This is a genomic window from Pseudoclavibacter sp. RFBA6, assembly GCF_002931575.1.
GTDB lineage: Bacteria > Actinomycetota > Actinomycetes > Actinomycetales > Microbacteriaceae > Pseudoclavibacter > Pseudoclavibacter terrae.
Genome location: NZ_PSUA01000017.1, coordinates 111,468 through 192,384, shown reverse-complemented (window position 1 = coordinate 192,384; position 80,917 = coordinate 111,468). Strand labels below are relative to the sequence as shown.

Sequence of the window (80,917 nt, the reverse complement as noted above, 5' to 3'; positions counted from 1 at the left end):
GCGCTGGATCTCGCCGGCCGCGTCGGACACGACCTTGCCGTGCTCGGACGTGATGATGCGCGCGAGCTCCAGCTTCCGCTCGTTCAGCAGCTCACGGAAGCGGAACAGCACCCCCTGACGCTTCGCCACCGACGCGTTCGACCATCCCGGGAACGCGGCTTTGGCTGCGGCGACCGCGGCGTCGATCTCGGCCTGCTCCGCCAGCGCGACGTTCGCGGTGGCGACGCCGAGGGCGGGATTGAAGACCGGCGAGGTGCGCGCCGGCATCGTCGTCGCGAGGGCGCCATCGATCCAGTGCTGGATCGTGGGAAGTGCAGAGTCCACGTGTTACTCCTCGAGCGTGTTGGCTGGTGGGACGGGTTGTGTCTGCGGAGCAGAGGCATGGTCAGACTACGGACGGCCACCGACGCCCGAGTGGCGGCTTTGTAGAGGTGAAGGTCAGCATTCGACCAAACTGGCAACGGCTTTTGCGTCAGACTGGCATCGACACGACGGCCGAGCCAAGGAGCGACATGTCCAAGTACCGAGTGCAGAATCCCGCGACTGGCGAGATCATCGAGACCTTCGATGACGCGACGGATGCGCAGATCGAGCAGGCCGTCGAGAGCGCGGACTCGGTGTACAGCGAGTGGCGGGAGCGCAGCGTGCAGGATCGCGCGGCCGTCGTGCGGCGGGTCGCGGAGATCTTCCTTGAGCGCAAGGACGAGCTCGCGCACCTGATCGCCGTCGAGATGGGCAAGTCGGTGCAGGAGTCGATCGACGAGGTCGAGTTCGCGGCGTCGATCATCGACTACTACGGCGTGCACGGCCCGAGCCTCATCACCGATTTCGAGATCCCGAGCACGATTCCGGGCAAGGCGTACATCGAGCACCGCCCCGTCGGTACCCTGCTCGGCGTCATGCCGTGGAACTTCCCGTACTACCAGGTGGCGCGCTTCGCCGCGCCTAACCTCGTGCTCGGCAACACCATCCTGCTCAAGCACGCCGACATCTGCGCGAGGTCTGCGCTGACCATCCAGGAGATCATGGAGCAGGCCGGTGTGCCGGTCGGCGGCTACCAGAACGTCTTCGCATCCCACGACCAGATCGCGACCCTCATCGCGGATGACCGCGTGCAGGGCATCTCGCTGACGGGTTCCGAGCGTGCGGGCGCGATCATCGGCGCGCAAGCGGGGCGCAACCTGAAGAAGTGCGTGCTCGAGCTCGGCGGCATCGACCCGATGGTGGTGCTCGACTCGCACGATGTCGCGGCCGTTGCGAGGCAGGCATGGGACTTCCGGGTCTACAACGTCGGCCAGGTCTGCAACTCGAACAAGCGCCTCATCGTCATGGATGACATCTATGACGAGTTCGTGGAGGAGCTCAAGAAGCTCGCCACGGGGCTCGTGCCCGGCGACCAGCTCGACCTCGCTGACGGTGCCTTCCCACCCATGTCGAGCCGGACGGCCGCCGAGACTGTGCACGCTCAGGTGCAGAAGGCAGTGGCAGAGGGTGCGACCCTCGAGGTCGGCGGAGTGCTGTCGGATGGACCGGGCGCCCATTACTCGCCGGCCGTGCTCACGGGGGTCCCACGCGACTCCGAGTCGTACGGTGTGGAGATGTTCGGCCCCGTCGCGACCGTCTACCGCGTGTCGAGCGACGAGGAGGCCCTCGAGCTCGCGAACGACTGCGCGCTCGGCCTGGGCGGCTCGGTCTTCTCGACCGACGAGGCGCGTGCCACCCGCGTCGCTCGGCGACTCGAGGTCGGGATGGCGCACGTGAACACGATCGCTGCGGAGGCAGCCGAGTTGCCGTTCGGTGGCGTCAAGAACTCCGGCTTCGGTCGCGAGATGGGGCCCATCGGCATCGGGGAGTTCGCCAACAAGCGGCTCTTCTTCGTCTCCGCCTGAGCCGGGCGAGCGCCCCGTTCAGACGGCGGCGCCGCTCAGTTGCTGCGGTTCGTGCGCTCGATGACTTCCTGACCCGTGTTGGGGTCGATGACCTTGCGGGTCAGCGACGTCGACTGCTTGCGGCGAAGAGCGGACACGAGGCTGATGACGAAGACCACGGCACCCGCTCCCATGAGGATGTAGCCGATCGTCTTGAGGTCGACGAAACCGTCCAGGTCGACGTTGATGGCGAACGCCAGGATGGCGCCGATGACGATGAGTGCGATGCCGCTGCCGTAGCCCATTGGATGACCTCCGTGTCGGATCGAGCGGACGTCGCTCGGGGTGCGTCAAGTTTCGCACCGCTCGCGGCGTATATCGACTCCCGGATGCCGATTCGAACGTGAGCGGGCAAATCGATCAGGCGGCGTCGTGCGGATCAGGCCATGATGGACGCATGGAAGACGATCAGCTCATCACCGTCCTGAGCGACGAAGAAAGCCGCCGCCTGCTGCGGGCGACGACGTTCGGGCGCATCGCGTTCGCCGTGAACGGCCGCGTGGAGATCTATCCGATCAACGTCGTGTTCAGCGAACGCGACGGCGAGATCGTCTTCAAATCCGCGCCGGGTTTCAAGCTCGCGGGAGCGTCCATCGCCAAGGAAGTCGTGTTCCAGTCCGACGCCCTCGGCGACGGGTTCGCGACGAGCCTCGTCGCGCGCGGTGGAGCGAGGGTGCTCAGTACCGAGGCGGAGCTCGAACGGGCAGAGCAGCTCGGCGTGCGCCCCCTCATCGCGACGCCGAAGAACGAGTATGTCGCCATCACCGTGGCCGAGGTCTCGGGACGCCGCTACGTCACCGGTGAAGAGGCAGAGCCGCTCATCGACACCGTCGCCTAGGAATGGCCGACTCCAACCTGGGCACGGCACTCGCCGGCGCGCCTGATCCCGTCGACCGCCTCATCCTGGACGAGGCCGCCGACCTGGGTGGCGTGGATGCGCCGCTCGCGGTCGTCGGTGATGTCACCGGCGCGCTTGCCGTCGCGGCCGCGGAGCGGTTCGACCTCGACACGATCCGCACCTTCCATGACGCACTCTCTGAGGAGCGAGCCAGCGACGAGGCCGTGCGTGCGAGCTTCCGCTCTCTGAAGGCCGTTCGCTTCGGTCTCGAGCCGGCGTTGTTCGACGGCGTGCGGCTCGTGCTGCTGCGCCTCCCGAAGTCGCTCGCCGAGCTCGACGAGATCGTGCGGCTCGCCGCCGCGCACGCGCATCCCGAAGTGCGGATCGTCGCGGGTGGTCGCATCAAGCACATGAGTCGCGGCATGAACGAGACGTTGGAGCGCTCGTTCGACGTCGTCACAGCGAGCCTCGGCAGGCAGAAGTCGAGGGTGCTGCACGCGAGCGTCCCGCGGGCCGAGTTGCGTGGTGCGCCATCCGTGTACCCGGTCGTGCAGAGCTCCGAGGAGCTCGGGTTCGCGATCGCAAGCCACGGCGGCGCGTTCGCCGGCCCCCGCCTCGACCTTGGAACGCGCGAGCTGCTCGCCACCCTGCGCGACCTTCCCGCCGACGCGCTTCCGGAGTCTGGTCTCGCGGTGGACCTCGGTTGCGGCACCGGCGTGCTCGCGGTGTCGATCGCGAGGCTCCGCCCCCGGCTGGAGGTCATCGCGAGCGACCGCTCCTGGGCTGCGGCCGCCTCCGCCCGCGAGACGGTGCGGCTGGCGGGCGTCGAGGACCGGGTGGAGGTGCGTCGGGAGGACGCGGGGTCCAGCATCGAGACCGAGACGGTCGACGTGGTGCTCCTGAACCCGCCCTTCCACGACCGCCACGAGGTCGTCGAGGACATGGCGCATCCGCTCTTCCAGCAGGCGGCGCGCATGCTGAAGCCGGGCGGCGCCATGCTGACGGTGTTCAACTCGGGCCTCGCGCATCGTGCCGCGCTCGAGCGGATCGTCGGCCCGAGCACGCAGGTCGCTCGAGGCGCGAAGTTCACCGTCATCCTCAGCCGAAGACGCGACTGACCGTCGCCTGCGCCCTGCCAGGAAACACAGCGGCGGATTGACGCGAACCGGCGGGCATCCGGTCGGTAGGCTGATCATCTGAACCGGAGGCGCAATGACCGATCTCATCCACATGCTTCGCGACTGGATGCCGAAGCAGCGCTGGTACTCGGGCGGTGAGGGCCGGGCACCGCAGCTCACCCACCTCGGCAGCTACGTGCTCGCCAACCCGAACGGCGAGGCGGGTGTGCACCTCGTGACGGTGCCGTGCATGCTCGATTCCTCCGGGGACGTGCCGGTCGTCTACCAGGTGCCGATCGTGCTCCGCGAGGTGGATGCTCGCGTGCCCGCCCTCGGCTACATCGGGTCGATCAGCAACGCGGCCGGGCGCGTGAGCGCCGTCGTGGACGGGCCGCACGACATCGCGTTCGCGAAAGCGCTCCTCGCGCTCCTCGAACGTGAGGGGCATGCGACCGGCGCTGGGGGGCGGAGCGACATCGCCGCGTACGGTCTGCCGATGCCGGGGGCCGTGGTCGGCAGCTTCGTCACCAGCCGGGTGCTCTCAGGTGAGCAGTCGAACACGTCCATCATCTGCGAGATGCGGCTGCCGGATGGCAGCGATGCTGCACCGCTCATTCTCAAGGTCTTCCGGATGCTGCACGACGGTGAGAACCCGGAGGTGACGCTCCAATCCGCGCTCACCGCGGCCGGGTCGGTGCGTGTGCCCCCTGCCGTCGGACATCTCTCGGGCTTCTGGCCCGACCCGCGCACGAGCAGCGGGCGTGCGTCGGGGAACTTCGTGTTCGCGCAGGAGTTCCTTCCGGGTGTCGAGGACGCCTGGCGCGTCGCGCTTCGGGCCGCCGAGACGGGTGACGACTTCGGCGACGCCGCCTACACTCTCGGAACGGCAACCGCTGAGGTGCATCGAACGCTGCGCGACGTGCTTCCGAGCGTCGAGGCGAGCGCGCCGAAGGTGCAGGCCGAGGTCGCCGCCATGCGCCAGCGACTGGATGCGGCCATCGCGGTCGCACCGTCGTTGGAGCGCCTGCGTGGTGCGGCGGAGGAGGTCTACGCGCGTGCAGCGGAAATGAACTGGCCGCGCCTGCAGCGTGTGCACGGAGACCTTCACCTGGGCCAGGTGCTCGCCGTCGAGGATCGCGGCTGGGTGTTCCTCGACTTCGAGGGGGAGCCGCTGCGCAGCATCGAGCAGCGCAACACCGCTGATGCGCCGCAGCGTGACATCGCCGGAATCCTCCGCTCGTTCGACTACGTCGCAGGGTCGCTCGAGATGACGACCGGCCGCAACGTCGCGGGTGATTGGGCTGCGCGGGCCCGCCAGTCGTTCCTCAACGGCTACGCGGCGGCCACGAGCGGCGAGTCGCGGGTCGGTCGACACACGGGGGCGATCACCCTGGACGGTCGGGCGGCCCGCCGACAGGCGCAGGATGCCCGCGGTGGCGATGGCGCGGGCGCGTCAGGCGTTCACCTGCTAATGGACTCGTCGGCGAACCAACCGCTGAGCGCCGCCGAGGCTGCCGCGCTCATCCGCGTGTTCGAACTCGACAAGGCCCTCTACGAAGTGATCTACGAGGCCTCGCAGAGGCCTGCCTGGCTCCGGATCCCCGTACGGGCCGTGCAGCGCATCCTCGCCTGAGCGGAGGCGGGCTTGCTACCCGGCGCCGATACCTGATGTCTGGTTGTCGGCGTGGGATGCAGTCGAAGTTGTCCACAGATCAGGCACGGCATCGTTCCGGGTGCGTCCTCGCGACTACGTTCGCGAGTACGCAATCGGAAGGACGTACGTGACGCGTGACAACACTTTCAACAGTTTCGTGATCGACCCGCGAGGGCTGCCGAGCGCCGGAGGCTACTCGCCCGAGGTGTATGACCTGCTGCTGGACGCGGGGGGCCGGCTGGCTTCGTTCTACGCGGCCAGAGCCGCTCGGGCTCGAAGCGCCCACGAATACCGGCGCTGGCAGGACAAGCTCGCCGCGCTCCGCGCAGAGGTCGCCGACGTCGATGCGCAATCGAACGCGAGCGTCGTCACCAAGCGCAACGAGCTGATCGAGCGCTACCGCGCAGAGACGCGCGGCAGCGAGAGAACAGGCACCGTGCGCGGTGCGAGCTGACCGCGACTGCGATGCGTGCAGACAACGACGATGAGAGGACGAGCATGACCGAGGAACCCCAGGACGACGAGCGGATCGAGTCTGCCGAGCCTGTCGACGACTACGACCCCATGATCTACGACGCGATGCGTGAAGCCGCGAACCGGCTCGGCGGCTTGTACATGGAGCGCTGGCACCAGGCGAGGACCACTGAAGAACGCGACCTGTGGTTGCAGAAGAACATCGCTGTGAGTCTGGAGGCCGACGCCGTCGACAGCTACTCGTTGGCTGAGGTGCAGGCCAAACGGGCAGAACTGGTGCGGAGGTTCGAAGCCGAGGACCGACGAGCATGAGCGCCGGTCACGAGCTCAGCAGGCAGGAGCTCTCAGAGCGCTTCGACAACGCGATCGCACCGTGGGTCGAGGCTCGCCTGGCGCGAGCTGCGCCTGGACCCGCGACCCTGGTCCTGGTCGGTGCGCAACCCGGCGCAGGGAAGACGCGTGTCGTCTCACGAGCCAGGCGGGACACGGGTAGCGCCGTCGCCGTGGTCGGGGACGATCTTCGTCAGTTTCACCCCGACTACGCGCGTCTCATGCGTGAGGATCCGCTGCGCATGCCGGAGGTGACGGCGCAGGCGGCGGGTGCGTGGGCGCGCATGTCGAGCGACTACCTTCGGGAACGCCAGGCGTCGGTGGTGTTCGAGACGACGTTCAGGCAACCGGACGCGGTCGTGGCGACGGCGAAGGAGTTCCGGGATGCCGGCTACCGCGTCGAGGTGCGTGCGCTTGCCGTTCCCGAGGCCGTCTCACGGCTCGGAGTGCTGTCGCGCTATGCGGAGCAGGTGCGCGATCAGGGAGTCGGCCGCTGGACTGCGCAGGAGTTCCACGACAACGCCGCCGAGCAGATGCCGAAGTCGCTGGAACGGGTGATCTCCGAGGGGTACGTGGACAGGGCGCTCGTCGTCGACCGCACCGGCCGCACGCTCTACGCCGCCGACATCGACCCCTCCCATGCGACCTCGCCAGACGCGAGAGACGGCGCCCACGCTCGTGCCGCGCTCGACCACGGCAGGGCACTGGGGAACCTCGACCGTGCCTCCGCCCGCGCATGGCTCGGCATGCTCGACCGAGACGCGAACCATGTCCTCGACCGCGCCACTCTGGGCCGCGACGTGCTGTCCACCATCGACGACCTCCGCCGAGACGGCACCCGAATCGCACCCCTCGCGCACGAACCGAACAGCGCAGCAGCATCCACCGCGACCGCCAAGCTCTCGGCCCTCGGCGAGCGCACCAGCCAAGCGCGAGACTCTCTGGAACGCGGCGCCGGACACGGCCACGCCGCAGCGCCCCGCAGCCGACACGTGCAGTCGCAACTCGCCACGAACCTCGACACGACGATCGCCACCAGTTCCCGACCGAAGCCTGCAACCGCGCGCACGCGCACGCAGCAGGCAACCCCCGGCCAAGAGCGCTGAACCGCCACCCAGATCACAGGGCTGCGCCAGATCAACCGATCCGGCGCAGCTCCGGCTCCCGCACCCGCAGGAACGGCGCATACGGCAGCAGGAACCGCTGCGCCACCCGACCGAGCACGCCGGCGTCCGGAGCCAGCTCCACCTCAGCACCACCGCCAACCAGCACCGCCGCCAGATTGCGCTTCGCCGTCGTACCCCACTGCTCCAAAATCGACGTGTGCCCCGTCAACAGGTCCCCGAACGCCAACGGCGCCCCAGAGGCGCGCTTCTCCTGCGCCGCCCCCAGCACACCCGTCTCAAGACGAACCACACCCCGCGCATGCGCCGGATCCGCTCCATGCCCGAAATGCCCCGCCCGGCCCAGGAACGGGAGATGCACATTGATGCCGAGAATCGGACCAACCGACGGATCCACAGGAGCCAGCAACGCATAGTGCGGCACACGAGCCGACGCAGGCAGATCATCAAGCGACGTCACCCCGTGCCCAAGACCGGCGCTCGACACGTGCACAACACGATCGACGCGCATCCCCAACGACATGGCACGCCCCGTCACCCCACCGCCGAAGCTGAAGCCGAACGCCGTCAACGCCACCCGTCCATCCCGAGGAATCGCATTCACGAACGCGCCGAGCTTGCGGGCAAGACCATCCGCCATCGCCGCCGATAACGCCAGCGGGCCACGAGGGAACCGGCCGCCCTGCCACACCACCAGCCCAGCCTCCCCAGCTGGTGCGAGCTTCAACAACTCCGACATCGTGTGCGCCTTGCCCTCGAAGTCCAACAACCGCGCCTCATTGCCAGGCACGAAGATGCCCACGGAGGAGACGCCCTCCGCAAACGGGGAAGCCAGGGGATCCTCCGACTCCGAGATGGCGGTCCCCACGTACTCGACGATCGAATCCCGTTCAGGATCGAACGCGAGCACGAACCGAGGCTTCCCACCACGATCCACGAAACCGCGACCGCCGTGCAGCTCCTTCAACTGATGCACAAGACGCCCACGGTCACGCAGCTCACCCCGGCTCGCGTCCGCCAGGATGCTCTTGATCTCGCCACCCGCGAACGCACTCGCGCTGCCGAGAGCCCGCTCGATGGATGCGCCGGACTCGAGCGCTCGGATGGCACGCCCCAGCGATTCCCGATTGGCGCGCACGCGCACCGACCACGGGATGCCCTCGAGGTTGCCGACGAGCAGCGGCACCTGCTGCAGCAGACGCTCCCGCTCCGGGTCGGGCAGTGCGCTCCACCACTCCCGCGTCGTCGCAGCGGACGGCGGCGCGTTCAGCACGCGGCGAAGGCGCCCGCGCGAGATCGGCCTCGACTCGATCAGGCGGGTGAGGTCAGCTAACGAAGAACGGGCTCGCACGCAGAAAGCGTAGCGAGCCCGTCCGACAATCCACGACGTGAATCTGCCGAGGCACAGGAGGTGGTCAGCCCCCGGCGCGAGCCAGAATCAGTAGTACTCGCCCTGGCGGAAGTCCCAGCTGTTGAACGATTCGGCGAGGATCGCCATGATGCGGTTGATGTCGAGGCCCTTGCGGATCACGACGGGCGCCGGCGAGATCGAGCGCTGGCCGCCCTGCTCGGGGATGAGGGTGCCGTCGGCGTCCACCATCGAGATCATGACGCCCTGCTCGTGGCGCGTCTCCGTCGTCGCCTCCGGCTGGATCGACGCGACGTAGTCGTTGGCCTCGATGATGAGGTCGGCGCGGTCGTGGATGCGCTCGCCGATGCCCTCGACGAGGCCGCGGTTGCCCTTGCCGGACGGGTTCGCGGAGCTGGCGAACGCGAAGCGGCCGTGCTTCTCGTAGAGCTCCTTCGCGAGCTTCTCGCCGGGGACGCCGAACTTGATGACGAAGCAGCTCGTGCCGCGGCCGTCCATCATGAGCTCCTTGGTGCCGTCATCGGGGAGGGCGGCGACGGCCTCTTCCTTCCAGGGCAGGATGCAGCCGAGGAGGATGTCGTCGTTCCAGTGGCGCTCGTAGAACGCGTCGATCTCCGGCGTGAGCTGCGCGAGCGCACGGAGCTGCTCGAGCGAGCCGCAGAGCACGACGCCCGGCTTGTTGCGGTTGCGCTCCTTCGCCTCGAACTTGCGCTCGAGTCCCTCCTTGTCGGAGGTCATGATGATGTAGCCGACCTTCGTCGGGACGACGACGAGTCCGCCGTCTCCGGTGAGGATGTCGACGGCTTCTGGCTGCACGTCGCCGTTCCACGCGATCAATTTGCTGTCCATAGCTGCGTTTCTCTCGAGAGTGGTGCTCGGGCTCGTCGAGCCGGAGTGAACTGTCGCGTCCGCTTGGGTCGCGTCGAGCATCGATCCTACTTGGTGTTGGCGCTCGGCCAGGGTCGCGGGAGGCTCCGCCCGTAGGGTTGAGGGCATGGAGACTCCCCAGCAGGTCCCAGAAGACGGTGCTTCTCCCGAGTCCGAGCTCGAGGCGCTGGTCGTCGCATCCGGTTCCCGCCCGACCACGCCTGACGAGGCGGCTGCCGTGCTCGAGCGCTTCCTGCGCGAGACGGTTCCGCCGATCTTCGCCCTCGACCCGACCATGGACGTGCGCGGTTTCGATGCGGCGCGCGTCACCGCGCATCCTCTCGCCGGCGACCTCGTGGGGCTCGACCTCGACTTCACCGGCCTCGAGGTGACCCTCGATCCGACGGTCGTGGACACCCCGCCGACGCCCGACTTCCCTGCGTTCGGCACCGAGGTATCGAGGGCGGATGCGAAGGTCGCCGAGGTGCGTGCGCGTGCGCTCCCCATCCGCATCCAGGACGTCGACGTCGATGCGACGGTCACGGCGACCGGGGTGCACGTCGACTGGGCGGAGGACGATCTCGGTCAGCTGGCCCTCGCGCTCAAGCGCGGCACGGCCGGGGGTGAGGCCGTGACGGTCTTCCCCGTCGATGCCCTGTCGATCGATCTCTCGGCGCAGCAGCAGGCGGTGTCGGACGCCGTGGTCAAGTTGGTGCAGGAGTCGGCCGCCAGCCAGGGGTTCAGCGTGCCGCGCCTGGAGGTCGGGCTGACGCAGGCCGGGCCTCGCGGAGTGCACGTGCACGTCTCGGGCAAGGTCAAGCGCGGTCTGCTGGGGGCCAGTCTGCTCTTCACGACGGAGGCTCAGCTCGGCGACGACCTCAAGCTGCGGCTGCTCAAGCCCGCGCTCACGAGCCACAACCCCATCATCGGCCTGCTGCTGCTCGCCGTGCGGAAGCAGGTCCGCGAAGAGCTGAAGGACCCGATCGACCTGCGCGACCTTCAGCTCGACCCGCTGAAACTCGACGATGTGCAGTTCGAGGTCGGCGAGCGCCTACGGCTGCGCCTCGACTACAGCTAGTCGCGACGCGGCGGAGGTCGCACCTTCCTGAGGATGCGCAGCCCTTAATGACCGAGAGCAGGGACTCTCCGTAAGGTGAGGACGAGCGGATGAGCGGCGGAAGCCGGCGGAGATCGGAGAAATCGTGCACAGTCAACCCACGCCCCGTTGCGCTCGGGTGGCCTTGTCGTTTCTTGCCCTCGTCGCCCTCGCTCCTGCAGGCTGTGCTGCCCCGGCGATCTCTGAAGCGGAGCTGGTCGGCACCTGGGCGGTGAGTCAATCGCCGGCTGGTGTCCCTCCCGAGTTCGCGATGGCGACGATCGAGTTCACCGACGAGTACGCCTTTACCGGAGCTGGTTGCAACGGTGCAGGTGGTGGCTACTCTGTGCGAGGCAACTCGATCCGAATAGGCTCCTGGTCAGCGACGGAGGTGGGTTGCGATCCGAAACTCCACGAGGTAGAGGACTTGCTCTACAGCGGCTTCACGGACCTCACTATCGAAGGTGAAGAGATCGTGATGCCGACGTCGGCCGGAGAAGCCCGCTTCATTCGCGAGGACTGAACCCAGACGTCCGCGTCAGCCGGCACCTCCGCTCGACCGAACCTCCCGCAGAGCGACGGCGATCTGCTCCGCTTTTCCGAAGCTCGAGAGGCCCAGCCAGAGCATCAGCGTCATAGACGCGAACGACGCCATGCGCGGAAACTCTTCGCCGCCCGAAAGAGCGAGCTGAGCGCCGATGGCCGCGACCACCGCAACGGTCGCGCTGACCGCGATGGGGACGAGCAGTGGGTAGACCGCACGTCGTTGATCGATACCTGCCTGCAGCTCCTCGAGCCTGGCGGTATTGATGCGTATGCGATCATTCGCGGGATTGATGGACTGCTCGAGGAGTCTTCGTGTGCTGCGATCGAGCGTCGCGTCCCGGTGAGCGATAGCCAGCCAGGCGAGCAGGAGCACGAGTGGGAGGACCAGTGCTCCGGTCACGCCGAAAAGCGCGGCACCGAGGCCCGTCTGCCAGGGTTCGGGAGCATCGGTGAGGCCCAGGGTCATCCAGACGCCCGCGCCCGCGCCGAGGAGCCCTGCGATGATCAGGGCGCGCCTGCGCGCTGGTGGCAGCAGAGGTGGGAGATGCTCCAGGGTGGCGCGCCAGCCGAGTGTTGTGATCGGTACGTCAGGAACATCCATTTCGCGGATCTCACCTGGGCCCAGAGCAGTGAGAACACCCGGCCCAGCCTTCGCCATCCTGGCGTCACCCCAGCGAAGGCCAAGCAGCGCGGCCGGCGCCAGGACGAGAGGGAACCCGACAAGGGCGATGAAGATCACCCACCCAGTCGGAGTACCGAGCAGCGCAGCAGCTGCCACTATTCCGATGAGCAGCAGGGCGGCCGTGAGGACGGCGAACATGCCTGTGCGGTTGCGGTCCTTCGGCATCGACGCCTCCATTGTCGGATCGCTCTTCGGTCAGCACGATGAGCCGTTTGGTCGATGACCACGCTATCGAAGGGGCGCGGCGAGTGACTGAGGAAATGCGATCCCGTCGAGGGCCTTGCGCTCGTCCTCGAGTACCGCTGGCTGGGCGCCGCATCCACCTCCGACGCGGCGCCCAGTGCGCAGCTACTTCGTGACCGAGACCGTGTGCGTCGTGCTCACCGTGGTGCCGGCGGCGTTGATGAACTCGACCGTGTACTCGTACTGCCCCGGGGGGTTGCCGGCGACGTCCAGCACCGCCTTCTGGGCTGCGGGGCTCGCTGCGGTGAGCGTGCCGGCGCCCACCTCGACACCGTTCTCGAGGAACCGGTAGGAGGTGGCGTTGGTACCCCACCAGAGGTTCGCGGTGACGGTGTAGCTGCCGTCGCCGTCCCAGTTGTCCGAGGAGAGGGACGGTGCGCCGGGGGAGGCGTTGGTCACCGTCACCGTGAGCGATTCTGTCGAGGTCGTTCCCTTCGAGTTCACCAGCTCACCGGTGAAGACGTAGGTTCCGTTCTTCAGACCGGCGATGTCGACGGCAGCTGACTGTGCCGCCGGCGAGTTCATGGTGAGCGGTGTCGTGCTGACCAGCTGGCCGTCTTGGTACAGGCGGAAGACGGAGCCGTTCTCGCCCCACCAGAGGTTCATGGTCAGCTGGAACTCGCCGTCGCGGAGGCCGGTGTTCCAGCCGTCGTTGGAGGAGAGCACGCCCTTGCCCGGCGCCTTCGTCGCGCCGTCGTCCGTGGGCGCTTCGCTCAGGGTCACGGGTGCGGTCGCGGCCGAGCGGGGGCTTTCCCCGGAGGCGTTGACGCCGGTCACCTCGTAGGAGTGCGTCGAGCCGGGAGCGAGTCCCTCGACGGTGCAGCTGGTCTCGGTTGTCTCGCAGACCGGGTCCGAACCACCCGCCTCGTACACGCGGTAGCCGGTGAACCCCGCACCGGTGTCCTCGAGGCCGTCCCAGGAGACGGTGATGGCGGTATCGCCCGCCGGCGCTGCGACCGCGTTCTGCGGGGTGCCGGGCAGCGTCTCGTCGGCGACTGCCAGCCAGGAGATGACGGGCTTCTCGCCGCCGGCGCCCTCGTTGGTCACGAGGTAGTCGACCGTGGCCGCCTCCGAGAGCGTGAAGGTCAGTCCTGCGGAGAGCTTGGGTGTGGAACCGGAGAGCGGGATGCTTCCCTTCGCGAGCTCCGTGCCGTTGACCGACACGGTCTGGTACATGGTCCTGCTCAGGTTCCACCACTCGGTGAAGCCGCCGGTCAGCGTGTAGGTGCCGGGTTCCAGCGGGAGCCGGTAGCTCAGCTTGGTGGTGTCCTGGTACAGGCCCGTCGAGTACTTGTCCTTGATGTCGGTCCCGGTCTTCAGCTTCATGCCGTCGGCGACATGTCCCCACTGCTCGGCTGACGTGGAGACCTGGTCGACCTTGTCGTTGCGCAGTTCTTCGACGGCGCCTGACACTGCCGCGTATTGCGGTGAGGCGACACCGTTCGTCCCGGCGTCGATGAAGTAGACGAGCCCTGGCGGCACGATCTCGTACTGCGCGACGACCGGTGCGTCACTGTCGTCGAGGCGTCCCTGCGCTGTGATCGTCTCGTACTCGGTGCGGGCCTGCTCGTGGGCGGCTGGTTCCCACGTGACGGCACGTTCGGCATCTGCGACCGTCACCGTGGCGGGGAGCGGGTCGTCGGTGTCGAGCACCCCCTGCACGCCGAGGTCCCGGGGCAGCGTCTGCACGTAGACGAGCGCGAGTCGCGCGTTGTACCCGCTTGTCCCGTTGGTGCCGAACTCCAGCTGGACGACCGCTTCCTCGTCGAGCGTGAGCGTCTGCGCGATCGGCGTCGCCGCCCCTGTCGAGACTGCCGTCTTCGAGGTGGTCTCACCGTTCGCGGTGAGCTTCGCGGACAGGTTCGTCGTGAGTCCCGCACGTGGAGCCTGCACTCCGACGATGTTGTAGGAACCGGCGGGGAGTGTGAGGGAGTAGGTGACGGGCTTGTTGAAGTCGGCACCGATGTACGACGATCCCCAGTCCTGCGGCGTGCCGCCCGCGAGCGTCGTCGCCGCGGTCGCGTACCCCCACGTGCTGCCTGAGGCCGCGCCGTCCCACTTCTGGTCGGCGGTCTCGTTGCGGAGCTTGGGCGAGACGGCCGCTGCGGCCGCATGAGCTGAACCCGCTGCCGACCCGCTCGAGCCGGAGTCGATGAAGTAGTCGAGGTCCGCGGGGATGACGAGCACGCTCGCCGAGAACCGCTGGTAGACGCCGGCTTCGGTCTTCTCCGCGGTCCGGCCGGTGGCCGTGAAGGTCGCAAGCTCACCCGTGGTCTTCGCGCTGGCGTTCGACGCGGCAGTCCAGATGACCTCCGCCTCGGTCCCCGAGAGCGTGAGGGAACCGGGCAGGGCACGTTCGTCGGCGGTGATGGCGACGGAACCCAGGTCGGTCACGTCGGCGCTCACATCCTTGGGGGTGAGCGCGTCAGTCGCGGATGCGAGTCGCGCTTCGATCGCCGTCGCCCCTTCGACGTCGAGTCCGTACCCGAGCGGGTCGGTGATCGCGGACTGCGCCGCCGTCCGAGCGGCAGCGAACGGGGCCCATGACTGGGGTGCGTAGTCCGCCTCGACGAGCTGCGCGACGCTGGAGACGGCTTCGGTGAGTGCTCCCGTGTCGACTCGCGCCGAATCCGCGACGGCACTGATCGTGGCGACCGAGTCGACGTTGATCGAGCTGTCGTTGGCCGTCTTGACGACGACCGTGTGGGCGCCGTTGGCGAGGCCGCGGAGTGTGAACGTCGTTCGGGCGCTGCCCGCGCTCCAGGTCGGGGCTCCGAGGACGACGGGGATTCCATCCACCTCGACATCAAGCGTTGCAGTTCCGGGGTTGGAGCCGATGATGTCCAGGCCCGTTCCGATGAAGGAGTAGCTCAGCGCGGCGCCCTTGGCGGTGCTCTTGGATGCGGTTCGCTGCCACTCGAACATGCCCTGTCCGTTGACGTGGCTCCAGTTGGCGTCGAACTCGAGCACCGGCGTCGACGTGTTCGACCAGCTGCTCTGGTGCATCCCATCGATGATCTGTGTGGCGTATGGCGTGTATCCGGGCAGCGTCTGGATCTTCAGGTTGTCGAACTGCACGAAGTTGAAGCTGGATCCGAGCTGGATGCGCCCCGTGGCCTGCGGTGCGGCATCCGTGTACGTGGCGATCTGCACGCCGTTGATCGACGCCGTGTACGTGTCGGCGGCGACGGTCACGGCGATGGTGTTCCAGACGCCCGCGCCCGCAGTGAACGCGACGTCTGCGTTGCCTGCCACGGTGCCCGTGGAGAGCGTCGTGCCGTAGCGCGTGAAGGTCCACGCTCCGGTGGGCTCGACCTTCAGCTCGGCTGCCGAGACGTTCTGCCCGTTCGCCGTGCCGCCCTGCTCTCGGGCGCCGATGGTGGCGTACTGCGCCCCCGCGGCCTCGAAGAGCACGTCGGCCGACACGGTGTAGTTCGCCCACCGGGCGTCACCGATCGTCGTCTTGGGGTCGCCGCTGTTCCAGGCGCCGCCGGCCATGCCTGGGCCAACCTGTTGCCTGAGCACGCGGCCGTGGGTGGCATCGGCCGTGGCGACAGACTCGAATGCACCGTTGGTGTCGTTCGTGTACCGGGGGGTCACGCCCTGATCTTCTGGCTGCAGGGCTGGCGTCCCGCTCGGCTTCTCCTTGGCGCCGCGGCTGTCCAGGAATGACTCCCCGGAGTCGACAAGCGATCCGGTGGCCGGGTCGTAGCCGCTGATGTTGCCGGTGCTGGCGTAGTCGAAGTCGTCGGCGTAGAGGAACGCGTCGTCGGCGACACCGTTCTGGGCGCCGGTCGAGTCGGTGTCCAGAACGTCACGGCCGCCGGCCGGGTCCGTGTATTCGGGGGACGTGGGCAGCGCGCTCGCGTAGCCGTCCTTGGCGGTGAGCGTGCCGTCGGCGGCTGCTGTCGCCTGGTCGAGCGTCGTGAGGGTCATCGAGGACCAGGGCTTGACCTCGACGGTGTAGAGCCCGTCCCCGTTCGGCTCGATCTCCCCGACGGGTGCGAGGTAGTTGGCGTTGTACGCCTGCCCGGCATCCGCGGCGCGAGTCTCCCAGAGCTCGGCCGTGCGGTCTGCGCCCAGGGCCATGTCCTTCGCCGTGATGCGGTAGCTCTTCGTGAAGCTGCTGTCGTTGATGATGACGGTCGAGAAGTCGCTGGCATCTGGAGCCGCGAGGGTCGTAAAGGACGCCCCTCCGAGACGTGCGCCGTCCGGGGGGTTGCCCTTCCCGAGCTGGCTGTCGGAGGCCTGCGGGATGGCGCGCCAGATGCCGGCGGTGTTGTCGTCGTTCTCCCAGCCGAGCTTCGCGAACTTGGTGAACTGCTCGATCATGGCGAGACCGCCGTCGTAGTACAGCCAGCCGGACCACGGGTCGCGAGCGCTCACGAGCTCCTTGGATGAGTACTGGAACCCGTCGTAGAACGAGCCGATCGCGGGCTGGAAGATGTTGAGGGTGCGTCGCGACTCGTCGAACCCGGTCGTCACCCAGTTGCCCATCTCGAGAGCGCTGTTCGGCCCGCCGAATCCGGTGCCCGTTCCGCCCCGCTCGTCGCTGTTGGTGTTGTTCGGGCGGTCGGCCGAGTTGGAGAACGTGGACTGGCCCTCCGAGTTCCACACCTCCTTGTCGAGCTGCTCGGCCACCTTCTTGAGGTTGCCGGCGCTGTCGTCGGCGCTCGAGTAGTGGAAGCCGACGACGTCCACCGCGTCGCGCAGCGACGAATCGGTGGGGGACATCATCTCGTTGCCGAAGGACACTGGCGGGGTGCCGACCGTGTCGGCGGCGACCGTCTCGATGGATCGGTAGAGGTCCCGCTCCTCATCCGAGGCGAAGCCGCTGTTCGGGTCTGCCGAGCTCGTGCCCTCGTAGCCCTTCTCGTCGCCGCGGAGCCAGCCGGAGAAGTCCTTGTACAGCTGGATCTCGGGGGTACGCGTCTCGTTGGCGTCCGGGTTGATCGAGTCGACCATGATCCCGTATTCGCGGTAGGCGGCGAGCACGGTGTTCTTGAACCAGATGTACTGGGCGGCGTGGTCGGTGGCCCAGGCCGGCCGGTTCCAGCGCAGGATGCTGACGTGCACGTCGCCGTGTGCGACGAGCTGCGCGTCGGCGGCGAGCTGGAAGCCGGGCTCGCGCTTCACGTTGGGGTACTCGTCACGCGTGCGCATCGTCGACGGGTTCGGTCCCGTGGAGGTGTTGCGGTCGTTGCCCATCTCGATCTTGATGGTGTTCATGATGGGGCGGTCGCCCCCGAAGAGGGTCTCGATGAGCTCCCAGTACTTCTCCGGATGCTGCGCCTTGTAGTCGAGGAGCAGCGCGCTCGTCGAGTTGGCGGTGAGGACGCCGAAGCCCTTGAAGGTGAGCCCGTTCACGTTCTCGGCGGCCGCCGTGACGTCCGCGCCGTCGATGGTGACCGAGACCGGGTCTGATCCTGCGGCCTGGGCAGGTGTCGGTGAGACGAGGACCGGGGCGATCATCGCCGCCGCCGTCGCCGCGATGAGGGTGAGGCTCATCCGCCTCCTGCGAGCTCTCGGGGTGCTCGAGACTCGACCGAGCCGCTGGTCCTGAGGCATGTGCGCTCTCCGTTCTGTGCGCTGTCCGCTGCCTCGTCGGACGAGTGCGCGGCGGGCACGACTGTGTGCTTCCGAGCTGATCTTGGAGGGGGCCCGGGGAAACCGCCAGCAAAACGAACAGGATCGTTCATGCTCGACCTGAAGCGAACACCTCTGTACGCTCAGGGCTGTGGACGACATGCCGCCCTTCGGTCTCACGCGACGCGAACGCATCCTCAGCGAGCTCCGCCGTGCGGGCTCGGTTCGCGTGGCCGCGCTCGCGCGGCAGCTCGAGGTGTCCGAGCTCACGATCCGGCGCGACATCACGAACCTCTCCGATCGTGGCCTCCTGACCAGGGTCCACGGCGGTGCGACCCTGCGGAGTCGCCTCGACACGTCGGTGCCGACCGTTGCCGCACAGGCGACCCCCATCCGCTTCCGGGTCGGCATGGTGACCCCGTCGCTCAGCTACTACTGGCCCCAGGTCATCGTCGGTGCGCGAGCAGCGGCCACCGACCTCGGCGTGCAGCTCGTGCTGCGCGGTGCCAGCTACTCCGTCGACGATCAGCGTCGCCAGATCTCGTCTCTCGTCGAATCCGGAGGCCTGCACGGGATCATCGCGGCGCCGGAGACCAGCGGCCCCGACGGCTGGGCGCTCCTGCACTGGCTGGAGTCCCTTCCGGTGCCCGTCGTGCTGGCGGAACGCCATGCCGCCGCTGTCGGCTCGCTCACGAGTCTCGAGTGGGTCACCACGGACCACGTCTTCGGCGGTTCCCTCGCTGCGGAGCACCTTGCGGCGCTCGGACACCGTCGTGTCGGCATCCTGACGTCGGCCGGCTCTCCCACCTCAGCGCAGCTCCGGCAAGGGTGGAGCGCTGCCGTCACGGAGCTCGGCCTCGAGACGGACGTCGACGTCGACGCGAACCTCGACGCCATGGACGGACAGGCGAGGGAGGAGCTCATCGCCCGAGTGCTCGACGACTGTCGCCGGGCCTCGGTGAGCGCCCTGCTCATCCACTCGGATCCTCAGGCGGTGCTCCTGCAGCAATACGCCCGCGACCATGGCTGGTCGATTCCGGAAGACCTCGCGATCATCGCCTACGACGATGAGGTGGCGCAGAATGCCGAGCCGCCCATCACGGCACTGCGTCCCCCGAAGCAGCACATCGGGCGCCTGGCCGTCGAGACGATGGTGTCTCGTCTCGATGAGGGGCCGAGCCGCCCGGTCCAGCGCACACGCGTCCTGCCCGTGCTGCACGCGCGCAGGTCGACCGCCGCCCCCTCCTGACCGTCAGCGGCCCATCCCCATCGCCCGCTCGTGGTCGATGAGCGCCTGACGCACGGCGATGTCATCCGCATGACCCGCGAGCTTCCCGCTCGCGCGCACGATGCGGTGGACGGGCACGAAGAGTCCCACGAGGCAGGCCCCGCAGGCGCTCGCGGCCGCGCGGGCGGCACGTGGATGCCCGGCGATCGCGGCCACGTCGCCGTAGCTGGCGAGGGTGCCCGGCTCGACGAGCCTCGCCGCCCGCCACATGGCGCGTCGCAGCTCGGTCCCGTCCTGGTGCACGTCGACCTCGTCGAGCAGGGAGGCGTCGCCGTCGTCATAGGCGTGGACGGCGGCCAGTGCGGTGTCGTCGTCGCCCAGTTCCCGCACCGCGAGCAGCTCGGCCTGTCGCCCGAAGGCCGAGTAGGCGAGCGAGCTCGGGCTGCCGAAACCAGCCGCGCGCACGACCTCGGCTCCGCCCGCCTTCACGACCGAGAATGTCTCGCCCAGGAGCTCCACGCTGCCGACCCGGAGCGAGTGAACGGGGAGTGCGGATTCTTCACGGGCATCGGCCATGCAGGAAACTCTGCCACGTCCAGAGAAGTCCAGGTCACGGGCACAGAACGCGCGCTCAACTCCCGCTGGGAGTTGACTGAGCGAAGCGCATTCCAGTGGCACTGTCGCGCGTCAGGCCCTAAACTTGAGCCAACTCGACTCAACTTTTAACGATCTGAGTCGCAAGCAACGTTCTCGAAGGAGCCCCATGGCAAACATGCAAGGCGCTCAGGCACCAGACGAAGAGGCCAAGAGCGCACTCGAACAGTACGGAATCAACCTCACCGACATCGCCCGCTCGGGCAAGCTCGACCCGGTCATCGGTCGTGACTCCGAGATCCGCCGCGTCAGCCAGGTGCTGACCCGCCGCACGAAGAACAACCCCGTGCTGATCGGCGAGCCCGGCGTCGGGAAGACGTCGGTCGTCGAAGGCCTCGCGCAGCGCATCGTCGCCGGCGACGTCGCCGAGTCGCTCAAAGACAAGGAGCTCGTGAGCCTCGACATGTCGGCGCTCATCGCCGGCGCCAAGTACCGAGGCGACTTCGAAGAGCGCCTCAAGGCCGTGCTCAAGGAGATCACCGAGTCCGACGGTCGCATCATCACCTTCATCGACGAGCTGCACACCCTCATGGGCGCCGGCGGCGGCGAGTCGAGCATCTCGGCCGCCAACATGCTCAAGCCCATGCTCGCTCGCGGCGAGCTGCGCCTCATCGGCGCGACGACGCTCGACGAGTACCGCCAGTTCATCGAGTCGGATGCGGCGCTCGAGCGACGCTTCCAGCAGGTGTTCGTGGGCGAGCCCAGCGTCGAGGACTCGATCGCCATCCTCCGCGGCCTGAAGGAGCGGTACGAGGCGCACCACAAGGTGTCGATCGCCGACCAGGCGCTCGTCGCCGCAGCTGCCCTCTCGAACCGCTACATCACCGGCCGCAAGCTCCCGGACAAGGCGATCGATCTGATCGACGAGGCCGCGTCCCGCCTCCGCATGGAGATCGACTCCTCGCCCGTCGAGGTCGACACGCTCCAGCGGCAGGTCGACCGGCTGCGGCTCGAAGAGCTGGCGCTCAAGAAGGAGCACGACGACGCGTCCAAGCAGCGCCTCGCCGCGCTTCGCGCCGACCTCGATGCGAAGAACGCGCGCCTCGGCGAGCTGAAGGAGCGCTGGAACGTCGAGCGTGCCTCCCTCAACCGCATCGGCGAGCTGCGCGAGCAGCTCGACAACATCCGCATGCGCGCCGACCGGGCGCAGCGCGAGGGCAACCTCGAGCTCGCGTCGCGCCTCCTCTACGGTGAGCTGCCTGGCATTCAGAAGCAGCTGCATGAGGCCGAAGCCACCGAGGACGGCGGACCCAAGCTCGTCAACGACCACGTCACGGCCGAGGACATCGCCGGGGTCGTGGCCGCGTGGACGGGCATCCCCGTCGGGCGGCTGCTGCAGGGCGAGATGGAGAAGCTCCTGCACCTGGAGGCCGAGCTCGGCAAGCGACTCGTCGGGCAGGAGAAGGCCGCCGCGACGGTGGCGGATGCGATCCGCCGCACCCGCGCGGGCATCGCGGACCCCGACCGCCCCACCGGCTCGTTCCTGTTCCTCGGCCCCACCGGAGTCGGCAAGACGGAGCTCGCGAGGGCACTCGCCGAGCTGTTGTTCGACGACGAGAAGGCCATGATCCGCATCGACATGTCCGAGTACGGGGAAAAGCACTCCGTCGCCAGGCTCGTCGGCGCCCCTCCGGGGTACGTCGGCTACGAGCAGGGCGGACAGCTGACCGAGGCCGTGCGGCGCAGGCCGTACTCGGTTGTGCTGTTCGACGAGGTCGAGAAGGCGCATCCGGAAGTCTTCGACATCCTCCTGCAGGTGCTCGACGACGGGCGGCTCACCGACGGTCAGGGCCGCACGGTCGACTTCCGCAATGTCATCCTCATCCTCACCTCCAACCTGGGCTCGCAGTTCCTCATCGACCCGCTGCTCTCTCAGGAGGAGCGAGAGGACCGGGTCATGGCGGCTGTCCGGCAGTCGTTCAAGCCGGAGTTCGTGAACCGCCTCGACGACATCGTCGTGTTCAGCGCGCTCTCGCAGGACGAGCTCGCGCAGATCGTGGCGCTCTACATCGACCGCCTGCAGCGCAGGCTCGGTGAGCGGAGGCTCACGATCAAGGTCGACGACGATGCGCGGGCGTGGCTCGCCGAGCGCGGCTACGACCCCATCTACGGGGCCCGGCCGCTGCGGCGCCTCATGCAGCGCGAGATCGACGACCGTCTCGCGAGGGCGCTCCTCGCGGGCACCGTGCGCGACGGCGACACCGTCTCGGTGGTCGTGGCGAGCGATGGCGACTCGCTCAACGTGCAGTCGACGACGCCGCACACGGCAGCCGTGGAGTAGGAGGCAACCCCGCTGCTTGCAGCCCGAGCCCCGGTTGGCCGTGGCCGAAGAGTGAGCCAGATGCATCCTCCAGCCCGCTGGAGCCTGCGCCTGGCTCACTTTTCGCGTGGTGGATGCGGGCGGGGGCAGGGGCGAGGGGCAGCGAATGCGCGGGGAGCGGCTGCGTGGTGCCGTACATCTCTGGTGGGTAACTCGGGCGCGTCGTGCACATCGCCTGTCCGCATCCGCGCTTATCTTGAGCGGCATGGAGCACCTGCGCTGGATACTGCCACTCATCGCCGCGCCCGTCGTCGCCGTGCTCGGCATCGTCGGCGTCATCGCCCTCTCGTTCCGGAGGCTCACGTCCGCGCCGGTCGCGAGCGACGACGTCATGGTGCTGTTCGGTCGCGACGCCTACCAGTTCTTCCTCGGCACGCTCGTGCCGTTCGTGCTGCTGGTCTTCATCGTCGGCCTCATCGTCTACGCCGTCTACGCCGTCGGGACGACGTTCGGGTGGATCGCGCTCCGCGAGACGCCGCTCTTCAAGACCTGGACGCTGCCCCTGCTCTTCTCGCCAGCCATCGCCGTGGTCGCCTTCTTCGTCGTCGCGTTCATGCCGTTCGTCGCGGGACCGAGCGAGGCGCTCGTGCCGGTCGTCAGCGCGTTCGGCGCGTTCATGGTGTGCCTCGCCGTCGCGGGTGCGCTGTGGTTCCGTGCGACGCTCGGCGCCCGCGCCAACAAGCGCGCCGCGGAGGCGGCGCCGGTGACCGGCGAGGTCGGCGTCACCGCCTGAGGTCGGCGTCGTACCCGCATTCGGGTGCCGTTTCCGCTTCTGCGACGGAGCGGGGAGGACTGACCTGGCCGAACGTCGGCGGGCGGTCGTACGTTGGCAGGATGACGTCGAAACGAGGCTCTCAGGTCGGTCGCTTCATCTGGCTCGGGATGCTCGTCGCCCTGGTCATCTTCGGGCTGGCCACCGCGCCTGAGCTGCTCGAGGGGCTCCACCTCGGTCCTGGGGCAGACGAGGTCGCGTTCAGCTTCGCCACGCTCGCGTACTTCCTGCTCCTCCCCGCCGCGCTGCTCGCGCTGGTGATCCTGTCGACGTACGTCGTCCGCGTCGACCTCCTGCACGCCATGGAGAGTCGGTGGGCATCCCGGATTCGTACTGAGTCAGGCGCCACCAAATCCAGCAACGCCGAGAAGTTGCGGAGGCGAGGACGTTGGGCGCTGCCGCTGCTTGCGCTGGCCGGAACGCATGCGCTCACCGCGGCTGTCGTCGCCCTGGCCTTCACCGGGTATGACGGGGGTCCGTACGCGGAAGATGACGTCGCCCGGACACTCAGGGGTCTCGGCCTGGCGCTGCTGTTCTGGGCTAGCGTTCTCTTCGCAGTACTTCTGCTCTTCGGACTCGGGCGGGCGTCGCCTCGCGGGGCGGCTGCGAATCGACGAGAGAGCAGGCACCGCAAAGGCAACTACACGCGCAAGGAGCGTTCGCAGCTCGAGAATCAGCGGTACTCGCATGACCGGCTTGCGGCCGCGCTCCGCTTCCGAGATGAGCTGCTCGATGAACGCCTTCCGCAGACCATCGATGTCTGGGATTTCGGAGCCGCGGACGGCGAGGTGTTCTTCCAGGACGCGCCGGCGACCTATGCGCGGTACTACGGCCGCGACGTCGCGTACTCGACGAGTTCAGGCTTCTTCTTCGGCCACCCGGCTTTCGTCGTGGCTGGTCTCGCGGTGACCGCCATGGGCAACGCCTCGGCGCGATCTCGAGCTCAGATGGAAGCCGCGGAGCAGTGGCGCGAGTGGCAGACCGCTCGTGTCCTCGTCTCGAACCAGCGCCTCGTGTGCTTTGCGGGTGGGCGGTGGTTGTCGTTCTGGTACTCGGGCGTCGTCGCGAGCTACCCGTCGCTGCGTGAGCGGTCGCTGGTGCTGCAGTTCGACGGGGCGGAGCCATTGATGCTCGTGGGTGATCACGTGCCCGTCGCCGTCATGATGGCCACGTACTCGATGCACGGGGCGGGATGACGCGGAACCGGTCGGCGCTGGAGCGCACTGCGCTGCGCGAGGCGAGAGGCATCCCGCACGCCGAGAGCGGACCTGTGGTCGTCGACCGTGAGGTGCGACGACGACAGGCCCCTCTGCGTTTCGCGGGACCGGCAGGGGGTCGGGTCACTCGTCGAAGATGATGACTTGTCGCACGGCCTGCCCGTCGGCGAGCTTGTCGAGCGAGTCGTTGATCTCCGACAGACGGATGCGTCCGGAGATGAGCTCCTCGACCGGCAGCTTCCCGTCGCGCCAGAGCTGCGCGTAGACGGGGATGTCGCGCGCGGGCACGGCTGACCCGAGGTAGGACCCGACGATGGTCCGCGCCTCTCCGGTGAGCCCGAGCGGCGCGATGGATGAGCGGGCGTCAGGCGAGGGCAGGCCGACGGTGACCGTCGTGCCGCCGACGCCGGTGGCTGCGACTGCCGTCTCGAAGGCGCGGGGGTGTCCGGCCGCCTCGATGACGATGGGCGCCTTCACACCGTTCTCGGCCAGTTCGGCCGGTGTGTAGACCTCGCTCGCGCCGAGCTCGAGGGCGCGGGTCAGCTTCTCGGGGTTCGCGTCGACGCCGATGACCTTGCCCTTCTCCAGCGAGACAGCGGTGAGGAGGGCAGCCATCCCGACTCCTCCGAGTCCCACGATCATGACGGCGTCGCCGTCCTGCGGCTTCCCGGCGTTGATGACCGCGCCGCCGCCGGTGAGGACTGCGCAGCCGAGCACGGCGGCGATCTCCGGCGGCACGTCGTGTCCGATGGGGACGACCGACTGGCGGTTGAGCACGGCGTGCGTCGCGAACCCGGAGACGCCGACGTGGTGGAAGACGTCCTCCCCGTCGCGGTGGAGCCGGAAGTGCTCGCCGACGAGGTATCCGGCGTTATTGGCGACGCTGCCGGGAGTGCACGGCAGCTTTCCGTCGGTCCTGCAGTTGTCGCACTCGCCGCAGCGGGGGAGAAAGACGGTCGTCACCTGCTCCCCGATCTCGAGGTCGGTGACGTTCGCGCCCACCTTCTCCACGATGCCGGAGGCCTCGTGGCCGAGCAGCATGGGCGTCGGCCTGACCCGGTTCCCGTCGACGACGGACAGGTCGGAGTGGCAGAGCCCAGCCGCTCTGATGCGGATCAGGACCTCGTCTGGTCCCGGATCGTCGAGTTCGATGTCGACGATCTTCAACGGCTTCGACTCCGAGTAGGGCCGTGGCAGGCCGATCTCCTCGAGGACCGCTCCTTGGATGTTCATGCTGACTCCTTCGTCGGGACATGCGGTGGATGCTTGGGCCCGTTCCGGGCTCGGTTCAGTACGACTTCGGCAGCCCCAGCACCTTCGTGGAGACGAAGCTGCGGACCAGGTTGTTGTTGATAGGGGCGACGGAGAACATCCGCGTCTCGCGGAACTTGCGTTCGACGTCGTACTCGTCGACGAACCCGTAGCCACCGTGCGTGTCGAGGCACATGTTGGCGGCCGCCCAGGATGCTTCGGAGCTGAGCAGCTTCGCCATGTTGGCCTCAGCGCCTGCGGGCTCGCCCGCGTCGAAGCGTGCGGTCGCCTCGTCCCGCATCAGCTCCGCCGCGCGCACCTTCATGTAGGCGTCCGCGATGGGGAACTGCACGCCCTGGTTGGCGCCGATGGGCCGCCCGAAGACCTGGCGCGACTTGGCGTAGGCGACGGCCCGCTCGATGAACCAGTAGCCGTCGCCGATGGCTTCGGAGGCGAGGAGGATGCGCTCGGCGTTCCAACCGTCGAGGACGTGGCGGAATCCGTTGCCTACGCGTCCGATGACGGCGTCGCCGGGCACGCGGACCCCTCGGTAGGTGACCTGGTTGGTGGCGTAGTTGAACATCGTGCGGACCGGTGTGACCACGAGGGCGCCTGGCTGCTGTTCGCGGATCTCACGCAGATCGAGGAGGAACAGCGTCAGGCCGTCCGTTGTGCCCTTTGGCGTCTCCGAGGTGCGGGTGAGCACGAGGGCGAGGTCGGATTCCTCGAAGCGGCTCGTCCAGGTCTTGTGGCCGTCGATAACGTAGTCGTCGCCGACGCGGGTCGCCGTCGTCGTGATGGCGAGCGTGTCCGAGCCGGCGTCCTCGGTGATCGAGAACGCCTGGAGGCGGATGCTGCCGTCGGCGATGCCCGGCAGGTAGCGGTCCTTCTGCGCGTCGGTGCCGTGGCGGAGGAGGGCGGCCATCGTATACATCTGCGCGTGGCAGGCGGCGGAGTGCCCGCCGGACCGATTGATGGCCTCCATGACGCCGGTTGCCGCGTCGATGCCGTAGCCGCCTCCGCCGTATCCGCGGGGGATCATGACCGACAGCAAGCCCGCGGCTCCCATCGCATCCACGAACTCCTGCGGGTAGCGGCGCTCGCGGTCGGTCTCTCGCCAGTAGGCGTCGCCGAAGCGCTCGCAGACCGCTTCGGTTCGTTCGCGCAGGGCGGTCCTGTCGTCGCTGGCAGTCAGGCTGGTCACGGCTGCTCTCCTTCGATCGATGGGCACACCGCTCTTCTGAGCGACAGACCTTCAAATATTTTTAGCGTGCGCCAAACGTAGCAAGGCTGAAAGCCAGCTACAAGACGTTGACCACGTGAATATATTCGCTTACGGTGATCGGGAAGCGCTCCGCAAGCTCGTCACCCGCAGAGCCCGAGCGCCTCCCCCCGTTGGGCCAATCAAAGGAGATGGCACATGACGAACGACATCAAGCTCCACATCCTGGAGTCAGGAACCATGGAAGCCGACCTCACCTGGCTGCTCCTGAAGCCAGGCAGGGTCATCAAGACCCGGGAGCACCGCCACGACGAACGCGCCTGGGGGCAGGTGCCGACGCACGCGGTCCTCATCGACCACCCGGAGGGGCGCATCCTCTGGGACACGGGCGTGCCCCGCAACTGGGCCGAGCACTGGGCGCCGACCGGATTCGACGAGTTCTTCCCCGTCATCGACGACCCGGAAGCCGACACCGGCTACCTCGACTCGAGCCTCAAGCAGCTCGAGCTCACCCCGGACGACATCGACATCCTCGTGCTCTCCCACCTGCACTTCGACCACGCCGCCAACGCCAGGATGTTCGACAACGGCAAGACGCGCATCGTCACCAGCCAGGCCGAGCTCGACGGTGTCGCCAGCATCACCGGATACAACCAGGGCGCCCACATCCCCGACGACTTCAAGGGCCTCGACATCGGCGGCATCGCCGGCGACGACGAGATCCTGCCAGGCGTCAGCGTCATCCAGACGCCCGGCCACACCTGGGGGACCATGTCCCTCAAAGTCGATCTGCCCAACGACGGCACCAAGATCTTCACCTCGGACGCGGTGTACCTCGCCGACTCCTGGGGACCACCCGCAGTCGGGGCGGCCATCGTGTGGAACAACCTCGCCTGGCTCGAGTCGGTCGAGAAGCTGCACCGCATCGCGCAGGAGACCGACGCGCAGGTGATCTTCGGCCACGACGAGGAGCAGAAGAAGGAGCTCACGTTCGCGCCCAACGGGTTCTACTCATGATCCTCTACGACTTCCGCTGCCAGGAGGGGCACCGGTTCGAGGCCGGCATCGAATCGATGCTGGCCGACAACCCGGTCTGCCCTGGATGCGGCACGCCGACGAGCCGGGTCCCCTCCGCGGTCCGCATCGGCGGCGCCGCAGACGCGGGACCCAGCCGCGCCGAGATGCCGCACAGCTGGCAGGGCATCGACCGCGGCCGCCCCGAGGCGGTCGCCCACTGGCGGTCCAAGATCGAGAAGCGGGAGAAGCTGGAGGCGAAGTACCCGGAGCTCGCCGGGGACCGCCGCCCGATCCTCGCGCACGAGGGGATCTTCCAAGGCCGCCCGCTGCGCGCTGGCGACGACATCGGCGCATCCGTCGCCTCCGCGACGGCCGCCGCCGCAACGCTCACGCAGGAACCGCACGCCTCCACGCCGAGCACACCCACCAGGAGAGGTGCCGGAGCATGACCGCGACAGGTTCAACGCACGACCAGGCCGAAGCGCAGCAGGCGCAGGGCACGACGACGATCCTCGAGGACGTCGACCGCACCGCGTCCCGCTCCTACGAAGTTCCCTCGCCCGTACCCGGAGGGCTCGTGCTCGCCATGATCCGCGCCAACGTGTGCGGATCCGACGTGCACATCCTCCACGGCAGCCACCCCCTGGTCCGCCCCGGCTGCGTCATGGGGCACGAGGGCGTCGGCCGGGTCGCCGCCCTCGGCGACGGCGTGACGACCGACTTCGCGGGAGAGCCTCTCGCCGTCGGCGACCGGGTGGTCGCGACCTACTTCCAGGCGTGCCGCCGCTGCCCCGAATGCAACAACGGGCACGGCAACATCTGCCGTAACGCCTACACGGGCTGGTCGAAACAGGCCGACGAGGCCCCGCACTTCTTCGGCACCTTCGGCACGCACTACGCGGTCGGCCCGAACCAGGCCGTCTACAAGGTGCCGGACGGCGTCTCGTCGAAGGCGGCATCCTCCGCCAACTGCGCCCTCTCGCAGGTCTACTACGGCTGCCTCCTCGGTGAGGTCTCCTACGGCGACAAGGTCGTCATCTTCGGCGCAGGAGGGCTCGGCGTCTGCGCCTCCGCCGTCGCCTCGGTACTCGGTGCTGAAGTCTTCGTGGCAGAGATGACCCCCAGCCGTCTAGAGAAGGTCAAGGACTTCGGCGCGCACCACACGATCGATCTCTCCCAGGAGGCAGACGGGGCCGCTCGCGTGCAGCTCGTCCGCGACGCGACGGGCGGCGGTGGCGACGTCGTCATCGACCTCACCGGCGTGCCATCCGCGTTCTCGGAATCCGTCCGCTCGGCGAGATCCGGAGGCATCGTCGTCGAGATCGGCAACATCTCGCCGAACAAGTTCACCGACTTCGACCCGGGACTGTTCACCAGGACCGGCGTGCAGATCCGCGCCGCCATCCGCTACCCGCTCGAGGTGCTCGGCAAGGCGGTGCGCTTCATCGAGGCGACGCCGCAGTTCCCCTGGGAGTCGCTCGTGGACGCCGACTACACCCTCGACCAGGTTCCAGAGGCCCTCGCGGCGGCCGAGGCGCGGGAGGTCACCCGCGCCGGCATCGTCATCGACGACTGAGCGTCGACGACCGAGCGTCGGACTCTGACCACCCGCATCCCGCCGATCACCAGCAGAGACTCCAGGAGAGACATGTCCCAATCAGTGCACACCGCGCCGGGAACGGCCACGACGACGGCATACATCGGCGGCGAGCTCGTGGCCGCCGACCGCAGCTACGAGAACATCGACCCGGCGACGGGGGAGGTGCTCGGCCTCACCGCACGATGCGACGCATCCCACGTGGATGCCGCGGTCGCCGCCGCCCGCGCCGCGCAACCCGGGTGGGCCGCCACCAAGCCGGAGGCGCGCGCAGACCTCCTGCAGGCGTTGGCCGCGGCGATCATCGCGAACCGCGAGGAGCTCACGCTGCTCGAATCGCAGGACACCGGCAAGCCCCTGACGCAGGCCAGGATCGATGCGACCGTCGCGGCCAGGTACTTCACCTTCTACGGCAGGGCCATCGACTCCTACTACGGGCTGTCCCTGCCCGTCGATCCGGCGTTCCACGTGTACACGCGCCGGGAGGCGCTCGGCGTCTGCGGCAGCGTCATCGCCTGGAACTACCCCATGCAGCTCTTCGGCCGGGCTGTCGCACCAGCCCTCGCAACAGGCAACACCGTCGTGCTCAAACCCGCCGACGAGACGCCACGCACCGCGGTTCGCATCGCGGAGCTCGCCGTCGAGGTCGGCATCCCCGCCGGGGTGCTCAACATTGTCACCGGCATCGGTGTGGAAGTCGGCGCCGCCCTCGCCGAGCATCCGGGCATCGACCACATCGGCTTCGTCGGGTCCACAGCGGTGGGCACCTCGATTGCCACCGCAGCCGCCCAGAACGTGATCCCCGCAGTGCTCGAACTCGGGGGCAAGAGCCCGCACGTCGTGTTCGCCGACGCCGACCTCGATGAGGCGACGACGTTCATCACGAAGGGCATCTTGCAGAACGCGGGTCAGACCTGTTCGGCGGGCTCACGACTCATCGTCCACGAAGACGTCGCCAACGAGCTCCTCGCGAAGCTCAAGACGTCCTTCGAGCGGGTGACGATCGGCCCGGGGGCAGACGACCGCGACCTCGGCCCCCTCGTCTCCGTCAAGCAGCAGGACCGGGTGCGCGGCCTCGTCGACGGCGCCGACGGCCGCGTCATCACGGGCGGGCACGTGCCGGACGGGCACGGGGCGGGCGCGTTCTTCGCCCCGACCCTCATCGCCGACGTCGACCCAGCCTCCGAGATCGCGCAGAAGGAGGTCTTCGGCCCTGTCCTCGTCGCCACGACCTTCACCGACGAGGATGAGGCGGTTCGCATCGCGAACGGCACGGACTACGCGCTCATGGCGGCGATCTGGACCCGCGACATCTCCAGGGCGCACCGCCTCGCCGCTCGCGTGGAGGCTGGACAGGTCTACGTCAACGCCTACGGAGCGGGCGGCGGTGTCGAGTACCCGTTCGGCGGCTTCAGGAAATCCGGCTATGGCAGGGAGAAGGGCGTCGAATCGCTCGACGCGTACACAGAGACCAAGACCGTCATCGTCAAACTGTAGGGAGCATCATGACGCAGATCGTAGAAGGGTGGACGGGGCGGGTCTTCGAGGACTTCACCCCCGGAGACCTCTACTACCACCCGTTCTCCAAGACCGTCACCGAGGACGACAACATGACGTCGACCCTCATGACGCAGAACGTGGCGAAGGTGCACGTCGACGCGCGCCTCACGGAGGGCACCGAGTTCGGGCGCATCCTCGTGAACTCCTGCTTCACGCTCGCCCTCGTCACCGGCCAGTCGACGATCGACCTGTCCATGAACGTCTTCGCGAACCTCGGCTGGGACGAGGTGAGACTCCCGCACCCCGTGTTCGTGGGGGACACCATCTCGTCCCGCTCCAAGGTGCTCTCGCTCCGCGAGTCGCGCTCGCGGCCGTCCGTCGGCATCGTCGAGGTCGCGACCGAGGGGTACAACCAGGACGGGGTCGTCGTCATCAGGTTCCGCCGCACCTTCATGGTCTCGCGGCGCGGCTTCCTGCCCGAGTCCCCGACCCCACGCCCCGACGAGTCGTCGCTGCCGGACGCGGTCGACGCATGAGCGCTCTCGCGGCCGCGCAGACGTTCCTGTTCGTCCCAGGCAGTCGCCCCGACCGCTTCCGGAAGGCGCTCGACTCCGCTGCCGACCTGGTGATCCTCGACCTCGAGGATGCCGTCGCCACCGACGACCGGGAGCAGGCGAGAGTCGCCGTCCGCGACCTGCTGACCACGACGGCACCCGGTCGTGTGCTGGTGCGGGTCAACCCGGAGGATTCCACCGACAGCAGCGCCGACCTCGCGCTCCTCGAGGATATCTCCACCCGGTCACAGCGTGTCCTGGCGGGGGTCGCCGTGCCGAAGGCCGAATCGCGCGACTACCTCAGACGGGTGAGCGACGCCTCGGGCGCGGTGCCGCTGCTCGCGCTCGTCGAGACCGTTCGCGGCCTCAGGGCGGCGGGATCGCTGCTCACCCCCGACCCCGGCGCACCCCACCTCGACGTGCGTCTCGCGTTCGGTGCCCTCGACTTCGCCGTCGACGCGGGAGGAGACGCGACCATCCTGCTGGACACGGCGCGCGTCGAGCTGGTCCTCGCCTCGCGTCTCGCAGGAGCGGCAGCGCCCGTCGAGTCCCCCAGCGCGCACATCCGCGACCTCGACGCCGTCGCGGCCGCCGCCGAGCATGCCGTCGCGCTCGGATTCGGGGGCATGCTCGCCATTCACCCCGCCCAGCTGGCCGGCATCGGGGCAGCATTCCGCCCGACCGACGAGCAGATCGCCTGGGCCAGACGAGTGATCGAGGCTGGCGCCGGAGCAACCCAGATCGACGGGGCCATGGTCGACGCGCCCGTCCTCCAACGTGCGCGCCGAATGCTCGCCACCGTCGGGGATGCATCATGAACGGTCGGCCGCTCGACGGCATCACCGTACTCAGCGTCGAGCAGGCGGTCGCGGCCCCCTTCGCGACACGGCAGCTCGCCGACCTCGGCGCCCGCGTCATCAAGATCGAGCGCGCAGACGGCGACTTCGCTCGCCGCTACGACTCCACCGTGCACGGCACGTCGAGCTTCTTCGCCTGGCTCAACCGCGGCAAGGAATCGGTGGTGCTCGACCTGAAGACCGACGCCGACGCCGAGCTCTTCCGCAGCATCGCCGCGACCGCCGACATCGTCGTGCAGAACCTCGCGCCCGGCGCGCTCGACCGCCTCGGCCTCGGCTACGGCGCCCTCTCGGCAGGCAACCCCCGACTCATCTACGCCGAGATCTCCGGCTACGGCACCGGTGGCAGCTACACGCGCAAGAAGGCCTACGACCTCCTCGTGCAATGCGAAGTCGGACTCCTCTCCGTCACCGGCACCCCAGAGCAGCCGTCGAAGGTCGGAGCCTCCGTCGCCGACATCGCAGCGGGCATGTACGTGTACTCCGGCGTGCTCGCCGCCCTCATCCAGCGCGGACGCACCGGCGTTGGCGACCGCATCGAGGTCTCCATGCTCGAAGCGCTCGGCGAATGGATGCAGCAGCCGTACCTGTTCGCCGAATACGGCGGCACCCCGCCCCAGCGCCACGGCGCGTCCCACGCCACCATCGCCCCATACGGGCCGTTCGAGGCCTCCGACGGGACCGTGTTCATCGGTATCCAGAACGAGACCGAGTTCGCCGGCTTCTGCCGCGACGTCCTGGGAGACGCCGGGCTCGCCGACGATTCCAGGTTCAGCCTCAACGAGCACCGGGTCGCGAACCGCGACGCGCTGAACGGCCTCATTGGCGCAGCGCTCGCCGACACCCCGAGCGAGGAAGTCACCCGGCGGCTCGACTCCCTCGCCATCGCGAACGCCCGGATGAGGACCATGTCGGAGTTCTCCGCGCACCCACAGCTCGCAGAACGCAGCAGGTGGGTCGACGTCGAGACCCCTGGGGGCCCAGCCAGATCGCTTCTTCCCCCCGTCACCGCCGACTCCTACCGTCCCGCCATGAAGCCCGTGCCGGATACGGGCGAGCACACCGACCGAGTGCGGCGGGAGTTCACCGCCCCCGACGAACGGAACTGACATGTCACTCGCCCGCGACTACGCGCAGCACGCACTGCGCCCCGTCGACCTCGACGAGGAGCGATCCGCGTGGATGCGCGCGCTCCTGTTCGACTCCCTCGCCGTCACGCTCGGCGGCATCAACCGCGAGTCCGCCCGAGCGGCCCGCGCCGCGTACGGCGGGCACGCCTCCCAGTCTTCGCCATCATCCGTCCTCGGAAGCATCCTCCGCCTCTCGGCGGAGGATGCGGCACTCGTCAACGGCATCACCGCACACGGGCTCGAGCTCGACGACACCTTCGAGGAGGCATCCCTGCACCCCGCCGTGGTGCTGTTCCCGGCGCTCTTCGCCGTCGCCGAGGAACGCGGGGCGAGCTACGGCGCCCTCCTCGACGCCGCGGTCGTCGGCTACGACGTGATGTGCGACGTCGGAGTCGTCCTCGGCGCCGCAGAGAGCTACGGCCGGGGATTCCACCCCACGGGGGTGGCGGGCGCGATCGGAGCCGCCGCCGCCCTCTCCCGGCTCCTCGAGTTCGACGAATCGCAGACGGTCGACGCCATCGGGCTCGCCGCGAACCTCGCGGCCGGCTCGCTCGAGTTCCTCTCCGACGGCGCCTGGACGAAACGCCTCAACGCCGGGCACGCCGCCGCCGTCGGCATCCGCGCGACCCGACTCGCGGCCGTCGGCTTCGTCGCACCAGCCGCAGCGCTCGAGGGCCGCGACGGATTCCTTGCCAACTACGGCGAGGGGTTCCACGCCGACCGAGTGCGCCCCATCACGCCGGGCGACTACGCGTGGCGCACGAGCATCAAGCTCTACCCGTGCTGCCGTTACATGCACGGCAACATCGACCTGCTCCTCGACGTCGCAGCCCAGCGACCAGACCTCACGCCCGCCGACATCGACGACGTCGAGGTCGCCGTGATCGAGGCAGGCGCGCGCCTCGTCAGCGTGCCGGCCGAGGCCAAGCTCCGCGTCGAGTCGGCAGTGGATGCGCAGTTCAACATGCCCTTCGGTGCCGCGCTCGCGCTCACCACGGGAACCGCGACCGTCGACCAGTTCGACCGGGCCGCCGAGCTCACGGGTGAGCTGCTCCCGCTCATGCGCAGAGTACGCTGCGTCACCTCGCCCGCAGTGGAAGCCGCGTTCCCGGCAGACTGGACCGCCGAGGTGCGGGTCACGTTCACCGACGGCACGGTCCACGAAGCCTCGACGAAGGCCTACCGCGGCTCACCCGGGGCCCGCGCATCCCGCCAGGACCTCCACGCCAAGGCGCGGGGCCTCGTCGGCGAGACATGCGCGAACCAGCTCTGGACGCTCGTCGAACACGACCGCAGCGCATCCGTCGCCGCACTCGTCGAAGCCATGCCGCGGCCCGAATCGACCCCTCAGTAGGATGGCCCCGTGCCGCTCCCACCCGACGAACGCCTCGAAGACGCAGCCCGTCGCTACGGCAGCATGCGCTCGTTCGCGGCCGAGTACCTCAGGGAGCGCATCATCTCAGGCGTGCTCCTGCCAGGGGAGTCCCTGCAGATCGACGAGATCGCGCAGCGACTGAAGGTGTCGGCGACCCCCGTTCGCGAGGCGCTGCAGTCGCTCCGTGTAGAGGGATTCGTCGACGGCGTGCGAGGCCAGGGGTTCCGCGTGCACCCCATCACCGCGGCCGACATCGAGGACGTCTTCCTCGTGCACGCGAACGTCGCGGGAGAGCTCGCCGCCCGCGCCGCGCGCTCGATCTCCGACGAGCAGCTGCGCGTGCTCGAGGCGCTCCACTACGAGCTGCTCGCCGCAGCTGTGCGGGGGGACGTGGAAGCGCTCGAAGCGCGCAACAACGAGTTTCACCACCTGCTCAACCACATCGTGGACGCGCCACGCCTGCGCTGGCTCGTCGCCCTCTTCTCCAAGTACGTGCCCCGCAACTTCTACGCGCAGATCGAGGGCTGGCCTGAAGCCACCCGCGCGGACCACACGCAGATCATCGACGCCATCAAGGCCAGGGACGCGGAGGCGGCGAGGCACGCCGCGAGCGAGCACATCATCCACTCCGGCGAACTGCTCGCCGCCCACTTCCGGTCGGCGACGGCTGCCGCGTCCGTCTCCGACGCCTCCGGTTCTGCTGCCTCCGCACAAGCACGGACCGACGCCTGATCCCACCCGCCGCGCTTCGCCGCGGACGCAGAGAGCGGCCTTGTGGTCGTCAGAACTCAGCTCTGACGGCCACAAGGCCGCTCTCGGTCGGCCCCGGAATGGGGCGTCGCGACTAGTTCAGCGCGGGCGTGTCCTCCGGGATGACACCCGTGCCGTACAGGTCGGTGGCGAGGTCGCGAAGCGCGCGCAGGGCGACGCGCTGCGTGAGCGGGCCGTAGGAGACGCGGGCGACGCCGAGCTCCTCGAACTCCGCGGCGGTCAGCGCGCCGGGGAGGCCGATGACGGAGAGCTTGCCGACGCCGAGGCCCTCGACGAGCGGCTCGACTGTCTCGCGGTTGACGGCGCCCGGCACGAAGACGAGGGATGCGCCAGCGTCGAGGAACGCGCGACCGCGGGCGATCGCGTCGTCGATGCTCTCGGAGATGGGGCGCTCGCCGCCGCGCACGATGGCGTCGGTGCGGGCGTTCAGCTGGAAGTTGACGCCCTCGCCCTCAGCCGCGCGGATGATCGCGGCGACGCGGGCGACCGACTCGTCGAAGGGGCGCAGGCGGTCCTCGACGTTCGCGCCGACGATGCCGAGTCCGATGGCGCGGCGGATGGTCTCGGCCGGGTCCTCGTAACCGTCGTCGAGGTCGGCCGTCACGGGGAGGTCGACGGCGTCGACGATCACCTTCGCGCCGGCCAAGGCCACGTCGAGTGGCATGGCGCCGTCCGCGTACCCGTAGGAGGCAGCGATCGAGTGGCCCGCGGTCGCGATGGCCTTCGTCTCGGGGAGGGCCGCGACGGTCTGGGCGCTGATCGCGTCCCACACGTTCACGACTCGGAGGATCTCCTGGGCCTGGTGAAGTTCTGCCAAGCGATTGGCGCGGTCTGCTGTGCTGACATCCGTCATCGTGCTGTCCTCTGCTTCTGGTGATGCGGGCCGGGGCGACCCGGGCGGCATGGCCGTGTGGCCACGGTCACTGTTCTTACGGCACCCGGCTGATGCCGGGCGGTGAGCCTCGTCAGGCCCCGGTCAGCGCTCGATCGATGCGAAGTCGGTCAGCTCGCGCCGCGAACGGGGCGACGTGTCGCGGGCGCGGATCTGCTCGCTCACGGCGTCGGAGTCGTCGTGCTGGCCGACGGCGATGACCGTGATCGGGGTCCGACCTGCGGGCAGCTCGAGCGCCTCGGCGAGCGCATCCACGTGGAAGCCGCCCATCTGGTGCGTGTGGAGGCCTCGCGACTGCGCCTCGATCGAGAGGTGCGCGGCAACAGCGCCCGCGTCGTATTCCGCCCAGCGCAGCGCCTTCCCGTCGCGCTCATGCTCGACGGTGACGGCGATGAGGAGCGAGGCACGGTCTGCCCAGGCGAGGTTGAAGTCCATGAGGGCGCCGTAGATCTTGTCGAACGTCGCCGTGCCGCGGGCCCCAGCGACGAGGGTCGTCGGCTGCGTGTTGCTCGCCGAGGGCGCCCACCGCCCGGCTTCGAAGATCGCCGTGAGGTCCTCATCGGAGATCTCATGGTTCGCGTCGAAACCGCGCGGGCTCCAACGGTCGGAGAGGGCGTCGAGGATCGGGACGGAGGTCTCGTTGCGGACGGTCAGCTGCTCGGTCATATGACTCCGTTCTTGGCGCGATGCGCGTGTCTTCGGGGGAGGTGGCCGCGGCCACCCGTACGGCAACAACCAGTTGTAGCTGCAAGCTATTCCCCCGAGCTGTGCGGGGCGATCAGCGTTACGGCGTATTTCCAGCTGCGCCCGCCCAAGCTCGTGCGTATCTTTGGGGCATGTCGCATCCACACACCCACGGGCACCTCGGCGTCGACGTGCCCGATCGTCGCGGTCGCACCGGCCTCGACCAGGTCGGGCGCGACCTGACCCGCAACCCCAACGTCGAGGTCGAGAACGTCGAGGTCACCTCCGACGGCTGGCACGTGCTGCGGCGCACGACGTTCCGCTACCGCGGACGCGACGGCGAGTGGGCCACGCAGCAGCGCGAGACCTACGACCGCGGCAACGGCGCCACGATCCTCCTCTACGACCTCGACAGTCGCAAAGTGCTCCTCGGCCGCCAGTTCCGCTACCCCGTCTACGTCAACGGACACGAAGACGGCATGCTCCTCGAGACCGCCGCGGGGCTCCTCGACGGAGACTCACCCGAAGACGCGATCCGCCGCGAAGCCGAAGAAGAGCTCGGCGTCGTCGTCGGCGAGGTGACGCCCGTCTTCGAGCTCTTCATGAGCCCAGGATCGGTGACCGAGAGCATCCACTTCTTCGCAGCACCCTGGTCGGCGAACGCCCCCGTCTCCGGAGGTGGCGGTGTCGAAGAGGAGGGCGAGGAGATCGAAGCGGTCGCACTCGACTTCGACGAGGCTCTGCAGATGATCGCGAGCGGTGAGATCCAGGACGCGAAGACCGTGCTGCTGCTCCAGTGGGCAGCGCTGAACCTCCCCTGGCCCGCCGCGGGAGGAGGACCCCATGTCTGATCCACTGTTCGAAGGCCTCAGCGCCTTCCCGCTCACCCCGATCACCTCCACCGGCGTCGATGCGGCCAGCTACGCAGGGCTCGTCGAGCGGATGCAGGCGGCCGGCGTCGACTCCATCAGCGCGCTCGGGTCGACGGGAAGCTACGCCTACCTCGACGTCACCGAGCGCGCCTCCGTCGCGAAGCTCACGGTGCAGCACGCCGGACCCGTGCCGGTGATCGTCGGCATCGGCGCGCTCCGGACCCGCGACGTGCTCCACAACCTGCGCTCCGCGGAGGACGCAGGCGCTGCCGCGGTGCTGCTCGCCCCCGTGTCGTACCAGCCGCTCACCGAGGACGAGGTCTACGGCCTCTACGAAGACGTCGCCGCCACATCGAGCCTGCCGATCATCGTCTACGACAACCCGACCACCACGGGCATCGTCGTCAGCGACACCCTGCACGCGCGCATCGCGGGCCTCGACCTCGTGCGCTCCATCAAGATCCCGCCTGCCTCCCTCGACGTCGCCCAGGTCAGCGAACGCGTCACCGCGCTCCGCGACGCGGTCGGCCGGCCCATCTCCGTCGGCATCAGCGGCGACCCCTACGCCGCGGCCGGCCTGCTCGGCGGGTGCGACGTCTGGTATTCGGTGCTCGCCGGCGTCCTGCCCGCGGAGTGCCTGGCCATCACCCGCGCCGCGCTGACTGGCGAAGCCGAACCCGCCCTGCAGCTCGCGGCGCGACTGGACCCGCTGTGGGAGCTGTTCCGCGCCCACGGCAGCTACCGCGTCGCATCCGCCATCGCCGCCCAGCTCGGCCTCGTGCCGACCGTGAACCTGCCGAGGCCGGTCCACGAACTCGACGCGACCGGCCAGCGCGCTGTCGCCGCCGCGCTCCGAGCCATCTGAGGTGGGGCGGTTCGGAGGGCGTGTCTGGTTGGCCAACCCGCGGGTGACGCGTGAGTGAGATCGTCAGCCTCGAGCTGCTGTTCGACGACCTGACCGAGGCCCGTATCTGGGACGAGTGGCGGGTGCTGCAGGAGCTCGGCGTGTCCAGCATGGGCGCCCACACGAGTGCCAGCAACCGTCCGCATTTGTCGCTGCTGGTGCGCAGCGGCGTCGCCCCGGTCGACGCTGCCGGGCTGAACGCAGGTGCTGGTGCTGGCGCCGCCGCGGAGTCCGAGCCCGATGCTGTGACGGTGCATCCTCCACTCGTGTCTGCCCAAGTGCGCCGAGCATCCGGCCGACTCCCCCTGGCGGTGACGTTGGGTGCGCCCCTGCTGTTCCGGCACGGCGGACGCGCGGTGCTCGCCCGGAGTGTGCTGCCGACGAGCGGCCTGCTTGACCTCCACGCCGAGGTGCACGCGCTCTCCGAAACGGTCTCGGCCGCCTCGGATCTGCCGCACACGACGCCGGGAAACTGGACGCCGCACGTCACGCTCGCCCGCCGCCTGAAGCTCGCCGACCTGGAGCGCGCACTCTCGGCGCTCGAGCTGGAGCCGATCGAGGCTCAGGCCACCGAGTTGCGGCTCTGGGACGCGCGAATCGGCACCTCGCACCAGCTCGCCTGACCAACATGAGTGCAGAATCGGCCCGCGCGGCCAGTTTGCGCCGGTTTTGGAGCGATATCGCACTGATGTTGGTCAGCGTGCCCGGCGCCCGCGGCTGAGCCGCGTCGCGAGCCGAGCGAACCGCGCAGGTCAGCGGGTGATGCGAGCCTCGCCGAGCCTGACGACGACGACCCCGACGAGGATCAGCGCGCCACCGGCAAGTTGCACGCCATTCGGAAGCTCGCCGAGCAGCAGCCACGCGAACAGCACAGCGCCGATCACCTCGGACAGTCCGACGAACGACGTCAGGCGCGGACCGAGGCGACGGGCCGCAGCGATCCCGGTCACGTATGCCCCAGCCGCCGTCACGAGGCCGAGGACAAGCACGGCGACCCACCACGGCATGGACGCCCCGCCCAACTCGACCGGCGCATCCGTCACGCTCATCGGCAGCACGCCCACGAGGCCCGCGAGCCCGAGCACAACCGCTCCGACCAACAGCCCACCGCCCGCGAGCACGGTCGCCGGAAGCTCCGTGTCCGTGTCCGCGGACATGACGAAGTAGAAGGCGACGCCCAGCATCGCGCCGAGCGCCCACAGCACACCGGCGAGGTCGAGCTGCACGCCCCCGAAGATCTGCAGCACGAGGAGGAGCCCACCCGCCGCGATGACCGCACCCAGCAGCGTGAGCGCGTGGGGGCGCTGGCGGTGTCGCATCCACATCCACAGCACGACGATGGCTGGTGCCGTGTACTCGATGAGCAGTGCGACGCCGACCTGCAGGGTCGCGACGGCCGAGAAGTACGCGAGCTGCGTGCCCGCGACGGCGATGGCGCCGTAGACCACGAGTGTCACGAGGTTGCGGCGTGCTGCCAGGAGCCGCCAGCGTCTCCGCAGCGCCAGCACGGCGACGGGGGCCAACGCCAGCGCGGCGAGGGAGACGCGTGCGGTGACGGCGGCTCCCGGTGTCCAGCCGGCATCGAGCAGGCCGCGGGCGAACGGGCCGGAAAGCGCGAAGGCGCTGGCTGAGATGAGGGCGAACAGCAGGCCGGATGCGAGACGCGAGCTGTTCGCGGGCGAGGCCGCCGTGCGCGGGGCCGCGTTCGGAGCGGCGACACTGGCTGTCGCGGATGTGTCCCCGAACGCGACGTCATTGGCGTTGGTGTCCATAGAACATGACACTAGCCTCGCTTTGGTAATCTGCAAAGGTGCTTTTCACCAATGACACCGAGGAGGCGCTCGCCGCCGCAGCGGCCCTCGTCAACAGCGACATCGAACCGCTGACGCTGCAGACGCGCGCCGAGCTCGCCGACTTCTTCCGCGACCGCGGCTACACGGGACGGTTCGACGGCGACGACGCAGAATTCAAGCGCGTTCGAGCGATCCGACCGAAGCTCCGCGAGCTCCTCACCGCCGACCGGGACGTCGCGGCCAGCCTCGTCAACCAGACGCTCACCGAGTACAACGCGACCCCGCAGCTCGTGCGCCACGACACCCACGACTGGCACCTGCACGCAGTCGACGCAGACCGTCCCCTCGACGAGCGCATCTCGGTCGAGACGGCGCTCGCGGTCGTCGACGTCATCCGCTCAGACGAGATGTCCCGCCTCGGGACCTGCGACGCCGACGGCTGCGACGGCATCGTCGTCGACCTCACCCGCAACCGCACCAAGCGCTTCTGCTCGACGCGCTGCGCGAACCGCACGGCTGTCGCGGCCTACCGCGCCCGCCGCCGTGAGCATCCCGACACCTGAGGCTGCGGGGAACCAACTCCAAGGCACAGAGTTGTGGCCCGTTGCTGCTCCCAGTGCCGGGAACAACAACGGGCCACAACGCTCTTGGGGAGCCGGCCGGCGCGAGCTACACGGCGGCGGGTCCGGACTCGCCGGTGCGGACGCGGATGACGTGGCTCACATCCGTCACCCACACCTTGCCGTCACCGACGTTGCCCGTGCGGGCCGCCTCGACGACGACCTCGAGCGCCTTGTCGAGGGTCTCGTCCGCGACGAGCACCTCCACGCGCGTCTTGGCGCGGAACGACACCTTCACGGCCTGCCCCCGGTAGTACTCGGTGAGGCCCTTCTGGTGGCCATGCCCCTCCACCTCGGTGATGGTGAGGCCGGTGAAGCCTGCCGCCTCGAGGGCGTCCTTCACGTCGTCGACCTTCGTGGGCTGGATCACTGCGGTCACGAGCTTCATCAGCGGGCGCTCCTCTTCTGTGCGGGCGTTGTCTGCGTGTTCTGGTCGTGCGGGACGCGGGGCGTCTGCGTGTTCTGGTCGCGCGGGGCGAACTGCGGTCGGGCGGATGCACCCATCATGGTCAGCGAGTCTCCATCTCGTACGCGCGCTCGGCGTGGATGCCCCGGTCGAGGCCGACCGCTTCCACGTCGTCCGGCACGCGGATGGGCACGATCTTGTTCATGACCCACGCGATGAGGTAGGTCACGACGAACGCGTACACGCAGGTCACGACGATGGCGATCAGCTCGCGCCAGAGGAGGCTCGGGTCGCCGCCGAAGAAGACGCCCGCGATGCCGGCCGGTGCCGCGGCTGCGCCGAGGAACACCACGAACAGGGCTCCGACGATGCCGCCGATGCCGTGCACGGAGAACGCATCGAGCGCGTCGTCGATCTTCGCGCGGTTCTTCCAGCCGATGCAGAGAGCTACGACGGCACCGGTGATGAAGCCGAGCGCGAGGGCGCCGACGGGGGTGACCGCATCCGCTGCGGGGGTGATGCCGACGAGGCCCGAGATCATGCCGGTTGCCATGCCGAGTGTCGTGGCGTGCTTGTCGCGGATGCGCTCGATGAGCAGGTAGCCCAACGCGCCCGTGAGAGCGGAGAGGGTGGTGGTGAGCACGACGTAGCCGGCGAGGAAGTTCGCGCCCGCGGCCGTGCCGCCGTTGAAGCCGATCCATCCGAAGAACAGGAGGCCGGCGCCGAGCAGCACGAGCGGCATGTTGTGCGGGCGCAGCTCCGTGTTCTTGCGGCGGCCGAGCACCATCGCGAGGGCGACGGCGGAAGCGCCTGCGTTCATGTGCACCGCCGTGCCGCCGGCGTAGTCGTGCAGGCCGAGGACGTTGCGCATCCACCCGCCGACCGTCTCGCCGTCGTCGCTCGTGAACGCGAACACCCAGTGCGCGAGGGGCGCGTAGACGAGGATCGTCCACAGGGCGGCGAAGATCAGCCACGCCCAGTACTTCATGCGGCCGGCGGCACCGGATGCGACGATCGCGATGCTGATCGCGGCGAACAGGATGTAGAAGGCGCCCCAGTACGCGTCGACGGAGATGATGTCGCCCTCGGACGCGTCGGTCATGAACGATTCCATGCCGACGAACGCGAGCGGGTCGCCGATGATTCCGGCGCCGCCGACCGAGTTGCCGAGCACCATGCCGTGCACGAAGAGCACGTAGATGACGGCGACCACGGCCATGGATCCGAAGACCATCATGGCCATGTTGAGCATGTTCTTGCTGTTGAGCATTCCTCCGTAGAAGAACGAGATTCCGGGGAACATCAGGAGGACGAGACCGAATGCGGCGAGCATCCAGGCGAGATCGGCAGCGGGCATGCATGGCTCCTTGGGTTGGGGTCATGGGAGAGAGACGTGCGGGATGCACGGGTGGAGCAGTCGGGGCGCAGTCGCCCCGAAGTCAGTCGACGAGCCAGGTGGGCGAGGCGAGGAAGCTGTCGGCGGCGAGGATGGCCGCATCGATGACGCCGCCGCCCTGCAGGTCGGGTGGCAGTGCCTCGTCGCGGTGCGTGGTGCTCCAGCCGAGCATCGTGAGGGTGCGCACCATCGAGAGTGCGCAGCCGAGCTCGAGCTGCGCTGCGGTGAGCTGGCCTTCGGATCGATACCCATCGATCCAGTTCCGTGCCATCGTGCGCACTTCCGGCTTGTGCTCCTGGAAGGTGAGGGCCGACGCGAAGTCGTAGAGGAACCAGCTGAAGCCCGAGTCGTCGAAGTCGATGACGATGAGGCGCTCGCCGTCGCGGATCACGTTGGTCGGGCGGAGGTCTGAGTGGACGAGGCCCCAGTCCTGCCAGCCGGCGGGCGCCGACTGCACGCGCATGAGCGCCGCCATCTCGGCGCGCTCGAGGTGGTCGAGCTGCGCCGGGGTCAGTGACGCGCGGCGCCAGTCGCCCCACCTCGCGGTCGAGCCGAGCAGGTCGGGGAGGCCCCAGGTGAAGCGGTCGAAGCCGGCGGGCCGACGCCAGCTGCGGGCGTGATCGTGCAGGCGTGCCGTGATCTGCCCGAGTTCCGTGAACCACGGAGCGGCGTCGTCGACGTCCTGCAGGATAGAGCCGGTCACGTGCTCGAAGTAGACGGCTTTGAGGGCCAGCCCGTCCGGCGACTGGATGCTCTGCGTCACCTGCCCGTTCGCCCCGGGAATCGGGGACGGGACGTCCGCGCATCCGGAGTTGCGGATGGCCTCGACCCACAGCATCTCCGAGCGGAGCTGCTCGTCGCCCTCCTGGTAGCCGGGCTGCTGGAGGCGGATGACGCCCGCAGGCCGGCCGGCGAGCTCGACGAGGTACGAGGCGTTCTCGGAGACGGAGATGAGCTTCGTCGCTGCCTCCTGCGGAATTCCGAAGGCCTCGAGCATCCCGTCGTGCAGCCATGCAGGCGCAGCCTCGCCCTTGACGAGAGCGTCGAAGACGCGCAGCCCCGAGACGGGTTGCTTGAGCGTTGCCTCGATCATGGTCGTCTCCTCGGGCTGGGGCGATCCGGGCAGCGGATGCGCGGGTCGCGGCGGCTCTGGTGTGTGCCGGCTGAGTGCGGGGTGTTCCATGTCTAGGTGCTGATTCGCTGAACATGCGGCGCGGATGGGCACTCGTTACACACGATTTACCGGGAGGAAACAGTGCGCGTGCCCGCGCCGGTCAGGATCGAAGCGCCGAACGGGCGAGGTGCGCCCGCGGGAGAGGACACGCCACGTGAGCAGATCGACGATCATGGACGGCAACAGCTACCGGGTGGGGGAGTCCTCCGCGGCGGCCGAGACCTCGGCCATGATCGAGCGGCGAACGCGGCTCCTGGGACCCTCCTACCGGCTGTTCTACTCGAACCCGGTGCACCTCGTGCGGGGCAGCGGCACGTACCTCTACGACAGCGACGGCGTGGAGTACCTCGACATGTACAACAACGTCGCGAGCCTCGGCCACGCGCATCCACGGGTCGTGGAGGCGATGGCGGCGCAGGCCGGCACGCTCAACACGCACACGCGCTACCTCCACGAGGCGATCCTCGACTACACCGAGGACCTGCTCTCGACCATGCCCGCCGAGATCGGTCAGGTCATGTACCAGTGCACCGGCTCGGAGGCGAACGACCTGGCCCTGCGCGTCGCGGCCGCCTACACGGGTGGCAGCGGCGTCATCGTCACGAGCGAGGCGTACCACGGCACGTCCGGGCTCACCTCGGCCGTGTCTCCCGCGCTCGGCAGCGGCCAGACGCTGGGGCTCGAGGTGCGGACCGTGCCGGGGCCGGACAGCTACCGCACCGCGCCGGAGCTGGTCGGGGAGAAGCTCGCCGCCGACATCCGCGCCGCCATCGCCGACCTGGCCAAGCACGGGGTGAAGTTCTCGGCGTTCCTCGCCGACTCGGTGTTCTCCTCCGACGGCGTCGCCGCCGACCCGACGGGCTTTCTCAAGCCCGCGTTCGACGCCGTGCACGAGGCGGGCGGCGTCTGGATCGCGGATGAGGTGCAACCCGGTTTCGGTCGCCTCGGCCCCCGGATGTGGGGCTTCGCGCGGCACGACATCGTGCCGGATATCGTGACCATGGGGAAGCCCATGGGCAATGGCATCCCCGTCTCCGGCATGGCCGCGCGCCCTGAGGTGCTCGAGCCGTTCGCCACGGGGATCCCGTACTTCAACACCTTCGGCGGCAACCCGGTCGCGATCTCTGCCGCGCAGGCGGTGCTCGACGTGCTGCGCGACGAGGGCCTGCCGGAGCGTGCGGCAGTCGTGGGCGATCAGCTGCGCGCCGCGATCCGGTCGGTGGGGGATGCGCGCATCGGCGACGTGCGCGGGGCTGGCCAGTTCACGGGCGTCGAGATCGTGGCCGACCCCGCCTCGAAGACCCCGGACGGGGCGACGGCGCTCGCGCTTGTGAACGCGCTGCGCGAGCACCGTGTGCTCACCTCGACGGCGGGGCCGAACAACAACGTGCTCAAGGTGCGGCCGCCGCTGTCGTTCCAGGAGCGCGACATCGACCGGTTCACGGATGCGCTCGCCGCGGCGCTCGCGGACGTGCCGGCGCGCTGAGGGCACGCGCCTCCGCAACGAGCTGGTCACTCCAGGCTGGGGTGAACGGCCAACTTCGGTGACAACTCGAGCCTCGCGCCCCGTTTCGGAGCGATTTACGCCGTATAGGCACTCAAGTTGGCCCGGCGCCCTGGAGCCCGGCGGTGAGACGGGTTCCGCGCCGCCCGCGCCCGGTAGAGTCCACGGCATGCGGGGAAGCGAGCGGTGAGCGGCGGCCTGGTCGCGGCGCTCGTGGGCCTCGCGGTCGTCGACTCCCTGAACCTGTCGACGATCGCCGTCGTGATCCTCATCCTGCTCACCGTGCAGCGGCCCGTCGCGACCGGCTGGGTGTACGCGGCTGGCGCGGTCGTCGCGTTCTTCGGGCTGACGATGCTCGTGTACTTCGGGGCGAGCTTCGCCGGCACGCTCGTCGAGGATCTGGCGACGTGGATGCGGCGCGTCATCTTCGTCGGCTTCGGCGTCATGTTCGTCGTATTCGGGGTCCGACGATTCCGCACGCGCGAGCGCCGCGGGTATCCGCTGCTGCGCTGGGTGAGTCCCGTCACCGCGTTCCCGCTGGGTGTCGTCGCAACGCTCGCCGACCTCCCCAACGCGTTCCCCATGTTCTTCGCCGTTGAGCGGCTCATCGACGCCGAGGTTCCAGGCGCCGCAGCTGTTGCCGCGCTCGCGGGGTATACCGCGATCTATGCGGTGCCGACCGTGGCGGTGCTGGTGGTCGGCATCGTGCTCGAGAATCGACCCCGCGACCGGTTCCGCGACGCGTACGACCGCCTCACGAGCGGCGAGGTGACAGCGAGCCGTCGCATGGCCGGACTGCACTTCACGCTCGCGGTGGTCTGCTTCGTGGTCGCGGTTTTCTTCGTCTGAGCAGCGTGGGCAACGTGACGGACGGCCATGGGTAGTCTCGCTCGCATGAGCATCGAGAAGCCGCCGCGGTCGGCCGCTGCCATCGTGGTCGGCTGCGTCGGGTTCCTGTTCGTAGCCGGGTACGCGGTCTTCGGGATGCTGCAGGTTCTTGTGCTCGACCCGCTCGCGGAGGTCCCCGACATGACCCTCGAGGAGATCTACATCCATGCAGCTCGCTCCAACGAGACCATGCACGTCTGGGTCGTCGTCATGCTCCTGGGGCCGGGGCTCTTGCTCGGGCTCGGGAGTCTTGTGCTCTCCTGCCGGAGGGGCGCGACGTGGGTCCAGAGCGCTGCCGTGGCAGCGGGCCTCCTGTTCCTCGGTGGGTTTCCCTTCTTCTGGGCCTGGTTTGGGGTCGGTATGAATGTCGCGGATGCGTTCGGCACCAGGGGTGGCGACCACACCGGGTGGGGTGCGCTCATGTGGGCGACGAGTGGATGTGCGGCGCTGGTCTTGCTCCTGCTCGCGGTCTGGGTGGGTGTCAGGAGCGGCGTCAGGGCTTGGTGGGCGCGCCGCGCTGCGCTTGCCCAGGCCAATCTCGCTGACTCGACACATAGCGAGGCGTAGCATCGGACGGGACCCCACTTTCGGGTTCGCGGCGCTTCGCGTCGCACACTGAAGCCGGGTTGTTGCTCCGCCCGGAGAGAGGCAGCGCCATGAAAGCACTGCAGTACCGCGCGATCGGCTCGCGCCCCGAACTCGTCGAGATCGACACTCCAACACCGGCTGCCGGGGAGATCCTGCTCAAGGTGACGGCCGCCGGCGCCTGCCATTCGGACGAGTTCATCATGGGTGCATCCGAGGAGGACTATTCCTTCAAACCGCTGCCGCTCACGCTCGGCCACGAGGTCGCGGGCGTCGTCGAAGCGATCGGCAGTGGCGTCCACGACGTCGAGATCGGCGAATCGGTCATCGTCTACGGGCCGTGGGGTTGCGGCCGCTGCTACCACTGCGCAGGCGGGGCTGAGCAGAACTGCGAGAAGGGGATGCGCGCGCCCGGCATCTTCAGCGACGGCGGCATGGCCGAGTACATGATCGTCGACGACGCGCGCCATCTCGTGCCGATCGGCGACCTCGACCCGGTCAAGAACGTGTCGCTCACCGACGCTGGGCTCACCCCGTACCGCGCGGTGAAGTCGGCGCTGCCGAAGCTCGTTCCCGGCTCGACCGCGGTCGTCATCGGCTCCGGCGGCCTCGGCCACGTCGCGATCCAGCTGCTCAAGGCGCTGTCGGCCACGACGGTGGTCGTGCTCGACGTCGGCGAGGCGCAGCTCGAGCTCGCCCGCACCGTCGGGGCCGACCACACGTTCCTGTCGAACCCGGATGCGATCCCAGCGGTCAAGGACCTCACTCGCGGCCTCGGGGCGACGGTCGTGTTCGACTTCGTCGGCATCCAGCCAACGGCCGACCTGTCGGCGAAGATGGTCGCGGCCGCCGGCTCGGTCGTGGTCGTGGGCGTCGCGAGCGGCGCCGTGCCCATCGGGCAGACGACCGTGCCCCTCGACGTCACCGGCCGCGCCATCAACTGGGGCTCCAGGACGGAGCTCATGGAGGTCGTGGAGCTCGCGAAGCGCGGCGCCATCAACATCCACGTCGAGCAGTTCTCCCTCGACGAGGCGCCCGCCGCCTACGAGAAGCTGCACGCTGGCGAGATCCGCGGCCGCGCAGTCATCGTCCCGTAGCTCGCACTCGACTTCGCACCGACTCTCGCCGGCTCCGCTCTCCCGGTCCCCGGGTGCATCCACACGACCACTGCATGCTCGTTGCGAAACGAACCTGCATCGGGCGTGTGGATGCCCGCGGGGCCCGAGCAAAGGGGGATGCTGCTCAGTACGCGACGCCGAAGCGCGCGCGGCGGTGGGAGGGGTTCTCGATCTCGGCGACGATCGCGGCGGCGAAGTCGGCGCCGGAGATGTTCGAGTCGCCGTTCTCGTCGGCGAGGAGCACGTCGCCGCCGATGCGGTACTCGCCCGTCGCCTCACCAGGTGCCCAGGCGCCGAACGCGGCGGCGGGGCTGACGTAGAACCAGTCGAGCTCTGGGGCGGATACGCGGAGGTCGTCGAGCACGCCCGCCATCTCCGCGGCTTCCGGCTTGATCGCATCCGGGAAGCCCTCCGTGTCGAACAGCCGTGGGCCGCCCTCCGTGACGAACAGCGAACCGGCGCCGCCGACGACGCCGAAGCGCACGCCCTTCGCGGCGGCGAGTGCCGCGGCCTGCGCGAGCACGCCGCGGGTTCGGCCTTCCAGGTCTCCGCGAGGCGCGAGGGCGGAGATCACGACATCGGCGCCGTCGATGGCGTGGTCGAACGTGCCGTCTTCGAGGACGCTGGCGCTGACGTAGGTGACGCCCTCGATCTCTTCGTCGGGGCGCGAGCGGCTGAACGAGGTGACCTCGTGGCCCGCGGACGCTGCCGCCTTGACGAGGTTGCTTCCGGCGTATCCGGTTCCGCCGAGGATGGTGATCTTGGCCATGGTGGTCCTTTCGTCTCGGCGACCGGTGTCGGGCGCCGACAGTCACCGTAGGAGACCGACTGCGGGGAGGGGAAGAAGGCACTTTGCGGAGCGTCGGTTACCGAGAAGTGCCTGTGGCGCAGCCCTTGAGTCTCTTGCGGTAAGTGAGTACCCTGCAGTTACCGATGAGAGGTGGGTCATGTCCGAACCCCTGTGGGACCCGTACGTGCGCGACTGCCCGTCGCGCCGCCTGCTGGACCGCATCGGCGACCGGTGGACGGTGCTCGTCGTCGGCACGCTGCACGAGGGGCCGAAGCGATTCTCGGAGATCCAAGCCGCGGTCGATGGAGTCTCGCAGAAGATGCTCACCCAGACGCTCCGTGGGCTCGAACGCGACGGCCTCGTCACGCGCACCGTGTTCCCGCAGGTGCCGCCGCGCGTCGACTACGAGCTGACGGACGCAGGACTCAGCCTGCTCGGCCCACTCCGCGTGCTCACAGAGTGGGCGACCGAGCACATGACGGGCGTCGCCGAAGCACAACGGGAGTACGACACCGCGCGTGGATGAGCGCCGGCCGAACCGTGACGAACGCGTGCCGGGCTCGACGCACGAAGCCCCACCCCCGCAGCACGACCCCACCACAGCGGCACCGAGTCCAAGGAGTTCAGCATGACCGAAGCATCCACCGACCGCATCGCGGTGACCGGCAGCACGGGAGCGGTGGGCGGCGTCGTCGCCAAGCGGCTCGCCGACGCTGGCGCCTCGCAGCTCCTCCTCGCACGCACTCCGGCGAGGGCCCCGCAGCTGCCCGGGTGCGTCGTCGCGCCGTTCAGCTACACGGACCGCGCCGCATCCACTGCCGCGCTCCGCGGCACCCGCACCCTGTTCATGGTCTCGGCGGCCGAGAGCGAGTCGCGACTCGACGAGCACAAGGCCTTCATCGACGCCGCGGCGGAGGCCGGCGTCGAGCACGTCGTCTACACGTCCTTCTTCGGCGCCTCGCCCGACTCGACGTTCACGCTGGCGCGCGACCACCACGCGACGGAGGAGCATCTCAAGGCGTCCGGAATGACGTGGACCTTCCTGCGGGACAACTTCTACATGGACGTCATGCCGATGTTCGTCGGCGACGACGGCGTGCTGCGCGGCCCGGCTGGCGACGGCCGGGTTTCGATCGTCAGCCGCGCCGACGTGGCGGCGGTCGCGTCGAGCGTGCTGCTCGCCCCGGATGCGCATCGGGAGGCCACGTACGACCTGACGGGTCCGGAGGCGCTCACGGCGACCGAGATCGCGGCGGCGATCGCGCACGCTCGCGGCACCGCGGTGACGTTCCACGACGAGAGCCTCGAGGAGGCCTACGAGTCGCGGGCGAAGTGGGGCGCGCCCGCCTGGCAGAACGACGCCTGGGTGAGCACGTACACGGCCATCGCGAGCGGCGAGCTATCGCTCGTGTCCGACGATGTCGAGCGGGTCACCGGGCGGCCGCCGCTGTCGTTCGCCGAGTACCTCGCGGGAGCGTAGCCGACGTCGGTGACGCATGAGGCGGTGCTCGGTGCGAGAATCTTCCGATGACGTTCGCAGCCGCTCGCCTCGCCCTCGTGTCCACGCTTGTCGCCGCGGCGCTCACGCTCAGTGGATGCGCGGGGATGGGCGGCGTCGAGGCTCAGCCTGCTGAGACCCCGACCCCGAAGGCGACGATCGCGGAACCCCCGAGCACCCCGATCGTCGAGCAGACGGTCACGGATGAGCTCACGGGGACGTCTGTGACGACGCTCGCCATGGTGACGGATTTCCATTCCGCGGCCAACGCGTCCGTCTCGGACGGGCTCCAAGCGGTGCTCGTGAAGGTCCGCTTCACCGCAGGCGACGAGTACGGCGGCGCCGAGAGGCCGACGCTGGTCTCCATCACCGACCGCGGCGTGAACCTCGACTACGTCTCGCTCGGCCTGACGAATCCGGAGACGCTCGCGCCCGCGATGACCGCCGCCGGATACACGCCGATCAACAGTGTCAAGCCAGGGGAGACGGTAACTGGCTGGGTCGGAGCCTGGCTGCGCGATGACTACACGCAGTTCGACCTCGTCTACGACCGCGGCGAGAGCACGGTCTTCGGCGGAGACCAGAGCGGGGAGAAGATCCCGCCGTTCCAGCAGATCGCTCCGCTCGAGCCGAGCGAGTAGCGACGGCGAGGCGCGTCAGCTCTTCGTGAGGTCCTGCGCGAGCATCACGATGATGCCGCTCGGGCCTCGCAGGTACGTGAGCTTGTAGACGTCCCGGTAGTTCGCGACACCCCGCAGCGGGTGGCAGCCGTGCCTCGCCGCGATCGCGAGCGACTCGTCGATGTCGTCGACGGAGAACGCGACGCGGTGCATCCCGATCTCGTTTGGCAGCGTCGGCTCGGTCTCGATGGCCTCCGGGTGGATGTACTCGAACAGCTCGAGCTGCCCGTGGCCGTCTGGCGTCTGCAGCACCGCGATCTTGGCGTGGTTGCCGTCGAGACCGACGGCGGTGGCTGCCCAGTCGCCGCTGACCTCGTCGCGGCCCAGCACGGTGAGCCCGAGGTCGGTGAAGAAGGCGATGGTCGCTTCGATATCGCGGACGGCGATGCCGACGTTCTCGAGTCTGATGGGCATGGCCTGCATGCTACTCAGCCTCGTCGTGTGGACGCAGAATCCGCGTTACGGCCGCGAGCCATCCGCGCGACTCACGCCCCTGCGGTGCCGACGCGCCCGACGCGGCCCCCGATGGGCCAGGTCGTGAGTCGTTCCGTCGCGGGGTCGCCCCAGAGGTCGGCGAGGTCGCGGCCCACGTCCTCGAGCAGGCGCGCCTCGCCCGCCTCGCGCGCCGCACGGACGGCCGACCAGGTCGAGAAGTAGCCGAGCAGCGCATCCAGGGTCAGTCGCTTCTGGATGCTCGGCGCCTGGAACTCGATCTCCTCGAACGGGAACGACAGGTCGCGGTACTCGCGCTCGACCAGCCGCCGAGACGGTGGCCAGTAGGCGTCGAGGTCTTCGGCGTAGAAGCGCTGGGCGCGTTCATCGATGGCGGGGTCGTCGAGGTGGAGGACGCCGTAGCAGAGCAGCGCGACGACGCCGCCGCGAACGCTGACTCGGGTGACCTCGTCGTAGAACTTGGACAGGTCGAACCAGTGCGCGGCCTGGGCGGCGCTGACCAGGCTGACGGAGTCGTTGCGGATGCTCACCGGCAGCGCCTCCGCGGGAGCCTGCTGGTACGCGACGCGCGGGTGCGGGGTCGCGTTCGCGATCTGCTCCTCGCTCGGGTCGAGGCCGATGACCTGGTCGAAGGCCGCTCCGAGCGTGGTTGTGAACTGGCCGTTGCCGCACCCCGTATCGACGGCGAGGTCGGTGCTCGGGGCCAGCTGCGCGAGTTCGCTGGCGAGCGAAGCGGGGTAGCTGGGGCGGAACTGGGCGTACGCCCGCCCGCCTTCGTCGAACCAGTTGCGTGCATCCGGAGTCATGGCGCTGATGCTAGGCCCGCCGCCTGAGGTGACGCCCCGATCAGTGCTCTGCCGGCTGCGCGGCGAGGCGTTCGAATTCCACGAGGACGCGCGGGTGCTCGAGCACGCGGAAATGCCCACCTGTGTCCAGCTGCACGTTCTCGGCGCCCAGCAGGAAGCTGCCCTTCGGGATGTGCGGGTCGAAGCAGCCGAAGACCGACACGATCCGGGAGTTCACCTCCTTCTCGAGGGAGAGCGCCAGGATCGTGCGGTCGCGCGGCGAGAAGATGCGCAGGCTCGGCGTGAACAGCAGGCGCGCGTATGAGGATCCGCCGAAGGGGGTCGCCACGGCGAGCATCGAGCGGATGCGCGGCACCCCCGCACCCTGCGTCATCGCGTACTTGCCGACGAGTCCGCCCTTGCTGTGAGCGACGATGATGACGTCCTCCAGGTCTTGGCGTTCGAGCGCTTCGACGAGATGCGCTGCCGCGTCCGGCACCGGCTTGCGGTTGAAGCCGAGCGGGTCGAGGACGTGCACCGGGTGCCCCATCGCGTGGATGGTGCGGATGAGCGGCAGCATGAATCGCCACGGCTCGTATACGCCGGGGATCACGACGACGGGGGCGCGGGGACCGTCGAGGAACATCGCCGGGTCTGTGCGATCGAACGCGGCGCGTGCCTGCTGCGCGACGACGTAGGCGTAGTCGAGGGCCCACCACCAGAGGCGGGTCGCCGAACGGCGCATGGTGCGGATCACGCGGATCATGCGTCTCCCGCGAGCTCGCCGATGCCGCAGATGGGGAGTGCAACCCACCCTTCGATCTTCGCTGCGTCGAGCAGTTCCGGCGGTATCGGCAACGTCTTGCCGAGCGCGTGAGCTCGCGCGATGAGCGACGCGACGAGCGCGTCGAGCGCGTCGTCGGACCTGCCCAGGAGCGAGCGCTGCTCGGCGGTCGTCTCGAGGCGGGGGAGCGCGGCCAGAACCGCCTGCGCCGCGAGGATTCGGGCCTCGGGCTTGGTCTTGTACCCCGGGGTCAGCAGTCCCCACGCGCGGAGCGCGGCTGCCGGGTACACCTCGGCGAGGCGACCGCCGCCGGAGCGGTCGACCTGTTCTCCTGCGGCCGCGAACCCGTCGAGCAGCTCGGCGCAGTGGATGGCCGTCATGCCGAGTCGGTCGGTGGAGACGCTGAGCGGCCAGCGGCCCGTCTGCTCCCGCACGACCCGGTCGGTGTGCCGGTAGGCGAGGCGGCGGCGCAGGTCGATGCCGGTGTGTGCGTGCGTGCCCGACACCCGGGTCGCGTGGGCCGAGACGAACTCCACGAACTCGATCGGCCACCCGAACGCGCAGTCGATGCCGACACTCGCCGCATCTGCGGCCAGCTCGATGATCTCGGTGTCGGAGGTGCCGAGCTGCACGTGGCTGAGGTGTGCTCCGTCCGCACCCCACTCGATGACGGCCATCGCCGTGCGCGTGGGTTCTGCTGCCAGGTCGACGCCAACGGTCTTCACCCGAGCAACGCTACGCGAATGCGCTCCGCGGGGCGGTCAGGTCTGGCTCGGCTGCAAACTTTGGTGACTGTGGCGGGCCTTCTGTCGCGGACGAGGGCATTCGGGCCGCTAAGTCACCGAAGTTGTCAGGGTGCGGCGCGGACCGGTGGTGGCCGGCGGCTCCCGGCGCCAGCTGCACGCTGCAGAACAGCCGCACCGGGGCTCTGCCGCGAGGGGCGGGTCGGTTCGGCGGCACCTGGCTAGGCTGGCGGGGTCGAGGCGCGCTCCGCTGCGCGGGGTCGGGGAGGAGCGCGCGTGAGCGTGAGGTTGGGGAATGCGGGGTCGGATGCGTCGGCCCGCCGTTCGCTGCTGATCGCGGTGCTCTCGCTGCTTGGCGCGGCGTTGTTCTGGGCGAGCAACTACATCGTCGGCGCGGCTGTGCTCGAGACGATGGACCCGCTCAGTCTCGTGCTCTGGCGGTGGACGCTCGCCGCCGTGCCGTTGCTCGCGATCGCGCACTTCGCGGAGCGCCCGGATTGGCGCAAGGTGCTGCGGGCGTGGCCGTGGCTGCTGGCGCTCAGCTGCACTGGTCTGGCCGGGTACAACCTGACGCTCTACGCGGCGTTGCAGTACAGCGACGCCTTCAGTGCGTCACTCATCAACGCGTTCAACCCTGCCGTGATCGCGGTGGCGGCGGCGATCTTCCTCAGGCAGCGCCTCACGCGGGCTGGTGTCGCCGGCGTGGTGATCGCCCTGGTGGGGGTGTTCGTCGTGGTGAGCGGCGGTGATGTCGGCGCGTTCCTGGAGACGGGGTTCGGCGTCGGACAGCTGCTCATGTTCGGTGCTGTCGGCATCTGGACGGCCTACACGATCATCGGCCGCAGGTCACCACCCCTGCCGCCCATCACGTCGACGTCGATCCAGGCGGTCATCACGGTGCTCCTCGTCGCGCCCGTCACCTTCGCTACGGGTGGTCCGCAGCTCCCGGTCTCAGCGGGTGCGGCGACCTCGCTGGTGCTGATCGCCGTGTTCCCGTCGGTGCTGTCCTATCTGCTCTGGAACCGGGCGCTCGCCGTCATCCCGGCGGCTCGAGCGGGGGTGTTCCTGAACCTGATCACGGTGTTCACGGTCGCGTTCACCCTGCTGGCGGGTCAGCCGTTCACGGTCGGCCAGCTGGTGGGCGGGTCCATCGTGATCGTCGGCGTGGTGGTCGCGAATGCCGAGGCGTTCCGGGGGCCGGGGGAGCCGCATCCTCGGATCTCCTGATCAGCTAGCTTGCGAGCGCGCGCGCCTTCACTGCGGCGAGGTCGGGAGAAGCTCGGATGCGCTCAGTCGGCTCGTGTGCCTGCGGGCGCCGTCGGAGCTTCGGCCGGGTCTTCGCGCGTCGGCTTCCCGCGGCCGACCAGCCAGCTGGCGACGGCTGCCAGGGCGACCAGCACCAGCACGGCGATGAGCGCGGACCTGAGCCCGAAGTCCTCGCCGAGGAAGCCGAGTGCGGGCGGGCCGACGAGGAACGCGATGTACCCGAGCGTGGCGGCGAACGCGACGCGGGCATCCGGCCGGTCGCCTGATGCTCCGGCTGCCGACAGTGCGACGGGGAAGCCGAGTGCGGTGCCGAGGCCCCAGAGGATCGCGGCGCAGGCGGCGACCGCCTGGTTGTCGACGAAGATGATGAGCGCCAGGCCGGTCGCGCCGATGAGGGCGCTCGCGCCCAGCGCTGCGGGCCGGCCGAAGCGGTCGACGAACGAGCCGCCCACGAACCGGCCGACGGTCATCGACAGGGCGAAGACCGCGAAGATCCCGGAGCCCCAGGCGGCGTCGAAGCCGTGGCCGTCGACCATGACAAGCGGGAGCCAGTCGTTGGCGCTGCCTTCGGCCATGGCGAGCGCGAGCACGATGACGCCGATGAGCAGCAGCGTCCTGTCTCGCCAGAGCGGGCGGCTCGCAGGCGCGCCTCGCTCGTCGGTGCTCACCGTGGTCGCAGCCTTCCCGGTGGCGGGCGGCAGGAGGCGGATGGACGCCACGAGCCCGACCGTGACGACCACGACGGCGATGCTGAGGTGTGCCAGGATCGGGAACGACGTGGCCGTGGCCACGATGCCGCCGACGGCGCCGATGGTCGTTCCGAGGCTGAAGAAGCCGTGCATGGCGGGCAGCGTGGACTTGCCGAGCTGCCGTTCCACGTCGGCGCCCTCGATGTTGAGGGCCACCTCGGCGCCGCCCATGCCGAGGCCGAAGAGTGCCAGGCCGAGCGCCACGACGGCTCCGGACGCCAGTGCTGCGCCCGTCCCGATGGTGAGGGCGCTCGCGGCGACGAGCGACATGCCCACGGTGATCACGGGGCGGGCGCCGAACCTGCTGACGAGCCTGCCGGAGCTGAGGATGCCGAGCATCGATCCGACCGAGAGGCCGAAGAGGATCAGCCCCATCTCCGCGGTCGAGGCGCCGAGCGCGTCCCGAACGTCCGGGGTGCGGGTCACCCAGGAGGCGATGGTGATGCCGGGCAGGAAGAAGAGCACGAACAGCGCGATGCGGCGCCGTCGGGGGGAGGGGGACATGGTTCCATCTCGGTCGCGGGGAGTCACGACGAGCGTAGCGGCGAGCGCGACGCAGACGCAGACGCCAACGCCCTGAGGGCCGTCATGCACGCATGACGGCCCTCAGGGGATGAGCGGGTCGCTGCTTCCGAGCGGCCCGGCGCGACTTCGCCCCTACGCTCCCGTTGCCGGGAGCGCCTCGAGCGTCGCCCCGTTCGAGGCGATGAGCTCCCGGTACCAGTGGAAGCTGTCCTTGCGGATGCGGTCGCCGCTGCCGGCGCCCTCGTCGTCGAGGTCGACGTAGATGACCCCGTAGCGCTTCGTCATCTGCGAGGTGGAGGCGCTGACGATGTCGAGCCCGCCCCACGACGTGTAGCCGAGGAGATCGACGCCGTCTTCGATGGCTTCCCGCACCTGCTGGAGGTGCTGGCGGAAGTAGTCGATGCGGTACTCGTCGTGCACGGCGCGGTCGGAACCGGACCCTTCGAGCACATCCGTCGCCCCGAGTCCGTTCTCGACGATGAAGAGGGGAACCTGGTAGCGGTCCCACAGGTCGTTGAGCACGTAGCGGAGGCCCTCGGGGTCGAGGTGCCAGCCCCATTCGGTGGTCTGCAGGTGGGGGTTCTTGATGGTCGAGAAGAGGTTGCCGCCGGTCGCGCCGTAGAGCTCGGGGCTGACGGAGGAGACGAGGCTCATGTAGTAGCTGAAGGAGATGAAGTCGACCGTGTTGGCGGCGAGCAGCGCCTCGTCGCCCGGTTCCATGGCGACGTGGATGCCCGTGTCGCGCCAGAAGCGGCGCGCGGTTCCCGAGTACCGGCCGCGCACCTGCACGTCGGTGTGGAAGAGGTTCATGTTGTTGTCCCACTGGGCTCGCACGATGTCGGCGGGGGCCGACGTGGCGGGGTAGTGGGCCATGCGCGCGAGCATGCAGCCGACCTGCGCGTCCGGTGCGATCTCGCGGGCCGCTTTCGTCGAGAGGGCGCTTGCGACGAACTGGTGGTGCAGGGCCTGGTAGCCGGCCTGTCGAGGGTCGACGCCGTCTTGTGGCTCGCGTTCGATGATGCCGCCGCCCGTGTACGGCTCGATGAGGGTCGTGTTGATCTCGTTGAACGTGAGCCAGTAGCGCACGAGGCCGCGGTAGCGGGTGAGGATGGTCTTCGCGTAGGTCTCGAAGAAGCCGACGACGGCGCGGTTGGACCAGCCGCCGTATTCGGTGACGAGGTGCAGGGGCATCTCGTAGTGCGACATGGTGACGACGGGTTCGATGCCGCGCTCGCGGAGGCGCGTGAAGAGGCGCTCGTAGAAGAGGAGTCCTTCTTCGTTGGGGGCCGCGTCGTCGCCGTTGGGGAAGATGCGGGACCAGGCGATCGACATGCGGAGCGCTTTCATGCCGAGCTCCGCGAAGAGCTCGACGTCGCCCTCCCAGCGGTTGTAGAAGTCGCTTGCGGATCGCTTCGGGTAGCCGGCGGCGCCCGGGGTGGCGATGGCCTCGGCGATCTGCGCATCCGTCGCCTTCATGAGCGAGGTGATGTCGACGTAGTCGCCGGTCTTGCGGAAGGGGATGACGTCGGCCTGCGAGAGGCCCTTGCCGCCCTGGTCGAAGCCGCCTTCGACCTGGTTCGCGGCGAACGCGGTGCCCCAGAGGAAGCCTTCTGGGAAGGTTCCGGATGCGCCGTGCGGGCTGGGGTCGGTGGCAGTGCGCTGCTGGTGGGTCTGGTTCATGCGGTCTGCTCCTTCGTGGTGGCGTCGGCGTGGATGGTTGCGAGGACGTGCATGAGCGGGTCGCCGTTGCCTCGCGTGCCTGGCGTGCCTGGCACGATCGAGCGGAGGCCGAGGTTGGTGACGACGATGACGGTCACGGTGTCGTTGGTGGCGCTGACGGCGTCGAGGTCGACGTCGATGAGCGGGTCGCCGACGGCGACGCGGTCGCCCTCTGCGACGTGCGCGTCGAACCCGCGCCCCTGCAGGGAGACGGTGTCGATGCCGATGTGGATGAGCACCTCGGTGCCCTCGTCGCTGCGGATGGCGACGGCGTGCTTGGTCGGGAAGACGGTGACGACTTCGCCTGTGACGGGCGAGGTGACGCGTCCGCTGGTGGGGCGGATGGCGGCGCCGTCGCCGACGAGGCGCTGTGAGAACGTCTTGTCCGGCACGTCGTCGAGCGAGATGAGCTCGCCCGCCATGGGGGAGGCGATGAGCTCGCCGCTCGAGGGCGCGAGGGGCGCATCCGCTGCCGAGCGGTCGGTGGATGCGGTGGCAGGGGCGGCCGCAGTGGGGCTCGTGACTGGTGCGGCGGCCGGCTTCTCGGACGTCTTCGCGAGGATCGACTCGTCGATGCCGAGGATCGCGGAGACGACGGTGGAGACGATGAAGGCGAGCACGATGCCGAGGATCGCCCACCCGAAGGTGGCGCCGACGAGGCCGGGCAGGCCGGGGAGTCCGCCGTTGCCGGCGAGCACGTAGGCCTGCACGCCGAAGCCGAGGGAGATGGCGCCGCCGACGCCGGCTCCCGCCATGGAGGCGATGAGGGGGCGGCGCAGGGGGAGGGCGAGGCCGTAGAGGGCGGGTTCGGTGACGCCCATGAGGGCGGTGAAGGTCGTGGAGAGCGAGAGGGCCTTGATCTGCGCGTTCTTCGCGCGGAGGAAGACGCCGAAGACGGCGCCGGCGGTCGCGAACGTCTGCACGTAGGTGAGTGGCAGGAACTTGTCGTAGCCGAGGGTGGCGAGGTTCTGCAGGATGAAGGGGACGAGCGTGTAGTGCATGCCGGTCATGATGATGAGCGGCAGGAGGGCGCCGATGACGAACCCGGCGGGCGCGCCGCCGTTGTCGAGGGCCCAGTTGATGCCGCCGGCGACGCCGTTGCCGACGAACGTGCCGAGCGGGCCGAGCGCGACGAGCGTGATCGGGACGACGGTGACGAGGGTCAGCATGGGCACGAAGGTCAGCTTCAGGAAGGAGGGGATGATCTTCGTGAAGAGTCGCTCGGCCCACGACATGAGGTAGACGCCGAGGAGGACCGGGATGACCGAGTAGGCGTAGGAGACCGACGTGACGGTGACGCCGAGGAGCGCGACGGGTTCGCCCGCGCTGAGCATGGTCGTGAGGGCAGGGTAGACGAGGACCGCGCCGAGGGAGGCTGCGACGTAGGGGTTCGCGTTGAGCTTCCGGGCGGCGGACACTGCGACGACGATCGGCAGGAAGAAGAAGACGGCGTCGGCGAAGGCCGAGAAGATGAGGAACGTCTGCGAGGTCGGGTCGACCCAGCCGAACGCGTTGATGAGCGCCAGCACACCCTTGAGGAGACCGGCGCCGGCGATGGCGGGGAGGATGGGCGCGAAGACGCCGGCGATGAAGTCGAAGAAGCGGGTGTGCAGCTTCTGCTTCCCGCCCGTGGTGTCGGCGGGCGCATCCGCTGCCAAGTCCTCGCTCGTCGCGAGGCGTGGCAGCTCGGCGACGATGGCCTTGTGCACGAGCGGCACGTCGTTGCCGATGATGACCTGGTACTGGGAGCCGGCGTCGTTGACGCCGACGACGGGGCCGATCGCGGTGAGCGCGGCCTGGTCGGCCTTCGTGTTGTCCTTCAGGCCGAAGCGCAGGCGGGTGACGCAGTGGTAGAGCGAGGAGATGTTCTCGTCGCCGCCGACCGCGGCGATGATCGCCGCGGCGTCTTTCTCATACTTCATGGGGTGTCTCCTGGTTGGGAGAATCCCGGCTTCACGCGGTTGCCCTCACGCTGCGGTGGATTCTTGGGGGTGTTGAAAACTGTGGGTCTGAACGCCTAGATGCGCTCGCGCGCTCGCGTGTCAGAGGAAGTTGGCGATGTGCAGGCCGAGGTAGACCTTCTCGGAGGCGCTCATCGCGTGGCCGTGGCTGCGTTTGACGAAGGCGTCCACCTTGTCGACGCTGGCGAAGGCGGTGGGCTTCTGCTCGGTGAGGATGCGCAGCAGCTCGGCGTCGTCGCGTTGCACGGTCTCGCCGAGGAGTACGCGCTGGGCGAAGAAGCGCACGTGGGTGACGAAGCGCAGGTAGGCGGAGTCGGCGTCGTCGTAGTGCAGGCCGAAGTGGAGGCGCACGATGTCGAGGATCGAGTGGGTGAGCTCCATGAGGCGTGCCGCGCTGTCGGCGGCGCCACCCACCTGCGCGTTGATGACGTGGAGGGCGATGCTCGTCGCTTCTTCTTCGGGCAGCTCGACGTCGAGGCGCGAGTTGAGCTCTGCGACTGCGCTCTTCGCGAAGGCGTACTCGCTCGGGTAGTAGCGGCGCACCTCGACGGCGAGTGGGACGGTGAAGTCGCCGCCGTCTCTGGCGCGCTGCACGGCGAACACGAAGTGGTCGGCGAGGCTCGCGTAGAGGCTGTCGCTGATCTTCGCGCTCAGCTCGGTGCGTGCGCGGGCGACGAGGTCGGCGGTCGCGGTGAGGATCTCTGCCGGGATGGAGTCGACGATGGATGCGAAGTGACGGCTGGCGGCGTCGTCTTCGAGCCGGAAGACCTTCTCGACGAGGGTCTGGTCGACGCGCTCGCCCGGCTTCGAGCGGAAGCCGAGGCCCTTGCCGAAGACGATGACCTCCTGCAGGGAGTCGTCCAACGCGTCAACAACGTTGTTGTTGAGTACCCGCCGAATGATCATCTTGCTCTCCTAGGAAACACGCTTGCTGAAATCGTCGTCGAAACAGCTGCGGTGTTGCCTGCGGAAGCAGTGACAAGCCGCTGTCACCGTACTCGCATACTCCCGACATGGCAAGCCGTGACCTACGGACCTACGCGGTGGCTTCCCCCGGGTAGACGACGCCGATGGCTGCTCGAGCCTGGTCGAGCACCTCCATGATCTCGACGGATGACTGCCAGGGCATCACCCGCGACTGCGTGGCGCCGCTCGCGAGGAGGCGCGCGAACTCCGCGGACTCGAACTGGAAGCCACCCGGTACGGTCGCATCCCACTCGGTGGTGAGCGCACCGCTGACGCCGTCGGTCGACTCGTCGGACGCCTGCTCGGAACCGTGGCCGCCGAACTCGCTCACGCGCAGCATCCCGGGAACGAAGAACTCTTCCGGCAGCTCGACGATGCCGCGCTCGAACACGAACTCCGCCGTCGACGGGGCCCGCCCTTCGAAGCTGCAGCGGGCTGTGCCGACGGCGCTCGCGGTGCGCATGATGACGGATGCTGAGCCGTCGACGGCGTACCCGGGGAGCAGGTTGCCGGCCGCCGCGACCTCGCTGGGCGGGCCGAGAAGGTCGTGCACGGCGGCGACCGAGTAGACGCCGATGTCGAGCAGGGCACCGCCGCCCTGCTCGACGTCGACGATGCGCGGGACAGGGGTGTGCATGACCCCGGCGAAGTTCGCGTGCGCCGTGACGAGGCGGCCGAGCAGCCCGTTGGTGGCGATCTGCCTCGCCACCGTGAACTGGGGGAGGAACCGGGTCCACATGCCGTCGACGACGAGCACTCCGTGCTCTTCTGCGGCGGCGAAGACGTCGCGGGCCTCGGCGGCGTTGAGGGTGAAGGGCTTCTCGACGAGCACCGGCTTGCCGGCGCGGATGCACGCGAGCGCGAGGTCGTGGTGGGTCGAGTTGATGGTCGCGAGGTAGATGGCGTCGACGTCCGGGTCGGCGATGAGCTCGGCATAGGAGACGTGCGCGCGATCGACGCCCAGCTCGTCGGCGAACGCCTGGGCGCGTGACAGGTCGCGGGCCCCGACCGCCGCGATCGTCGACCGGGTGTGCTCGGGAACCTCCTGCGCGAACCTCCGCGCGATGTGGCCTGCGCCGAGGATCCCCCAGCGCAGCGGGGGCGCATCCGCCGGGTCGAGCAGCTCGACGCCCTCCGCGAGGCGGGCGATGGCGGCGGGGAGTTGGGCGACGAACGCGGGGGATGTGGGGGAGGTCATCGTTCGAGTCTGGCAGGGGAGCATGGTGCCAGTCGAGGAGCGGATCCATGGCACGGGTGCTGGCAGTCTCGCGCCAGCCGCCTACCCCAGGCTCAGGTCGATGACGATCTTGCCGCGCGCGAGGCGCTCATCCAGGCTCGCGACGGCCTCCGGGGCCTGCTCGAGCGGCACGACCTCGCTGATGGAGGCCCGCAGCTCACCGCGCTCGACGGCGGGTGAGAGCCTCGCCCATTGCCCGGGGAGCGAGACGAGGCACTCGGGCATGAGCCCCTCCCAGGCGGCGCCGACGACGGAGATGTTGTTCAGGAGGAGTCGGTTGGTCTTGACGGTCGGGATGCTGCCGCCCGTGAAGCCGAGCACGACGAGGCGGCCGCGTTTCGCGAGGCAGCGCAGCGAGTCGGTGAAGCGGTCACCGCCGACCGGGTCGAGCACGACGTCAACACCGCGGCCCTGCGTCAGCTGCCGCACCTCCGCGAGGAAATCTGCTGCGAGGACCGTGTGGTCGGCACCGACCGACTCGGCCAGCGCGGCTTTCTCCTCGGTCGAGACGACGGCGATCACAGTGGTGCCGATGAGCTTCGCCTGCTGGATGAGGGCGACGCCGAGCCCGCCCGCGGCGCCCTGGATGAGGACGGTCTCTCCTTGCTTCACCTGCCCGCGGTCGCGGAGCGCGAAGTCGGCGCTGAGGAGGTTGATGGGCAGCGCGGCGGCGTCGATGAAGCCGATCGAGTCGGGCAGCGGCAGCACGCGGTCGGCCGGCGCGACGACAGAGTCGGCGAACGCGCCGTGGCTCGCGACGCCGAAGACCCGGTCACCCTCCGCGAACCCGGAGCCTTCGCCAGCCTCGGCGACGACGCCCGCGAACTCGCTGCCCAGCGCGAACGGGGTCGGGATGCGGTGCTGGTACTCGCTGCGCGACTGCAGCACATCCGGGAACGCGACGCCGGCCGCACGCACCTCGACGAGCACGTGGCCGGGCGGCCGGTGCGGGACGGGCATGTCGCGGAGCTCGAGGCTGCGCGGCCCGCCGTCCGTCGAGTTCACGATCGCCCGCATGGTGGCCGCCTGGCCACGAGTCCGGTTCAGCTCGGGCGGGTCTGATTGCGCATCCGACATGCTTGCCACGGTAGCCGCTGGGTTGCGAGCTCGCCCGCGAGACGCCCCAAATGGTTGTTCAGCAGGGCTCCAAGGCGACCACTTGGGGCGACTCACGGGGAGGGGGAGTGGCGCGTGGCGCGGGACGTGGGCGTAGACGACTGCGGCCCCGCGCATCCACGGTGATGTGGATGCGCGGGGCCGCGGTTGTGATGCGTGCGAGAGCTACTCGCTGGTCATGCGTCCGCGGCGCTTGTTGATGAGGAACGCTGCTCCGGTGCCTGCGAGGACAGCCCCGAGGAGCGCGAGGAAGCCGGCGAGGCTGCCGTCGACGCCCGTCGTGGCAAGGTCACCGTCCTGACCGCCAGCGTCGGAGCCACCGTTGCCGCCGCCGTCTCCGTTGCCGGGGCTCGACGTTGGCGCGGTCGTGCTGGTGCCATCAGTCGAGGTCGGCTGCGGCGTGGGTTCCGCCGTGCCCGTCGGCTCGCCGGTCGGCTCCGGCGCGACGCCGACGGTGAAGTCGAAGCTGCCGGAGACGACTTCGAGCTGGGCTATGCCGTTCTCGATGCCGACGAGCGTGACGCCCTCGGCATCCACTGCAGCGAGACCGCCCTCAAGCACGGTCTTGCTCTTGTCGTCAACGGGCACGTAGACCGTCGCGGACGAGTTCGCCGGAACCTCGACGTGGTACTCGAAGGAGCCATTCTCGGTAGTCCAGTCGGAGACGAGCGTGCCGTAATTCGTGGTGAAGGCCGCGTTCGCCCACGTGACTCGTCCGTCCGCGTCCGGCTGCGGCTTGAGCACGGAGTGCTGGTAGCCAGCCTGCGTCGGGTCCTGGTTGACGCCAGCGACCGTGTTGTAGATCCATTCGCTCACCGCGCCGTAGGCGTAGTGGTTGTAGGAGTTCATGCTGACGTCGCCGAAACCGTCTTCGAGCGTGTACGAGTTCCACCGCTCCCAGTACGTCGTCGCTCCCTGGTCAACCGTGTACAGCCAACTCGGGTAGGCATTGCTGAGCACGAGGTCGTATGCGGCGTCGAGCTGCCCGCCGCCTGAAAGGGCAGGCAGGATGGCAGGGGTCCCGAGGAAGCCGGTCGTGAGCGCCGGTGCGCCGTCTTCGCCGGCGAGGCTCAGCTGCGCAAGCCGTTCCGCGAGGCCGGCCTGTGTGCCGTCCGGGTACAAGCCGAAGTCGAGCACGATCGCGTACGCGGCCTGGGTCTCCAGGTCTGCGCCTTCGATCTGCGCGCCGCCGCTCGGGAAGTAGGTCGAGACGAAGGTGCTCTTCCAGTCCGCGTGCCAAGCGGTGTACTTCTCGGCGTCCTCGGTCTTGCCGAGCGCTTCGGCCGCCTCCGCCATGAGCTTGATCGTGTGCACCTTGTAGGCCTGCATCACGAACTCGGTGTCGGTCTTCGCGAACGAGAGCCAGTCCCCGAGCACGAAGCCACGCGGGCCCTCATTGAGCGCCGTCGCGTACGCACTCATCTGCTCGTAGTTGACCTCGAGAATCTCGGTGTCGCCGTATGCCTTCCAGAGCTCATACGGCACGATGATGCTCGCGTCGGTCCACGGGTCGGATGTGCCGTGCACGAAGTCCCAGCCGGAGTGGTACGGCGCGAAGCGGGGGTACTGGCCGTCTGCGAACTGCGCGTCGGCGAGGTCGAGCTCCGTGTACTTCTGCAGGAAGTTGCGCACATCCGCGGTCATGGACGCGGTCGACGTGAACACCTGGATGTCACCGAGCCAGCCCATGCGCTCGTCGCGCGCTGGTGTGTCGGTCGGGATCGAGTTGAAGTTGCCGCGCAGGCCGTTGATGGTGTTCTCGTGCAGGGCGTTGAGGCCATCGCTCGATGTCTCGAGGTCCATCGTCAGTTCGGTGGCCGAGCTCAGCACGTGCGCTGTGACGTCGTCGGCGCCGACGGAGTTCGCGTCGAACCCGTCGAACCCGGAGACCTCAAGGTAGCGGAAGCCGTGCATCGTGAACGTCGGCTCGAAGGACCCGGAGCCCGAGTCGCCGATCGTGTAGAAGTCGTTGACCTTCGCCGAGCGGAAGTTCTCGTTGTAGATCGTCCCGGCCGGCCCATCTGCGGTTGCGCTGCTGTCGTTCAGCATCTCGCCGTAGTTGAGCTCGACGGTCGACCCGGCGGGACCGGTCACGTCGATCGCGACATTGCCGACGATGTTCTTGCCGAAGTCGAAGACGATGTTGCCGTTGGCATCCACCGTCCGGGAGACAGGCGAGACCTCCTCGACCTTCTTGATCGCGGAAGCGCTGTCGCCGACGACCTTGAGGCCTGTCGGCAGCGAGATGGTGGAGGGGGCGACCCAGTCGGCTTCGTCGAACCCGCCCTGCGACCACCCGGCGACTGCGGGCTCGAGCCGTGCGTCGTAGTTCTCGCCGTCCATGAGGTTGCTGTCGGTGATGGGGCCCTCGTCGAAGTACGACCAGTCGGGTCCCGTCGCGACTGACTCTGTGGTGCCGTCGGTGTAGGTGATCTCGAGGTTGGCGAGCAGGGCAGGCTGCGCGCCGTACGGCTTCTGAAGCGCGCCGAACGACCCGGAATACCAGCCGTCGTTGAGCTGCGCGCCGATCGCGTTGTCGCCGGACGCGATCTGCTCGGTCACGTCGTAGGCGTTGTAGAGCGCGGTCTTGTAGAAGTCGGACGTACCCGGGGCCAGGTAGGAGTCGCCGACCTTCTCGCCATTGAGCTCGAACTCGTAGACGCCCAGGGCGCTTGCATAGAGATGCGCCGATTCGACCGTCTTGCCCGCCGTGCTGAACTCCTCGCGGAAGAGCCCGTCCGAGGGGCTGGTGTCGACTTCTTGGGCGAAGTTGTCCGTAACCGTGATCCAGCCGTCAGCGATCTTCGCGCCGTCCGCCTCAGCGAAAGCGGACGCACTCGGGTCCGCGGTGAGTTTCCCTTGGGTCTCCTCGAGCTTCTCGGCCGCATCCGGCACCGTGAGGGTCACGTCGGTGTACTTGGCGCTTGTCCCGTTGTCGTTGTACAGGCCGACAAGACCAGCTCGCACCATCTGCCGATTGCCCGGCAGCTCGAACTCGGCGACGGCCGCGCCATCGAGGCTGATCTTCCACTTGGACCCGGAAGGAAAGACCCCTCCGCCTCCGACGAGGCTCGCCGTGAGGGTGTGCTCGGCGGCGGGGTCGAAACCGTCGAGCGCGACGTCGACGTTCACGGGGTCGAAGCCACGTGGGCTGTTCGGGTTCTCTGCGGCACCGTTGTCACGGGTGAAGTCGCGGATGCCCTGTGCGTTGCCCTCGTGCAGCTTCAGGCGGTACTGACCATCGACCTCAGCGACGTTGAGGAGGATGAAGTCGTCATCGACGCCGTTGAACGTGAGTCCTGCGGAGCCCTGCAGGATCTGGAACCTCGTCGAGACGTCGAAGGTCGTGGCCAACGAACGATCATCGGCAAGCGACGGCTCGGCGTTCGGCTGGGTGATCCATTGGGCACCGTTCCAGCCCGTGCTCCCGTCGGTCGCCTTGAGACCGGTTCGAAAGGACGACGTGGCGGTCGGCAGCGTCTCGCCGTGTTCGTCCGTCACCTGCACGGCCCAGAAATAGCTGGTCTTCGGTGCCAAGGCGGGGCCAGTGTAGGGAACCGCTGAACTGGCGTTGGACTCGACAACGCCGGAATCCCAGACGTCGCCTTCACCGTTCGACGCCTTATCTGCCGACGTTGCGACGACGAGGCGGTAAGCCGTTTGAGCGGCGCCGCGATGCGCCGCATCCATCTGCCAGCTAAAGCTCGGTGTGGAGTCGACCAAGATGGGGGATTCCTGCCGATCGACCTGCAGTGCGACGGTAGTGGTGTTCGTTGGAGCGGCGGTTGCGAGCTGTGCGCTCACGAAGGATCCTGCGAGGAGGCAGGTGCCGAGTGTCAGGGCCGTCGCGGCCTTGAACGAGCGGCCTCTGCCGTGGGCGTTCTTCGGTATCAAGTGCGATCTTCCGTTCTCTTCGTTGAGGTACTTCATCGGGGAGTGGAGGCACGCGGATGGCGCGCTCTACGATGAGCGCGGGGCGACATTGAAACGCTTCAACATCCGCTGCCACGAAGGTATCAGTCACCATGCCGTTGCACAACGGGAAATCCGGAGAGTGCGCGGACGGCCTCGAGATCGACGGTGGACACCTGCACCGAGGTTGCACGGAAGCTCGATCGCAACTGGTCGACGGTGCCTGTACCGATGACCGGCATGACCGGAAACGACGACGCCAGCAGAACCGCGACTGACAGCTCGGTTGCGGGTAGGCCGTAGCTGGGCGCGAGCTCGTCGAGGTGCAGTGCGATCGCTCTGTTGTGCTCGTCATCGAAGTCCCGCACCGCCGTGTCTGCTCCCCCGCGCCTCCAACGCGAGAAGTAGCCCCTGGACTGAGACGAGTAGGGGCTGACTGGAAGGGCCGACTGCTCGTGGAAGCGATGCATTGCCTCATCCATTGCGACCATCCCGCCCGGAAGCGCCCTCTCGAGCCGGCGCGCGAGCCCCCAGCAGGGCTGGTTGACCGTGAAGCCGGCCCACCCGCGATCGGCCGCGATCTCGCGACTCTCCTTGAGGCGCGGGGTCGTCCAGTTCGAGGCACCGTAGGCCGCGATGAGCCCTTCCCGAGTGAACGCCTCGAGCGGGGCCAAGAGTTCTTCGACGGGTATCGCGGTGCTGTCCCGGTGCAGGTACACAAGAGGGATCGTCTCGAGTCCGAAATTGTCTCGGGCCTCCTCGATGTCCAAGCGCAGCAACTCGGGGTCGAGGCGCGTGGCGCCGGGGTCATCCAGCGAGGGGTGCCCGATCTTGGTTGTGGCAGAGACGTCTCCGCTCACACCTCTCGACGACATCCACGCGCCGACCATGCGTTCGCTCGCACTCGGCGGGACGCTCCGATCCCAATTGCCATACACGTGTGCCGAGTCGATGAGGCGCCCGCCCTCCTCGATGAAGGCATCGAGGAGGGCGAATGAAGCGTCCCTGTTCTGCGTTGTTCCGAAGCCGAGCGTGCCCAGCGCGAGTCGAGATCGGGGTTGGGATGCGAGGGCGGCGATGTCAGACACGGTGCCCCGACCCTCAAGCTCCTTGCGTCTCGAGGGCGGGGGTTGCGGCACGGTGCGTGAACCTCGCGCCCGAACCGAGCTCGAACCGCTCCTCGGCGCCGGGGAGCAGCACTTGGCCCGTGACTCCGGTCGGAAGCAGCAGTTCATAGCTGATGCCTTCTGAGGTCCGCGTCCAAGAGCCAGTGATCGTCCCGTACTTGGATTCGAACGTGACGATCGCGCTGGTGAGATCGCCGCCGGGCTGTGGCGCCCAGATGACGCGACGGTAGCCAGGCTGCGCGGGAGCCAGCCCCCCAATAGTGCGGTGCATCCAGTCGGCCACGGAACCGAGTGCGTAGTGGTTGAAGCTGGTCATCTCTCCCGGATTGATGCTCCCGTCGGGAAGCATCGAGTCCCAGCGTTCCCAGATCGTGGTGCCGCCCATGCGGACGGTGTAGAGCCAGGACGGGCACGAGTCCTCGAGGAGCAGCCCATACGCCTCGTCGAGGTGCCCGGTTACGGTGAGGGCGTCGCTGATGACGGGAGTTCCGGCGAAACCCGTCGCGATGCGGTGGCCGGCCTCGCGCACGAGCTGGGCCAGCCGCCCTCCGGCGACCCGCTTCTCCGGGGCTGAGAGGAGATCGAAGTGGATGGCGAGTGCGTACGCGGTCTGCGCGTCACTCGTGAGCATGCCCCCGTCCACGACGTATTCGCTGCGGAACGCGTCGCGCGCCTGGGACGCGATCATCGAGTACTTGCTCGCTTCGGAGGTTCGGCCGAGGATGATGGCGATGTCCGCGAGACGCCTCGTCGTGTACGCGAAGTATGCGGAGGCGACAAGGTACTTGTCGGTCTGCCCGTCCGCCGGGTCGTGGGGCGGTGCAGCCGGGTCGAGCCAGTCGCCGAGCTGGTGTGCTGACTTCCAGAGGCGCGAGTCGCCCGACTGGAGCACCATCCGGTCAACCCAAGCGCGCCCGCTCTCGAACTGGCGCGCAAGGATGCCGCGGTCGCCGAATCGCTCGTGCAGTACCAGAGGAGTGAGCACGGAGGCGTCGCCCCACACGGCGCCGGTCTCGATGGGGGTCCAGGTGGGTCCGCCAGGGACGACGGGCACGAACCACGGCACGGTGCCGTCGGGCAGCTGCTCGAGGGAGAGGTCCGCGAGCCAGTTCTCGAGGAACCCGGCGCAGTCGTAGAGGAACGATGCCGTGGGGGCGAAGACCTGGATGTCGCCCGTCCAGCCGAGTCGCTCGTCGCGCTGCGGGCAGTCCATGGGTATCGACAGGAAGTTGCCGCGCATGCCCCAGACCACATTCTCGTGCAACCGGTTGAGGTCGTCGGAGGAGGTGGTGAGCGTTCCTGTGCGCTCCATGTCGTTGTGCAGCACGCGCGCGATCACAGTTCCGGTGGGCAGCTCGGCGAGGCCGGTGACGACGGCGTAGCGGAAGCCGTGGAAGGTGAACTTCGGCTCCCAGACGCGTGGGCCTCGACCATCCAAGATGATGACGTCGTGGGCGTCGGCGAGGCGCAGCGGGCGGACGCCCAGCTCGCCGTGCTCGAGCACTTCAGCGTGGCGCAGCTCGATGCGGTGGCCTGCGGGTCCGTCGACTTCCACCCGGAGTCGGCCGACGAGGTTCTGTCCGAAGTCGAGGAGGTGGACGCCCTCAGCGGTGCGTGTGACGGTGACGGGTTCGACCTCCTGCGTGCAGCGCACCGGCGGGAGCGACGGTGCGACAAGAGTGGCGGTGTCGCGAACGCCGACTGCAACAGGAGTCCATCCGTCATCGGAGGCGCCGGGCGCGCTCCACCCGTCCTGCTCGTCGCGCGAGTCGTGTTTCTCGCCGTCGTAGAGGCCGGCGCTGGTCATCGGACTGAGCGCCGCTACCCAGTCGGCGTCGGTCGCGACGACGTGACGGGTCCCATCCGTGTGCTCGATCTCGAGCTGCGCGATCAACGATTGGTCCGTGCCGTAGAGGTCGTGGTACCCGCCGTTGAAGCCGATCCGGCCGCGGTACCAGCCGTCCCCGAGCCAGGCGCCGATGACATTGGCGCCCTGGTGGACGTGCTGGGTGACGTCGAAGGTCCAGTAGATGAGGCGGTCGTCGTACTTCGTCCAACCGGGGGACAGCTCGTGGTCGCCCACGCGCTGCCCGTTGATCTCCGCTTCGTAGAGCCCGTGCGCGGTGACGTACAGGCGGGCGCTTCTGACGGGTTTCGAGAGGTGGAACTCGCGCCGAACGAGGGATGGTCGTCGGTCAGTCCCCTTCGCTTCCTCCCATGCGCCTCCGACCGGGCTCGCCGCCCAGTCTGCTTGGTCGAGGAGGCCAGCCTCCAATGCGGTGGCATCACTCCACGATGACCAGGCGTCGTCGTCCCCGCGAACACGAACGCGAACGGTCGCGGACTCACGAGAGTGGAGCGGCTTGAACGGCCAGCCGACGAGGACCTGCTCCGGGCCGCGGCCGACGGAGCGGCTGAGCCGGCCGCCGCGGTCGACTTCGAGCTCCCAGGCGTCTTGGGTCCACCCGGGTGCGGCGCTGATCTTCCAGCTGAGGCGGGGCGTCGGGGTGCCGATGCCCATGGTCTCGCGGAGGTGTTCGATCGTGGGAGAGGAGACGTGCACGGAGTTCCTGTTCGAAGTGTTGGTGCTCATCCCTTGACGGCTCCCGCCGTGAGGCCCTTCTGGATGCGCTGGTTGAGGATGAGGTAGATGATCAGGAGCGCGAACACGTTGATGCTGACGGCGGCGAAGAGCGGGCCGTACTGCGTCGTGCCGAAGTTCCCGTTGAAATTGAGCAGGCCGAGCTGCAGCGTTCGGATGCTTCCCGAGTTCGCGAATGTGAGCGCGATGAGCAGGTCGTTCCAGAAGAAGAAGAACTGCACGAGCCCGACGGTGAACAGCCCGTTCTTCATCATCGGGAGCCCGATGGAGAAGAACTGTCGGATGACGGAGGCTCCGTCGATGGTCGCCGCTTCGAAGATCTCCCGGGGGATGGATTGGAAGTACGTCGCCATCAGGAAGACCGTCAGAGGCAAGCCCGTCGCCGTGTACGTGATGATCAGCGTCCAGAGGGTGCCGGTGAGGCCGATCTGGAAGTAGGCGCTGAAGAGAGGAAGCAGGATCATCTGCGTCGGCACCATGATGCCGGCAAGGAAGATGAGGAGCACGTTGTTGCGCCCCCTCCACACCATGATCTCCAGAGCGAACGCTGCGGCCGTTCCGAGCAGCAGCATCAGGAAGAGGGAGGGAAGGACGGCGACGGCACTGTTGAGCAGCGTCTGGCCGAGACCTGCCGTCTCCCACGCCACGCTGTAGTTGTCGAAGTTCCACTGCTGGGGCATCGCCCAGGTGGGTTCTTCGAGGAACTCGCGCTGCGTCTTGAAGGAGCCGAGGAGGAGCCAGAGCAGCGGGTAGCCGACGATGACGAGGAGGAATGCGACGCCGATCCAGACCGGGATCCGGCCGAGCAGTCGGCGGACGCGGGCCGGCGTGAAATTGTTGGTCGTGGTCATGCTGCGGCCTTCTGTCGGTTACGGGCGGCCCCACGGAAGACGACGAACGTCACGGCCAGGCACACCATCGTCAGGAGCATCGCGATCGTCGAGCCATATCCGTACTGGCCATAGGTGAAGGACTGGTCGAACATCGCGATCGTGAGCGGGCTCGTGGTGCTGCCCGGCCCGCCGTTCGTGAGCGCGAGCACGCTATCGAAGACCTTGAGCGTTCCGTTGATCGAGAAGATGAGCGAGGAGATGAGGACGGGCAGCGAGAGGGGGAGCACGATGTGGCGGATGAGCTTCCAGCCACTGGCGCCGTCGAGCCTTGCGGATTCCATGACGTCTTCTGGGATGTCGATGAGTCCTGAATAGAGGAGGACGCCGTAGAAGCCCATCGAGCGCCAGATGTCCATGATGGCGATGACGATGAAGGCGCTGCCGCCGTCGCCGAACCAGTCGAGGGGGGCGCCACCGAGCGAGGTCATGAAGGAGTTCACGACGCCCTGTGTGGGGGCGACGGAGAAGAGCTGCTGGAAGAGCAGCGCCACGGCGACGGTCGGCATGACGACCGGGAAGAAGACGAGTGTCCGGATGAGGCCAGAGGCCCGTTTCAGTGCGAAGGCGTAGAGCAGCGCGAGCCCGTAGCCGAAGAGCACCTGGCCGACGGTCACGACGACCGCGTACTTCAGCGTGAACAGCAGAGCAGCGTGGACTTCCGAGTCGCCGACGAGTCGCACGAAGTTGTCGAAGCCCACGAAGGTGAATCCGACGATGGCGTTGCCCTCGAAGAGGGTGTATCCGAGCGAGACGAGCACCGGCACGAGCATCACGACCGAGTACACGAGGAGTGCGGGTCCGAGCAGGATGGCGATGGTCCGCTTGTCGCCGAGCACGTTTTTCATGTGTTTCTCCGAATCCGGTGGGTGCGGGAGCCGACGCTCCCGCACCCTGTGGGGACTTAGCCCAGGTCTGCCTGGACTTGCGCCATGAAGTCCTCGGCGGTGATGCTGCCTGTGACGAGCTGGGCCGCGTTGCGCTGGCTCGTGGTCGTCGCCTCAGGCGTGAACAGTGCCTCGAACCAGAGCACGGTCGTCTCGGTCTCGGCGATCTGGTCCTGGACCAGCTGGGTCAGTGGTGGCACGTCGGCCACCTCTTCGGAGAGGGCAAAGCCGGAGACACGGTTCTCCTGTGCGAGTGCGGTGCTGCCGTAGTTCTCGACGATGCAGCTCAGCCAAGCCTTGGAGTTCTCTCCCGTGGCGTTCGCGTTCATCGTGAGCGGCAGACCCACGTTCGCGGCCAGCTGCGAGCGGTCGCCCGCACCACCCTCTACGCCGGGGAAGGGCATGAAGCCGACGTTCTCGACGCCGATCCGGTTCGCTTCAGGGTCGTTGAGGCCGCTGAGGAACCAGCTGCCCATGTAGAACATCGCGGCGCTGCCGTTGAGGAACTGGTTCTCGGAGGTCGCCATGTCGATCGAGCCGACACCCTGGCCGAAGTACCCGGACGCGCCGAGATCGGCGATCGCCTGCGCGGCTTCGACGTACTCGGGGTCGGTGAGCTTCGCCTCGCCGTCGGCGACCTTCTGCATCGCGTCGGGGCCGAGGGTGCGGAACAGGTAGCTGGAGATGAGGCGAGTGATCGGCCACCCCTGCTCGCCGCTTGCGGAGAACGGCTGAATGCCCGCAGCGTTGAGCTTCTCCGACGCCGCGGTGAGCTCGTCCCAGGTCTGTGGCTCGGCGATACCCTGCTCGTCGAAGATGGTCTTGTTGTACCAGATGCCCTCGACGTTGTACTCGAAGGGGAGCACGGCGAAGCTGCCGTAGAGGTTCTCGATCGTGGAGACGGCTGCCGGCTCGATCTTGTCCAGCTGCCCCGTCTCAGTCAGCAGCGCCTCGAAGTCAGCGATGTTGCCTGACTCCGCGAGCGTCTGCGTGAGGGCCGGTGCGTTCCCGGCCGAGAAGAGCACCGGCAGGTCTCCCTGCCCGGCCTTCAGTTGCAGCTGCTGGTCGAGGTTGGTCTGGGGGACGGTCTCGACCTTCAGTGGCTGCGCGCCGGCTTCGGCTGAGCAGGTGTCTCCGGCTAGGGTTTCGAGAACGGCCGGAACTTCCGTGTTCTCGACGTTGATGAAGACGGAGAACTCGTCGTCACTGACCGTTGCTCCGCCTCCACCAGAGCAGGCCGTGAGCGCGAGCACAGAGACTCCGGCGAGGGCGGTCAGGGTCAAGCGCGTTGGCGCGACCCGAGGGGTTCGCTTCATGAATCCTCCTTGATTGGGCGAGTCGACCTCGCATGCTTGAAGCGCTTCAAAGACAACCACGAACCAGTCCGATTCGCAAGCGAACGGATAACTTTCTTCTCGTATAGAGTTCTGATCCATGTCACCGACGACCAATGAGACCAGGGATCGACCGCGGCCAGTGATGACTGACGTCGCGCGTCTCGCCGGGGTGTCGTTGGGGACCGTCTCCAACGTGCTCAATACCCCGAACCTCGTCGCCGCGGGAACGCGCGAACGAGTCGAGCGCGCGATCGAGGAGCTCGGGTTCGTTCGGAATCGGACGGCGAGGTCGCTCGCCATGGGGCGAGCCGACACCGTCGGATTCGTCATCGTCGATCTCGCGAACTCGCTGTTCCTCGACATCGCCCGAGGGGCAGAGGAGGCGTTCGACACGAAGCACAAGCGACTCCTGCTCGCCAACAGCGACGTAGATCTCGTCAAGCAGACCGGGCACATCGAGCTGTTCGAGGAGACGCAGGTGGCGGGCATCCTCCTGGCCCCACTCGACGCTCCGCTCGAAGCCGCGCAGCAGGCGCGGGGCAGGGGCATGCCGGTCGTGCAGGTCAACTGGCCGGGAGGCGACGACGCCTGCGGGGTGGTGGCCGACGAGGAACTCGGCGGCTACCTGGCCGCGAAGCACGTCATCGGCCTCGGGCGTCGCAGGCTCGTCTTTGCAGGTGGTCCGTTCTCGCTCTCCGCGGTCGAGGCACGCCGACGTGGGGTGCTGAAAGCCTGTGAAGAGAGCCGGGGCGTCGAGATCGAGACCATCGAGACTCCAAGAATCACGGTCCGCGGGGGTCATGCCCTCGGAGTGATGCTGGCTGAGCGTCCGCCACTCGAGCGCCCGGATGCGCTCGTCTGCGCATCCGATGCCCTCGCGTTCGGGGCCATGCAGCCGCTCCTCGCCGCCGGCGTTTCGGTGCCCGAGGATCTGGCAGTCGTCGGCTTCGACAACAACCGCATGTCGACCGACAGTCCGGTCCGCATCACGAGCGTTGGTCAGCCGGGCCTCGAGATGGGGCGCGCAGGTGCGGAACTCCTCATGGAGGAGATCTCGCTGGGCGACCGGCACGAGCATCGTACGATCATCCTGCCGCCCAGCCTGCACGAGCGTGCGAGCACGGTCGGCGGCGGTTGAGCGCTGATCGAGTTCGCGACAGCGCCGAGCCGCTCTCGATGGCATCCCGGCGTCGCTCAGGTCCAGAGGTGGGTCATGCGTGCACGGGCGTCCTTCGTAGCCAAGGCGACGTGCGGCCTCTCTAAACACGTGCGGCCCCGCGCATCAACCGTGAAGTGGATGCGCGGGGCCGCGCGTGTCAGGCGCGCGAGAGCTACTCGCTGGTCGCGCGTTCGCGGCGCTTCTTGATGAGGAACGCCGTCCCTGTGCCCGCGAGGACGACCCCGAGGAGCGCGAGGAAGCCGGCGAGGCTGCCGTCGACGCCCGTCGTGGCGAGGTCGCCGTCCTGACCGCCAGCGTCGGAGCCGCCGTTGCCGCCGCCCCCGCCGTTGCCGGGGCTGGACGTCGGCGCGGTCGTGCCGCTGCCATCAGTCGAGGTCGGCTGCGGCGTGGGCTCGGTCGTGCCGGTCGGCTCCGGCCCCGGCTCGGCGATGCTCTCGACTGCGCTGTTCAGCGTGACGGGGCCGACGAGGCCGGCCGGGATGAGACCGGATCCGCCGTGCACGCTGTTGTACGCCTGGTACTTCACGTTCGCGACGGGGTCGCTGTTGTACAGCTCCTTGAGGCCTTCGCGGCGGTTGCTCTGCACGGGCTGCACGTCGACCTCGATGACGTTGGAGCCGTTCACGAGTGCCGGCGCAATGTCGACCTCGTAGGGCGCGGCGTACAGCTGCGTCACGAACTCGTGCTCGGTGCCGGGGTTCACGCGCACCGTCGCGGCGTTGTGCACGGTGCCGAGGTCCAGCACCGCTCCGCCTTCGAGCAGGTCGGCCGCATCCGGAATCTCGACTGAAGTGCGGTAGGTGCCCGAGTCGGTGACGTACCGAAGCTCGTTGCCGAGGAAGCCGTCGGCGCTCCAGTCGCCGAGCACCTCGCCGGTGTACTCGGACGTGATCGCTTCGCCTGGCGCGTTCGAGCCGATGTTGTCGGCCGTCACCTCGAGCGAGAACGCCCCGAGCTCGTGGGCGACGCCGCGTTCGGTGATGTCGATCGAGGACGGACTTCCGTCGGAGACGGCGGCGTCGGCGATACCGGTGCCGGTTGGCTCGCAGAGCAGGGCGACCGCTCCGCTCGCGTCGAGCGTCGCGGAGACGATGTTGCCGTCGACCTGCGCGTCGAAGATCTCGCCCGTCTCCGGGTCGAGCCACCAGCACGCGTCGAGGCCGTCGCCGACGGTGAGGTTCACACCCGTGGCCGCTTCCGTGGAGGTGTTGCGCACGTAAGCGAGCTCGCCTCCGGTCGGGAGCGCGCGGCGCCCGAAGCGGACGTCCGTGTTCTCCTCGTAGGAGATGGGCGCGTCAACCGAGGCCGCGAGGGCCGCGGGGACGGCCGCCGCATCGACGGCGCCGCCCATGGCCGCGGCGATCTCGCCGACCTGTGCGTCCAGGGCTGCGTAGTCGCCGCCGGCGTAACCGGGCTGCGCGGTGGGAGCGGTGCCCACGAAGACGATCGGAGCGCCCGCGTCCTTGAGCTTCTGCAGCGCCTGCATCGTCTCGAGCGGCACGGTGCCGCTCTCGACGAGCATGGCGTCGAAGGATGCGTTGCCGCCGTTCGCGACGAGGTGCGAGCCGTCCCAGCTGAGGCCGGTCTGGATCGTGTCGTCGTTGATCGCATCCCACGCCCAGCCGTTCGCCTGGGCCGTGGTGACGGATGCGAGCGGCGTGGAGCCGCCGCCGAACCCGCCGCCACTGGCCAGCGCCCCGAAGAGCGGCATGTAGATGGCGACGTCGCTGCTGTTGGTGCCGGACTGCATCAGGTAGTTCGCACGCGAGGCGTAGGAGTTCATCGACGCGTAGTAGTCGGCGATGCCCGCGGTGTCGGCCATCTCGACGCCGATCGTGGGCCAGGCGCGCCAGCCCTCCTCGGCGTAGAGGTTGTCGTCGGAGGTGAAGGCGGGGTCGTCGTTGCCGCTGTAGGTGGCGCTGAGGCCGTGGTAGAAGAAGTTGTTCACGCCGCTCGTGGCCATGAGGTCGTAACCCTGCTTCATGAACTCGGGCGTGATCTGGAACGGCACCGAGCCCAGCGTGAACACCTCGGAGGTGACGAGGTTCTTGCCGTAGAGGTGCGCCCCGGATGCGACGCGCTTCAGCGAGTACTCGTCGAGCCCCTCGGTCTCGGGGATGTCGACGTACTGCGACGACTTGAGGGTGTCGATGGGCGGGTTGTACGCCTGCTGGCGGTAGTCGATGCCGTACTCGCCGAGCGTCGTCGAGAAGGCCTCGAGGCCCTGCAGGAACGAGTCGTTGAGCAGCACGCCGTAGTCGTGCACGATGCGCTGCGACTCCTCCTCGCTGAGGTTCGTGGCGAGGAGCGGAACTCCGCTGCCGCCGCCGAAGCGGCTGACCTCGGGGGTCTGCATCCCGAGGGCCGCGTACTCGGGCTTGACTGTCGGGGTGCCGTCGATGAGGAACGAGTCCTGGTAGAGCGAGTAGAGGGAGGGGAGATACGGGGTGATGTCGTAGCCGAGGAGCTCCTGCGACTCCGCCGCGGCCTGAATGAGGTCGTTGTAGTGGCGGTCGGTGTAGAACTCGTAGCTGTCGTTGAAGGCCGCGCGGATGTCGCGCGACTCGACGATGTCGTTCAGTGCTGCTTCGCCGAGCCAGCCGTCGACGAGCTTCGTGATGGCGACCGGGTTGAGGTGGTCGACGACGTAGTTGCGCTTGTCGGTCGTCGTGTTCTCGATGATCGAGTTGAAGCCGTAGGCGCCCGTCGCGGCGCTGTAGAGCGCGACGACCTCGTAGTCGCCGGCATCGAGCTTCGAGGTGTCGACGCCGAAGGTCGTCTGCCCGTCGCTCGGGTAGGAGAGCTGGGCGGCGTCGAGATCGAGGACTGGCTGCTGCTCGTAGGTCTTGACGGCGCTGAGATCTGAGGTGAGTGTCTGGTTCGCCGTGGTCAGGTCGGCGCCCTGGCCGGTGATCGGGGCGAGCATGACCGAGTTGAGGTGGACGTTCGCCGGGTCCCAGTCGCCGAAGTCGAAGCCGAACTTCTCGGACGCGAAGAGCGGGCTGACCTCCGCCTTCGGGATGCCGAGGGAAACCTGTCCGGTCCCCGAGGGGACCGACACGTCACCGGACACGAGGGCGAGGGTGCCCGCCGCATCCACGCGAACGGTCGCGCGGCCGAGCGCCATCGTGTTCTGGCTGTCCTCGAGATCGATGGAGTCGTCGCTCGCCAGGTATCCGCTGCCGATGTTGAGGTCGACCGTGATGCCGAGCTCGTTGGCGCGGGCGACGACCGCGTCGAGCTTCGCGAAGTACTCGGGCGACTCGTAGCCGAGGATGGCCTCGGTGTCGTGACCCGGGGCGGCGTCGTAGATCGAGCCGCCGTTGCCTCCGTTGCCGGCGATGCCCTCCTCGGTGAGGAATCCCTTGGAGAAGGCGACGATCTCGACCGCGCCGAAGCCGTTCTCGTGCAGGTAGTCGACCTGGGCGAGCAGGTCCTCCTGGCTGGCCGCGTTGCCCGGCCACCACCAGCGCACGCCGGGCCGGAAGTCGACGTCCGGCTCGGCGAACTCGGTGGGGTCGATGGCACTGGTCGTCGTGGAGTGCTCGTCTCCGATGGCGGGGCCCGCGACCGCGAGCGTGCAGGCCACGGAGAAGGCCGCGCCGAGCGCAAGCGCCCGTCGCCCTCTTCTTCGTTGATCGTTCATCTTTGGACCTCTCTGGCATCGTTGCCAATGACGGGGTGTGAACTGTCGCGCGGGTGCGCACCGTGGGGGAGAGCTCTGGTGTGCGGCGCGAATCGCTTCGATTGAATCGATTCACGGCGAACCTAACACGTGTTAGGGAACGCGGCAAGAGACAATGAGGACATGCCTCCAGGCCTCAGCGACACCTCCATACCGCGGTACTCGAGACGGGACGTCACGCCGCATCCGCGACGCGACGAGATCCTGGACGCGGCGACTCGCGTGTTCACGGTCAAGGGCTTCAATGCGGCATCGATCCGCGAGATCGCCGTCGAGGCGGGCATGTCACACACCGGTGTGCTCCACCACTTCCCGGACAAGGCCGTGCTGCTCGAGACGCTCCTCGAGCGCCGCGGCCAACGCGCCGCCGCGGAGGTCGGCCTCGACTTCTCCACCGGGCTCTCCTACCTGAGAGGGCTGCTCGCGCTCGCCGCCCGCGACGTCGAGAAGCCGGAGGGGGTCCTCATGTTCAGCATCGTGTCTGCAGAGGCGCTGGCTCCCACGCATCCAGCACACGCCTCGATAGCGCGCTGGTACGAGTTCCTGCGCTCGACGGCGCTCGACGCGCTCACGGACCTGCAGGAGAGAGGGCTGTACGCTCGCGCCGACGTGCCGCTGGAGCTCGCGGCCATCCAGATCGCCGGCCTCAGGGCAGGGCTGACGCAGCAGTGGCTCCTGGCGTCCAACGTGGATGCGGTCGGGGCGTTCCGCGTGCAGCTGCAGTCATACGTGACCGAACGACTCTGAGGTCGGACTCGCTCAGCCGGCGCCGTGGCCGGCGCGCAGGCCGCGACGTGACTCCCGGACCCGTTCCAGCAGCGCGACGGCGCTGGCGACGATGATGGCCACGATGACGCCGAGCAGCGGCAGCGCCGCGGCAACCCCGACGATGGCTCCCGTGGCGGCCGTCCCAGCCGATCCGGCGGTGATCTTGAGCGCACCGACCCAGACGAACACCTGGCCGCGGGCCTCCGGTGGCGAGTACTCGCTCCGAGCTGCGAGCGTCGCCGCGAAGAAGCAGGCGTTCGCGACGCCGACCGCGGCGTATGCGGCCACCGAGAACCAGAAGCTGGGCGACAGCATCACGGCGAGCAGACCGAGTGCGGTCGCTGCGGCGAGCTTTGGCAGGAGGGCATCCGCCTCCCCTCGCAGGGGGCGGATCGTCACGCCGGCGGAACCCAGGAGGTTGCCGACTCCGTACGCGGCGGTGAGGACTGCGGCTGCGGAGGCCGCGGTGTCGAGGGTGGCCGTGCTGGCCACCGCGACGATCGGCAGGGTCGCGACGGAGAACGCGACGATCACGGTCAGCGAGAGCGTGCGGCGGAGTCGGCCGGACCGAAGCATGAGGCGGAGGGTCCGGAATGGCCGGGGGACATCTGCTCCTGCACCGGCGGCGGGCGCAGGTGGGAGGAATCGCACGAGCACTGCCGCGACGAACGTGCCCGCGGCGAGCACGAGCGCGGCCGCGGTCGGCGTCGACCAGGCTGCGATGGCCGCCACGACGCTGGGCCCGAGCGCGCCACCGAGACCGTAGGTGGCCACATCCCATCCTTGGGCGCGTCGCTGGCTTACCCGATCAGCCCCCGCGATCGCGGGGAGGCGGCTGCTGATGCCACCGGTGAGGAAGGGGCCGAAGAGGCCGGAGAGCGCCAGGAGCGCCGCGGGGACGATGGCCCAGGTCAGCGGATACAGGAGCACGGCGGCTGCGAGCGTTGCGCCGTGGGCGACGCAGGCGAAGGCGATGACGTTACGGCCGTCGCGCGCCGTGTCCAGGCGGCGGGCGATGAGCGGGCCGAGCAGATGCGGGGCCGTCAAGCTCGCGCCGAGGACGCCTGCAAGCCAGCCCGGGGCGCCACTCGCGGTGACGAT

General features: G+C 68.6%; 70 protein-coding genes (1 of these 70 running past the window's edge). 36 read left to right on the top strand and 34 right to left on the bottom strand.

What is annotated here, in order from left to right; all coding sequences use genetic code 11:
- Positions 1-267 (bottom strand): aldehyde dehydrogenase family protein (locus C5C17_RS18205; RefSeq protein WP_146079231.1); only part of this gene is annotated, 267 nt, incomplete at its 3' end.
- Between the two features lie 245 nt (positions 268-512).
- Here C5C17_RS18205 and C5C17_RS18200 point away from each other — a divergent pair.
- Positions 513-1,889 (top strand): NAD-dependent succinate-semialdehyde dehydrogenase, encoded by a 1,377-nt coding sequence (locus C5C17_RS18200; RefSeq protein WP_104254802.1) that lies wholly within the window; start codon positions 513-515, stop codon positions 1,887-1,889.
- Positions 1,890-1,924: 35 nt separating this feature from the next.
- Here the strand turns inward: C5C17_RS18200 and C5C17_RS18195 are convergent, their stop codons facing one another.
- Positions 1,925-2,173, bottom strand: a complete 249-nt coding sequence (locus C5C17_RS18195; protein ID WP_104254801.1) for a DUF6458 family protein — start codon at positions 2,171-2,173, stop codon at positions 1,925-1,927.
- Between the two features lie 152 nt (positions 2,174-2,325).
- On the opposite strand from C5C17_RS18195, the gene C5C17_RS18190 reads away from it, so the two are divergent.
- The 6 genes from C5C17_RS18190 to C5C17_RS18165 all read left to right on the top strand — a co-directional run bounded on the left by C5C17_RS18190 (position 2,326) and on the right by C5C17_RS18165 (position 7,448).
- Positions 2,326-2,766 carry a pyridoxamine 5'-phosphate oxidase family protein gene (locus C5C17_RS18190; RefSeq protein WP_104254800.1) on the top strand — a complete coding sequence of 147 codons (441 nt, stop codon included), beginning with the start codon at positions 2,326-2,328 and terminating at the stop codon, positions 2,764-2,766.
- Positions 2,767-2,768: 2 nt separating this feature from the next.
- Entirely contained in the window at positions 2,769-3,884 is a 1,116-nt protein-coding gene (locus C5C17_RS18185) for a class I SAM-dependent methyltransferase (protein ID WP_104254799.1), read from the top strand.
- Positions 3,885-3,978: 94 nt separating this feature from the next.
- Complete coding sequence (locus tag C5C17_RS18180; protein WP_104254798.1) at positions 3,979-5,517, top strand: aminoglycoside phosphotransferase; 1,539 nt, start codon at positions 3,979-3,981, stop codon at positions 5,515-5,517.
- A gap of 148 nt (positions 5,518-5,665) precedes the next feature.
- Positions 5,666-5,992, top strand: coding sequence for a hypothetical protein (locus C5C17_RS18175; protein WP_146079230.1), 327 nt, complete (start codon positions 5,666-5,668; stop codon positions 5,990-5,992).
- Positions 5,993-6,036: 44 nt separating this feature from the next.
- The gene (locus C5C17_RS18170; RefSeq protein WP_146079229.1) at positions 6,037-6,324 is read left to right on the top strand and encodes a hypothetical protein; all 288 of its coding nucleotides are present in this window, start codon (positions 6,037-6,039) and stop codon (positions 6,322-6,324) included.
- A complete protein-coding gene (locus C5C17_RS18165) occupies positions 6,321-7,448 on the top strand; it encodes a zeta toxin family protein (RefSeq protein WP_104254795.1) in 1,128 nt (375 codons plus the stop codon). Before C5C17_RS18170 ends, C5C17_RS18165 begins: the two co-directional genes overlap by 4 nt.
- A 31-nt stretch (positions 7,449-7,479) precedes the next feature.
- Here C5C17_RS18165 and C5C17_RS18160 read toward each other — a convergent pair whose 3' ends face one another.
- Together C5C17_RS18160 and C5C17_RS18155 are read right to left on the bottom strand one after the other, a co-directional pair.
- Positions 7,480-8,652, bottom strand: a complete 1,173-nt coding sequence (locus tag C5C17_RS18160; protein ID WP_146079228.1) for an alpha/beta hydrolase — start codon at positions 8,650-8,652, stop codon at positions 7,480-7,482.
- Positions 8,653-8,904: 252 nt separating this feature from the next.
- Positions 8,905-9,684 carry an L-threonylcarbamoyladenylate synthase gene (locus tag C5C17_RS18155; RefSeq protein ID WP_104254793.1) on the bottom strand — a complete coding sequence of 260 codons (780 nt, stop codon included), beginning with the start codon at positions 9,682-9,684 and terminating at the stop codon, positions 8,905-8,907.
- Between the two features lie 145 nt (positions 9,685-9,829).
- Between C5C17_RS18155 and C5C17_RS18150 the strand changes: the two genes are divergently transcribed.
- On the top strand, positions 9,830-10,780 hold the full coding sequence (locus C5C17_RS18150) for a hypothetical protein (RefSeq protein WP_104254792.1): 951 nt from the start codon (positions 9,830-9,832) through the stop codon (positions 10,778-10,780).
- Between the two features lie 124 nt (positions 10,781-10,904).
- On the top strand, positions 10,905-11,321 hold the full coding sequence (locus C5C17_RS18145) for an META domain-containing protein (protein WP_181028671.1): 417 nt from the start codon (positions 10,905-10,907) through the stop codon (positions 11,319-11,321).
- A gap of 15 nt (positions 11,322-11,336) precedes the next feature.
- On the opposite strand, the gene C5C17_RS18140 is transcribed toward C5C17_RS18145, so the two are convergent.
- Both C5C17_RS18140 and C5C17_RS18135 read right to left on the bottom strand, forming a co-directional pair.
- Positions 11,337-12,191 carry a SoxR reducing system RseC family protein gene (locus tag C5C17_RS18140; RefSeq protein ID WP_146079227.1) on the bottom strand — a complete coding sequence of 285 codons (855 nt, stop codon included), beginning with the start codon at positions 12,189-12,191 and terminating at the stop codon, positions 11,337-11,339.
- A gap of 183 nt (positions 12,192-12,374) precedes the next feature.
- On the bottom strand, positions 12,375-17,777 hold the full coding sequence (locus C5C17_RS18135; RefSeq protein ID WP_146079226.1) for a fibronectin type III domain-containing protein: 5,403 nt from the start codon (positions 17,775-17,777) through the stop codon (positions 12,375-12,377).
- Positions 17,778-18,015: 238 nt separating this feature from the next.
- On the opposite strand from C5C17_RS18135, the gene C5C17_RS18130 reads away from it, so the two are divergent.
- Entirely contained in the window at positions 18,016-19,104 is a 1,089-nt protein-coding gene (locus C5C17_RS18130) for a substrate-binding domain-containing protein (RefSeq protein WP_104254819.1), read from the top strand.
- A 3-nt stretch (positions 19,105-19,107) separates the two neighbouring features.
- Here the strand turns inward: C5C17_RS18130 and C5C17_RS18125 are convergent, their stop codons facing one another.
- On the bottom strand, positions 19,108-19,659 hold the full coding sequence (locus C5C17_RS18125; protein ID WP_104254788.1) for a methylated-DNA--[protein]-cysteine S-methyltransferase: 552 nt from the start codon (positions 19,657-19,659) through the stop codon (positions 19,108-19,110).
- Positions 19,660-19,846: 187 nt separating this feature from the next.
- On the opposite strand from C5C17_RS18125, the gene C5C17_RS18120 reads away from it, so the two are divergent.
- From C5C17_RS18120 to C5C17_RS18110, 3 genes are all read left to right on the top strand, one after another.
- Positions 19,847-22,018 carry an ATP-dependent Clp protease ATP-binding subunit gene (locus C5C17_RS18120; protein WP_104254787.1) on the top strand — a complete coding sequence of 724 codons (2,172 nt, stop codon included), beginning with the start codon at positions 19,847-19,849 and terminating at the stop codon, positions 22,016-22,018.
- A gap of 244 nt (positions 22,019-22,262) precedes the next feature.
- Positions 22,263-22,790, top strand: a complete 528-nt coding sequence (locus tag C5C17_RS18115) for a hypothetical protein (RefSeq protein ID WP_104254786.1) — start codon at positions 22,263-22,265, stop codon at positions 22,788-22,790.
- 101 nt (positions 22,791-22,891) lie between these two features.
- Complete coding sequence (locus C5C17_RS18110; RefSeq protein ID WP_104254785.1) at positions 22,892-24,025, top strand: hypothetical protein; 1,134 nt, start codon at positions 22,892-22,894, stop codon at positions 24,023-24,025.
- A 144-nt stretch (positions 24,026-24,169) separates the two neighbouring features.
- Here C5C17_RS18110 and C5C17_RS18105 read toward each other — a convergent pair whose 3' ends face one another.
- Together C5C17_RS18105 and C5C17_RS18100 are read right to left on the bottom strand one after the other, a co-directional pair.
- A complete protein-coding gene (locus C5C17_RS18105; protein ID WP_104254784.1) occupies positions 24,170-25,279 on the bottom strand; it encodes an alcohol dehydrogenase catalytic domain-containing protein in 1,110 nt (369 codons plus the stop codon).
- 55 nt (positions 25,280-25,334) lie between these two features.
- Positions 25,335-26,501 carry an acyl-CoA dehydrogenase family protein gene (locus C5C17_RS18100; protein ID WP_104254783.1) on the bottom strand — a complete coding sequence of 389 codons (1,167 nt, stop codon included), beginning with the start codon at positions 26,499-26,501 and terminating at the stop codon, positions 25,335-25,337.
- A 216-nt stretch (positions 26,502-26,717) separates the two neighbouring features.
- Here C5C17_RS18100 and C5C17_RS18095 point away from each other — a divergent pair, with 216 nt between their 5' ends.
- The 9 genes from C5C17_RS18095 (at position 26,718) to C5C17_RS18055 (ending at position 35,281) form a co-directional block, all read left to right on the top strand.
- Positions 26,718-27,536, top strand: a complete 819-nt coding sequence (locus C5C17_RS18095; protein WP_104254782.1) for an N-acyl homoserine lactonase family protein — start codon at positions 26,718-26,720, stop codon at positions 27,534-27,536.
- Positions 27,533-27,985, top strand: coding sequence for a zinc ribbon domain-containing protein (locus C5C17_RS18090; RefSeq protein WP_181028670.1), 453 nt, complete (start codon positions 27,533-27,535; stop codon positions 27,983-27,985). Before C5C17_RS18095 ends, C5C17_RS18090 begins: the two co-directional genes overlap by 4 nt.
- A complete protein-coding gene (locus C5C17_RS18085; protein WP_104254781.1) occupies positions 27,982-29,112 on the top strand; it encodes a zinc-binding dehydrogenase in 1,131 nt (376 codons plus the stop codon). The genes C5C17_RS18090 and C5C17_RS18085 overlap by 4 nt, the downstream gene beginning before the upstream one ends.
- Positions 29,113-29,184: 72 nt before the next feature.
- A complete protein-coding gene (locus C5C17_RS18080) occupies positions 29,185-30,630 on the top strand; it encodes an aldehyde dehydrogenase family protein (protein ID WP_104254780.1) in 1,446 nt (481 codons plus the stop codon).
- An 8-nt stretch (positions 30,631-30,638) separates the two neighbouring features.
- Entirely contained in the window at positions 30,639-31,169 is a 531-nt protein-coding gene (locus C5C17_RS18075) for a MaoC family dehydratase (protein WP_104254779.1), read from the top strand.
- Entirely contained in the window at positions 31,166-32,005 is an 840-nt protein-coding gene (locus C5C17_RS18070) for a CoA ester lyase (protein ID WP_104254778.1), read from the top strand. Before C5C17_RS18075 ends, C5C17_RS18070 begins: the two co-directional genes overlap by 4 nt.
- Positions 32,002-33,153, top strand: a complete 1,152-nt coding sequence (locus C5C17_RS18065; protein ID WP_104254777.1) for a CaiB/BaiF CoA-transferase family protein — start codon at positions 32,002-32,004, stop codon at positions 33,151-33,153. The genes C5C17_RS18070 and C5C17_RS18065 overlap by 4 nt, the downstream gene beginning before the upstream one ends.
- 1 nt (position 33,154) lies before the next feature.
- Complete coding sequence (locus C5C17_RS18060; RefSeq protein WP_104254776.1) at positions 33,155-34,528, top strand: MmgE/PrpD family protein; 1,374 nt, start codon at positions 33,155-33,157, stop codon at positions 34,526-34,528.
- Between the two features lie 9 nt (positions 34,529-34,537).
- Positions 34,538-35,281 carry a GntR family transcriptional regulator gene (locus tag C5C17_RS18055; protein WP_104254775.1) on the top strand — a complete coding sequence of 248 codons (744 nt, stop codon included), beginning with the start codon at positions 34,538-34,540 and terminating at the stop codon, positions 35,279-35,281.
- Between the two features lie 112 nt (positions 35,282-35,393).
- On the opposite strand, the gene C5C17_RS18050 is transcribed toward C5C17_RS18055, so the two are convergent.
- Together C5C17_RS18050 and C5C17_RS18045 are read right to left on the bottom strand one after the other, a co-directional pair.
- A complete protein-coding gene (locus C5C17_RS18050; RefSeq protein ID WP_104254774.1) occupies positions 35,394-36,173 on the bottom strand; it encodes an isocitrate lyase/phosphoenolpyruvate mutase family protein in 780 nt (259 codons plus the stop codon).
- 123 nt (positions 36,174-36,296) lie between these two features.
- Positions 36,297-36,878, bottom strand: coding sequence for a nitroreductase family protein (locus tag C5C17_RS18045; protein ID WP_104254773.1), 582 nt, complete (start codon positions 36,876-36,878; stop codon positions 36,297-36,299).
- A 170-nt stretch (positions 36,879-37,048) separates the two neighbouring features.
- Between C5C17_RS18045 and C5C17_RS18040 the strand changes: the two genes are divergently transcribed.
- Genes C5C17_RS18040 through C5C17_RS18030 form a run of 3 tightly spaced genes read left to right on the top strand, consistent with a single transcriptional unit; the run spans position 37,049 to position 39,295 of the window.
- A complete protein-coding gene (locus tag C5C17_RS18040; RefSeq protein ID WP_104254772.1) occupies positions 37,049-37,747 on the top strand; it encodes an NUDIX domain-containing protein in 699 nt (232 codons plus the stop codon).
- A complete protein-coding gene (locus C5C17_RS18035) occupies positions 37,740-38,633 on the top strand; it encodes a dihydrodipicolinate synthase family protein (RefSeq protein ID WP_258066293.1) in 894 nt (297 codons plus the stop codon). The genes C5C17_RS18040 and C5C17_RS18035 overlap by 8 nt, the downstream gene beginning before the upstream one ends.
- A 50-nt stretch (positions 38,634-38,683) precedes the next feature.
- Complete coding sequence (locus tag C5C17_RS18030) at positions 38,684-39,295, top strand: 2'-5' RNA ligase family protein (RefSeq protein WP_258066292.1); 612 nt, start codon at positions 38,684-38,686, stop codon at positions 39,293-39,295.
- Positions 39,296-39,424: 129 nt separating this feature from the next.
- Here C5C17_RS18030 and C5C17_RS18025 read toward each other — a convergent pair whose 3' ends face one another.
- A complete protein-coding gene (locus C5C17_RS18025; protein WP_104254771.1) occupies positions 39,425-40,444 on the bottom strand; it encodes a DMT family transporter in 1,020 nt (339 codons plus the stop codon).
- 38 nt (positions 40,445-40,482) lie between these two features.
- On the opposite strand from C5C17_RS18025, the gene C5C17_RS18020 reads away from it, so the two are divergent.
- On the top strand, positions 40,483-41,028 hold the full coding sequence (locus C5C17_RS18020; protein WP_104254770.1) for a CGNR zinc finger domain-containing protein: 546 nt from the start codon (positions 40,483-40,485) through the stop codon (positions 41,026-41,028).
- A 106-nt stretch (positions 41,029-41,134) separates the two neighbouring features.
- Here the strand turns inward: C5C17_RS18020 and C5C17_RS18015 are convergent, their stop codons facing one another.
- The 3 genes from C5C17_RS18015 to C5C17_RS18005 form a co-directional block, all read right to left on the bottom strand.
- Positions 41,135-41,473 carry a P-II family nitrogen regulator gene (locus C5C17_RS18015; protein WP_104254769.1) on the bottom strand — a complete coding sequence of 113 codons (339 nt, stop codon included), beginning with the start codon at positions 41,471-41,473 and terminating at the stop codon, positions 41,135-41,137.
- 121 nt (positions 41,474-41,594) lie between these two features.
- The gene (locus tag C5C17_RS18010; protein WP_104254768.1) at positions 41,595-42,848 is read right to left on the bottom strand and encodes an ammonium transporter; all 1,254 of its coding nucleotides are present in this window, start codon (positions 42,846-42,848) and stop codon (positions 41,595-41,597) included.
- An 82-nt stretch (positions 42,849-42,930) separates the two neighbouring features.
- Positions 42,931-43,980, bottom strand: a complete 1,050-nt coding sequence (locus C5C17_RS18005) for a phosphotransferase enzyme family protein (protein ID WP_181028669.1) — start codon at positions 43,978-43,980, stop codon at positions 42,931-42,933.
- Between the two features lie 235 nt (positions 43,981-44,215).
- Here C5C17_RS18005 and C5C17_RS18000 point away from each other — a divergent pair, with 235 nt between their 5' ends.
- From C5C17_RS18000 to C5C17_RS17985, 4 genes are all read left to right on the top strand, one after another.
- Entirely contained in the window at positions 44,216-45,547 is a 1,332-nt protein-coding gene (locus C5C17_RS18000; RefSeq protein WP_219820538.1) for an aspartate aminotransferase family protein, read from the top strand.
- A 204-nt stretch (positions 45,548-45,751) separates the two neighbouring features.
- Positions 45,752-46,414, top strand: coding sequence for a GAP family protein (locus C5C17_RS17995; RefSeq protein ID WP_104254766.1), 663 nt, complete (start codon positions 45,752-45,754; stop codon positions 46,412-46,414).
- Positions 46,415-46,459: 45 nt separating this feature from the next.
- The gene (locus C5C17_RS17990; RefSeq protein ID WP_146079225.1) at positions 46,460-47,020 is read left to right on the top strand and encodes a hypothetical protein; all 561 of its coding nucleotides are present in this window, start codon (positions 46,460-46,462) and stop codon (positions 47,018-47,020) included.
- An 89-nt stretch (positions 47,021-47,109) separates the two neighbouring features.
- On the top strand, positions 47,110-48,135 hold the full coding sequence (locus C5C17_RS17985) for an NAD(P)-dependent alcohol dehydrogenase (RefSeq protein ID WP_104254764.1): 1,026 nt from the start codon (positions 47,110-47,112) through the stop codon (positions 48,133-48,135).
- Between the two features lie 145 nt (positions 48,136-48,280).
- On the opposite strand, the gene C5C17_RS17980 is transcribed toward C5C17_RS17985, so the two are convergent.
- Complete coding sequence (locus C5C17_RS17980) at positions 48,281-48,925, bottom strand: NAD(P)-dependent oxidoreductase (protein WP_104254763.1); 645 nt, start codon at positions 48,923-48,925, stop codon at positions 48,281-48,283.
- Positions 48,926-49,103: 178 nt separating this feature from the next.
- On the opposite strand from C5C17_RS17980, the gene C5C17_RS17975 reads away from it, so the two are divergent.
- The 3 genes from C5C17_RS17975 (at position 49,104) to C5C17_RS17965 (ending at position 51,085) form a co-directional block, all read left to right on the top strand.
- Positions 49,104-49,472, top strand: coding sequence for a helix-turn-helix domain-containing protein (locus tag C5C17_RS17975; protein ID WP_104254762.1), 369 nt, complete (start codon positions 49,104-49,106; stop codon positions 49,470-49,472).
- 102 nt (positions 49,473-49,574) lie between these two features.
- Complete coding sequence (locus C5C17_RS17970; RefSeq protein ID WP_104254761.1) at positions 49,575-50,426, top strand: SDR family oxidoreductase; 852 nt, start codon at positions 49,575-49,577, stop codon at positions 50,424-50,426.
- A gap of 47 nt (positions 50,427-50,473) precedes the next feature.
- Entirely contained in the window at positions 50,474-51,085 is a 612-nt protein-coding gene (locus tag C5C17_RS17965) for a hypothetical protein (protein ID WP_104254760.1), read from the top strand.
- Positions 51,086-51,100: 15 nt separating this feature from the next.
- Here the strand turns inward: C5C17_RS17965 and C5C17_RS17960 are convergent, their stop codons facing one another.
- From C5C17_RS17960 to C5C17_RS17945, 4 genes are all read right to left on the bottom strand, one after another.
- On the bottom strand, positions 51,101-51,538 hold the full coding sequence (locus C5C17_RS17960) for a VOC family protein (RefSeq protein WP_104254815.1): 438 nt from the start codon (positions 51,536-51,538) through the stop codon (positions 51,101-51,103).
- A gap of 71 nt (positions 51,539-51,609) precedes the next feature.
- A complete protein-coding gene (locus tag C5C17_RS17955; RefSeq protein ID WP_104254759.1) occupies positions 51,610-52,383 on the bottom strand; it encodes a class I SAM-dependent methyltransferase in 774 nt (257 codons plus the stop codon).
- Positions 52,384-52,423: 40 nt separating this feature from the next.
- A complete protein-coding gene (locus C5C17_RS17950; protein WP_258066291.1) occupies positions 52,424-53,128 on the bottom strand; it encodes a triacylglycerol lipase in 705 nt (234 codons plus the stop codon).
- On the bottom strand, positions 53,125-53,871 hold the full coding sequence (locus tag C5C17_RS17945; protein ID WP_104254758.1) for a DUF429 domain-containing protein: 747 nt from the start codon (positions 53,869-53,871) through the stop codon (positions 53,125-53,127). The genes C5C17_RS17950 and C5C17_RS17945 overlap by 4 nt, the downstream gene beginning before the upstream one ends.
- A 294-nt stretch (positions 53,872-54,165) precedes the next feature.
- Between C5C17_RS17945 and C5C17_RS17940 the strand changes: the two genes are divergently transcribed.
- Positions 54,166-55,116: a DMT family transporter gene (locus C5C17_RS17940; RefSeq protein ID WP_258066290.1), complete on the top strand. Its 951-nt coding sequence runs from the start codon at positions 54,166-54,168 to the stop codon at positions 55,114-55,116.
- Between the two features lie 62 nt (positions 55,117-55,178).
- Here the strand turns inward: C5C17_RS17940 and C5C17_RS17935 are convergent, their stop codons facing one another.
- The 12 genes from C5C17_RS17935 to C5C17_RS17880 form a co-directional block, all read right to left on the bottom strand.
- Entirely contained in the window at positions 55,179-56,408 is a 1,230-nt protein-coding gene (locus C5C17_RS17935; RefSeq protein WP_104254757.1) for an MFS transporter, read from the bottom strand.
- 153 nt (positions 56,409-56,561) lie between these two features.
- A complete protein-coding gene (locus C5C17_RS17930) occupies positions 56,562-58,109 on the bottom strand; it encodes a glycoside hydrolase family 1 protein (protein WP_104254756.1) in 1,548 nt (515 codons plus the stop codon).
- Positions 58,106-60,070, bottom strand: a complete 1,965-nt coding sequence (locus C5C17_RS17925; RefSeq protein WP_104254755.1) for a beta-glucoside-specific PTS transporter subunit IIABC — start codon at positions 60,068-60,070, stop codon at positions 58,106-58,108. Before C5C17_RS17925 ends, C5C17_RS17930 begins: the two co-directional genes overlap by 4 nt.
- Before the next feature lie 120 nt (positions 60,071-60,190).
- Complete coding sequence (locus tag C5C17_RS17920; RefSeq protein WP_104254754.1) at positions 60,191-61,015, bottom strand: PRD domain-containing protein; 825 nt, start codon at positions 61,013-61,015, stop codon at positions 60,191-60,193.
- A 130-nt stretch (positions 61,016-61,145) separates the two neighbouring features.
- Positions 61,146-62,273 carry a Gfo/Idh/MocA family protein gene (locus tag C5C17_RS17915; RefSeq protein WP_181028668.1) on the bottom strand — a complete coding sequence of 376 codons (1,128 nt, stop codon included), beginning with the start codon at positions 62,271-62,273 and terminating at the stop codon, positions 61,146-61,148.
- Between the two features lie 81 nt (positions 62,274-62,354).
- Positions 62,355-63,389 (bottom strand): NADPH:quinone oxidoreductase family protein, encoded by a 1,035-nt coding sequence (locus tag C5C17_RS17910; protein ID WP_258066289.1) that lies wholly within the window; start codon positions 63,387-63,389, stop codon positions 62,355-62,357.
- Between the two features lie 204 nt (positions 63,390-63,593).
- Entirely contained in the window at positions 63,594-67,232 is a 3,639-nt protein-coding gene (locus tag C5C17_RS17905; RefSeq protein WP_181028667.1) for a family 78 glycoside hydrolase catalytic domain, read from the bottom strand.
- Positions 67,233-67,444: 212 nt separating this feature from the next.
- Positions 67,445-68,428: an aldo/keto reductase gene (locus tag C5C17_RS17900; RefSeq protein WP_181028666.1), complete on the bottom strand. Its 984-nt coding sequence runs from the start codon at positions 68,426-68,428 to the stop codon at positions 67,445-67,447.
- A 13-nt stretch (positions 68,429-68,441) separates the two neighbouring features.
- The gene (locus tag C5C17_RS17895; RefSeq protein ID WP_258066288.1) at positions 68,442-71,060 is read right to left on the bottom strand and encodes an alpha-L-rhamnosidase; all 2,619 of its coding nucleotides are present in this window, start codon (positions 71,058-71,060) and stop codon (positions 68,442-68,444) included.
- Positions 71,057-71,920 (bottom strand): carbohydrate ABC transporter permease, encoded by an 864-nt coding sequence (locus tag C5C17_RS17890; RefSeq protein WP_104254749.1) that lies wholly within the window; start codon positions 71,918-71,920, stop codon positions 71,057-71,059. Before C5C17_RS17890 ends, C5C17_RS17895 begins: the two co-directional genes overlap by 4 nt.
- Positions 71,917-72,807, bottom strand: a complete 891-nt coding sequence (locus C5C17_RS17885; RefSeq protein ID WP_104254748.1) for a carbohydrate ABC transporter permease — start codon at positions 72,805-72,807, stop codon at positions 71,917-71,919. The genes C5C17_RS17890 and C5C17_RS17885 overlap by 4 nt, the downstream gene beginning before the upstream one ends.
- Before the next feature lie 56 nt (positions 72,808-72,863).
- Positions 72,864-74,162: an ABC transporter substrate-binding protein gene (locus tag C5C17_RS17880; protein ID WP_104254747.1), complete on the bottom strand. Its 1,299-nt coding sequence runs from the start codon at positions 74,160-74,162 to the stop codon at positions 72,864-72,866.
- 163 nt (positions 74,163-74,325) lie between these two features.
- Between C5C17_RS17880 and C5C17_RS17875 the strand changes: the two genes are divergently transcribed.
- The gene (locus C5C17_RS17875; RefSeq protein ID WP_258066287.1) at positions 74,326-75,321 is read left to right on the top strand and encodes a LacI family DNA-binding transcriptional regulator; all 996 of its coding nucleotides are present in this window, start codon (positions 74,326-74,328) and stop codon (positions 75,319-75,321) included.
- Between the two features lie 193 nt (positions 75,322-75,514).
- Here C5C17_RS17875 and C5C17_RS17870 read toward each other — a convergent pair whose 3' ends face one another.
- Positions 75,515-79,009: a glycosyl hydrolase gene (locus C5C17_RS17870; RefSeq protein ID WP_104254745.1), complete on the bottom strand. Its 3,495-nt coding sequence runs from the start codon at positions 79,007-79,009 to the stop codon at positions 75,515-75,517.
- A gap of 162 nt (positions 79,010-79,171) precedes the next feature.
- On the opposite strand from C5C17_RS17870, the gene C5C17_RS17865 reads away from it, so the two are divergent.
- Entirely contained in the window at positions 79,172-79,795 is a 624-nt protein-coding gene (locus C5C17_RS17865) for a TetR/AcrR family transcriptional regulator (RefSeq protein ID WP_104254744.1), read from the top strand.
- 12 nt (positions 79,796-79,807) lie between these two features.
- Here C5C17_RS17865 and C5C17_RS19050 read toward each other — a convergent pair whose 3' ends face one another.
- Positions 79,808-80,917: the 3' portion of an MFS transporter gene (locus C5C17_RS19050; protein WP_258066286.1), read on the bottom strand. 111 nt of this gene lie beyond the right edge of the window; only the last 1,110 of its 1,221 coding nucleotides appear in the window; its start codon lies off the right edge, out of view; it ends in the stop codon at positions 79,808-79,810.

Bases quoted from the DNA above. Each gene is read 5' to 3' on its own strand.
- C5C17_RS17910 (WP_258066289.1), bottom strand. From the start codon at position 63,389: ATGTCGGATGCGCAATCAGACCCGCCCGAGCTGAACCGGACTCGTGGC.
- C5C17_RS18075 (WP_104254779.1), top strand. From the start codon at position 30,639: ATGACGCAGATCGTAGAAGGGTGGACGGGGCGGGTCTTCGAGGACTTC.
- C5C17_RS18180 (WP_104254798.1), top strand. From the start codon at position 3,979: ATGACCGATCTCATCCACATGCTTCGCGACTGGATGCCGAAGCAGCGC.
- C5C17_RS18190 (WP_104254800.1), top strand. From the start codon at position 2,326: ATGGAAGACGATCAGCTCATCACCGTCCTGAGCGACGAAGAAAGCCGC.
- C5C17_RS17885 (WP_104254748.1), bottom strand. From the start codon at position 72,807: ATGAAAAACGTGCTCGGCGACAAGCGGACCATCGCCATCCTGCTCGGA.
- C5C17_RS17955 (WP_104254759.1), bottom strand. From the start codon at position 52,383: ATGACTCCGGATGCACGCAACTGGTTCGACGAAGGCGGGCGGGCGTAC.
- C5C17_RS18105 (WP_104254784.1), bottom strand. From the start codon at position 25,279: ATGAACATCCAAGGAGCGGTCCTCGAGGAGATCGGCCTGCCACGGCCC.
- C5C17_RS18025 (WP_104254771.1), bottom strand. From the start codon at position 40,444: ATGGACACCAACGCCAATGACGTCGCGTTCGGGGACACATCCGCGACA.
- C5C17_RS18080 (WP_104254780.1), top strand. From the start codon at position 29,185: ATGTCCCAATCAGTGCACACCGCGCCGGGAACGGCCACGACGACGGCA.
- C5C17_RS18195 (WP_104254801.1), bottom strand. From the start codon at position 2,173: ATGGGCTACGGCAGCGGCATCGCACTCATCGTCATCGGCGCCATCCTG.
- C5C17_RS17870 (WP_104254745.1), bottom strand. From the start codon at position 79,009: ATGAACGATCAACGAAGAAGAGGGCGACGGGCGCTTGCGCTCGGCGCG.
- C5C17_RS17875 (WP_258066287.1), top strand. From the start codon at position 74,326: ATGACTGACGTCGCGCGTCTCGCCGGGGTGTCGTTGGGGACCGTCTCC.
- C5C17_RS17925 (WP_104254755.1), bottom strand. From the start codon at position 60,070: ATGAAGTATGAGAAAGACGCCGCGGCGATCATCGCCGCGGTCGGCGGC.
- C5C17_RS18120 (WP_104254787.1), top strand. From the start codon at position 19,847: ATGGCAAACATGCAAGGCGCTCAGGCACCAGACGAAGAGGCCAAGAGC.
- C5C17_RS18110 (WP_104254785.1), top strand. From the start codon at position 22,892: ATGACGTCGAAACGAGGCTCTCAGGTCGGTCGCTTCATCTGGCTCGGG.
- C5C17_RS17915 (WP_181028668.1), bottom strand. From the start codon at position 62,273: ATGACCTCCCCCACATCCCCCGCGTTCGTCGCCCAACTCCCCGCCGCC.
- C5C17_RS18090 (WP_181028670.1), top strand. From the start codon at position 27,533: ATGATCCTCTACGACTTCCGCTGCCAGGAGGGGCACCGGTTCGAGGCC.
- C5C17_RS17880 (WP_104254747.1), bottom strand. From the start codon at position 74,162: ATGAAGCGAACCCCTCGGGTCGCGCCAACGCGCTTGACCCTGACCGCC.
- C5C17_RS18165 (WP_104254795.1), top strand. From the start codon at position 6,321: ATGAGCGCCGGTCACGAGCTCAGCAGGCAGGAGCTCTCAGAGCGCTTC.
- C5C17_RS18155 (WP_104254793.1), bottom strand. From the start codon at position 9,684: ATGGACAGCAAATTGATCGCGTGGAACGGCGACGTGCAGCCAGAAGCC.
- C5C17_RS17895 (WP_258066288.1), bottom strand. From the start codon at position 71,060: ATGAGCACCAACACTTCGAACAGGAACTCCGTGCACGTCTCCTCTCCC.
- C5C17_RS18035 (WP_258066293.1), top strand. From the start codon at position 37,740: ATGTCTGATCCACTGTTCGAAGGCCTCAGCGCCTTCCCGCTCACCCCG.
- C5C17_RS18130 (WP_104254819.1), top strand. From the start codon at position 18,016: ATGCCGCCCTTCGGTCTCACGCGACGCGAACGCATCCTCAGCGAGCTC.
- C5C17_RS18140 (WP_146079227.1), bottom strand. From the start codon at position 12,191: ATGCCGAAGGACCGCAACCGCACAGGCATGTTCGCCGTCCTCACGGCC.
- C5C17_RS17865 (WP_104254744.1), top strand. From the start codon at position 79,172: ATGCCTCCAGGCCTCAGCGACACCTCCATACCGCGGTACTCGAGACGG.
- C5C17_RS18085 (WP_104254781.1), top strand. From the start codon at position 27,982: ATGACCGCGACAGGTTCAACGCACGACCAGGCCGAAGCGCAGCAGGCG.
- C5C17_RS17970 (WP_104254761.1), top strand. From the start codon at position 49,575: ATGACCGAAGCATCCACCGACCGCATCGCGGTGACCGGCAGCACGGGA.
- C5C17_RS17980 (WP_104254763.1), bottom strand. From the start codon at position 48,925: ATGGCCAAGATCACCATCCTCGGCGGAACCGGATACGCCGGAAGCAAC.
- C5C17_RS18170 (WP_146079229.1), top strand. From the start codon at position 6,037: ATGACCGAGGAACCCCAGGACGACGAGCGGATCGAGTCTGCCGAGCCT.
- C5C17_RS18010 (WP_104254768.1), bottom strand. From the start codon at position 42,848: ATGCCCGCTGCCGATCTCGCCTGGATGCTCGCCGCATTCGGTCTCGTC.
- C5C17_RS18095 (WP_104254782.1), top strand. From the start codon at position 26,718: ATGACGAACGACATCAAGCTCCACATCCTGGAGTCAGGAACCATGGAA.
- C5C17_RS18045 (WP_104254773.1), bottom strand. From the start codon at position 36,878: ATGACCGAGCAGCTGACCGTCCGCAACGAGACCTCCGTCCCGATCCTC.
- C5C17_RS18185 (WP_104254799.1), top strand. From the start codon at position 2,769: ATGGCCGACTCCAACCTGGGCACGGCACTCGCCGGCGCGCCTGATCCC.
- C5C17_RS18005 (WP_181028669.1), bottom strand. From the start codon at position 43,980: ATGATCGAGGCAACGCTCAAGCAACCCGTCTCGGGGCTGCGCGTCTTC.
- C5C17_RS17935 (WP_104254757.1), bottom strand. From the start codon at position 56,408: ATGTCCCCCTCCCCCCGACGGCGCCGCATCGCGCTGTTCGTGCTCTTC.
- C5C17_RS18150 (WP_104254792.1), top strand. From the start codon at position 9,830: ATGGAGACTCCCCAGCAGGTCCCAGAAGACGGTGCTTCTCCCGAGTCC.
- C5C17_RS18015 (WP_104254769.1), bottom strand. From the start codon at position 41,473: ATGAAGCTCGTGACCGCAGTGATCCAGCCCACGAAGGTCGACGACGTG.
- C5C17_RS17990 (WP_146079225.1), top strand. From the start codon at position 46,460: ATGAGCATCGAGAAGCCGCCGCGGTCGGCCGCTGCCATCGTGGTCGGC.
- C5C17_RS17890 (WP_104254749.1), bottom strand. From the start codon at position 71,920: ATGACCACGACCAACAATTTCACGCCGGCCCGCGTCCGCCGACTGCTC.
- C5C17_RS17965 (WP_104254760.1), top strand. From the start codon at position 50,474: ATGACGTTCGCAGCCGCTCGCCTCGCCCTCGTGTCCACGCTTGTCGCC.
- C5C17_RS17975 (WP_104254762.1), top strand. From the start codon at position 49,104: ATGTCCGAACCCCTGTGGGACCCGTACGTGCGCGACTGCCCGTCGCGC.
- C5C17_RS18115 (WP_104254786.1), top strand. From the start codon at position 22,263: ATGGAGCACCTGCGCTGGATACTGCCACTCATCGCCGCGCCCGTCGTC.
- C5C17_RS18065 (WP_104254777.1), top strand. From the start codon at position 32,002: ATGAACGGTCGGCCGCTCGACGGCATCACCGTACTCAGCGTCGAGCAG.
- C5C17_RS18200 (WP_104254802.1), top strand. From the start codon at position 513: ATGTCCAAGTACCGAGTGCAGAATCCCGCGACTGGCGAGATCATCGAG.
- C5C17_RS17985 (WP_104254764.1), top strand. From the start codon at position 47,110: ATGAAAGCACTGCAGTACCGCGCGATCGGCTCGCGCCCCGAACTCGTC.
- C5C17_RS18050 (WP_104254774.1), bottom strand. From the start codon at position 36,173: ATGACGGATGTCAGCACAGCAGACCGCGCCAATCGCTTGGCAGAACTT.
- C5C17_RS17960 (WP_104254815.1), bottom strand. From the start codon at position 51,538: ATGCCCATCAGACTCGAGAACGTCGGCATCGCCGTCCGCGATATCGAA.
- C5C17_RS18135 (WP_146079226.1), bottom strand. From the start codon at position 17,777: ATGAGCCTCACCCTCATCGCGGCGACGGCGGCGGCGATGATCGCCCCG.
- C5C17_RS18125 (WP_104254788.1), bottom strand. From the start codon at position 19,659: ATGGCCGATGCCCGTGAAGAATCCGCACTCCCCGTTCACTCGCTCCGG.
- C5C17_RS18070 (WP_104254778.1), top strand. From the start codon at position 31,166: ATGAGCGCTCTCGCGGCCGCGCAGACGTTCCTGTTCGTCCCAGGCAGT.
- C5C17_RS18040 (WP_104254772.1), top strand. From the start codon at position 37,049: ATGTCGCATCCACACACCCACGGGCACCTCGGCGTCGACGTGCCCGAT.
- C5C17_RS17920 (WP_104254754.1), bottom strand. From the start codon at position 61,015: ATGATCATTCGGCGGGTACTCAACAACAACGTTGTTGACGCGTTGGAC.
- C5C17_RS18060 (WP_104254776.1), top strand. From the start codon at position 33,155: ATGTCACTCGCCCGCGACTACGCGCAGCACGCACTGCGCCCCGTCGAC.
- C5C17_RS17950 (WP_258066291.1), bottom strand. From the start codon at position 53,128: ATGATCCGCGTGATCCGCACCATGCGCCGTTCGGCGACCCGCCTCTGG.
- C5C17_RS17930 (WP_104254756.1), bottom strand. From the start codon at position 58,109: ATGAACCAGACCCACCAGCAGCGCACTGCCACCGACCCCAGCCCGCAC.